An 82,493-nucleotide genomic window follows, 5' to 3' on the forward strand; every position below is an offset into this window, starting at 1 on the left:
AGGGGCGGGCCGAGTTCGCCGCCGAGTTCGCCCTGCTCGGGCAGGCCGTCGCCGGGGCCCTGGCCGCCGCCGACACACCGGACGCCTGCGACGACCAACTCTCCCGGTTGCTCCTTCAGCTGGAGAACCTGGAGTCGCGGTTCGCGGAGTTCGACGACTTCCTCGCCGAGCTGGCCGAGCGCCGCACGGAGGTGTACGAGGCGTTCTCGGCCCGCAAGCAGACGCTCCAGGACGCCCGGGCGCGCCGGGCGGAGCGGCTGGCGGACTCGGCGGCCCGGATCCTGGAGACGGTGTCGCGGCGGGTGTCCGCCCTGCCCGACCCGGACGCCGTGCACACCTACTTCGCCTCCGACCCGATGGTCGCGAAGATCCGCCGCACCGCGGACGAGCTGCGCGAACTCGGCGATCCGGTGCGCGCCGAGGAGCTGGACGGGCGGTTGCTGGCCGCCCGGCAGGAGGCCGGACGGGCGCTGCGCGACCGGGGTGAGCTGTACGCGGACGGCGGTTCCGTGATCCGGCTGGGCCGGCACCGGTTCGCGGTGAACACCCAGCCGTTCGACCTGACGCTCGTCCCGCACGGGGAGGAGCTGGCGTTCGCGCTGACCGGCACGGACTACCGGGCCCCGGTCGGTGACCCGGACTTCGCGGCGACCCGCCCGTACTGGGACCAGACGCTGCCCTCCGAGTCGCCGCACGTCTACCGCGCCGAGCACCTGGCCGCCCGGCTTCTCGACGAGCACGGCGCGGACGCCCTGACCGCCCTGGACCCGGCCGACCTGACCGCCCTGGTAAGGGAGTCGGCGGCAGCCGCGTACGAGGAGGGACATCAGCGAGGGGTGCACGACGAGGACGCCGCCGCGATCCTCACCACCCTGCTCGAACTCCACGCCGGAGCCGGGCTGTTGCGCTTCCCGCCCGCCGTACGGGCGGCGGCCCAGCTGTTCTGGGCGTACGGGACGGACGAGGCCCGGCGCACCTCCTGGACCCGGCGCGCCGTCTCACTGGCCCGCGCCCGGGAGACGTTCGGGCTCGCACCCGCCGTCGCGGCCCTCCAGGAGGAATGGGCACACGCCATGGGCGCGGCTTCGCCCCTGCTCCCCGGCTCGGGGATCGGGGCCGGGGCACCCGACCTCGGGGCCGTGGCCGCGTACCTCTTCGAGGAGCTGACCGGCGGACCCGACGGCTTCGTCACGAGCGTCGCCGTCCGCACGTTCCTGGACAAGTTCCGCCGCGCCGTGGGCTCCTCGGCGTACGACGAGGACCTGGCCGCCCTCCACGACGACCTCCCGGCCCGCCGCCAGCTGGCCGAGGGCTGGCTCGCCTCGTACGCGGCGGCGAGCGGCACCGGCATCGAGCCGGGCGACCTCGCGGAGGCCGTCGCCGTGGAGCTGTGCCCCGAGCCGGTGCTCGCCCGCTACGACTGCGCGGCGCCGCTCGGCGCGACCGTGGACGGACTGCTCGGCACCCATCCCCGCGTCGACCGGGGCCGGCTGACCGTACGACTCGACGAACTCCTCGCCCGTACCGCCGAGTTCCGCGCCACCGCCGTCCCCGGCTTCCGCGCCTACCAGCGCCTGCGCACCGAACTCGTGGCCGCCGAACGCGGCCGGCTGCGGCTGGACGACCACCGTCCGCGCGTCATGTCGGCGTTCGTCCGCAACCGGCTGCTGGACGAGGTGTACCTGCCGCTGATCGGCGACAACCTCGCCAAGCAGCTCGGCACCGCCGACGCCGACCGGCGCACCGACTCGCAGGGCCTGCTGCTGCTCGTGTCGCCGCCCGGCTACGGCAAGACGACGCTCATGGAGTACGTCGCCGACCGGCTCGGGCTGGTCCTCGTCAAGGTCAGCGGACCCAACCTCGGCCACGACGTGACCTCCCTGGACCCGGCACAGGCGCGGACCGCGACCGCCCGCCAGGAGATCGAGAAGATCAACTTCGCGCTGGAGGCGGGCAACAACACCCTGCTCTACCTGGACGACATCCAGCACACCTCGCCCGAACTGCTCCAGAAGTTCATCCCGCTCTGCGACGCCACCCGCCGCGTCGAAGGCGTACGGGACGGCGAGCCGCGCACCTACGACCTGCGGGGCAAGCGGTTCGCGGTGTGCATGGCGGGCAACCCGTACACCGAGTCGGGGGCGCGGTTCCGGATCCCCGACATGCTCGCCAACCGGGCCGACGTGTGGAACCTCGGCGAGGTGCTGACCGGCCGCGAGGACGTCTTCGCGCTGAGCTTCGTCGAGAACGCGCTGACCGCCAACCCGGTGCTGGCCCCGCTCGCCGGGCGCTCCCGCGAGGACCTGGCGCTGTTCGTGCGGCTCGCGTCCGGGGACCCTTCCCCAAGCTCTCAACTCGGTTCGAGCAAGGGAGACCCCATCGCCCGCCCGGACCGTCTCGAACACCCCTACGCGCCCGCCGAGGTGGAGCGGATCACGGCGGTGCTGCGCCATCTGCTGACCGCCCGGGACACGGTGCTGGCCGTGAACGCCGCGTACATCGCCTCCGCCGCGCAGACCGACGAGTCCCGCACCGAGCCGCCGTTCCGGCTCCAGGGCTCGTACCGCGACATGAACAAGATCGCCGAACGGATCGTGCCGGTGATGAACGAAGCCGAACTGTCGGCCGTCATCGACGACCACTACGCCGGGGAGGCCCAGACGCTGACCACGGGCGCCGAGGCCAACCTGCTGAAGCTCGCCGCGCTGCGCGGCCGGCTCACCACGCGGCAGGCCGCGCGCTGGGCCGAGATCACCGCCTCCTACGTCCGCGCCCAGGCACTCGGCGCCCCGGACGACGACCCCCTGGGCCGGGCCGTCGCCGCCCTGGGGCTGCTCGCGGACCGGATCGCGGCGGTGGAGTCGGCCATCGTCCGCGTCGCCGACCCGCGCCACGTCCTCACCAACCCCACGGCCCGCCACGCCGCCCCTCCCCCCGCGCTCACCCGCCCCGCGGAAGGCCCTGTGTCACACGAAGATCACTGACTGCCCGAACGGGTCGAACGACGGAGGTCTGCAAGGCATGCTGGGTCACGTGTCCACACTTCCGCAGCAGACCCAACGTGCTTCGTCCGGCGGCCACATGGTCGTCTGCGGCGACGACGCCCTCGCCCGCCGGCTCGCGGTGGAACTGCGGTACGTGTACGGGGAACGGGTCACGCTGCTGCTCCCGCCGGGGCGCGACGCGCGCCGCCCGGAGCTGCCGCTGACCGGGCGCGGGCGGGCCGCCACGCTGTTCGGCCGGATGTCGGCGGCGATGAACCGCAACCTGGGCGGTCTCGGCGGCGCGGGCGCCCCGGCCGGCGATCCGGCCGGGGACAGCGACGGTTCCGGCGTCCTGACCATCGGCGACTCCGGTGTGCTGACCGTCGACAGCTCCGACACCAACGCCGGGGTCGAGGCCGTGCGCATCATGGAGGCCGCCGAGCCCTCCGACGAGGCGCTGGAGGAGGCGGGCGTCGACTCGGCCGCCGCGCTGGCCCTGGTCTACGACGACGACGAACGCAACATCCGCGCCGCGCTGATCGCCCGCCGCCTCAACCCCCGCCTCCGGCTGGTGATCCGGCTCTACAACCGCAAGCTGGGCCAGCATCTGGCGACGCTCCTCGACCAGGCCGCCGCCGTCACCGCCCCCGGCCTCGACCCGGCGGAGCCGGACACCTCCACCACCGTCCTGTCCGATGCCGACACCGCCGCGCCCGCCCTCGCCGCGACCGCGCTCACCGGCTCCAGCAAGGTCATCCAGGCGGAGGGCCTGCTGCTGCGCGCCGCCGAACGCACCCCGCCCGAGGACGGCCGGATCGCCGACCCCGGCCTGTGCACCCTGGCCCTGCTGTCCTCCACCACCCATGACCCGGCGGGCACCGAGGGCTCCGACAGCAGCGGCGCCGATGGCCCCCAACTCCTCCCGGACGCAGGCCAAGCGGCGGCGGCCACGGGCCGCGGCGCCGTCGTCCTGGAGGCGGTGAGCCGGGCCGATCCGGACGCGCCGACGCCCCGGATGGGCGGCAGGGGCGCCCCGCTGAGCCGGATCTTCTCGCGGCGGCTGCGCTGGTCGGCGCTGGGCGTCGGGCTGTCCGTCGTCGCCCTGGCCGTCGCCTCGACGCTCACCACCGGCGACGACCCCATGCACGCCGCGTATCTCACGCTCCTGGACCTGTTCGCGATGGGCGACCCGGCGACCGGTGAGCCGACGGCCCGTCAGCTCATCCAACTCCTTTCCGGGGTAGCCGGGTTGATGCTGCTGCCGCTGCTCGTGGCGGCCGTCCTGGAAGCCTTCGGCTCACTGCGCACGGTGTCGTCGCTGCGCCGCCCGCCCCGGGGCCTGTCGGGCCACGTGGTGCTGCTCGGACTCGGCAAGATCGGTACGCGGGTCCTCGTCCAACTGCGCGAGATGGGCGTCCCCGTGGTGTGCGTGGAGGACGATCCGGACGCACGCGGCATCCCGGTGGCCCGGCGGCTGCACGTGCCGGTGGTCATCGGAGACGTCACGCAGGAGGGCGTGCTGGAGGCGGCCAAGATCCACCGCTCCCGCGCCCTGCTGGCGCTGACCAGCATCGACACCACGAACCTGGAGGCGGCCCTCTACGCCCGTTCGGTCAAACCGGACCTACGGGTGGCGCTGCGGCTGTTCGACGACGAGTTCGCGACCGCGGTCTACCGGACCCTGCGCACCGCGCACCCCCAGGCCGTGACCCGTTCCCGCTCCGTCTCGCACCTGGCCGCCCCGTCCTTCGCGGTCGCCATGATGGGACGTCAGATCCTGGGCGCCATACCGGTGGAGCGCAAGGTGATGCTGTTCGCTGCGGTCGAGGTGGCGGGACATCCGCAGCTGGAGGGCCGCACGGTGCAGCAGGCGTTCCAGGCGGGCGCGTGGCGGGTGCTGGCCCTGGACGCCACGCCGCCGGAGGACCGCCGCCCGGACCTGACCGCCCCCGTCGCCGGCGGCCCGGACCATCCGTCGGGGCTGGTGTGGGACCTGCATCCGGGGTACGTGCTGCGCCCGCAGGACCGCGTGGTGATCGCCGCGACCCGGCGCGGCCTGGCCGAACTCCTGCGCAGGCGCCGGGTGTCGACGCCGCGGACGTAGCCGGTCCCCGCCGAGGCCCCCGCCGGGTGTCGATGCCACGGACGTATCCCCGCCCCCGCCCAGGTCCCGGACGCCCGACACCGTCCCGGACGCCCGGCACTGTCCCGAATGCCGGACTCCGGACACCCGGACACGCTCCAGATCCCGGAACCCGGACGGGCTCAAAATCCGCATGCCCGGGCACTCCCCGCCGCCTACCCTCGTCCCCATGTCTGCCGAACCGGATCTCCTGAACGTGATCGACGTCGAGGCGACGTGCTGGGACGGCCAGCCGCCGCCCGGCGCGGTCAGCGAGATCATCGAGATCGGGCTGACCGTCGTCGATCTGCGCGCGGCCGATGGGGTCTTCCCTGCTCGAACGGAGTCGAGAGCTCGGGGAAGGATCGCCCGGCACCGGATCCTGGTCCGCCCGGCCCGGTCGACCGTCAGCGCGTTCTGCACGGAACTGACCGGCCTGACCGCGGCCGAGGTGGGCACGGGCGTCTCCTTCGCCGAGGCGTGCCGACTGCTGGCGTCGGAGCACGGGGCGGGGATCCGGCCCTGGGCGAGCTGGGGCGACTACGACCGCAACCAGTTCATCCGTCAGTGCCGGGCCACCGGCACCCGTTACCCGTTCGGCCGACACCACACCAACGCCAAGCTCCCCTTCACCGCCGCCCACGGCCTGCGCAAGCGCCCCGGCATGGCGCAGGCACTGCGGATCGCCGGCCTTCCGCTGGAGGGCCGGCACCACAGCGGCGCCGACGACGCCTGGAACATCGCGGCCCTGATCCTGGACACGGCGGCCCGAGGCGCCTGGCCCACCCCATCGGACACCCAGTGAATTGACGTCTCGTCAGCGATTTGCCGACCGGGCGGGTGGGCCAGAACGCCCGTGGAACAGACGGCTACAGCACCCCGCCCATCGCGCCCCGCACCTCGTCCAGTGTGGCCCCGGCGATCTCGTTGGCGCGCACGTTCCCGGCCCGCAGCACGGACCGCACATAGCCCATGTCCCGCGCGTACTCGGCCCGCCGCGCCCGGATCGGCGCCATCCGGTCGTTGACCGCCTCGGTCACGGTCCGCTTGAGCGCGGCGGCGCCTCCGCCGCCGATCTCCTCCGCCAACTCGCGCGGGTCGCGGTCCAGGCAGAGCGCGGCCAGCAGGACGAGCGAGGACACCCCGGGCCGGTTCTCCGGCTCGTAGGTGATGTGGCGCTCGGCGTCCGTCCTCGCCCCCTTGATCAGCCGCGCGGTCTCGTCGGCGGTGGCGCCGAGCGCGATGGAGTTGCCCCGGCTCTTGCTCATCTTGGTGCCGTCGGTGCCGAGCAGCAGCGGCGCGGCGGAGAGCAGCGCGTCCGGCTCCGGAAAGACCTGTCCGTACCGCTCGTTGAAGCGGCGGGCGACGGTCCGGGTCACTTCGAGGTGCGGCAGCTGGTCCCGCCCGACCGGCACCAGATTGCCCTTGCAGAACAGGATGTCGGCGGCCTGGTGCACCGGATACGTGAACATCAGCCCGCTCACCGCCGACTGCCGGGAGTGCGCGATCTCGTCCTTGACGGTGGGGTTGCGGTTCAGCTCGGCCACGGAGATCAGGCTGAGGAAGGGCAGCATCAGCTGGTTGAGCGCGGGCACGGCGCTGTGATTGCAGATCGTCGAACGCTCGGGGTCGACGCCGATGGCCAGGTAGTCCAGGACCATGGCCTCCATGTGCTCGGCGAGCCGGTCGGCGCCGTCCCGGTCGGTGAGCACCTGGTAGTCGGCGATGATCACGAAGACGTCCACCCCGAGGTCCTGGAGCCGGACCCGGTTGTGGAGGGTGCCGAAGTAGTGCCCGAGGTGCAGCGGTCCGGTGGGCCGGTCCCCGGTCATCACCCGGAAGCGTTCCGGGGCCCGATGGATCAGCTCCTCCAGCTCGGCGGTGCGTCGCAGGGCTGCGGTGTCGGTGGCGGAGGCGTCGGCGGGCACGGCTTCGACGACGGGCGCGTCGGCGGTCGCGGTGGCTGCGTTCATGGGGCTGTCTCTCCTCGCTGATGCTGCGGTACTGGCTGGGCGGAGGACGGCCCGCCGGAATCCACCGGCATCCGCACCCGTACGAGGCAGAGAGAAGGGCCGTCCGATTCGAACGGCCCTGGTTCCGTGCGCGTGGAGTGGCCGCTCCTAGAAGGAGCGCCACCAGTTCCGGCACAGTGCACAGGTCATGGGCCGATGCTAGCGCGCCGGTACGCCCGGCGGTACGGGAAAGGCCCACATGCCCCGGCCCGCGCCCCGGCATGCCGGCCAGGACCCCGGGCGCGTCGACCAGGGATCTTTGTTGAATTATGAACCAAATGGTTGAATTGTGGCCGCTCTACACAGGCGCGGGTGGCCGCCCGGCTTGTCTCGTATGTCTCGTATGTACTGAACGGAGATGCGTCCCATGTCTACCGCAGTGAAGCTCGCTGTCATCTACTACTCCTCCACCGGCTTCAGCGCCGAGATCGCCAAGGAGATCGCCGAAGCGGGCGCCAAGGCCGGTGCCGAGGTGCGCCTGCTGAAGGCCGCCGAGCTCGCGCCGGAGGCCGCCATCGCCTCCAACGAGGCATGGGCCGCGCACGCCGCCGCCAGCGCCGGCATACCGGTCGCCACGCCGGACGACGTCGAGTGGGCCGACGCCGTGATCTTCGGCACGCCGACCCGCTTCGGCAACGTGTCCTCGCAGCTCAAGCAGTTCCTGGACACCCTCGGCGGCCTCTGGGCCCGGGGCGCCCTGGCCGACAAGGTGTACAGCGGCTTCGTGACGACCGCCACCACCCATGGCGGCCAGGAGTCGACGCTGCTCGCCCTGTACAACTCCATCCACCACTTCGGCGGCCTGGTCGTCGCCCCCGGCTACACCGACGCGGTGAAGTTCATCGACGGCAACCCGTACGGCACCTCCCACGTCGACGCCCAGGGCAACAACCCGATCGCCGACCAGACGCGCAACGCCGCGCGTCACCAGGCCGAGCGCGTCGTCAAGATCGCCTCGGCTCTCAAGGCCGGCCTCGGCGCCTGAGCCACGCCCGGTCCCGGCGCCCGAGCCGCACCCGACCCCGAAGCGCCCGTCGCCGCAAATCGCGGCGCCGGGCGCTTCGGCGTATGCGCGCGGGAGCCCGGAATACCGGGCCGGGGTGGACGAAGGGCCGGGCGGGCGCCGGAAAGCGAGCCCGGGGCCGGAAATCCGGGCCCGGGGTCAGAAAGTACGCACCGCCCCCGGCAGGCCCCTGCGGAACGGAGACCCGTGGAGCAGCGACACACGGGACAGCGGCCTGCGGAACAGCGGCACGCCCCCTCGGAATAGCCCAGGAGCCCGTCCCGTTGTAGGGTGTGCTTGCATAGTTCAACGTTCAACAAACCGGAGGCGGGCCATGGAGTTCGGGATCTTCACCGTCGGGGACGTCACCACGGACCCGACCACCGGCAGGACACCGACCGAGAACGAGCGGATCAAGGCGACGCTCGCGATCGCGCAGAAGGCGGAGGAGGTCGGGCTGGACGTGTTCGCGACCGGCGAGCACCACAACCCGCCGTTCGTCCCGTCCTCGCCGACGACCACGCTCGGCTACATCGCCGCCCGCACCGACCGCATCATCCTGTCCACGTCCACCACGCTGATCACCACCAACGACCCGGTGAAGATCGCCGAGGACTACGCGACGCTCCAGCACCTCGCGGACGGCCGCGTCGACCTGATGATGGGCCGCGGCAACACGGGCCCGGTCTACCCCTGGTTCGGCAAGGACATCCGCCAGGGCATCCCGCTCGCCATCGAGAACTATGCCCTGCTGCACAAGCTGTGGCGCGAGGACGTCGTCGACTGGGAGGGCAAGTTCCGTACGCCGCTGCAGTCGTTCACCGCGACCCCGCGCCCGCTGGACGGCGTCCCGCCGTTCGTCTGGCACGGTTCGATCCGTTCCCCGGAGATCGCCGAGCAGGCCGCATACTACGGCGACGGCTTCTTCCACAACAACATCTTCTGGCCCATGGAGCACACCAAGAAGATGGTGAACCTCTACCGCCGCCGGTACGCGCACTACGGGCACGGCACCGCCGAGCAGGCCGTCGTCGGCCTCGGCGGCCAGGTGTTCATGCGGAAGAACTCGCAGGACGCGGTACGGGAGTTCCGCCCGTACTTCGACAACGCGCCGGTCTACGGGCACGGGCCCTCGTTGGAGGACTTCACCCGGGAGACCCCGCTGACCGTCGGTTCCCCGCAGCAGGTCATCGAGCGCACCCTGACCTTCCGCGAGGCCGTCGGCGACTACCAGCGCCAGCTGTTCCTGATGGACCACGCGGGACTGCCGCTGAAGACGGTCCTGGAGCAGCTCGACATCCTCGGTGAGGAGGTCGTCCCGGTGCTGCGCAAGGAGTTCGCCGCCCTGCGGCCGGCCGGGGTCCCGGACGCCGCGCCCCTCCACCCGGCCGTCGCCGCCGCCCGTGGCATCGCGGCCGACGCCCCCGGTGCCGACGGCACCACGACCGGCACCACCGTCACCGCTGCCACCGCCGCGAAGGAGGTCTGATCACCGTGTCCACCACGCCCGGCACGCCCACCCTGCCCACCACCGAGCCGCTGCGGATCGTCGCCGTGTCGGCGGGACTGAGCAGCCCCTCGTCGACCCGGCTGCTGGCCGAACGGCTGGCCGGCGCCGCCCGCGAACGGCTGCTGGCCGAGCAGGACCGCACGGTCGAGGTCCGGCTGATCGAGCTGCGCGACCTGGCCGTCGACATCGCCAACCACCTGGTGACCGGCTTCCCGCCGGCCGCCCTGGACAAGGCGATCAAGGAGGTGACGGAGGCCGACGGCCTGATCGCCGTCTCGCCCGTCTTCACCGCGTCGTACAGCGGACTGTTCAAGTCGTTCTTCGACCTGATCGACAACACCGCGCTCACCGGCAAGCCCGTCGTCGTCGCGGCGACGGGTGGCACCGCCCGCCACTCACTGGTCCTGGAGCACGCGATGCGCCCGCTCTTCGCCTACCTGCGGGCCAGTGTCCTGCCGACCTCCGTGTACGCGGCGTCGGAGGACTGGGGCTCGTCCGGCGACGAGTACACCGAGGGCCTGCCGTCCCGCATCCGGCGGGCGGGCGGCGAACTCGCCGCCGTGCTCACGGGCGGCCGGGCGGCCTCCGGGGCACCGAGGACGCTCGGGCTCGACGACGAGGTCATACCGTTCGAACAGCAGCTCGCCGACCTGCGGCTGGACTGATCCGTTCGGTCGGCCCGTTCCGTCGTCGGCCCGTTCCGTCCCCCGGTCCGGGCCGACCGTCCTGGAACGACCGGCCCGGGACCATCGGCCCGGGACCATCGGCCCCATCGGCCCCATCGGTCCGGACGGTTCGGGCCGAACGGCCGGACAGCCGGGACTGACAGGCCCGCGTCACCAACACATCTGTCCTGTTTGATTACATTGGCGTGAAAGATGCGTCATGCGAAAGCGGCCCGTACCGGGTGTACGAGGTTTCTTCGCGTGACGCCTCTGCGCACTGAGCCGAACCGAGCTGGAGGCAGAGATGGGCAGGATCGTGGTGGGCGTCGACGGCTCCGAGTCGTCGATCAAGGCACTGCACTGGGCCGTACGCCAGGCGGAGCTGACCGGCGACACGGTGGAAGCCGTCAACAGCTGGGAGTACCCGGCGACCAGCTGGGCGTCCATGATGCCCGGCATGCCGGAGGACTTCGACCCGCAGGCCCTGGCGACCGTGTCGCTCACCGAGGCGCTGGAGGAGGCCCTGGGTGCCGAGGGCGCGGCCAAGGTGACCAAGGTCATCGTGATCGGCAACCCGGCCCAGTCCTTGCTGGAGCGGGCCAAGGGCGCGAACCTGCTGGTCGTGGGCGCACGCGGGTACAGCGGTTTCAAGGCGACGCTGCTCGGCTCGGTCAGCCTCCACGTCACCCAGCACGCGTCGTGCCCGGTGACGGTCGTACGCGACTGACGTACCACCGCGACGTACCTCGTACGCCGCACACGAATCACCGCGACGGCGTCATGACGATGACGAATCATGACGAGTCGTGACGGCGACGGGCCCGCACACATTTCCGTGCGGGCCCGTCGTCGTGCCGGTCATGCGGGCCGTACCGGTCCTGCCGGGTGGCACCCGTGGTAGGACCGGGGGGACCCCGGCGGCGGAGGTCACGCTCTCTCGTGCGTGTAGAAGAGGTAGAACGCCGTGACGAACATCCCGAGGCCGACCGACAGCCCCAGCGCCGATGACCGCAGCACGCTCGACCCGGTCAGCCCCACCAGCAGCCCGATCGCCGCCCAGGTCAGCGCCCCGTAGGCCACCCCCTTCATCAGGGGAATCATGCCGCGCTGGAATCGGCCCAGCACGAAGCAGAGCGCCCCGAGGACCACGGCCGTGATCAGGCCGTACCAGAACTGCCGGCCGCCGCTCGCGCCGTGGTTGCGAAGGATGAACGACGCGTACAGGCCGTACGCCGCACCCAGTACGACGGGTATCGCCCAGGCGAGCGTGCTGCGCCGACGCGCGTGTGCCCCGCCCCGGGACCGGCCGCGTGTCGGACTCGCTACGTGAGTGGCCATGGCGGAGAGCTCCTTCCGTCGCCGCCCCTCCAGGACACGGCGCCCCTCTTTCCCCCGGGACGCACCGTCCTCTTTTCCCTCCAGAGCACACCCGGCCGCCCCGCCAGGCAACTCGGATGGCCCAGAGCCTGGGACACGGGGCCGCCGTACGGGATTTCCTGGAGGGGTGCGGACATATCTCTCGAAGACGCTGTCGGTGGTGGTGCCGGTGCTGCTCGCCGTGCTCATCCCGCTGAGCGCGCTGTCCGCCTGGGTGGACCTGGAGATCGACGACACGGACCGGTACGTCGCCGCGGTGGCCCCGCTCGCCTCCGACCCGGAGGTGCGCACCACCGTCGCCGACCAGATCACCGACGCGACGATGCAGCAGATCGACGCCGGGCCGATCCAGGACGTCGTACGGAACTTCCTGCACCAGGCGGTGCTGTCCTTCACCACCACCGACGCCTTCCAGGACGCGTGGAACGCCGCCAACCGCACCGCCCACGAGGCCGTCACCGCCGCGCTGAACGGCAACGCGGGCGAGGCCGTCATCATCGATCTGGCGCCCGTGACCGAGCAGATCAAGGAAAACCTGAAGGAGAACGGGGTCCCGTTCGCCGACCGGATCCCGGTCCAGCACACGAAGATCACACTCATCTCCGCCGACCGCGCCGACCAGCTGCGCCACACCTTCCGCCTGCTGCGTGCCGGAAGCGTGCTGCCCGCCGTCGGCACGGTGGTGTTCGCCGTCCTGACCGTGGTCGTGGCCGGGATCGTGGGCCGGACGCGCGGCGGGCGGCCGGGAGGCGAACACGGCGCGGCGGGCACCGGTGACGCGAGGAGCGCGAGGGACCGGACGAGCGCACGGGGCACGACGGGCGCGCAGGCCGCGCTCGCGGCCACGGCGCTGGTCGGGCTCGGTTTCGCGCTGGGGGCGCTGGTGCTGCGCGTGGTGGTCGCGATCGCCCGCAACCGGGTGCTGGCCGGGGTGCCGGCCGGTCAGACGGGCGGTGCGGCGGCGGTGTACGACGCGCTGACGGGCTCGCTGCGCACGACGGCGTGGGCGGTGCTCGGTGCGGGGCTCGCGGTGGCCCTGTGTGCGGTGCTCGCCCGGCGGGGCGGCGTCCCGGCCGGGGTGTGGCGGGCTCGACGTGCGTCGGCGGACGGGCCGGGACACAGTGGTTCCCGTGACTGCCGTATCGGGGACGACTGAGAGGTCATCCACATGCGAGCGATAGCCGTCCGCGCGTTCCGGGCCGCGCCCGAACTGGTCGAGCTGCCCAAGCCGGAACCGGGGGCCGGGGAGATCCGGGTCAGGGTCGAGTACGCCGCGCTCAACCCCTGCGACTGGCAGACCGTACCCGGCTCAGCCGAAACGCCCGGCTCAACGAAAACACCTGGCTCCCCCGTCGCACCCGGCTCCTCCCTCGATGCGCCCGGCTCCCCCGGCACCGCCGCCCCTGGCGCACCCGCCACCGACGCACCCACCACCGCCCCTGCCTTCCCCCTGGTCGTCGGCGTGGACTTCGCCGGGCGGGTGGAGAAGATCGGCAGCGGCCCGAACCGCTTCCGGGTCGGCGACCAGGTCTTCGGCCGTACCGCCGGCCCCGCCGTCGGCGGCACCTGCTGCGACTACCTGACCGTGCCGCAGGAGTCCGCCGTCACGCTCGTACCGCCCGGCCTCCCTCTCGAGGTCGCGGCGGCGCTGCCGTCCGCCGGGATGGCCGCCGCCCAGATCCTGGAGACCGTGGCGCTCCGCGGCCACGAGAGCCTGCTGGTCGTCGGGGCGGCGGGCGGCGTCGGCAGCTGCCTCACCCAGCTCGCGGCGGCCCGGGACATCCGCGTGATCGCGGCCGTACGCGGCGACGAACGCAGGCGCATGGCCGCCCTGGGCGCCACCACCACCGTCGACACCCTGACCCGTCCCCTCGAAGAGGCGGTACGGGAGGTCTGCCCGGACGGCGTCGACGCGCTCGTCGACCTGGTCTGCGCCACACCGGACGCCTTCGCCGCGCACGCCGCGCCGGTACGCGCCGGGGGCATCGCCCTCAGTACCCGCGACGCCGCCGCGAGGGCCGCGCTCCCGGTCGGGGTGACGGGCATCGACTTCCGGCTCGAACCCACCCCGGTCCTGCTCGACATCCTGGCGGCGGGCGCCGCCGAAGGCGTACTGCGCGTGCCCATCGACGCCGAACTCCCGCTGGAAAAGGCCCCGCAGGCCCTCGACCGGCACCGGGCGGGCGGCGCACGCGGCAAGACCGTCATCGTGCTCTGAGCCCGGCCGCCGCAGGAGGCACCATGAACAACGAGACCAACAAGGACAACAAGGGCGACCGGCACAACAGGAACAATGAGGAGCGGGACATCATTGATGACATCGGCGCCCTCGTCGCCGAGGAACGGACCCTTCGCGACCGCTCCTCGCGGGAGATGGGCCTCGCCCCGGACGAGAGGTCGCGACTGCACGCGGTCGAGATCCGGCTCGGTCAGTGCTGGGATCTGCTCAGGCAGCGCCGCGCACTCCGGGAAGCGGGCGAGGACCCCTCCACCGCGAGGATCCGGTCGGCCGACGAGGTCGAGGGCTACCAGAGCTGAACGCACCGGAGCTGAGCACGAGACAGATGCGCACCGGAGCTGAACACAAGACAGAGGGGAATCGTTGACCCAGACGGAGACCGGGAACGGCCGCAGGCGCACGACTCCACCCACCTGGCTGCTGAGCGGGCTCCGCCCCCAGTCGTCCGCCCCCGTGCCGTGGGCCGCGGTCGCCCGCGCCTCCATCGCCCTGGCCGCACCGCTCGCCGTCGGCTTCGCGCTCGGCCGGCCGGCGTACGGCGCGCTCGTCTCCATGGGCGCGTTGTCCGGCGTCATCGGCGACACCGCCGACGCGTACCGCATGCGCATACTCAACATCGCCGTACCGCAGCTCTTCGGCGCGCTCGGCGTCATGCTCGGCACGCTGGTGTACGGGACGGGGTGGCGGGCGGTCGCCGCGCTGACGGTGGTCGGCCTGGTCTCCGGGATGATGTCGACGATCGGCGCGGTCGCCTCCGTGTCCGGACTGCTGCTCCTGCTCAACGCGGTGGTCGGCGCAGGTCTGCCGATGCCGGAACCCTGGTGGGTGGCCCCGCTGCTGCTCACGGTCGGCGGTCTGTTCGTCCTCGCCCTGACCCTGCTGGCCTGGCCGCTGCGGCGGAAACTGCCGGAGCGGGTCGCGGTCGCGGGCACCTATCTCGCGGTCGCCGATCTGCTGGCCGCCGCGGGCGGCGACGCGTACGACGAACGGCGCCAGGCCGTCACGCAGTCCCTCAACACCTCGTACGACCTGATCCTGGCGCGCCGGGCCCGCTATCACGGCCGCAGCAACGCCATGGTGCGGCTGCTCGCCCAGCTCAACGTCGTCATCCCGCTCGTCGAGGCGGCGCCCGCGGTCCATGTGCGCGGCATCCGGCTGCCGGACGCGATCCCCGAGGCGGTACGCGAACTGGCCGCCGCCGTCGAGGAGAGCCGTACCGGCCGCCCCGAACTCAGCCTGCCCGCCCCGGACTCGCCCGCGACCAGGGCCGTGGACAGCGCGCTGCGGCACGCCGCGACCGTCGTGCACAAGGCCGATCCCGATCCGTACAACGTCGACGACCGGCTCGGACGCCCCGCGGCGCTCGGGGTACGCGTGCGGCGGACCGCCCGCAGCGTGCTGTTCACCGGGGCCTCGTGGCGGTACGGTCTGCGGCTCGCCCTGTGCGTCGGCCTGGCCCAGGCCCTGACCTCGCTGATCCCGGTGCCGCGCTCCTACTGGGTCGCGCTGACCGTCACGTTCGTCCTCAAGCCGGACTTCGGTTCGGTGTTCTCGCGGGCCGTGCTGCGCTCGGTGGGCACGGCGGCCGGGCTCGTGGTCGCCGCGCCGGTGCTCGCCGCGGTGCCGATCGGCTGGTGGGACGTGCCGGTGATGGTGCTGCTCGCGGCGCTGATCCCGGCGTTCACGGCGAAGGGTTACGCCTTCCAGACCGCGGCCATCACCCCGGTCATCCTGCTCCTGTCCGACCTGCTGAACCACGAGGGCTTCGACCTGGTCTGGCCGCGCTTCCTGGACAGCCTGATCGGCTGCGCCATCGTGCTCGTGGCGGGCTACCTCCTGTGGCCGGAGAGCTGGCACGCCCGCGTCGGGCACCGGCTCGCGGACGTGGTGACGGACATCGCCGACTACGTGGCCTGCGCGTTCGAGCCGGGCGCGTACGGCGGGGGAGGCGGGAACCGGGCGAGCGCCCGGGACCCCGGGAGCGGTGGTGCGGGCGACCGGGCGGAGCGCCTGCGGGCCCGACGCCGCATCTACCGCGATCTGTCGGTCGTACGGTCCGAGTTCCAGCGCGCGCTGACCGAACCGCCCCCGGTCGGCGCCCGGGCCGCCGCCTGGTGGCCGCTGGTCGTCGCCGTCGAGCGCATCGTGGACGCGACGACGGCGGCCCGGGTCCGGGTCAACCACGGAGCACCGGAACCACCGGCGGAGGAAGTGGCGGAGATCCGGCGGCAGTTGATGGAACTGGCCGACGGGATACGGTCGAGCGAGGTCCTGGTGGAGGTGCGTGCCGAACTGCCGGGCGACGAGAAGGGGGTGCTGGCCCCCCTGCGCCGGGAGGTGGCGGCGGCACGGGCCATCGCGTCCCCCCAGCCGTAGCCGCGCTCGTGGTCGTGGCCCCGGCCGCGGACGCAGCCGCAGTCGTACGAACGGTCCGGGCTGTGGCCGCACGGTCACGGTCCGGCCCGCACGGTCAGGAGCCGGGGCGGCCGCTCACCTCGTGGAACCGCCGCCCCGCAGCCGCTCCATCTCCCGCCGGTCCCGCTTCGTCGGCCGCCCCGCGCCCCGGTCGCGTACCGGGACCTGGATCGCCGCCTCGCGCGGCGGCGGGGGCGGGCTGTTGTCGATGAAGCACTCGGCCGCCACCGGTGGGCCGACCCGCTTCTTCACGATCTTCGACACGACCACGATCCGGTCCCGGCCCGCGTGCCGAAGCCGTACCTCGTCGCCGACGCGCACCGTCTGAGCGGGCTTGGCACGCTCACCGGCGACCTTCACATGCCCCGCACGGCAGGCGGCAGCGGCCTGCGAACGGGTCTTCGTCAACCGGACCGACCAGATCCAGACGTCGACCCGGGCACTGCCCTCCGCCTGCGGCGCCTCACCGGAAACCATGTGTCCGACTGTAGTGCGGCGCGGGCGTCGGGTCAGGCCGGAATCACTCACGAGGCCCCGGGCCTCAGCCGAAGTCGCCGATGACCTCCGACATGTTGTAGCTGTACAGCTCGCGCTTGCACGCCCCGCACTTGCTCGGCGCGTGCTCGCTCAGCGACCACAGCTGCGGTGCGAAGCCGTCACCGCGCCCGTGCGCCAGATAGAGGTCCTCGGGCCCGAACGACGACTGCAGGACCTTCGCGTTGCCGACCAGCCGGCTGGTCCCGTCGACCGTGCCCGGCGTGGCCTGGAGCAGCCGGCCGTTGTCGTAGCCGTTGCTGCGGTGGAAGTACCACTTGCCCTCGTACCGCGTGACGCCCTGGATCTTGTGCCACAACGCCTCGTTGTTGAACGTGGCACCGGTCGGCAGGCCGTAGGCCAGGTCGGCGGAGGCGGTCGTGCCGGTGGCGCCCTCGACCGCGGCCGTCAGCGCGGTCATCGGATAGGTGCCGACCCGGCCGGGGCTCGTACCGCCGTTGTTGGTGTTGCAGTACTCACCGAGGACCATGTGGTCGGTGTCGGTGCGGTCCAGCGAGATGTACGAGGCTTTGGGGCGCCCGGTGGCGTAGCACTGGTTGCCGCTGGTGGCTCGGCCGTTCTTCGCCGTGGTGAACTTCAGCGTGGCGACCTGCGGCATGACATAGCGGTAGCCGTAGCCGTACCAGACGTTGTTCTGCCGGCCGATGCGCTTCTTGTCCGTGACGTTGCTGACCAGGCCGTCCGGCGTCGGGTCGTCGACGTCGGCCTTGTTGTCCGGGTTGAGGTCCATGATCTTGCGCAGGTCGAAGACCCGCAGGCCGTTGGCGGTGTCGGCGACGTACAGGTAGTTGCCGTACCAGACCATTCCACCGGCGTGGATGCCGTTCTGCGCGGCGCAGGAGGACGTCACCTCGCCGACGCACCTGCCCTCGCGCGCGTGCAGTGCGTCGAAGGAGATGTGGTCCTTGGAGTTGATGTACGGCCAGACCAGCAGCACATGGCGGTACATCTTGGTGGCCTGATTGAAGAAGCTGACCCGGATGCCCTTTTCGTTGCAGGCGTCCACCGCCGGGCTCAGGAGGCAGTTGTCGCGGCCCGAGAGGTAGTCGCTGCGGCCCGGGTTCTCCGCGTCGTAACCGGCCACGGCGATCGGCTCGGAATGGGACGTGCCCCAGTCCTCGTCCTCCTGCGCGTCCGATACGCCGGTGATGGCCTGCGGGACCCATTCCGAGGAGGTGGCGTCGTCGCTCTTCCAGCAGACGCGGTGGTTGACCGCCGGGTCGGGTCCGTAGATGCCGGTGGTTCCGCAGGCGCCCTCCCAGCCGGCGGGCCGATTGGCCTGCTCCATCAGCTCGGTGAGCCCCTGCTTGGGCAGCCCGGCGTCCAGCTTCGAGACAAGACCGGAAAGGTCGGAACCCTTCGCCAGCTTGAAGTCGGTGGCCCGTCCGGGAACGGGCGCCGCGGTGACGGCGGTCCTCGGAGCGGTCGAAGCCGTTCCGGCCCCGGCCCCCGCGAAGTCGTCCTGCTCTCCCTCGGACTCGTTGTCGAAACCGTCGTCCGGCATGCCCTCGTTGCCCGGTACGGGATCGTCCGCGGCCGACGCGGCGGACGACTGGGAGGTCAGCGGAGCGGCGGTGGCACCGGCCGCCGGAGCAAGTCCGGAAAGCAGCGCTCCGGCCGCGACGGCACAAGCCGCAATACGTGTTCGACGAGAGGGTTTCCCCATATGAAGGCCCTTCTCGGCAATGCAGGTGAATAACGGACAACGGTGCACCTGACTTCCCGTCACGTGCACCGTCCGCTCACGCTAACAAGGCAATTCGGGCCCGCATCAGTACATTTGAACGAAGCACATCAGGCCCGCACGGCATGCGCACAGGGCTCGTTCGGGGCTCGGCGGGAGATCGTTCGCCGATCGGTTTTCCCACGGGCGGGCCGTGCCGACGAAGGGCCGGATCCGGCCGCTAACCTTACATATCCGCCCTGGCCAGGGATCAATTCCCGCAGGTCGGACATTCATCGCACCCCACTCACGCGAAAGGCCTCGCCCATGGGCATTCGGAGCTTGCTGCGCAAGGTGTTCGGCCGTGACCGCGCGGAGCAGGACGCGCCGACGGCCACGGTCCCGCCCCAGACCGAACGCACCGCGCCCGCGGAGTCGGAGCCGGTCGCTGCACCGGCGGACGAGCCGACCACGGCGGAGGCCCCGGCGCGCGCAACCGACCCGGCCCCCAAGGCTTCGATCCCGGCCCCCGCCTCGCCCCGGTCCGCCGAGAGCGACGGCGGCACCGGCCTGGCCTCGGACCTGGTGGCGGCGGCCTTCGACAAGGCCTCCATCCCCTCGTTCCCGTCGCAGGGTTCGGCCTCGAAGCCGAAGTCGGACGAGCCGAAGTCGAACGAACCCGACCCGGAACAGGTGTCGGAGCCGGTTTCCGTGTCGGAGCCGAAGCCTGAATCGAACTCGGAGCCGGTCGCGGTGTCGGCGTCGGGGTCGGCGGCGTCGGACGAGCCGGAGGCTGCGGAGCGGAAGCCCGCAGAGGAGGCGGTCGCGGAGATCGCGGAAGCAGAAGCCGCAGAGGCGGTGGGCACCGAGCCGAAGAACGACCAGGCCGACGAGGCCGAGGCTGTCGCCGGGTCCGAGCCGACCGTCGCGCGGCCTGAACCCGAGCCGGAGGCCGCGACCATCGCAGAGCCCGCCGCCGAGACGGAGCCGGAACCGCTCAAGGACGAGACCGAGGCCGAGACCCGGATCGAGGTCAAGGCCAAGGTCGAGGCCGGGCCCACCGTCGACCCCAAGGTCGAGGCCGAGGTCGAGGCCGGGCCCACCGTCGAGACCGAATCCGTCGTCGAGGCCGCCCCGGCAGTCGAGACCCCCGCCCGGCCCGAGGCCGACGCCGAGCCCGAGGCCGCGCCGCTCACCACCGCCGAGACCCCCGAGCCGACGCCGGAGACCGAGCCGACGCCGGTCCCCGAGGCCGACGCCACCGCGACTCCCGGGCCCGAAGCCGCCGCAACCCCGGCCGAGCCGGAACCCACCTCCGAACCTGCCACCACCACGGCCCCCACGGCCACCACCACGGGGACCACCGCCGCCCCGGACGCCGCACCGGCCCCCTCGTCCGCTCCTGCCCCCGAGCCGGAGTCGGAGTCCGCCCCGGAGTCCGCCCCGGCCCCCGCCGCCTCGACCCCCATCGCTGCGGCACCGGCCCCCAAGCCGGCCCTCTCGCTCGCCCGCGTCAAGACCCGCGCGCCCGGCCTCGTCGGCGCGTACAAGGCCGCCCAGGCCGGGCTCAAGGCGCACGGGCTGACCGGCCTGCGCGCCACCATCTACCTCGTCCTCGACCGCTCCGGCTCCATGCGCCCGTTCTACAAGGACGGCAGCGCCCAGCACCTCGGCGACCGCGCCGTGGCCCTCGCCGCGCACCTGGACGAGACCGCCACCGTCCAGGTCGTGTTCTTCTCGACCGACATCGACGGCACCGGCACGGTCGAGCTCGCCGGTCACGAGGGCCGCATCGACGAGATGAACGCGGGTCTGGGCCGCCTCGGCCGTACGAACTACCACCGCGCCGTCGAAGAGATCGTCACGCACTACGAGAAGTCGGAGGCGACCGGTCCCGCCCTGGTCGTCTTCCAGACGGACGGCCCGCCGGACGCCAAGCAGGCCGCGAAGCAGGCGCTCGCCGACGCGGCGCGGCTGCCGCTGTTCTTCCAGTTCGTCGCGTTCGGCGAAGAGGACGCGAAGGGCTTCGACTTCCTGCGGAAGCTGGACGCCCCGAACGCCGGGTTCTTCCACGCGGGCCCCACCCCCCGCGAGGTCCCGGACGCCGCCTTCTACCGCGCGGTCCTCGCCGCCCTCCCCAACTGGATCGCGGCCCGAGCGGCGGCCACCGAGGCCTGATCCGCCGGCAGGCGTACGGTCACGGCGAGCCCGCCCCCGGGGCCCGGCACCGCCGTGACCGTACCGTCGTGCGCGACCGCGATGGAGCGCACGATCGACAGGCCCAGCCCCGACCCGCGCCCCATCCGGTCCCTGCCCTCACCGCGCCGGAACGGCTCGAACAGCCCGGGAATGTCCTCCGCGTCCACCACCGGCCCGGTATTGCGCACCTCCAGCAGCACGCTCTCGCCGGCCGTCACCGCCGACACCTCCACGGTCCCGTCGGGCACGTTGTACGTGACGGCGTTGGCCAGCAGGTTCGCCACCAGCTGGGCCAGCAGCATCCGGTTCCCCCGTACCGCGCAGGGCCCGGTGTCGACCCGCACGCCCGGGTGCCGGGCCGCCTCCTCCGACACGACCCGCGCGAAGTCCACCTCCTCCCGCTCGCCCGCCGCGAGCCCGCGTTCGCTGCGGGCCAGGACCAGCAGCCCCTCGATGAGCCGTTCGCTGCGCCGGTTGTTGTCCAGCAGCGTCTGCCGGGTCCGTACGAGATCCTCCTGGGACGGGTCGTCCAGGCCGATCTGGATCGCGGCCCGCTGGGTGGCGAGCGGGGTCCGCAGTTCGTGCGAGGCGTTGGCGATGAACCGCCGCTGGCTGTCGAACGCCTTCTCCAGCCGGGCCAGCAGGGCGTCGAGGGTGTCGCCGAGTTCCTTCAGCTCGTCGTCGGGGCCATGGGCCGCGATGCGCTCGTGGAGGGTGTGCTCGGAGAGCCGGCGCGCCTTGGCGGTCATGGTGTGGACGGGACGCAGGACCCGCCCCGCGGTCCACCATCCCACCCCGACCGCGCACGCCGTCATGACGAGCAGCGAGGCGACGGACCAGATGAGCAGCTGATGACCGGCCGCGTCGCTGACGTGGTCGGTGAGGTCGTAGACGGTCGGCGGCCCGAGCGTGCGCCGGGTGACGAGGGGGCCGTTGACGGCGTATCCGGGCTGGACGACCGCGGCCGTGCGCGCGATGTCCCGCGCCTGGGAGTCCGTGCCCGCGCGCGAGGCGAGGTTGACGGTGGCGAGCAGTGCCGTACCCAGCACCAGGAAGGCCCCGCCGTACACGAGCGCGATCCGGGTCCGGATCGTGGAATGCCGGATGAGCGGCGGACAGCGCGGGCGCGGAACGCGGAAGACGCGCGGTACGCGAAAGGCGGCACCGGGAACACGAGGCGCTCGCGGCACGCGCGCGGCATCACGCGGAACGCGCCCGCCCCGGCGCGGCACACGCGCGGCATCACGGTCCACCCGCGACGCACGCTTCCCACGCTTCCCCCGCGTCCCATGCGACGAGCCGGACGAGCGTGACGAGGGAAACGAGGGAGACGAGGAAGACGAGCCCGACGCACCCGACGACGGAGAGGAATCGCCGTTCACAGGGCGTACCCCACACCCTGCACCGTACGGATCAGCGCGGGTTCCCCGAGCTTCCCCCGCAGCTTGCTCATGCAGACCCGGACGGCACCGGTGAAGGGGTCGGCGTTGGCGTCCCAGGCCCGCTCCAGCAACTCCTCCGCGCTGACGGTCGCGCCGTCGGCCTCCAGCAGCAGCTGGAGCACCGAGAACTCCTTCGGCGATAGGTCGAGTTCCCGGCCCTCCCGGGAGGCGGTGCGCCGCACGGTGTCGAGCCGGATGCCGTGCCGTTCCAGCTGCGGCGGTACGGGGCGCGCGCTGCGCCGCCGCAGCGCCCGTACCCGCGACACCAGCTCCGGGAACTCGAAGGGCTTGCCCAGGTAGTCGTCGGCACCGAGATCGAGCCCGGCGACCCGGTCCTCCATGGAACCGGCGGCGGTGAGCATCAGGATCCTGGTCCGGGAGCCGGTGGCGACCAGCTTCCGCGCCACGTCGTCGCCGTGCACCCGTGGCAGATCGCGGTCGAGGACGACGACGTCGTAGTCGTGCAGCCCCAGGTAGGCGAGGGCGGCGTCACCGCTGTACACGGTGTCGACGGCGAATCCGGCCCGTCGCAGCCCGGTGGCGACCAGCTCCGCCAGCATCTCCTCGTCCTCGGCGACCAGTACCCGCATCGTGATGTCCCCTGCTTCGTGTGCCCCGTGCATGCGTGTCCACTCCCTCCCAGGATGCGTCTTTGTTATGGGAAGGCATGTTTCGCAGAGGTCTCCGCACGGCCCGGGGCGTCCCGGCACGGCCGAGAACGCTCCCGGCCCCGACCGCCACCGGCCGTAATCGGTGTGAGTCGATCTTCGGCAGGCCGTTAGGATTTTGCCCATGGCGGCCACTGGATCCGAGAAGCAGGGGGCGACGGCGTACTACGTCTCGACCCCCATCTACTACGTCAACGACGCTCCTCACCTGGGCCACGCCTACACGACCGTCGCAGGCGACGTGCTCACGCGCTGGCACCGCCAGCGCGGCGAGAAGGTGTGGTACCTCACCGGCACGGACGAGCACGGTCAGAAGATCATGCGCACTGCCGAGGCGAACAATGTCACCCCGCAGGAGTGGTGCGACAAGCTCGTGGAGGAGGCGTGGAAGCCCCTCTGGGAGCACCTGAACATCGCGAACGACGACTTCATCCGTACGACGGAGAAGCGGCACACCGACCGGGTGCAGGAGTTCGTGCAGGACCTGTACGACAAGGGTGAGATCTACAAGGGCGGCTACGAGGGCCCGTACTGCGTGGGCTGCGAGGAGTACAAGCTCCCCGGCGACCTGGTCGAGGACGAGGACGGCGTCAAGCTGTGCCCGATCCACAAGAAGCCGGTGGAGATCCTCAAGGAGGAGAACTACTTCTTCAAGCTGAGCGCGTACGGCCCGAAGCTGCTGGAGTTCTACGCGAACAACCCCGGCTTCGTGCAGCCCGAGTCCGCCCGCAACGAGGTCGTGAACTTCGTCCGGCAGGGTCTCCAGGACCTGTCCATCTCGCGCTCCACCTTCGACTGGGGCGTCCCGGTGCCGTGGGACGAGAAGCACGTCATCTACGTGTGGGTCGACGCACTGCTGAACTACGCCACGGCGGTCGGCTACGGCGCCAACCAGGAGAAGTTCGACGGGACGTTCCCGGCGAACGTGCACCTGGTGGGCAAGGACATCCTCCGCTTCCACGCGGTGATCTGGCCCGCGATGCTGATGGCGCAGGGCCTGCCGCTGCCGGGCAAGGTCGCGGCCAACGGCTGGCTGATGGTCGGCGGCGAGAAGATGTCGAAGTCGAACCTGACCGGCATCAAGCCGCAGGACCTGACCTCGCACTTCGGCGTGGACGCGTACCGCTGGTACTTCCTGCGCGCCATCGCGTTCGGCAGCGACGGCTCGTTCTCCTGGGAGGACTTCTCCGCCCGGTACACCTCCGAGCTGGCCAACGACTACGGCAACCTCGCCTCGCGCGTCGCCGCGATGGTCGGCAAGTACTTCGACGGGGTGCTCCCGGAGGCCACCGCCGCGGGTGACGCCGAGAAGGCCGTCCAGGAGGGGCTGGCGAAGGCCGTCGCCACGGCCGACCAGAAGATCGGCGAGGAGCTGGACTTCCAGGCCGGCATCCTGGCGATCTTCGACTTCGTGAAGCAGGTCAACGGCTACATCACGGAGCAGGAGCCCTGGAAGGTCGCCAAGGACGCCTCTCCGGAGGGCCGGGCCCGCCTCGCGACGATCCTGTACACGGCCGCCGAGTCGCTGCGCGGCGTCGCGGTACTGCTGAACGCCGTGATGCCGGAGACCTCGCAGAAGCTGTGGGACTCGCTGGGCGCCGAGGCGTCCCTGGGTGCGCTGTCCGACCAGCGCGTCCAGGAAGCGGGCGACTGGGGCCGCCTCCCGGCGGGCACCACGGTCACGAAGGGCGCGGTGCTGTTCCCCCGCCTGGAGGAGAAGCCGGCGTAACGCACGCCTCTCCCGCACGAACGGTGAGGGCCGGGACCCGCTTCACGGTGGTCCCGGCCCTCGACCGTGTACGCACGCCACCGGCGCACTTGTTTCCTCGAACCCGGTCCTTCGGTATACCCGGTCCCTCAGCGAACCCAGTCTTTCAGCGGCTCGGTGTCCAGCTCGATGCCGACTGGATGCCGGAAACGGGACTGCGTCCCGCGTACGGACACACGCCCTGGCCGGGGCTCGCTTCACCGCTCAAGCCACTCGGCGTCCCCCATCACCACCACCGGGTTCTTCCGCGGGTCGAGCAGCCTCAGCAGCTCCTTCATGTGCTCCACGGGCAGCGAGACACAGCCCTGCGTCGGGCCGCCGTGATCCACGTGGAGCCAGATTCCGCCACCGCGTTCCTGACCGAGCGGGCGTTCGAGGTCCAGGGGGGAGACACCGGGGGTCCGGTTGTAGTCGATCGCGACCACGTAATCGAAAGAGCCTTCGAGGGGTTCACCGTCGAAGCCTTCGCCGCTCACGGTGTAGGCGGGGTTCTGTTCGTACGGGAACACGGTGCCCGGCGCCGCGAACCGACCGCCCGCCGCCGTCAGCCCGTAGATCCCGACCGGGGTGCGGAGGTCGCCCTCCCAGTGCTCGTCGGCCCATCCGTTGAGGCCGTTGTGGGCCGGCCATCGGGAGGTGACCGCCCGCCAGCCCTGGGCCGGGTTGTCACGGGTGTACAGGACGGCGGTGGACAGGCTGGAGTCGTACGAGTCACCGGTGACGACGAGGGCCTGCCGGGTGTCGACCGGCATCCTCCCCCTGGTCCGCAGGCCCAGCCCGGGGATCAGGGCGGGGCGGACACCCGGGGCCCGTGGCGCGGGCGCGGCGGCCCGCCCCGGTGGCCCGTCCGCCTGCAAGCCCCCGGACGGCTTGCGACCACCCCGCCCGTCCCCGGCCTGCGCCCCGGCGGTCCCGGTGGAGGAGGCGGACGGCGCCGGGGTGGCGCGGGAGGCGGTGTCGGTGACGGCCGTATCGCCGCAGGCGGCGAGCGCCAGAATCGCGACAACGCAGGCACCGGCCCGGACGGCGGACGGGGGGCGACGCCGGGCGGCCGACGTACGGGACACGGACACGGGCACTCTCTCCTCAGCGAACGTGCGGCGGCTCGGTGCGACGCGGGCCGGGTCGGTCGGGTCGGTCACGGGCATGCGGCTCGACGGGGCTCGCCGTCACGCTCGGCCCCGCCGACCCCAGTTAACGCCGAGTCACGAGAACGCGAATCCGCACGAGGGCCATACGGCGGTAAGCCCACTGCTTCCGGGTTCTTCCCCCGCCCGCCCCACCACTCCCGGCCGCCCGGGCGATATCACCCCGATCCCGGAGGCGGGCCGCGGCGCGGGTTGCCCCTCACCTGCGAGTGGTCCGCAGGCCAGACAGACCGTCCAGTCCCCCTCCACCCGCCGCATCACCATCAGCCGCCCGCCAGCCCACAACAGCCTCGCCCAGAGCCAGGCCGCTCTCCCTTCGCTTCCACATCCACATCCGGGCAAGCGTCCCCCAAGTAGCCTTTGTTTCCCGTACTTTCATCCCCGACGCCAAACGATCAGACGCCACGGAACACCAGCTCCGGGCCACACGAGAGTGAGCGATATGCCCCTGATGTCGCAATCTGAAGAAGTAAGCAAAAACGCCCACCCCGCGGCCTAAACTCGCAGGTCAGGAACTGTGCTCCCCGCGCGTGCGGGGATGGCCCCACCCGCCAGGCCGGGAAGGTGTTCGAGCCGACGTGCTCCCCGCGCGTGCGGGGATGGTCTCTCGCCCGGCTTCACGCCCACGTTTTTCACGGGGCGGTCCCGGAGGGAGTGATTGGACGTCGACCTACTCAAAACCCGGGTCGACAATGGAGTCCAGGTCAATACCGTCAAGCCCGTGGATCTTCGCGGCGTTGAGCGCAGTCAGCCGCTCCCGGCTGATCCCCCCGGTCCCTGCCAGCCGCTGGGAACGTGAGGAGTGGTCGGGCGATCAGTGCCACGAAGATTCCAGCGCCCGCAGGTGCGCGGTACGCAGCCTCACCCGGTCGAAGAACGCGTCCTGGTCGGCATCGAGCCCGGCCAGCAGCCCCTGGTGGAATCGCCAGGCATCAGCACTGATCTCGTACGAACACCGCGTGCACCGGTACGCATCTGCTCGTACTGGGTGCAGTCGCCCGGAACATCGGGGGCAGGTCACCGGTCCTCCCCGTAGATGTAGACACAGGCGTGGCCGGGCATCGTGTTTCCGCAGCTCCAACACGTCCACCAGCCGCCGACGTTCTGGCTCATCTGCTTGCCGCATCGAGGACACTGCATACGGCCTCCCTTTCTCTCGGCGGCGGTGTCATTCGGGCCGGTGGCAGGGGCAGGCGCACCGCCGGACCTCGATCGGCACCTCCCACTCCGGGGCTCCCGGCCGCCGCGTGACACCCGGTCCCGGACACTCCTCGTGCTCACCGATCCGACACGCGGGCGCGAGCTTCGGCTGGGCCGGTGTCTGCGCGGTCACGGCCGTTCGCCGTACGGGACCAGGCGGCGCTGCTCCCGGCACGGAGCACACGCATACAGGGCGGCCCCAGGGGCCGAGCCCTGCTCGACGATCTCGATCAGAATCGCGGTCCCGGACGGGCCTTTGTGCCAGTGACACCAACCGGTCCCCGTGGCCCCCGCGTCCGACACCGGGCGAAAGGATCGCGCGCTCACCGCTGCCCGCCCTTGCACCGGTCGCACCGACAGGCCGGGAACGCAGTCGACAGCTCCACCGTCTCGGCCGGAACGACCTCGGCCTTCGGCCGGACGACACGCGTCCGCCCGTACCGGTCCACCTCGTACACCTTGATCGTCATCGACATGCCGACCGCCGGTCCGTGCCTCCGCACGAGACGATCGGCCAGGTCCACCCGGGACCCGAAAGGACGACCTCGTCGGCGGGCGCCAGCCGCCAAGTCACGGCACCGCAGTGCCAGCGGGCTTCGCCACGAAGGCGAGCGATTCTCACACGCCCTGGCACGGGCGCAGGCGTATTCATGGACCCCTCCTCATACCTGAGTGATGCGGACAGGTAAAGCCTGGGGTCCGGGGCGCGGCACAACTGCTACAGCGTGTAGCAGCCTGTCAGACGGCGCCGATCCAGTGAGCGAAGTGCGAAAGGGATTCTGCATCGGAGCGGTGGAACCGCCGCAGGTTGCCGATGACTTCACGTGCCCACGGGTGCTCACGGGTGTGCTGCGGAGCCGCCGCGCGGGCCGCCTTGAGGCTCTCGAACGCATCCGCCTGAAGCCCGGCCCATTCCTGGGCGCGGGCCAACTCGATGTAGAAGCCGCTACGACGTTCGGCCGACAGACCGGCGGGCGGCTTCCATTCCGTGGCTACGCGCAGGGCGCGGTCGAGGTGGTCGCGGCCGAGGCTGACGGCGACAGACACCTCGTGGATCCGGACCGAGTCCGGGCCGAATGCCGTACCCAAATAAATTCCCTCGACCGCTACTTGATCGCCGAGTTGCCGGGCGTGCTTCAGGTGCATGTCGGCGCGGTCCACGTTCCCGTCGCGGCCGGCAATCACGGCAGCCCGCATGTGGAGGGTGCCGCGGGCGGCGGCTTCCGAACGGGACGACGGCGCGGGGGCGGCCTCGATCGCCTGCTCCAGTGCAGCGAGGCCGACCGCGTGGGCTCGAGCCGCGAAGAAAACCTCGGTCCGTACGTAGGCCGTGGCAGCCTGGACCAGGGGATCTCGCGCACGGTCGGCAGCCCAGCGCATCACATCGATCAGCCGGGCGGACAAGTCGCGCTCGCCGTACTTGAAGGCGATCGCGTCCGCCGTCCGGGCAGCGGTGGCCAGCATCCGGGCGGCGTTCCGCTGCTCGGGGCCACATGCGGTGTGAACGTACCGAATGGCGTCACGGAGCAGGTCGGGGATGCCTGCCGCGATCCGTCCGTACTGAGCGCCCAGCCTCCAGCTCACCGCTGTACTGGTCGCATCCGCCAGCTCGTCCGGGGTGCGGACCGGAGGACCCTGCGGAATGTCGTACCCGGCGATCACCGACGACAGTTCCGGCAAGGCTCGGTGAACGCGCCGCTCGGTACCGACGTACCCCGTGCGCAGTTGTGTGGCGTCCACCTCAAGGGCAGCGGCGATCGCTTCGAGCACCCCGTCGCTCGGTCGTCGTGCGCCTCGCTCGACGGACCGGATGGTGGCGTAGGAGACGTGAGAGGCTGCGGCGAGTCCGGTCTGGGTGAAGCGACGTGCGCGGCGGCGTGCGGCGATCCGCTCACCGACCTCGTGCGGGGAGTCGGCGGACATGACCTGCCCGTACCCGCGCCATCACTGTGTGAGTACGGCTTCAGCTGCGCTGCCTACCCGTCGTTGATCGCGGTCAGGTCCATGAGCGAATCGATCACCCAGTCCGCAGTTGCCCGTACCTGGGCGTCATCCGCCCACAGGTGCCCCCAGGGGCCGCGGCGAAGATGTGCCGTGCGAAGTCCGGCCGCGTGGGCAGGGAAGACATCGTTCATGGGGTGGTCGCCGACGTAGACGGTGTCCCGGGCCTCGGCCTGGGAGGCGTCGAGGACGCGTGCGAAGAAGTTCCCCGACGGCTTGGCGCAGCCCCATTCCCCGGAGGTGGCGATGAAGTCGGCCGGCAGGTCCAGATCTCGGAGCAGTTCACCGGCGCGGATCGTCTGGTTGCCCGCGATGACGACCCGGACGCCGAGTTCCCGCAGTGCGGCGAGCGCGGGACGCACGTCTTCGTACAGGTCGGTCTCATCAAGGTGTTCGCCACGCCCCGCGGCCTCGCGGGCCGCGTACTCGGCGGGGATGTCGATGCCGGGACGCAGGAGACGGAGGGCTTCCGCATTGTCGAGGCCCTGGGCGGTGACGGCGCCGACAAGGGCGGACAGGGTGTGTCTGGGTACGGAGAGCCAGTCTGCCCAGGACGCCCAGTAGCGGTCGTCGCGTACGAGGGTTTCACCGATGTCGAACACCATCGTCTTCACCCGAGCGAGCCTACGAGGTTCCGCCCGATGCCCGGCATGACCGATGCCCGGCATGGGTGACCGTTCCGGCGGGGAGCCGACATGTGGCCGTGCATCCGGTCCGTGGCAATCGAACCGAGTGACAAGCTGATCGGGATGGAGCGCGCGGCCGGGGCCGCACAGTCGGTAGACGCGTTGACGGGGGAAGCCCCCTGGACCCCAGTGCAGGAGGCGATCAACGCGCACCCCGGGCAGCCGGGCGAAGGCGGCACGCCGCATGCGGCCAATCCCGCACTTGGGTAGAAGGTCGCCAGGCAGCTTCTGCTCCACATCTGTTCGTCGGCTACCGTGCATACCCGGACCCCCATTCTCTGGGAGTCACCGAACGAGGGCTTGAACAGCGGCAGTTGATGGATGACTAAAGGATGTCCCGTCGTCCGTGATGGATCAGCGCGGCGCCAGATGCGGTGCATCGCCATACGGGGAAACGCCCACATACCGGATGTATGCGGGCGTCCCGACAATGCGGCGAGGTGCCACGTCTGACGCCGGGCGCCCGCCGGAGATGGCGGGGCAGCCCTTAGGGGGACAGATGTCTTTTGAGGACGAGTGGGAGCAGCTCAAGGCTGCTGCACGAGCGGAACATTCCACACAACCTTGGTGATTCAATCCAAAGGACCGAGACGCTCTCGATGACCCTACCCCTTCCAAGCCGGCCGTATCGCGCTCGGTGCTCGACTGCGTGAGCTGCGTGAGCTGCGTGCCAAAGGGCTGTCCCGTAATCCGTGGTGGAACAGCGCGCGGCGTCGGATGTGGTGCATCGCAAGGCGGAGGAGCGCCCGAACACTGGATGTATTCGGGCGTTCCGACAACGCGGCGAGGCGCCGCAGCTGTCGTCGGGCGCCCGCCAGGGATGACGGGACAGCCTTAAGGCCGGCCTGATGTCCCCGTATGTGGGGACCGTCCGTCGCCCGCCTCCCCTGACAAAGAACAGCTCCCGGCCGGAGGAATCCGGCCGGGAGCTGTTTCACGTGGAACCTGGATCGCCCGGAGCGAGAGGCCCGGGGATCACCGGGCACCGGCGACGAGGGACTCGCCGTCAGGCCAGGTCAGGCCATGGTCAGTCCTTGTCCTTCGCCGCGACCGGCTTGCGGAGCTGGATGTTCAGCTCGCGCAGGCGGGACTCGTCCAGCTCCGTCGGGGCGCCCATCATCAGGTCCTGGGCGTTGCCGTTGAGCGGGAAGGCGATGGTCTCGCGGATGTTGGGCTCGTCCGCGAGGAGCATCACGATGCGGTCGACGCCCGGGGCGATGCCGCCGTGCGGCGGGGCGCCGAGGCGGAAGGCGCGGAGCATGCCCGCGAACTCGTGCTCGACGGTCTCGCGGTCGTAACCGGCGATCTCGAACGCCTTGAGCATGACGTCGGGCTCGTGGTTGCGGATGGCGCCGGAGGACAGCTCGATGCCGTTGCAGACGATGTCGTACTGCCAGGCCAGGATGTCGAGCGGGTCCTTCTCCTCCAGGTCCTTCATGCCGCCCTGGGGCATCGAGAAGGGGTTGTGCGAGAAGTCGATCTTGCCGGTGTCCTCGTCCTTCTCGTACATCGGGAAGTCGACGATCCAGCAGAACCGGAAGACGTCCTCCTCGAAGTGGCCGGCGCGCTTGGCGGCCTCGACGCGGACGGCGGACATGATCTTGGAGACCTCGTCGAACTCGCCCGCGCCGAAGAAGACGGCGTGGCCGGGGACGAGGGACAGGCGCTCGGTGAGCGTCTTGACGTCGTTCTCGGTGAGGAACTTGGCGATCGGGCCGGCGAGGGCGCCGTCCTCGCCGACGCGGACCCAGGCCAGGCCCTTGGCCCCGTGCTGGACGGCGTAGTCGCCGAGGCCGTCGAAGAACTTCCGGGACTGGCCCGCGGTGTCCGGGACCGGGAGGGCGCGGACGTGCTTGCCCGCGAACGCCTTGAACTCCGAGTCGGCGAAGATGTCGGAGATGTCGACCAGTTCCAGCTTGGCGCGCAGGTCCGGCTTGTCGTTGCCGTACTTGAGCATCGACTCGCGGAACGGGATGCGCGGGAACGGCGAGGTGACGTGGCGGCCGTTGCCGAACTCCTCGAAGAGCTCGGTCATCAGCTTCTCGATCGGCTGGAAGACGTCCTCCTGCTCGACGAACGACATCTCGACGTCGAGCTGGTAGAACTCGCCGGGCGAACGGTCGGCGCGGGCGTCCTCGTCACGGAAGCACGGCGCGATCTGGAAGTAGCGGTCGAAGCCCGAGATCATCAGCAGCTGCTTGAACTGCTGCGGGGCCTGCGGCAGGGCGTAGAACTTGCCCGGGTTCAGGCGGGACGGGACGACGAAGTCGCGGGCGCCCTCGGGGGACGTCGCGGTCAGGATCGGGGTCGCCATCTCGTTGAAGCCGAGGGCCACCATCTTGGAGCGGATGGAGGCGATGACGGCCGAGCGCAGCATGATGTTGCGGTGCATGCGCTCGCGGCGCAGGTCGAGGAAGCGGTACTCCAGGCGCCGCTCCTCGTTGACCCCGTCCTCGGTGTTGATCGTGAACGGCAGCGGGGCGGCCTCGCCCAGCACCTCGACCTCGGTGACCTCGACCTCGATCTCACCGGTCGGGAGCTCCGGGTTGACGTTCTCGGCGCCGCGCGCGGAGACCTTGCCGTCGATACGTACGACGGTCTCCTTGGTGAGCTTCGCCAGCGCCTCGTTGGCGGGGGTGCCGGGGCGGGCGACGAGCTGCACCAGGCCGTAGTGGTCGCGCAGATCGATGAAGAGGATGCCGCCCAGGTCTCGGCGATTGTGCAGCCAGCCGCTCAGCCGGACGTCGGTGCCGACGTCAGAGGCGCGGAGCTCGCCGCAGGTGTGGGACCTGTACCGATGCATCGTCGTTCATCCAGTCTTCGCGGTTCGGGGTGGATTCAACCACCCCAGGCTACCGCCCACGCCCGCACCGATTCATTGACATTGACATTTCAAGATCGCCCGGCGGCGGTGCGGGCCCCGGGCGAGCCGCCCCCGGACCACCCGGCGGGGCCTCGCCTCGGACCGCCCCGGCGGGGCCACGCCCCGGACCTCGTACACGACTTCTCCGGGTGCGCCCGTCCCGAGTAGCGGCCCGTGTGGCCGCTATGGCCGCCCACAGTGGCGTTTACCGAGCAGATCTTCTTAAAGTGGGGCAATGCGCACCGAGGATGTCCTGGCCGCGACCGCGACCGGTCTGTGGCGCTGGGACAGCGGAGCCCGGACCGTGACGCTTGACGCGGAGGCGGCCCGGCTGCTCGGGCTGCCCGCGACGGCCGGTGTCTTCCGCGAGTCGGCGGTGCGTTCCCACTTCCATCCGGTCGACTGGAACGAGATACACGGGGTGGTGGGCCTCGCGCTCGCCGAGGGCACCCTCGCCGAGGCCCGGCTGCGGATCGTGGATCCGCAGGGACGGGTGCTGCGCACGGTACGCAGCCGGTCCAAGCCGCTGACGCTCGGGAACGAACCGCTGCCGCCCATGAACGAGTCGGTGCCGCCGGGAGGGCCACCCTCGGACCTCATGGATCCCTCGGACCACACAGATCCCGTGGACCACACAGATCCCGTGGACCACACGGATCCTCAGGACCACTCAGGCCCCTCAGGCCCCTCAGGCCCCATGGGTCTCACGGACCCTGTGGGCCACACAGCCCCTGCGGGCCGCACAGCCCCCGCGATCGCCACGGACGCCGTGAGCCCCGCGAATGTCAGAAATCCCACGAGAGAGTCGGTGCCGCCCGAGAAGCCGGGCGGCGCCTCCTTTGTCATGGTGGGCACCCTCCAGGAGGTCGCCGAGCGGCAGCCCGGCACCACCGGGACCGGCACCGCCACCGGGGACTGGCACCGCTCCCGCGAGGCATTCCTGCTGGACGCGGGCCGCGCGCTGGCCGAGGCCCGGTCCACCGAGGAGGTGCTGCGGGTCGCCGCCTCGCTCTCCATGCCCGGGTTCTCACCGGACGGCCTGGCCGTCTTCGGCGTCACGGGCGACCGGCTGACGATCACCGGGCACTACGGGCACAAGACGGGCGACGAGCGTCCCTTCAACGGCATGCCGCTGGACGCCGACTACCCGGCCGCCGAGGTGATACGGACGGGGCGGGCGATCTATCTGCCCTCGCCCGAGGAGTACCGGCGCCGCTACCCGGACACCTGGCCGCTCGCCAGCACGTTCGGCCGCCGGTCCTGGGCCTTTCTGCCGCTGACGGTGGCGGGGCGGACCATGGGCGCCTGGCTGGCGGCGTTCCGCCAGCCGGTCGCGTTCACGACGGACGAACGGTCGGTGCTGACGACGGTGGCCCGGATGCTGGCCCAGGCGCTGGCCCGCGCCGGGGTCGCCGAGACCGAGCGCGAACTGTCGCTGGGACTGCAACGCTCGATGATGCCGTCCCTCGGCCCCGGGGTCCCCGGGATGACGGTCGCCGCCCGCTACGTCCCGACCGGCGGCGGGCTCCAGGTCGGTGGCGACTGGTACGACATGATCCCGCTCCCCAACGGCCGCATCGCCCTCGTCATCGGTGACGTCCAGGGCCACGACGTGCGCGCCGCGGGGCTGATGGGGCAGTTGCGCATCGCGCTGCGCGCGTACGCCGCCGAGGGCCACCGGCCGGACGCGGTGCTCTCGCGTGCGTCCCGCTTCCTCTCCGGGCTCACCGACGCCTACGAGGACGGGGAAGGGCCCGGCCCCCGCTTCGCGACCTGCCTGTACGCGGAGGCCGACCCGGAGACCGGAACCCTCGACATCGCGCGGGCCGGCCACCCCCACCCCGTGGTGGTGACGGCCGACGGGACCGCGACGATCCGCTTCACCGACGGCGGGCTGCCGCTCGGCATCGAGTCGGACGCGGACTACCCGACGAGCAGGCTCACCCTGGAGCCCGGCGAGACGATCATGCTCTGTACGGACGGGCTGATCGAGACCGGCGGCCACGACATGGCGACGGGCTGGATCCGGCTGCGGCCGATCCTGGAACAGCAGACGGCCGACCTGGAGAAGCTCGCCGACGCCCTCGTGCAGGCCGTGCACGGGCCGACCGCCCACTACACGACGGGCCCGCTGGCGGACCGCCGCGAGGACGACCTCGCCGTACTGCTGCTGCGGCGCGACGGCGAACCGTCGCAGGAGACGACGACGCGCCGGGCCGCGCTGACCATCGCACAGGCCGCACCGGAGCGGATCTCGGCGGCCCGGCAGCAGTTGCGGGAGCTGCTGCACGACTGGGCGGATCCGGAGCAGGTCGACGCCGCGGTGCTGATGGTCTCCGAGATGACCACCAACGTCCTCGTCCACACGGACGGGGACGCGCTGCTGATCGTCCGGGCGACCGGGGAGCCGGGTGAGCGTCGGCTCCGGGTCGAGGTGGCCGACGGCAGCGACGAACTGCCGCACAGGCGATGCCCCGGGGAAATGGCCTCCAGCGGACGCGGGCTCGTGCTGCTGGAAATGCTCGCCGACTCGTGGGGCGTGGACCCTCGGGGCGGAGGAAAGCTGATCTGGTTCGAGCTGTACGAACCGGGCGCGAGCGCGGAAGCACGGACGCCCGCGCAAGCGGAACCGGAGCCAGGGCCAGGAACGGGAACGGCAAGGGACGCGTGAACGGACGCGCGAACGGCGGCCGGGACCGGAACGGGCACGGAAGTGGGAGCGGACACGGGAACAGGAACGGGAGCGGATGCCGGCCCGGGCCGCAGGACGGACGGCTGAACCGGCCTCTCCACTGAACGGTTCCGTCCCGCCCCTCCCCCTTCTCAGGCCTCGGAAGGGCCGGCTTCTCAGGCCTCGGAAGGGCCGGCTTCTCAGGCCTCGGAAGGGCCGGCGGAACCGGGCGAGGCGCCGGACGGGGAGGCGCCGGACGGGCCGGGGCGGCCCCCGCGCAGTTCGCCGATGATCCCGAAGACCGCCGCGCACACCGGCACCGCGAGCAGCATGCCCAGCAGCCCCGCCACCCCGGCGCCCGCGGTGATCGCGATCATGATCGTGGCCGGGTGCATCTGAACCGTACGGCTCTGGATCATCGGTTGCAGGACGTGGCCCTCCAGCACCTGTACGGCGAGCACGACGCCCAGCGCCCACAGCGCGATCACCACCCCCCGGTCGGCGAGCGCCACCAGGATCGCGACCGCGCCGGAGATGAACGCCCCGAGATACGGGATGTACGCGCCGACGAAGACCAGCGCCCCCAGCCCCACGGCGCCGGGTACGCGCAGGATCAGCAGACCGACGGTGATGCAGACCGCGTCGATCAGGGCGATGAACGTGGTGCCGCGCATGAAGCCCTGGACCGCCTCGAAGGCCCGCCGCCCCATGGCCTCGACCAGGTCGCCCGTACCGCGCGGGGCGACCGCGTGGGCGAGGCCCGCGGCCCGGTCGGAGTCGCGCAGGAAGAAGAAGGTCAGCAGCAGGGCCAGGACGCTCGTCGCGAGCAGCGAACCGATCAGGCTGATCCCGGACAGGAGCCCGCCCGCGGCGCTCGCGCCGAATTTCTCCAGGATCTTCTGCGCGTTGGCGGCGAGGGCGTCCACATCGGTCGTCCCTCTGATCCCGAGGTGGTCGACGAACCACTGCCCGGTGCGCTTGAGCGAACCGAGGATCTGCGGGCCGGTGTCCACGAGCGCGGTGACGACGATGTATCCCGCGCCACCGACCACCGCGACGAGCAGGGCGCAGGTGAGCCCCGCGGCCACCGAACGGTTCATGCCGCGCGCCGTCAGCCTGCTGTGGACCGGGCCGAGCAGGGCCGTACCGAGCAGGGCGAGCAGTACGGGCGTGACGGCCGTCTTGAAGGCGACGCACAGCCAGATGGCGACCGCCACGACCCCGGTGACGAGGAGGACGACACCGCACCAGGCGGCGGTGCGCCGAGCGCCGTCGGGCAGAAGGGGCTTCTGGGTCTGCACGCTCCCACCCGATCATGTCGTGAATGCAATGTCTCGCCCGTGCCGCCGTACGGGCGACGGGCCGCCACGCTCCGGCGGCCACGTGCCACCTCTCGGCGGTCATGTGCGACGTCCAGGGAATCATGCACGATATCGGGACGAAGGGTCACCCCCCGGAGGGCGGGCAGGGGCGGGCAGCCCGGGGGGGGTGACCCGGAGCAGGACGGCTCACATGCCGTGGACGGCCGGGATCCGGCCGAGCCGGCCGGCCTGGAAGTCCTCGAACGCCTGCTTGAGTTCGGCCTGACTGTTCATCACGAACGGTCCGTAGTGCGCCATCGGCTCACGGATCGGACGGCCGCCGAGCAGCACGACCTCCAGGTCCGGGGTGTTGCCGTCCTGCTTCTCGTCCGCGCGGACGGTCAGCGAGGAACCGGCGCCGAAGACCGCGGTCTGCCCCAGCTGGATCGGACGGCGGTCCGCGCCGACGCTGCCGCGCCCGGCCATCACGTACGCGAGCGCGTTGAAGTCCTCGCGCCACGGCAGGGTCACCTCGGCGCCGGGCCGGATGGTGGCGTGGACCAACGTGATCGGGGTGTGGGTGACGCCGGGGCCCTCGTGCCCGTCGAGCTCACCGGCGATGACGCGGAGCAGCGCGCCGCCGTCCGGGGAGGCGAGGAGCTGGACCTGGCCGCCGCGGATGTCCTGGTAGCGCGGGTCCATCATCTTGTGGGACCTGGGCAGGTTCACCCAGAGCTGGAGGCCGTGGAAGAGGCCGCCCGACATCACGAGGGACTCCGGCGGCGCCTCGATGTGCAGGAGGCCCGAACCGGCGGTCATCCACTGCGTGTCACCGTTCTGGATGGTGCCGCCGCCACCGTTGGAGTCCTGGTGGATGAAGGTGCCGTCGATGATGTAGGTGACGGTCTCGAAGCCGCGGTGCGGGTGCCACGGGGTTCCCTTCGGCTCCCCGGGCTGATACTCCACCTCGCCCATCTGGTCCATCATGATGAACGGATCGAGGCGCTTGTAGTTGATCCCGGCGAACGCGCGGCGAACCGGGAAGCCCTCGCCCTCGTATCCGCTCGGTGCCGTCGTGACGGCGAGCACGGGACGGGCGACGGCGTCGCCGGAAGCGGCGACCTTGGGCAGGGTCAGCGGGTTTTCGACGGTCACTGCGGGCATGGGAGCCACCTCCGGGTTGTCCTGCCTCCAATTTAGTTGAACAGTGAACATCTCGCAAGGCGCCCGGCATTCCCGTGCCGGAATCCCCGGGCGGGAGGCCCCGGCGGCAACCCCGCACCGGAACGACGAGGGGCCCGTACCGCGTCCGGATGCCGCCGGTTGATCACCGGCGGCATCCGAGCGTGGTACGGGCCCCTGAGAAGGACGGGGGAGGAAAGGGCGTCAGCCGTACATGCGGCGCATCGCGAAGTCGACCATCTGCTCCACGGCCTTGGCGTCGAAGACCATGCGGTGCTCGCCCTCCATGTCGAGGACGAAGCCGTAGCCGGTCGGCAGCAGGTCGATCACCTCGGCGCCGGTGATCACGAAGTACTTGGACTCCTTGCCCGCGTACCGCCGCAGCTCCTTGAGCGTGGTGAACATCGGGATCACCGGGTGCTGCGTGTTGTGCAGCGCGAGGAATCCCGGGTTGTCGCCGCGCGGGCAGTAGACCTTCGACGTCGCGAAGATCTGCTGGAAGTCCTCCGCGGAGAGCGAGCCGGTCGTGAAGGCGCGTACCGCGTCCCGGAGGGACGGCGGCGAGGGCTCGGGATACAGCGGCTGCTCGCCGTAGCCGCCGCCCATCTGCTGCTGCGCGCCCGGGTTCTGGTCGTAGCCGTACATGCGGCAAAGAGTAATGGGACACATCGACCCCTTGAGGGGTTGCGTCTTATTACTGACGGGTAGCATCATCGGAGGGGTCAGCTGATATGCGCACCGCCAGCTCGTCGCCCACCCGGCCCGCACGCCGCGCCCGGGGCGTCGCGTGCCACTGCTATTGATTACGGAGAGCCTTCCATGGGGCACTACAAGTCGAATCTCCGCGACATCGAGTTCAACCTCTTCGAGGTGCTCGGTCGCGACAAGACGTACGGCACCGGACCGTTCGCCGAGATGGACGTCGAGACGGCGAAGAGCATCCTCGACGAGATCACCCGCCTCGCGGAGAACGAGCTGGCCGACTCCTTCGCCGACGCCGACCGCAACCCGCCGGTCTTCGACCCGGAGACCAACACCGCGCCGGTCCCGGACACGTTCAAGAAGTCGTACCAGGCCTTCATGGACTCCGAGTACTGGCGCCTGGGCCTGCCCGAGGAGATCGGCGGCACCACCTCGCCGCGCTCCCTGGTCTGGGCGTACGCGGAGCTGCTGCTGGGCTCGAACCCGGCCATCTGGATGTACTCCTCCGGCCCCGCGTTCGCCGGCATCCTCTTCGACGAGGGCAACGAGGCGCAGAAGAAGGTCGCGCAGATCGCCGTCGAGAAGCAGTGGGGCTCGACGATGGTGCTGACCGAGCCGGACGCCGGTTCGGACGTCGGCGCGGGCCGCACGAAGGCGGTCGAGCAGGAGGACGGCTCCTGGCACATCGAGGGCGTGAAGCGGTTCATCACCTCGGGCGAGCACGACATGTCCGAGAACATCCTCCACTACGTGCTGGCCCGCCCCGAGGGCGCCGGCCCCGGCACCAAGGGCCTCTCGCTCTTCCTCGTCCCCAAGTTCCACTTCGACTGGGAGACCGGCGAGCTGGGCGAGCGCAACGGCGCGTACGCGACGAACGTCGAGCACAAGATGGGCCTCAAGGCGTCCAACACCTGCGAGATGACGTTCGGCGACAAGCACCCGGCCAAGGGCTGGCTGATCGGCGACAAGCACGACGGCATCCGCCAGATGTTCCGCATCATCGAGTTCGCCCGCATGATGGTCGGCACGAAGGCCATCGCGACCCTGTCGACCGGTTACCTGAACGCGCTGGAGTACGCCAAGGAGCGCGTCCAGGGCAGCGACCTGTCGCAGTTCATGGACAAGACCGCGCCCAAGGTCACCATCACGCACCACCCCGACGTGCGCCGCTCCCTCATGACGCAGAAGGCGTACGCGGAGGGCATGCGCTCCCTCGTCCTGTACACCGCGTCCGTCCAGGACGCGATCCAGGAGAAGGAGGCCGCGGGCGAGGACACCAAGGCGCTGAACGGCCTGAACGACCTCCTGCTCCCGATCGTGAAGGGCTACGGCTCCGAGAAGTCCTATGAGCAGCTGGCGCAGTCGCTCCAGACGTTCGGCGGCTCCGGGTACCTCCAGGAGTACCCGATCGAGCAGTACATCCGTGACTCCAAGATCGACACGCTGTACGAGGGCACGACGGCGATCCAGGGCCAGGACTTCTTCTTCCGGAAGATCGTCCGTGACCAGGGCGCCTCGCTGAACACCCTGTCCGAGGAGATCAAGCAGTTCCTCACCGACGCCCAGGGCGACGAGGAGCTGTCCGGCGCGCTGGACTCGCTCGCCAAGGCGGCCGTGGACCTGGAGGCGATCGTCGGCACGATGATCACCGACCTCACCGCGACCGGCGAGGACGTCAAGAACATCTACAAGGTGGGCCTGAACACCACCCGCCTGCTGATGGCCTCCGGCGATGTCGTCGTCGGCTACCTGCTGCTCAAGGGCGCGCACGTGGCGTCCCAGAAGCTGGCCACCGCCTCCGCGAAGGACGTCGCCTTCTACCAGGGCAAGATCGCCGCCGCGAAGTTCTTCGCCGCGAACGTCCTGCCGGGCGTCTCCACCGAGCGGGCGCTCGCCGAGTCCGTCGACAACTCGCTGATGGAGCTGGACGAGGCCGCGTTCTAGCCAGCGTTCCACAGGCTCGTCACCGGCACCGCCACCCGTACGCGCTTTCGGGTGGCGGTGCCTTCGTACGGGCTGGGTACGCTGAGGGCACGGCCGAGAATCCCGTTCATGGGAGGAACCATGACCGCCGAGGCACTGCCCGAAGCGTCGCGATCGCGGCGCGACGACTCCACGTGGCCGGTCCCGCCCGAGGGCGGCTACACCGCGGACGACCTGTTCACGCTTCACGGCCTCCCGCCGCACAAGTACGCGGGGGCGGGCATCCCGAATTTCTGGCTCGTCGAGATGGCGGAGAACGACCGGCCCGTGGTCTGGACGTATCAGCTGGACCCTGTCGGCAAGAAGTACGTCTCCACCGGCGTCCACCACGACCGGCTGAAGGTCTCCGTCCCGTACGACATCGACATCGACCTGACCGCCATCGACAAGCTGTAGCCGGGGCGGGGGCGAGTACGGAGTCGGACGGCGGGCCGCCGTCCGGTACAGCGGCGGGTGCCGACTGCGGGACGACGGGGAAACGTTCCGGCCCGGCCTCGTTACAGTGAAGAACATGAGTTCCTCCCTCCGCTTCGACCGCGGGCACACCGACGACCTGATGGCCTTCCTGATGGCCTCCCCCTCCCCGTACCACGCGGTGGCCACCGCGGCGGCGCGGCTGGAGAAGGCCGGGTTCCGGCAGGTCGAGGAGACCGCGGCCTGGGACGGCACGCACGGGGGGAAGTACGTCCTGCGCGGCGGCGCGATCGTGGCCTGGTACGTGCCGGAGGGCGCCGAGGCGCACACCCCGTACCGGATCGTCGGGGGGCACACCGACTCGCCGAACCTGCGGGTCAAGCCGCTGCCCGACACCGGGGCGCACGGCTGGCGCCAGGTCGCCGTGGAGATCTACGGCGGGACGCTCCTCAACACCTGGCTGGACCGCGATCTCGGGCTCGCCGGGCGGATCTCGCTGCGCGGGGGCACGCACCGGCTGGTGAACATCGACCGGCCGCTGCTGCGCGTGCCGCAGCTGGCCGTGCACCTGGACCGCTCGGCCAACCCGGACGGTCTGAAGCTCGACCGGCAGAAGCACATGCAGCCGATCTGGGGCCTCGGGGACGTCGAGGAGGGCGACCTGATCCGGTTCGTCGCCGAGGAGGCCGGAGTCGACGCCGATGACGTCATCGGCTGGGACCTGATGCCGCACCCCGTCGAGCCGCCCGCCTACCTGGGCCGGGACCGCGAGCTGCTGGCCGGCCCGCGGATGGACAACCTGCTCTCCGTGCACGCGGCGACCGCGGCGCTCGCCGCCGTCGCCGGGCAGCCGGACGCCGAGCTCCCGTACATCCCGGTCATGGCGGCCTTCGACCACGAGGAGAACGGCTCCCAGTCGGACACCGGCGCCGACGGGCCGCTGCTGGGCACGGTGCTGGAGCGCTCGGTGTTCGCGCGCGGCGGTTCGTACGAGGACCGCGCACGGGCGTTCGCCGGGACCGTCTGCCTCTCCTCCGACACCGGCCACGCCATCCACCCCAACTACGCCGAGCGCCACGACCCGACCCACCACCCGGTGGTCAACGGCGGACCGATCCTCAAGGTCAACGTCAACATGCGGTACGCGACCGACGGCGGCGGCCGGGCCGTGTTCGCGGAGGCGTGCCGGAAGGCGGATGTGCCGTGGCAGACGTTCGTCTCCAACAACTCGATGCCGTGCGGCACCACCATCGGGCCGATCACCGCCGCCCGGCACGGCATCCAGACCGTGGACATCGGCGTCCCCATCCTGTCGATGCACAGCGCCCGCGAACTGTGCGGCGCGGACGACCCGTACCTGCTGGCCAACGCGCTGTCGGCGTTCCTGACGGGCTGATCCGCCGGGCCGGGCCACCGCGCTGATCCACCAGGGGTTACGGGACAGCCCTCAGCCACCGGGCCGATCCGCCGAGCCGATCCGCAGGGTTGATCAGCCGGGGAGGAGCTCCTCGGGCCGACGGCCCCGCGGCCGACCGGGAATCGCCGCTCTCGGCTCCCCGGCACCCCCGATATCCTGGGGCTATGCCGTGCCCCCGCCGGGGCGCATCCCGCCCGGAAGGGGAGCCGCACGTGGAGTTCCGGCTGCTCGGCACCGTCTCCGTAGAGACGCTCACCGGACCGCTGCCGCTCGGACCCGCGAAACGCCGCAGCCTGCTCGCCGCGCTGCTGCTGTCCGCCAACACCCCCGTGTCCATGGCCCGGTTGACGGACTCGTTGTGGGACGACGCCCCGCCGCTGCACGCCCGCGGCGTCATCCAAGGACACGTGTCCCGGCTGCGTGCCCTCCTGGTCGGCGCGGACGCCGGGGCATACGGGGTGGAGCTGGTCACCCTCGGCGACGCGTACCTGCTCCGGCTGCCCGAGTCCCTGCTGGACACGCACCGGTTCGAGGAACTCCTGCTGCTGGCACGGGAACAGCGCGATCCCGCGGACTCCGTGCTGATGCTCAAGGAGGCCCTTTCCCTGTGGCAGGGTCCGGCGCTCACCGGGGTGTTCGCCGCCCCGCCGCTCCAGGTCGCCGCCCACTCCCTGGAGGAGTCACGGCTGGCGACCGTCGAGCAACTTGCCTACGCCTACGGGGCGTTGGGTGAGCACAGCCGGGCCGCGGCGGTGCTGCGCACGGAGGCCGCCGCGCATCCGATGCGGGAGTCGCTGGCCGCCGCGCTGATGACGGCGCTGTACCGGGCGGGGCGCCAGTCCGAGGCGCTGGACTGGTTCCACCGCACCCGGCGGCTGCTCGCCGAGGAGCTGGGCATCGACCCGGGACACGAACTCGCCGACGCGTACGCACTGATCCTGCGCGGCGACCCCGGCCCGGAGCGCGCCGCCGAGCCGAACCGTACGGCCGGAGGAGCGGACGGGACCAACCGCGCGACCGGAACGGACCGCACGGACGAAGCGCACCACACACCGGCCCGCACGGTCCACGCGGTCCGGACGGACCGTGCGGGCGGACCGGGTCTCGCGGGCCGCGCGGCCGTCCTGTCGCCTCCCCATGCCCCCGCCGCCCCGGCCCCGGCTCCCTCGGCCGGCGAACCGCGCCCCGCCGATCTGCTCCCCCGCGCGCCCCGCGGCTTCCAGGGGCGGGCCGCCGAGTTGGCCGCGCTCGGCCGGGCCGCGGCGGGCGAGGCACCCGTCTGCCTGGTCACCGGACCGGCCGGGGTGGGGAAGACCGCGCTGGCCCTCCACTGGGCGCACCGCAACGCCGCCGCCTTCCCGGACGGGCGGCTCTTCGCCGATCTGCGCGGGTTCAGCGACACCGGTGAACCCGCGCCCGTGGAGGTCCTGCGCGAGTTCCTGCTGGCGCTGGGCGTCGCACCGCGTCGCGTCCCGGAGTCCGTTTCCGCCGCGGCCGCGCTGTTCCGGTCGCTGACCGACCGGCGTCGGCTGCTCGTCGTCCTCGACAACGCCCGCGACTCCGCCTCCGTCCGGCCGCTGCTGCCCGGCGGCGCCGACTGCGTCACGCTGGTCACCAGCCGGAACCGGCTGGAGGGCCTCATCGCCTCGGACGCGGCCCGCCCCGTGCCGGTCGATGTCCTCGAACCCCAGGACGGCACCGCCCTGCTGGCCGGAGTGCTCGGCGAGGAACGGGTCCTCGCCGAACCCGTGGCGGCCCGACGGCTCGCCGAACTGTGCGGGGGCCTGCCCCTGGCCCTGCGGGTCACCGCGGCCCGGCTGGCCGGGCGCCCCCACTGGACGCTGGCGGGCCTGGCCGACGAACTGGCCGACGAACGCAGCCGGCTGACGTACCTCGATGTGGACGACACCGGCGTCCCGGCCGCGCTGCGGCTGACCGTGCAGCAGCTGTCGCCGGAGGCCGTGCACCAGTTCACCCGGCTCGGACACCACCCCGGCAGCCACTTCGACCCGTACACGGCCGCCGCGCTCGCCGGTACGGACCCGGTCACCGCCGCGGCGGCACTGGAACGGCTCGCCACCGCCCATCTCGTCACCGAGACGGCTCCCGGGCACTGGATTCTGCACGACCTGGTGCGCCTCTACGCCCGTGGCCTGAACCCGGCGTCCGCGGACGAGGCGCTCCGCAACGTCCTCGACCACTACATCGCCACCGCGCTCGCCGCCGCCGACACGGCCGAACCCGGCGGTGAGCCCTGCTTCGTCGTGCCGGAGGACTTCCGCGCGCCCGCCGCGGTCCGGGACTTCGCCGACCGGGCGACGGCCATGCGCTGGCTGGCCGCCGAACGCGACGATCTGGCCCTCGCCGCCGTGGCGGCCCGGACCGCGGGACTCCACGACCGGGCCTGGCGGATCATCCTCCTCCAGTGGCCGCAGGTCGTGTGGCGGGTACGGGACAACTGGTCGCCGCTGCTGGAGCTGGCCCTCGGCTCCGCCCGCGCCGAGAAGGACCCGTACGCCGAGTCGCGGGTGCTCAACCTGCTGGGCTGGGTGCTCACCGAGGAGGGGAGGACCGCGGAGGCCATCGCCCTGCTGGAACGTTCGCCCGGTCTCGCCCGGCAGGCCGGTGACCGGCTCGGCGAGGCGACCGCGCTGGTCAACCTGGCCGTCGTCCAGGCCGAGGACGGCGGGCTCGACGCGGCGTTGGAGGACTGCGCCCGCGCCGTCGACCTGGCCCGCGAGGAGGGCGACGCGCACACGGAGATGCTCGCCCTGCAGCATCTCGCCCGGATGCAGCTCACCGCGAACCGGCCGCAGGACGCCCTCGACTCCGCCCGCACGGCCCTCGACCTCGGGCCCGAACAGGAGGAGGAGGCCCGCCGGGTACTGCTGCTGACCGTCGGTGGAGAAGCCCGGCTGGCGCTCGGCGACGAGGAGGAGGGCATCCGGATGCTGGACCTGGCGGCAGCGGAGGCGGAACGCGCCGGGTACGACCAGGGGGCGGTGCGGGCCCTCGAAGCCCTGCTGCGGGTCACCGCACGCGCGGAGTACCGCAGACGGTACGAAGAGGCGGTCGGGCGGCTCGCCGTCGGCGACGACTGAGCCCGCGCCGCCGCGTACGTTCCCACCGTTCGAGCGGGCGGGCGTGGCAGCGAGGAAGCCCACGCGGGCACCACCAGGACAGCCGCGCAGGCAGCCGCGAGGCCGTCCGCGCGGGCACCTGTGGAGAGGTGCCCCCGAAGATCCCCGCGGGAGCGCCCGCGCAAGCCCCTGCGAAGACGCCCGCTCAAGCCCTGCGAAGACACCCGCGCAGTACGGCAGGGAACGTCAGCGGGTCGTCAGCGGGACAACAGCGGAACATGAGCGACGGGCCCCAGACTCATGGATGTCAGCAGGTCAGAGGCGCCCGCCAGATGACCGGGGCCGAGGCGTCCGCCTCCCATCGCACTCGTCACACTCGTCACACCCGGGGGAAAACACCATGAGTACCTTCCGCAGCCGCTCCGCCGCCCTCGCCGCCGCGACCACCGCCGTGCTCGCCCTGGCCCTCACCGCCTGCGGCGGCAACGACGACACCGGCACGAAGTCCGCCGGCCCGGCGAGCGACGGCGCGGCGGCTGCCGCCGCGACGGACTCCTCCCAGTCCGCCACCGACGGGACGACCACGACCACCGCGAAGTCCGGCGGTGCCGCGCAGAACACCGGGACCACGAAGACGGGCACCTCGAAGACCGGCACGTCCAACGGCAGCACCGAGACGGGGGGCGGCGACACCAGCGACAGCTACGCCTACACGCACCCGTGCAAGAGCGGGGACCTGTCGGTGCGCGTGTACCCCCGCCAGGGCTCGGCCACCCAGCACGTGATCGAGGTCAACAACGTCGGCGCGAACTCCTGCGGCCTGAGCTACTTCCCGCAGGTCAGCCTGGGCGCCGCGAAGGCCTCGGACCACAGCGGGGACGTGCGGCCGAAGGTTCCCGGTGGCCTGGGCGGCGCACCGGCCTACCCGGTCAAGCCGAAGACGGCCGCCATCGCGGTGATCGACCTCAATCCGAAGGGCGGCGACGGCATGACCTGGATCAACGAGATGAACGTGCTCGCCGACGGCGACCACATGCCCAACGCGGACACGCAGAACTTCGACCTCGGCCCCGATGTGAAGGTGCTCGACCCGAAGCTCGGCCTGTACCGGAGCACGGTCGCCGAAGCGGTGAGCTCCATGAAGCAGGCGGGCACCTCCTGACCCGCTGAGCCGGGCCGTACGACGAGCCCTGCGGGCCGCGCATCCCCGCCTCGCCGTACACACCGCACCCGGACGCGGAAATTCCTCCGCGTCCGGGGCTCCGTCGCGCCGTCAGGCCCGCTCCTGCTCCTGCTCGTCCAGCCCTGCCAGCACCAGCGGCAGCCGGGGCGTTCCCTCCGCGCTCACGCGGACGGGGACGCCCCAGTCCTGTTGGTGGACGTGGCAGGCCGGGTACTCGTTCGACGGATCGTCGTCGCAGGAGGCGGCCATCGCGGAGACGTGCAGCACCCCCTCGGCGATCCCGTCGGCCAGGACCAGGTCGCGGAAGAGGTCGGTACCGGCACCGGCCCCCTCCGCCAGGAGTTCCGGCGGGGTCGCGGAGACCAGCAGCCGCGTCGACGGGCCGTACCGGGCGTCCAGCTTCTGCCCGGCGGGCGCCCGGAAGACCACGTCGAGCCGGAGCGTGCCGGGAGCGATCTCGGTGGCGGCCCGCTGCGTGCGGTGCGCCCGGTCGGCGACGCGGACGGCCTCCTCGGGCAGTCGCAGCCGGGTCAGCCGGTGCCGGGCGGACTCGACGACCACGAGGTCGCCGTCGACCAGCACGGCGTCGCTGGGCTCGCGCAGATCCGTGGCCAGGGTGGTGACGTCGCCGCTCGCGGGGTCGTAGCGCCGCAGCGCGTGGTTGTACGTGTCGCAGACGGCGACGGACCCGTCGGGCAGGGCGGTCACCCCCAGCGGATGCTGGAACAGCGCCTGGTCCGCGGCGCCGTCGCGGTGCCCGAAGTCGAAGAGGCCGGTGCCGACGGCCGTACGGACGGCGAAGCCGGCGACGTCGCGCTCGACGTACCGGAGCGCCGACGTCTCCGAGTCCGCGACCCACAGCCGTTCCCCGTCCGCCGACACGGCGAGCCCCGAGGGCTGGGCGAACCACGCCTCGTCGGCCGGTCCGTCGACCAGACCCTCGTTGGTCGTGCCCGCCGCGACCCGCACGGTCTCCGTCGCGGGGTCGTAGGTCCACAGCTGGTGGACCCCCGCCATGGCGATCCACAGCCGGTCCGCGAACCAGGCGACGCCCCAGGGCGAGGAGAGGTCGACCTCGCGGGCCGGGCCGGACGTCGGCGACCCCTGCCACCACTGGCGGCCGGTGCCGGCGAGGGTCGTCACCGTTCCCGTGGTGCGGTCCAGGGCCCGGACGGCGTGATTCACCGTGTCCGCGACCGCGATCCGGCCGTCGGGCAGCACGGCGAGCCCCTGCGGTTCGGAGAACCGGGCCTCGTCTGCCGCGCCGTCGCCATACCCCCGGTCGCCGGTGCCGACGTGGCGGCGCACCGTCTCGCCGTCCGCTTCGAGCTCGACCAGGCGGTGGCGGGTGGTGTCGGAGACGAGGAAGCCCCCGTCGGACAGGAGCAGCGCCTTGCCGGGAAACCGCAGATGCGTGGCGACCGGCTCGGGCGGGACGTAGGGGACGTCGCCGCGCCGCAGCGTGCCCTTCGCCGCGTGCTCGGTCTCCAGCTCCTCGACCAGCTTCTCGATGGCGTGGGCGTGGCCCTCGCCCGCGTGCTGCGCGACGACGTAGCCCTCGGGGTCGATGACGACCAGGGTGGGCCAGGCCCGCACGGCGTACTGCTTCCAGGTCGCCAGCTCCGGGTCGTCGAGGACCGGGTGCCGGACCTCGTACCGCTCGACCGCGTCGACGACCGCCTCGTGCTCGGCCTCGTGGACGAACTTCGGCGAGTGGACCCCGATGATCACGACGGTGTCGCGGTGCTTCTCCTCCAGCTCGCGCAGCTCGTCGAGGACGTGCAGACAGTTCACACAGCAGAAGGTCCAGAAGTCCAGGACGACGATGCGTCCTCGCAGGTCGGCAAGGGTGTACTGCCGGTCTCCCGTATTGAGCCAGCCACCCTTGCCGATCAGTTCGGGGGCCCTGACGCGCGCACGTGTTGCCATGTCGACAGTCAACAGCACCGCGGCCCGCACGCATTCCGGAGGGTGCGCGCGGGCCGGAAGGTACGTGTGGGCCGGAGGGGCCACACGTTCCGGAGGCGGGGTCCGCGTGTTCCTGGGGTCCACGTGTTCCGGAGGAGCATGGGGGAACCTGTGGGCCATGAGATTCCAGGTGCGGGAACGCCTCTTCGGCATCGGTGACGACTACTGGATCGAGGACACGGACGGCCGCAAGGTCTTCCTCGTCGACGGCAAGGCCATGCGGCTGCGGGACACCTTCGAGCTGAAGGACGCCGAGGGCCACGTGCTGGTCGAAATCCGTAAGAAGCTGTTCAGCCTCCGCGACACGATGCTCATCGAGCGCGGCGGCGAACAGCTGGCCACCATCAAGCGCAAGCGGCTGTCACTGCTGCGCAACCACTACCGGGTCACGCTGGTCGAGGGGACCGAGCTGGACGTCAGCGGCAGGATCCTCGACCGCGAATTCGCCGTCGAGTACGACGGGGAGCTGCTGGCCCGGATCTCGCGCCGCCGGCTGACCGTCCGCGACAGCTACGGCATCGACATCGTGCGGGAGGACGCCGACGCGGCACTGCTCATCGCCGTGTCGGTGTGCGTCATCGTGCTCGCGGAGAAGGAGCACGAGGGCTGACCCGGCCCCGCTCGGCTCGATCAGGACCGAACCGCCCCGGCCCGGCCCAGCTCGGGTCGCCCCGGCCCAGCTCGGGTCGGCTCCGTCGCCTGGTCACGGGCCCGGTCCGCCCGTACGCGCGGGCCGGGCCCGTGGCTACGCGCGGGCCGGGGGCGGGGTCAGTCCGAGCCGACGGTCCTTGAGCGCGGGGAACTGTTCGCGGGTCGTCGCCACCTTCTCCGGGTCGAACTCCACGCTCAGCACCTCCTCCTCCGCGCCCGCCTCGGCGAGCGTCTCGCCCCAGGGGTCGACGACGATGCTGTGGCCCGCCTGCGGGACCCCGCCGTGGGTGCCGGCGGTGGCGACGGCCAGGACGTATGCCTGGTTCTCGACGGCACGGGCTTGGGCCAGCAGCGTCCAGTGCGAGCGGCGCCGCTCGGGCCAGCCCGCCGCGACGACCAGGGTCTCGGCGCCCGCGTCCACCAGGCCCCGGAACAGCTCCGGGAAGCGCAGGTCGTAACAGGTGGCGAGGCCCAGCGTGGTCTGCGGCAGGTCCACCGTGACCAGTTCCTCGCCCGCGCCCATCATGACCGCCTCGCCCCGGTCGAAGCCGAAGCGGTGGATCTTGCGGTACGCGGCGGCCCGTTCGCCCTCGGGCGTGAAGACGAGCGCGGTGTTGTAGAGCGTGCCGTCGGGCGCGCGCTCGACGAAGGAGCCCGCGTGCAGCCAGACCCCGGCGTCCGCCGCGGCCTTCGCCATGATGGTGTGGGTGGGCCCCTGGAGCGGTTCGGCCTCGTCCCGGAAGGAGTCGTAGGCGAAGGCGCCGACCGGCCAGAGCTCGGGCAGGACCACCAGATCCGCGCCGCGCTGGTCGGAGACCAGCGAAGCCGCACGTTGCCTGCGGGAATCGACGGATTCGTCCGGGTCTACTGCGATCTGGATGAGGGAGGCGCGCACACTACCACCGTCCTGGCATTCGAGCCGTCAACACGGGCCTACGATCGTCACACGAAAGCACTGCCGGGGTGCCTGCTCGCAGCGTAACTTAGCGATCGAACCTCCCACGCAGTCCGCCGCCCGCGCCCAGCACTCCAGCCCATGCACCGCAGAACCGCACGAGGGGTCCCGTGACCGTCCATCCCAGCCTTCAGAACTACGCCGATGCCTGGACCCACTCCATCGAGGCGATAGCCGAGCTGGTGAAGCCGCTCGCCGAAGGGGAGTGGAACGGCCGTACGCCGTGTCCCGCCTGGTCCGTGCGCGACATCGTGTCGCACATCATCGGCATGGAGTCCGAACAGCTCGGAGATCCGCGCCCGATCCACTCACTGCCGCGCGACCTGTACCACATGCAGAACGACCTGGCCCGCTACATGGAGATGCAGGTCGACGTGCGGCGGCACCACACCTCGCCGGAGATGCTCGCCGAACTGGAGTACACGATCATTCGGCGCGCCCGTCAGCTCCGCAACGAGAACCGTGCCCCCGAGACCATGGTCCGGGCGCCGCTCGGCACCGAGCAGACCCTCGAACTGGCCCTGCGGATGCGGGCCTTCGACGTCTGGGTGCACGAGCAGGACCTGCGGGTGGCGCTGGGCCGACCCGGCAACCTGGACTCGCCCGGGGCCACCATCACCCGGGACGTCCTGCTGGAGGCGTTGCCGAAGGTGGTCGCCAAGGACGCGGGGGCGCCGCCGCATTCGGCGGTGGTGATCGATGTGAACGGCCCGGTGGAGTTCCTGCGCACGGTCAGGGTCGACGCGGAGGGCCGGGGTTCGGTGGACGGTTCGCCGTCGCTCGGACCGGCCGTGACCCTGGCGATGGACTGGGAAACGTACTCCCGGCTGGCCTGCGGGCGGATGCGCGCCGGCGCGGTGCCGGACCGCGTCAAGGTCGAGGGCGACCAGGACCTGGCGGACGCGATCCTGCGGAACTTCGCCGTGACGCCGTGAGGTCCTGCCACGTCGCCCTATGGCGTGAGGTCCTGGCGTCCTGACGCCTCCTCCGGTAGCACCCGTGCCACCGATGTCGGCGGCGCCCGTCGAACGAGGACGGGCGCGCCGCCGACCCGGCGCGACGGGCATCACTCGGGCACAGGGCCGGGCCCGAGCGGACAGCCGGATCGCACGGACCGGCGGTCCCGGACGGCCGCACGGCACGCGGGTCACACCGACCACACCAGTCACACCGGCACGTGCACGGCCTCCACGCGGCTGATCACGTGCTGTTCGCGCTCGCGGTGCGTGGCCCGGGAGTGCAGCCGCAGGATCTGTACGACGCCGAGCGTCTCCAGCACGAAGACCGAGGCGAACGCGATCCGGTAGTCGTCACCGGTGCTGTCCAGCAGCACACCGATGGCGAACAGCGTGGTCATCGAGGCGATGAAGCCGCCCATGTTGACGATGCCCGACGCCGTGCCCTGCCGCTCCGGCGGGTTCGCGGGCCGCGCGAAGTCGAAGCCGATCATCGACGCGGGGCCGCAGGCGCCGAGCACCACGCACAGAACGATCAGCAGCCACATCGGAGCGTGGTCGCCCGGGAAGAAGATGGCCGACGCCCAGAGCAGTGCCGTCACCGCGACCGTCCCCAGGGCCAGCGGGGCACGGGCCGCGTGGTGCCGGGCGATGACCTGCCCGTAGACGAGCCCGAACGCCATGTTGGAGAGCACCACCAGGGTCAGCAGCTCACCGGCGGTGGACCGGCTGAGCCCCTGCGCCTCCACCAGGAACGGCAGCCCCCACAGCAGCAGGAACACCATGGCCGGGAACTGTGTGGTGAAGTGCACCCACATGCCGAGCCGGGTGCCCGGTTCCCGCCAGGCGGCGGCGATCTGCTTGCGTACGAAGGCCGCGCCCGCGTGCGCGACGGGCGGCGGCTCGTGCCCTTCGGGGTGGTCCTTCAGGAACAGGAGCAGGAGCACCAGGACGACGGCCCCGGCGACGGAGCTGCCGACGAAGGTGGCGGTCCAGCCGAGTCCGTGCAGGGCCCGCGCGATGAAGAGCGTCGAGACGAGGTTGCCCGCCATCCCGAACAGCGCGGCGACCTGGCCGATCAGCGGACCGCGCCGGGCCGGGAACCAGCGGGCGCCCAGCCGCAGCACGCTGATGAACGTCATCGCGTCGCCGCAGCCGAGCAGGGCCCTGGACGCCAGCGCCATGCCGTACGAGGGCGAGAGGGCGAAGCCGAGCTGCCCGATCGTGAACAGGACGGCCCCGAAAGCGAGGACCTTCTTCGTGCCGAGCCGGTCGACCATCAGGCCGACAGGTATCTGCATGCCCGCGTAGACGAGCAGCTGAAGGATGGAGAACGTGGAGAGCGCGGAGGCGTTGACGTGGAATCGGTCGGCGGCATCGAGTCCGGCGACGCCCAGGCTGGTACGGAAGATGATGGCGACGAAGTAGACGGCCACCCCGATGCCCCACACCCGTACGGCACGTCGGCCGCCGGGTGGATCGCCGGGCAGGGAAAGGGTGGGAGCGGCGCCCGAACTCACCGGTCCTCACCCCTGACCAGCACCTTGACCCGGCCCACATGGCGCCGTACGACCTGCGCGGCGCCGTCCGCGTCCCCGGACCTGATCGCCTCCAGCAGCTCGCCGTGCTCGGTGATGTTCGCGGCGATCCTGTCCGGATGCGCCTCCATGACGGCGACCCCCATCCTCAGCTGACGGTCCCTCAACTGGTCATAGAGGCGGGCGAGGATGTAGTTGCCCGCGTTGCGCACGATCTCCGCGTGGAAGCAGCGGTCCTTCACGGACACTGCGGCCAGGTCGCCCTCATGGGCCAACTGCCGCTGCTCGTCCAGCAGTTCTTCGAGCCGCTCGATCAACCGCGCCGAGGCGGGAACGGCCTTGCGGGCCGCGAACTCCTCGACCAGCAAACGGGTCTCCACCACGTCGGCGATCTCCTGCGCGGAGACGGCGAGCACGAGGGCGCCCTTCTTGGGGTAGAGCTTGAGCAGCCCCTCGACCTCCAGCCGGAGCAGCGCCTCACGCACCGGGGTGCGCGACACCCCGACCGCCTCGGCGAGATGGCCCTCGGTGAGCAGCGTGCCGCCCTCGTAGTGACGGTTCAGCACCGCTTCCTTGACGTGGGTGTAGACGCGCTCGGCCGCGGGCGGCTGCTTGGCCTCCGTCGTCGGCCCGGCCGACTTCGCGGATGCCTTCACGGCGGTCTTCACGGTGGACTCGGTTGCGGGCTTGGCAGGGATCTTCACGACTGGGAGAGGGGAAGGCATGCGCACATGATAGATACAACATGCGTACATCATGAAAATCGTCCAATCTACGGACCCGACCGGGACGCATCCCGGACCGGCGAAACCTCGCCCCCCCTCCTCGATGTGATGAAAGTTCCCGCTTCCGTGGGCAGCCGGGCTTTGCTCCGCTTTACGTTCCGCTACGGAGGTGGTTTCCGATGACCACGGAAAACGCGACGGAAGCGACCGGTGCGGCGGGACGGAACCCCATACGGCCGGACGCGATCGACATCAGCGACTTCGTCCACGGGGCGACCGGTGCCCGCATCCGGCGACTGACGATGCCGGACGGGAAGCACTGGTTTCCGGCGGTGGACGTGTGCAAGCACCTGGGGTACACGACGCCTCACAGGGCCCTGCAGGACCACGTCCCCGAGAGAAATCGAGACTTTCTTGAGACAGTGACTGGGGCTCACGGTCTCAGCATTCCCGCAGGCAGGGAGTGGCGTCGAGACATGAATCTCATCGACCTGCGAGGGCTGCTCCACCTCGTCAACGGCTGCACGAAGCCCTCGTGCCGGCCGTTCAAGGAGTGGGTCGTCGATGTCGTCGTTACGGTCCAGCGGGAAGGTTCGTACTCTCTCGCCGGTCCTCGCACGGTCTCACCGGACCGCGAACCAGAACCGGTCCTCCCCACCCCCACTGTCGTCCACGCCCTTCCCGATCGGGTGGCCGAGGCGATCGTCCGGCTCGAAGAGCGGAACATCCGGGTAGACGAGCAGTTCGCAGCCGCACAGCGTGAAACGCTCCGCGCCCAGCAGGCCACTGCACGCGCCCTGGAACGTATCGCCGACCGCCTCGACACCCTGTTCACCACCGACGGCACCCCGGCCCCCACCCCGGCCCCGACCTCTGCCCCAGCCCCGGTATCGGTCCGGCCCGCCGTACCCCGGCAACAACGCCCCCGGCCGGTCCGCCCCACGGCCGAGGCCGTCCTCGACAACTGGCGATCCCGCATGTCGGTCACGGAGGACGTGTGGGCCGTCGCCGTCAGCATCGCGCCCGTACTGGCGGCGGACGGCGAACTGGCGCAGCCGCTCGAATCGATCGCCGACCGCACGGGCCTCACCGTGCATCGCGTCAACGAGTGCCTGCGGTTCATGCGCAAGCACGCCTGCCTGCGCCCCCACGGCGTCACCCCCGACGGCGCGCCCATCTACCTCCTCAATCGCCCTTGACCTTTCCCCGACACTCTCTTGACCCCGAAATTGCCCCAGAAACCCGGGGAATCGGCACATCCTTTCCGGCCTCCCAGGAGTCACATCACCGAGCGGCACCTTCATGTGGCCGCATTTCAGGGGCATTTGGGAGCACTCAAGTTGAAAATCGGCATTAAGGGCATACACCGCGTTTCTGCCACTGCCACCGTGGCCCTCACCGCGGGTGCCGTCATCGCGGGCAGCGTGTTCGCCTCCACCGCACAGGCCGCCACACTGCCCACCCCCTCGATCACCGCCAAGGGCGGGTTCGTGATGAACAACGGGACCGGCAAGGCCCTGTACGGCAAGGCCGCGGACACCCGTCGCTCCACCGGATCCACCACCAAGGTCATGACCGCCAAGGTCGTCCTGGAGCAGAAGAACCTCAACCTGGACTCCAAGGTCACGATCCAGAAGGCGTACAGCGACTACATCGTCTCCAAGGGCGCCTCGTCGGCCCGTCTGATCGTGGGCGACAAGGTCACGGTCCGCCAGCTGCTGTACGGCTTGATGCTGCCGTCCGGCTGCGACGCCGCGTACGCACTGGCCGACAAGTTCGGCTCCGGTTCCACCCGTGCGGCGCGCGTGAAGTCGTTCGTCGGCAAGATGAACTCCTCCGCCAAGGCCCTGGGCCTGAAGAACACGCACTTCGACTCGTTCGACGGCATCGGGAACGGCTCCAACTACTCGACACCGCGCGACCTGACGAAGATCGCCTCCAGCGCGATGAAGAACTCCACGTTCCGCACGATCGTGAAGACCAAGTCGACCAAGCAGAAGGTCACCACGAAGTCCGGTGGCTACCGCTACATGTCGTGGTCAAACACCAACACGATGCTCAGCAGCTACAGCGGCGCGATCGGCGTGAAGACCGGCTCCGGCCCGACGGCCAAGTACTGCCTGGTCTTCGCCGCGACCCGCAACGGCAAGACGATCATCGGCACCGTGCTCTCCTCCACGAGCGCGACCACCCGCTCCGCGGACATGAAGAAGATCATGGACTACGGCTTCAAGAAGTAGCCGTACCGGAAACACGAGGAGGGGTCCCGCGCCGCGCGGGGCCCCTCCCGCCGTACGCGGGTCCGAGCCTCGCAGCTCACCATTCCCGGGGGGCGATCATCTCCTCCACGTCCGCGTCCGTGAACCCGTAGGCCGAAGCGACGATCCAGAAGTCCTCGGCGATCTCCTCGCGGGCGACCGTCTCGATCTCGCTCCCGGCTGCTTCGAACTCCGCCTCCAGAAGGTTGAACTCCTCCGTCGCTGCGTGGCTGAGCACATAGAGGGCCGCCAGATCCGACGGCTGCTCGGCCTCGATCCGCTCGCACAACCGCAGCAGGATCGCCCTGCCCTTGTCGACGACGTGATCGGGGAAGTAGGAGTCCTTGTACAGCAGCTTCAGAAACGCGTGCTCTGCTATCTGCTGGTTCGTGATCGGCATGGCGCCCCGCGGCTTGTAGAAGGGGTGGAAAGACTGACGTGCCGATCATGCACGACACCACTGACAACGACGCGCCGCCGCACGATGGCCCGACATTCCCTTTTTCGCGGTCAGGCCCCGGCAGCGGCGGGCACCTCCGCGTGGTCCGGCGTCCGCAGCGCGGCGCGTACCAGGGCGCGGCCTCTGGCGGCCGTGCGGGTGCGGATGGTGGTGTCGTCGTCGGGTCGGGGGTGGCCGGGTCCGTCGGTCGGGGCCGCGCAGTCGCGGCAGAGGCCCTTGTCCGGGACCGGGCGGCGGCAGTCGTCGCACTCGGCCCAGCGGGGCAGGCCGGATCCGGGCGGTGGCTCGGGCATCGCGTACCCGGGGAACGAGGGCTCGGGCGGCGGGGGCAGTTTCCGGGTCAGACGGTTGCGGAGGAGCGCCGAGGCGGAGTAGACACGAGCGGGCAGCCCCTCCAGAAGGGCCCCGGCCAGATCGCGCTGGTCGTACCCCCGCTCCAGCCACGCGGAAACCAGCGGCGCCAGACCGAGCGCCTCGACCGCGCCGAGCCGCAGACGCGGTTCCGGACGGATCACCCGGAACAGCGTGGCGACGGCCACGCCGTGCGCCTCAGCATCCGACGGAACGACCGGCTCCCCACCAACACCGGGACCGGGCTCGGAACCGGGACCGGCATCGACACCAGGTCCGGGACCGGCGCCGAAGACCTCCCCCGCCGTGAGCACATCCTCTGCCACTGCCTCACCCACGCTCGGTCGCTGTGGCGGTCGCCGACGCCGGCCGGGGAGGGAGGGTTCTTTCCTTCGGTTCTTTACGGGGTTGGCGCCCGCGCCACCGGCGGTCGGCCCACCGGAACCCGGACGGTTGACACCCGGTACGACCTGGCAGGCAAGACCCGAAACCGGCTGCTGCGGGATGTCGTAGACATGGGCCTCGCTGACGAAAGTCCCGTCCTCACGACGGACCTTGTGGACCCGGTAGTACCCGAAGGCCGTCAGCTCCCGCAGCGCCTTCGCCACCGCCAACCGACCCTGCGGACTCGCATCGGCCATCCGCCGACCGTCCTCGGACCAACCGTCCGGACGGGAAAGAAGATCGGCAAGAAGGCCACGAGCGGTGTACGACAACCGCCGGTCCTGCAACAACGCGTTGGGCAGAACAGTGAAACCGCACGTATGACGGCTACGATGAATCTGCATGAGGAGGTCCGCTCCTTGTGCCAGACCCCGGGGCGTTGGTCCGCCGCCGGGGTCACCTTATTGAGGTTCTGTATCACAGAACGTACCACGCTCGCCACGCTGAGTATCCAGCCTTCAACTACCGCCGCCCGCAGCACAGATGGAAGCGCGGCGCGCCCACCCGCGGCACGAAGTGATACGGAGCGGATTAAGCCCAGGTGAGGCGCTGCCCGTCGGGGCCGACGTGCAGCCGCATACGGTCGGCGGACGGGCATCCGTCCGCCTGCCACTGTGCAAGGCGTTCGGTGATCTCGTCCCACAGGCGCGCCTTGCCGCCCTGCCGGACCATCCACCGCGCGCCGTCCTGGAAGACGACCGCCCACGTCTCGGCGTCCACGTCGATCACGACGTGTTCCGTCCGCCCGTCGCGCTCCACTGTGAGGCGCTGTGCGCGCGGTGCGGCGAACTGCGCGACGAACCGGGCGGTCCAGACGTCGAGCACATCCGCGCCCAGTTCTGTAGGCACCGCGTCGCCCTCGCAGAGGTTCGGCAAGATGCCCAGCGGGGGCGGAAGGTGGGGGCGGGCCAGCATAAACGCGACCTGTCCGCCGAGAACCGGGCCGCTTGCCGTTCCGTCGTCGGCGACCGTGAGCCGTACGAGTTCGGATGCGTGCATCCATCCGCCAACCGTGACCAGAACCTCACCGCCCGGCCGGATCTGCGCGAGCCAGTCGGCCGGCACGGTGTGCACGCCGCACGTGGCGATCACGCGGTCATACGGGCCGCCCTCCTTACAGCCCGCCAGGCCGTCACCGACCACGCGGACAGGCCAGTACCCGGCGCCCGCGAGCGCAATCCCGGCACGGGCGGACACCTCCGCGTCGACCTCGACCGTGGTCACGTTGTCCTCGCCGACGACATGGCACAGCAGCGCGGTCGAGTAGCCCGTGCCCGTGCCGATCTCCAGAACCCGCGTCCCCTCGGTCGCCCGCAGGTCTTCGAGCATCCGCACGACCAAACTCGGCAGCGTGGACGACGACGTGGGGGCGGCGGCGATGCGCCCCTCGACCTGGTCGGGGAAGACGCCTCTGGCCACCTGTGTCACGAGGGTGTCGTCTTCGTAGATCCGCGCCAGTCCTTCCGCGGAATCTCCGGCCGCGGGCCGGTACCAGCCGCCTTCTTCGTACTCGAACCAGCCACGCGAGAGGAACGCCTCGCGGGGTACGGACAACACGGCCGCTTCCCAATCCGGGCCGCGCAGAGCACCGGCCTTGGACAGGCGCCGTGCGAGGTCGGCCCGTAGGTGTTCCGACGGCAGGGGGTCACTCATGCTGACTCGCTCCGTTCTCCAGCAGGTCTGCGATTGCGGTGGTGATCGGCAGCCCGGCCGCGTCTTCGAGCCACGCCCATTGGCCGTTGGGGTTGCACTCCAGAAACCACCATCCGCCGTCCGCGGTCACGGCGAAGTCGAAGGCGCCGAAGTTCAGCCCGAAGGCGGCGAGGTACCGCACCAGCGCCCCGCGTATCTCCTCGGGGCAGACGACCGGCTCATAGGTGAGGCTCCGGTACTCGGCTCTCCAGTCCACGACTCCGGGCGGCGCGGTGATCCGGGCGCTGAACACCTGCTCACCAACGACGACCGCGCGCACGTCCGCCGCCTTGGGCACTTGCGCTTGGAACAGGTGCGCACTGTGGCTCACCGCCCCGTCGACCTCGCCCGCCTCGACCGGGGCGGCCCAGATTCCGGCGGGTTCGCCGTCGACCTCGTACGCCCCCGCGTGCAACGGCTTGTAGATGGTCGGCTGTGCGGCGCAGAACGCCTTGGCCTCCATCGGATCGTTCGTGATCAGGGTGGCCGGGATCGTGAGCCCGGCCCGGAGCGCCGCAGACAACTGCGCGGGCTTGTACTCCCCCCGCGCGATGGCCTGCGGGTGGCTCAGGTACAGGCGCCCCGGCAGCGCGCCCAGCACACCGCCCAGGCCGCGCCGGTTCTCCTGCGCGGCGAACCGGGCCGCCTGCTCGCTGCTACGCATCGGGTAGGGACTCGGCCGACGGTGGTACAGGGCGCGTACGGCGGACAGGTCGGCCCTACGTTCCCCCACCGTCAGCCGTCCACCCCATCCGCCTGCCTCGACGCGTGCGGCGAGCACCGCGGGCGCCGGGAAGTCGCGCGCAGGGTCGAACCGTAGGACGGGCACCCGGCGCCGGTTCAGTTCCGCGATGACCAGATCAGCGGTTGCGTCCTCGTACTCCGTGCACACCAGCACCGGGCGTCCGTCCATAGCGCTCTCTAGTCCTGTGTCGCGTCGTGGCCGGAGTCGCTGTCCATCTTGCCGTCCTTGCCGACCTGTGTGGGCGGGTAAGTGTTCACGCTCGTACCGTGCTTGCCGAGTTCGGCCGGCGTCAGCACTCCGTCCTCCCCGACCCATCGGCCGGTCTGCGTGGCCGGGTCGATGCCCGCATACCGCCAGGGCGAGGGGGAACCGTTACGCAGCGGAGCCATACGGTGCAGCCCCCACGGGGCCGGTGTGGTGGTCTCCGTGCCTGCCAGGCTCGTTTGCAAGTCTCCTCCTTGATCGCTTCGTACGGTGGTGTCGTGCGGGGCCGCCCCGATCGACACTCGACCTGTCCCCGCACACGACGGCGGCGGACCGACTCGCCGCGGAATGCCCCACAAACACGTTAGGAACGGCGGAACCCCGGCTCACAGCGGATTGCATGAGATTGCATGGCAATCACCCGAGGGCGACCATGGCCGCTGTGATCAGCGCACGGGCGTTCGCCCCGTAGACGGCAAGTTCGGCCAGCTCCGCGAAGGTGTCGGCGTATGCCCCGACGTCACTTGGCTGAGTGAGTGTGAGGTAGCCGGAGACCAACTCGACGTTGACCTGCTCCGCGTCGAAGATCCAAAAACCCTCTACCGGCATCCGTGAGCGGTCCGCCCGGTTAGGTACAACTCCCAGACTGACATTCGGAAGCGAGCCGACCGTGAGCAGGTGGGCAAGCTGCCCGATCTGTACGTCGGCGCCACCCAGGCCGTTCCGCAAGACCGATTCCTCGACGAGGAACGCGAACCGTCGACCGCCCTCGTACAGCACACGTTGACGCTCCATGCGCACGGTCACCGCTTCGGCCACGTCGTCCACCTCGACGCGGCGGCGCTGAACAGCGCGCAGGACGGCTTCGGTGTACCCGTACGTCTGGATCAGGCCCGGTACGAGCCACGACGAGTAGGAGCGGAATCGATGTGTGCGCTCGAACAGTGGCAATCGTACTTCTTGCGCCTGCCTGAGTCCCGTGCGCTCCATGCGTCGCCAACTCACCCACATGCCCTCGGCGGACCGCAGAGAGGCCAACAGGTCGTCGGTCTGGTCCTCCGCTCCGCAGGCCGCGCACCACACCCGAATGTCGTCGGCGGACGGGGGCGTCTTGGCGTTCATGATCCGAGAGGACTTGGACGGGTGCCAGCCGCAGTGTTTGGCCAGATCACGCCCGTTCAACCCGGCAGCCCGGCACAGCTCCGCGAGGCGAGCCGCGAGCGCCTGCCGGGCCTGCTGAGCACTTGAGGACGGAGAGACAGCCATGGTTCCGGCAAATCAGCGGGGTCGGTACTCCTCGTGCGGAATCGCGCGTCGCCACACAGCCTCGAAGGCATCTGTGCAGAGCTTCACCAACGCGGGATCATCCGTGTACTCCCGGCCGTCCTGGTCCAACTGACCATCTCCAGCAAAGTGGTGGAACAGCGTTTGCGCGCCGTCAAACACCCAGAAGTCCGTACCGGGCAACGCGAGATCGGTCGCCTGTCTCCTGGGCAGCCAGCGGACAAGCTCACCCGCTGCGACATTGGTGAAAGCGCCGTCGTACTCGTACCGCACGTAGTCACTGATCGGCTCGGAGACGATCCGCGCACGCCGGATCACGACCCCGCGTGCAACGGCGTCGCGCACGGCATCGTGCCAGCCGCCCCACCACGACGACCGATCGGCAGGGTCGAGCCGCTTGCCGTCCTGCCATGCGATGAACTCGGGGTCATCGAGCATGTACGAATCTCGCAGCTCAAGGTGAATCGCTGAGCGCTTGGCCTGCGCCAGGGCGTTATGTGCCGGGGGTTGCACTTGCCGTCTCTCCGTTGCTGCCAGCCGGGCGGGGGATGTACTTCAACATCACTGCCGGAAGCCTGATGATCGTCTCGTGCTCCGGCACGTCCGTGGAATGGCCGGGGATCGATCCGACTTCCTGGCAGGCCCTCACTTCCTCCTCGGTCGCCTTGTACGACTGGATCAGGAGGTCCCCGGTTTCCTCGTGAAGCCACATCGTCGGAGATTCGTCGGTCGGCGTGTTCGGGATGATGCCGAGGAACTCCAGAGTCACGCGATCACTTCCATTGTCGAATGGGTTCCTCCGATGTGGACGAGCCTCACTTCACGCGTGGTCGGCGTCAAGGGCGCGTTGTCAGGAGCACGGTCTCCTCGTCAACAACGCCGGAACGTCGGCCTGGGCGACCAGGCGCACCCGGCGCACGCCTGGCGACGTCTCTCCAAGCCCGACCAGGGCCAATACCGCGGGGTGTCGGCCGTTTCGGGTCAATGCGACCGAACCAGGTCGGCCCGGAAGGCGTCCCACGCGGCGGGCGCCACGACCAGGACCGGGCCGGCGGCGTCCTTGGAGTCGCGGACGGCGACCACGCCGGGAACGTTGCGAGCGACCTCGACGCACTCTTGTCCGGCATTGCCGCCGCTATAAGTGGACCTGACGAACTCGAATGCGGGCACCCGGACTACAGCTCCTTGAGGATTCCTTCGATCAGCCCGACCGTGTTGCGCTGCGCAAGCGCCAACCGCGAGACGCGGTCGAACAAAATGCCGTGACGGTCGGCATCAGTATCGCTCTCCAGCCAGAGCGTCGTCGAGGTGGTGTCCATGTGCACGACGTCGAGAGCGCCGGGCTCGGCAAACGAGACGATGGTGAAGGCACTGGTCATACCCGGGTGGGCGCCTGCGAGGCTGGGCACCACCTGAAGCTTCACATTCGGCAGCCGGGAGACGTCCAGCAGGCGTCCGAGCTGCTCCCGCATGACGTCTCTGCCACCCACGAGTTGGCGCAACGCGCCTTCGCCCATCACCGCCCACAGTTCCAGCGGCCGTTCCCCGGTCAAGCGTGCCTGCCGGGCCATCCTGGACTCCACGAAAGGCTCGATCTCATCGGGATCGTCCCAGGAGCCGTTGCCCACGGCGAGCGCACGGGCATAGTCGGCGGTCTGGAGCAGACCGGGCACGATGGAGAGTTGCCAGGTGCGCAGACCGGTGGCGATGTCCTCAAGCGCCACGTACTCCACCATCGACTGAAGCTGCGGGTACTGGTTCCACCATCCACTGGCCTTGCGCCGCTCGCGGTCCGCGGCCGCGAGCGCCAGCAACCGGTCGAGCTTCACAGAGTCGTCTGCCTCGTACAACTGGCACAGCGCCCGGATGTCCGGGTCTCTGATCGGAACCCAGCCGCTCTCCATCTTGACGACCTTGGTCGCAGTCGCACTCAGATACTGGGCAGCCTCTTGCTGCGTCATTCCCGCCGCCAGGCGCATCCGTTGCAGCTCGCCGCCCAGGCGTCGCCCGAGCACGGTCGAAGCTCGATTGCCGCGCGCACCACTACCGGACTTCTGCATGTCGGCCCTCCCTCGATCACGCTCAGTGTGCCAGCAGCGACTGCGCGAACATCCACGTTCGCTCATTCGGGGAAGATATTCCCCGAACATCTTGAGCATGGGACACATGGATGACTACCGTCAGCGTCCAGCCGCTCACCCAGCGGCGTACCCATCGGCGGAAGCGCACCGCCCTGCCCGTTTCGCGCAGGCGCGGCATGCCACCGCCCGCACCCGAGGAGCTCGCGCCCATGACCGCAGCCCAAGAGGTTCCGACGCCCGGACCCGGCCGGACCGGCCCCCGTGCCGTTCTGTCCCGGGCCCGACGGGCCCACCCCGACCGGGCCCGGCCCCGTACTCCGTGAGGACCGGCTCGGCTACGCCCCGCACCCCCACAACGTCGCCTTCAGTCGCCGACGCGCGGCCCGGCTCATCGCGGAGTGGGGGCATCCGGAGCTGTCCAGCGACGCGGCGTTGCTGGTCAGCGAGTTGGCGACCAACGCACTGCTGCACGGCACCGTGCCCGACCGGCTGTTCCGGGTCCGGATCGCCCTCCTGCCCGGCGTCCTGCGGATCGAGGTGAGTGACGCGTGCGGTGAGCGGCCGGTCGGGCCGGGGGCGCGTACGGGGGCCGGGGACGAAGGCGGGCGCGGGCTGCTGATCGTCGACCGGCTGGCCGACCGGTGGGGCGCCGAGTCCCGTACCGTCGGCAAGACCGTCTTCGCCGAACTCAACCTCGCGGCCAGGGACATGAAGACGCCGGTGGGCCCGCGCGTCGGAATGCGCGGGCCCACCGGCGGTGAGTGAGCCGTACGGCCTCGGGCCCAGGTGATCAGGCGCTCGATTCACGTGGCCGCCGAAACGCCTCGATCCCGAGGGACACGACGAACACGTCGTCCGAGGACGGCCTTCGGCCTCGCCGTCCGCGAAGAACGCTCAGTCGAGACAGAACTCGTTGCCTTCGACGTCCTGCATCACGATGCACGACTCGTTTTCTTCATCCGCATACAGGACCTCCACGCACACCGCGCCGAGCGCGATCAGCCGATCGCGTTCGGCCTCAAGGGTGGCCAGGCGCTCCGCGCCCACGAGCCCGGTGCCGGCCCGCACATCGAGATGCACCCGGTTCTTGGCGACCTTCCCCTCGGGAACGCGCTGGAAGTACATGCGCGGGCCCTCGCCCGTGGGATCGGAGCACGCGGCCCATGAACCCTCCCCCTCGGAAGGCAGCGTCACGGTGTACCCCAACACCTCGCACCAAAAACGAGCCACACGCTCGGGTTCCGCACAGTCGAAAGTGACCTGGAACTTCTTGACCGATGCCATCGGACCACCTTAACAACCTGCCGCCGAGGCCCATTTTCCGGGGAGGATCGGCATGTTGACCAGCGCATGAACGGCAATCGGCCCCGCTGCTCGCCCCACGCCGTGCCCGCACGGGTTGTCGCCTCGCGCGGCGATGAAATCGTCAGCTCTCCCGATCGACGGAAACCTCAGCTCTCCCAGTCGACGGAAACCACCGTCCCGTCCAGGGTCGACTTGACGGCGAGTATTTGATCACTGAGATCGGGATCGAACGTGTAGTCCAAGATGACAGGGGACCCGCCGGACAGGTCGCTCAGCCACAGGCCGACGCCACTCAGGCGCATGGCGGCGACGAAGGAATCGGCTCCGACCGCGTCGCCGGCCGCGTCCCGTACGAGACGAACAACCGTCTCGCTGTCTTCAAGCGCCTCGACATGGAAGTCGATGAAGTAGCGGTCCTCGCGCAGGTACGTACGCAGCGCCGCGCGAGCCGCTGTGTCGAGAGCAGAGAGGCCGGTGATGCATGCCGCGCATCCGTCCAGTTCTTCGGCGTCCGGCTCGCTGGACGGCCCGGCCCACAGCCGGACCTCCACCTCACCGTCCCCAAGTCGTGAGGTGCTTTCCCAGACGACATCCACGCCATCCAGCGCACCTGTTTCCACGCGCCCGAAGTAGGCGTGCTCCATGGCTTTCACGAGGGACCACCGGCCTCTTTCCGCGCCGAATGCGAGCGATTCTCTGGATCGGTCCACCGTAGCGGGGGCCTCTGACACCGGCAGCCGACGCCCGGGGTCTCCGACGGAGTTCCGCCCGTGACAGGGCCCGAACGGAAGGTGGGTCCGCGCGAACTCCGCGCGGACCCACCTCGTACCGCTGAAGGCACCCGTGCTGCCGAAGGCACGCGTACCGCCGAGACCCCTACGCCCAGGTGATCAGGCGCTTCGGCTGCTCCAGGATCGCGGCGACGTCCGCCAGGACCTTGGAACCGAGCTCGCCGTCGACCAGGCGGTGGTCGAACGACAGCGCCAGCGTGGTGACCTGACGCGGCTTCACCTTACCCTTGTGGACCCACGGTTGGAGCTTGATCGCACCGACCGCGAGAATCGCGGACTCGCCGGGGTTGAGGATCGGCGTGCCCGTGTCGACGCCGAAGACGCCGACGTTGGTGATCGTGACCGTGCCACCCGCCATGGCGGCGGGGGACGTCTTGCCCTCGCGCGCCGTGGACACCAACTCGCTCAGCGCCCCGGCGAGTTCGGGCAGGGTCTTGTCGTGCGCGTCCTTGATGTTCGGCACGATCAGACCGCGCGGGGTGGCGGCGGCGATGCCCAGGTTGACGTAGTGCTTGCGCACGATCTCCTGGTTCGCCTCGTCCCAGGCGGCGTTGATGTCCGGGTTGCGGCGGATCGCGACCAGGAACGCCTTGGCGATGATCAGGAGCGGGTTGACCCGGACCCCGGCGAGGTCCTTGTCCTCCTTGAGCTCCGCGACGAGCTTCATCGTCCGCGTCACGTCGACGGTCACGAACTCCGTGACGTGCGGCGCGGTGAAGGCGCTGCCGACCATCGCCTGCGCGATGGCCTTCCGTACGCCCTTGACCGGGATCCGGGTCTCCCGGGCACCCGCGACGACGGTGATGGCCGTCTCCTCGTCGGGTACGGAAGCCGGGGCCGGGGCGGACACGGGCGCGGACGGCGCCGCCGCGGCGACCGGCGGCTGTGCAGGCGCCTGGGCCGGTGCGGGCGCCGCTGCGGCGTGCACATCCTCGCGGGTGATGATTCCGCCCGCGCCGGTCGGCACGACCGTCGCCAGGTCGATGCCCAGGTCCTTCGCCAGCTTGCGCACCGGCGGTTTGGCCAGCGGCCGGTTCTCCCGGACCGCCGTGGCCACGGAGCCGGGCCCGTGGCCGTTCAGCTCGCCCTGCACCGCGGCCGCCACGGTCGCGGCAGCCGTACGGGCCGCCGCCGCGTCGCCCTTGCGGGCGCGCCGCTTGGTGGACGTCTCGGCGACGCCGTACCCCACCAGGACCGGCTTACGGCCCGAGCCGGACGCGGGGGCCGGTGCCGTCGGGGCCGCCGCGGGCTCCTGAGCCGCAGCGGGCTCCGGGACGGGGGCGGCGGCCGGCGCCTCACCGCCCGGCGCCACGTCCACCGCGATGATCACCTCGCCGACATCGACGGTCGTGCCCTCGGGGAAGCGCAGCTCGTGCACCACCCCGTCGAACGGGATCGGCAGCTCCACGGCCGCCTTCGCCGTCTCGACCTCGCACACGACCTGGCCGTCGGTGACGGTGTCACCGGGCTGGACGTACCACTTGAGGATCTCGGCCTCGGTCAGGCCCTCGCCCACGTCGGGCATCTTGAACTCGCGGACGCGAGCGGCATTGGAAGTGTCGGTCGTCATCGTTGTCACGCCCCAGTTCTCAGTACGCCAGCGAGCGGTCGACGGCGTCGAGCACACGGTCGAGACCCGGCAGGTATTCGTCCTCCAGCCGCGCCGGCGGGTACGGGGCGTGGTAGCCGCCGACCCTCAGCACCGGTGCCTCCAGGTGGTAGAAGCAGCGCTCCGTGATGCGGGCGGCGATCTCGGCCCCGGAGCCGTAGAACACCGGCGCCTCGTGGACGACCACGAGCCGGCCGGTCTTCTCGACCGACGTCTGGATGGCGTCGAAGTCGATCGGGGACATCGAGCGCAGGTCCAGGACCTCGATCGACCGGCCCTCCTCCTGCGCCGCCTCGGCCGCCGCCAGGCAGACCTTCACCATCGGCCCGTACGCGACGAGCGTGAGGTCGGAGCCGGTGCGTGCCACGGCGGCGCTGTGCAGCGGGCCGGGAATGGCGTCGGTGGCAACCTCGCCCTTGTCCCAGTAGCGGCGCTTCGGCTCGAAGAAGATGACCGGGTCGTCGCTCTGGACCGCCTGCTGCATCATCCAGTACGCGTCGCTCGCGTTCGACGGCGAGACCACCTTCAGGCCCGCCACGTGCGCGAACAGCGCCTCGGGGGACTCGCTGTGGTGCTCGACCGCGCCGATGCCGCCGCCGTACGGGATCCGCACGACGACCGGCATCTTGACCTTGCCGAGCGCGCGGGCGTGCATCTTGGCGAGCTGCGTGACGATCTGGTCGTACGCGGGGAAGACGAAGCCGTCGAACTGGATCTCGACGATCGGCCGGTAGCCGCGCAGGGCCAGACCGATCGCGGTACCGACGATGCCGGACTCGGCGAGCGGGGTGTCGATCACCCGGTCCTCGCCGAAGTCCTTCTGGAGCCCGTCGGTGATCCGGAAGACGCCGCCCAGCTTGCCGACGTCCTCGCCCATGATGAGGACCTTGGGGTCGGTTTCGAGGGCCTTGCGCAGCGACTCGTTGAGCGCCTTCGCGATCGACATCTTTTCCACGGCCATGGCTACTTGCCCTCCTCGGCGTCCGCGAACGATGCCTGGTACGCGGCGAACTGTGCGCGCTCCTCGTCGACGAGGGGATTCCCGTCGGCGTAGACGTGGTCGAACATGGCCATCGGGTCCGGATCGGGCATCGCCCGCACCGCCTCGCGCACGCGCTTGCCGAGGGCCTCGCTCTCGGCCTCCAGCTCGGTGAAGAACGCCTCGTCGGCGGCGCCCTCCGCCTCCAGGTACCTGCGCAGCCGCAGGATCGGGTCCTTGGCCTCCCACGCGGCACGCTCCTCGTCCGCCCGGTACTTCGTCGGGTCGTCGGAGGTGGTGTGCGCGCCCATGCGGTAGGTGAACGCCTCGATGAGCATGGGGCCCTCGCCCCGGCGGGCCCGCTCCAGCGCCGCCCTGGTGACGGCCAGACAGGCGAGCACGTCGTTGCCGTCGACCCGGACCCCGGGGAAGCCGAAGCCCTGCGCGCGCTGGTAGAGCGGGACGCGGGTCTGCTTCTCGGTCGGCTCGGAGATCGCCCACTGGTTGTTCTGGCAGAAGAAGACGACCGGGGCGTTGTAGACCGCGGAGAACGTGAAGGACTCGGCGACGTCCCCCTGGCTGGAGGCGCCGTCGCCGAAGTACGCGATCACGGCCGAGTCCGCGCCGTCCTTGGCCACGCCCATGGCGTAGCCGGTGGCGTGCAGGGTCTGCGAGCCGATGACGATCGTGTACAGGTGGAAGTTGTTGCTGTTGGGGTCCCAGCCGCCGTGGTTCACGCCGCGGAACATGCCGAGGAGGTTGGTCGGGTCCACGCCCCGGCACCAGGCGACGCCGTGCTCGCGGTAGGTCGGGAAGACGTAGTCGTCGTCGTTCAGGGCCCGTCCGGAGCCGATCTGGGCGGCCTCCTGGCCGAGCAGCGAGGCCCACAGGCCCAGTTCGCCCTGGCGCTGGAGGGCGGTGGCCTCGGCGTCGAAGCGGCGGGTGAGGACCATGTCGCGGTACAGGCCGCGCAGTTCCTCGGCGGTCAGGTCCACCTGGTAGTCCGGGTGCTCCACACGCTCGCCCTCGGGCGTCAGCAGTTGTACGAGCTCGGCCTCGGAATTCCGCGGGGTCCTGGCGGTCGCCTTGACCGGCTTCTTCGCGGTCGCCTTGGCGGTCGCTTTGGCGGGCGCCTTGGTGGGCTTGTTCGCGGTCGTCTTCACGGCGCTGGTCCGCTTGCTGCTGCGTCGCGGTGTGCGCGCGGCAGTGCTCTCCACGGTCACGTGCGTGCTCCTCCGTCGGTCCGGCCCCCGGGGTCTGCCGGGAAGCCAGTGCGGCTCGCCTGCGCCCGTACCCGTGCACGGGGTGGGTGCCGCTCGGTTCGGGAGACAGGCGTGACAGGTGCCCCGGCGAGCGCCCTGTCAAAAGCACGTTACCCAGTACGCCGCATAACTGCGAAACCCTTCCTGACCTGCGATTTTGCTTGGATTTCCAAGTAAATCGAAAAAGTCGGGAACTCTCGCTGGTCACAGCACTGGTAACAGCCTTGTGGGCTGCCGGAACACCGGCACGTTATCCCGCCGTTCGGCGGCAGGGAAGAGGCGAGTATGTGAGACTTCGTTTTGTGCGCGAACAAGGAAAAATCACTGTTTTTCTGCTGGACGACCACGAAGTGGTCCGGCGCGGGGTCCACGAATTGCTGTCGGTCGAGGACGACATCGAGGTGGTCGGCGAGGCCGGCACGGCGGCGGACGCGCTCGTCCGCATCCCGGCGACCCGGCCCGACGTGGCCGTGCTCGATGTCCGGCTGCCGGACGGGAGCGGGGTGGAGGTCTGCCGGGAGATCCGCTCCCAGGACGACGGCATCAAGTGCCTGATGCTGACCTCGTACGCCGACGACGAGGCGCTCTTCGACGCGATCATGGCGGGTGCGTCCGGGTACGTGCTGAAGGCGATCCGCGGCACCGAACTGCTGAACGCGGTCCGGGACGTGGCGGCCGGCAAGTCGCTGCTGGACCCGGTCGCGACCGCCCAGGTGCTGGAGCGGCTGCGCGAGGGGAAGAAGGGCGGGGGTGACGAGCGGCTGGCCTCGCTCACCGAGCAGGAGCGCAAGATCCTCGACCTGATCGGGGAGGGAATGACGAACCGCGCGATCGGCGAGCGGCTGCACCTTGCGGAGAAGACCATCAAGAACTACGTCTCCAGCCTGCTCTCCAAGCTGGGCATGGAACGGCGCTCGCAGGCCGCCGCGTACGTGGCCAGGCTCCAGGCGGAGAAGCGCTAGCGGCCCGGCCTCCGCCCGCTCCTCGCGCCGCGCCTACCGGGCGCCGGTGATCCCCCAGTGGCGTATCGGTGACCTCTCGTTGAACTCTTGATGATCCCGGGCGATCCCCGGTGATCCATCGATGCCCTCTTGGTGATCTTCGGGACTTTGGTCCCGGGGCAACCGGGGCAGGGGCCTCTTCCCGCCGCCGCGGGGTGCCGGGAGAGTGGAGGACATGCCCTCTGAGGATCTCCACGCGCTCGAACTGCTCGGCCGCGTCGCGTACGGCCGACTGGCGACGAGCATGCGGGCCCTTCCGATACTGGCCGTGGCCCGTCACATCGTGGCCGACGGCCGGGTCGTCCTGCGGATGCACGAGGGCCTCGGCTATCACGACGCGTGCGACGGCACGGTGGTGGCGTACGGGGCGGACAACTACAACACCGCGCCCTCGGGGAACGACGGCGAGCTGTGGTCCGTGCAGTTCACCGGCCCCGCGCAGATCGTGCACCCGACCCCCGGGCAGCGGGAACGCTTCGGTGACACACCCTCCGTGGTCAACGGGGAGCCCTTCGCCCCGGCCTACCTCGCGGTCGCCCCGCACTTCGTCACCGTACACACGCTCGGCTTCCACGCACACTCCGGACTTTCACGCAAGTCATCCGATCCGCAACACAGCGTGATCTAACATCTGGCGGGTGCTGCGCTCATCTGTACCCCTTTCACCCCTTTCTCCGGGTCCGTCGGTCCTTACCGCCGCCCCGTCGGTCCTCCCTTCCGCACCGCCGGTTCTTCCCGCCGCTCCGTCGGCCGTTTCCCGGGCGGTCGTGCCCCGTCCGGCCGTCCCCCGTCCGGCCGTACCTCGCCCGACGGCGAACCGCCCGAGCGCATCGAGCCGCCCGAACGGAACGGACCATCCGAACGGAACGGACCGCCGGGACGGGACGGATCACCGGGACGGGACGGGCCGCTGGGACGGGACGGGCCGCTGGGACGGGACGGGCCGCTGGGACGGGACGGGACGCCGGGACGCGAGCCGCCCCACCGGGCCGCGCCCGCCCGTGCCGCCGGTCGAAGAGGTGCTGCGCCGCTACCCGGACGTCGGTGCGCCGCTCACCTGCAAGCCCGTCACACAGGGCCTGCTCAACCACGGCTACCGCGTCTCCACCACGCGCGGCTCCTACTTCCTCAAGCACCACCTCGACGCCTCCACCGGCGACCGCGCCACGATCGTGCGCCAGCACCGCGCCACCCAGCGCCTCCAGTCGCTCGGGCTGCCGGTCGCCCCGCCCGTCGAGGACGTCGAGGGGGACACGGTCACGGAGATCGGCGGCCGGTGCTACGCCCTGCACCCCTGGATCGACGGACTGCACCGGACCGGCGACCAGCTGACCCGCGCCGAGTCACGGCGACTCGGCGCCCTGCTCGGGGCCGTACACATCGGACTGGAACGGGTCATGGGCACGCTCCCTGAGCCGGCCGGGCGGTCCGGCGGGCACCCGAGCCCGGACCCCGTCGACACCTTCACGCTGATCGACGAGCTGCTGGCCGCGGCGCGCGGTCGGCGGCACCGCGACTGCTTCGACGAACTGGCCGAACACCGCCTGCTGGAACGGCGCGCCCTGCTGGAACGGCACGCCGACCGACGGCCTCCCGCCCCCGACGTCCCGGCCACCGGCTGGGTGCACGGCGACTTCCACCCGCTGAACGTCCTCTACCGGGGCACGGACCCGGTCGCGATCCTCGACTGGGACCGGCTGGGGATCCAGCCGCGCGCGGAGGAGGCGGTGCGGGCGGCGGCGATCTTCTTCGTGCGGCCCGGCGGGGAACTGGAGTTGACGAAGGTACGGGCGTACGCGGGGGCCTACCGGCGGGCGGCCGGGGCGGGGACGGCCGAGCTGGCCGCGGCGGTGCACCGGGTGTGGTGGGAGCGGCTCAACGACTTCTGGATGCTGCGCTGGCGGTATTGCCTGCACGACCGGAGGGCCGACCCGCAGTTCCCGGCGGTGTCGGCCCTGGTGGTCTGGTGGACGCGCGAGTACGAGGCGGTGTGCGAGGCGTTCATGGGCTGACGTTCGCGGGGTGGGGCCCGGCGTCCACTCGGGGGCGGCGACTTCGGAGCGGGGTGGTGGTTCCGGAGCCACCGCCGACCGCCTCAAGCGGGGCCGATCCCGGAAACCTCATCACGCAGGACCGCCCCGGGCCGGAAAACCATCGGCCCGGGGCGGTCCTTTTCGGCAGTCACGCGTCCACGACGATCACGCGGCGCCGTCGGTCACTGACCGGTGCCCGTCGAGGTCCCCAGGGGACCGGAGGCGGTTCCGGTCGTCCCGTTGCCAGTGCTGCTGCCGTCGGTCGTGCCGGTGCTTCCGTCCGTCGTACCGGTACTGCCATCGGTGGTACCGGTACTGCCGTCGGTCGTGCCGGTGCTTCCCTCCGTCGTACCGGTAGTGCCCTCCGTCGTACCGGTGTTGCCCTCGGACGTCCCCGTGCCGCCGTCCCCCGTACCGCCCGTGGCCGGGGTCGTCGACTGGCCGGAGGACGGCTCGTCCGGCTTGTCCTGCCGGGTCGGCGGGGTGTAGGTGTGACGGGGCCACGTTCCCTGCTGGTCGCCGCTGGAGTTCTCCGGCTGCTGGTTCTGCTCGGTCTCCTCGTCCTTCGGCGTCGGCGAACTCTCCGGCGAGGACGTCGAGCTGGAGGTCGGAGCCGGCGGCTTCTCGCGCTGGTCGGCGTTGTCGTTCGCGGCCTTGACCGCGAGGGCGACGCCGGCGCCGATGGCGATCAGTGCGAACACGACGAACAGCCACATCTTGCCGCGCCCGCCGGTGCCCTGGTGCCCACCCTCGTAGCCGCCGTCGTCCGGGTTCATCGGCGGCAGGATCGGCCCCTGCGAGGTGTCGCCGTGGCGAGGGTGGTTCATCGCCATCGTGCCGCCGGTGACGCCCATGGGCGGGGTGTGCCCGCCTTCGAACATCGTGGCCTGGCCGGTGTTCCAGGTACCCGTGTGCCCGCCCTGCGACTGGAGCATCTGCAGGCTGTACTGGATGAGTCCGCGCATCTCCTCGGCGCTCTGGAACCGGTCGTCCGGGTCCTTCGCCAGCGAGCGCATGACCAGCCCGTCCAGCTCCGGCGGGACCGATTCCAGCACCTGCGACGGCGCGACCGGCATGTCCTGCACGTGCTGGTACACGACGGACAGCGGGGTCTCGCCCGTGAACGGGGGCCGCAGCGCGAGGAGTTCGTACAGCAGGCAGCCGGTCGCGTAGAGGTCGGAGCGGTGGTCGACGGCCTTGCCCAGTGCCTGCTCCGGAGAGAGGTACTGGGGCGTGCCCATGACCATGCCGGTCTGCGTCATCGTCGACTGCGCGCCGTGCAGCGCACGGGCGATGCCGAAGTCCATCACCTTGACCGCGCCCGAGTTCGTGATGATCACGTTGGCGGGCTTGATGTCACGGTGCACGATGCCGTGCTGGTGCGAGTAGGCGAGCGCCTCCAGCACGCCCGAGACGATGATCAGCGCCTGCTCGGGCGGCGGGGCCTCGGCGTTGAGCAGCAGATCACGGATGGTGCGGCCCTCGACGAGCTCCATCACGATGTAGGGGACGGTCTGGCCGCCCACGACGTCCTCGCCGGAGTCGTACACGGCGACGATCGCGTGGTGGTTGAGACCTGCCACCGACTGCGCCTCGCGCGTGAACCGGGCCTTGGAGACCGGGTCCTCGGCCAGATCGGAACGCAGGAGCTTCACCGCGACCGTACGTCCCAGCCTGACGTCCTCGGCCGCGAAGACCTCCGCCATGCCGCCGCGGCCGAGGCGGTGGGTCATCCGGTAGCGCCCGTCACCGACGACGCCGCCGATGCCCCAGGAGTCGGTGCCATCCGAGACTCCGCCGCCGTTTGCTTCGGAATCGGGTGCCATCAGTCCTCGCCGTCGTATCTGTCCGCGCGTCCGCGGGTTCTCACGGTGTCTAGCTGCATTGCCACGTCACGCTACAGCCTCTGGCGGACACACCGTTCCCGCGAGGCACAGCCCGGCGAACCGCCCCTCGGGGACCTATGGGGAGCCCGCGCGGATTCCATGCGGTTCCTGTAACACTTCCGGGACGCTTCTTGTGCGGAGGGTCACGGAACGGGCACCCGGCTTGACGTGTCGGACCCCTGGGGCAGACTTGGCGCGTAATAGGGATCACCGCGTGAGTCGCGCGCCGAGGGGGAAGCAAGTCATGAGCCAGGACGGCGCACACGGCGCGCAGAGCGCGCAGGGCCGCTATGCGGGCGGCTCGGTCGCCGGTGGCCGGTACCAGCTTCGCGACCTGCTCGGCGAGGGCGGCATGGCCTCCGTGTACCTGGCGTACGACACCGCGCTGGACCGCCAGGTCGCGATCAAGACGCTCCACACGGAGCTGGGCCGCGAGCAGTCCTTCCGCGAGCGGTTCCGCCGCGAGGCGCAGGCCGTTGCCAAACTGCAGCACACCAACATCGTCTCGGTCTTCGACACCGGCGAGGACGAGCTCGGCGGCGCGCTGATGCCGTACATCGTCATGGAGTACGTGGAGGGGCAGCCGCTCGGCTCCGTGCTCCAGTCGGACATCCAGAAGTACGGGGCGATGCCCGCCGACAAGGCGCTCAAGGTGACGTCCGACGTGCTGGCCGCGCTGGACACCAGCCACGAGATGGGGCTGGTCCACCGCGACATCAAGCCGGGCAACGTGATGATGACCAAGCGCGGCGTCGTGAAGGTCATGGACTTCGGCATCGCCCGCGCCATGCAGTCGGGCGTCACGTCGATGACCCAGACCGGCATGGTCGTCGGCACCCCTCAGTACCTCTCCCCCGAACAGGCCCTGGGCCGCGGGGTCGACGCGCGCTCCGACCTGTACTCGGTCGGCATCATGCTGTTCCAGCTGCTGACCGGCCGTCTCCCGTTCGACGCGGACTCGCCGCTCGCCATCGCGTACGCACACGTCCAGGAGGAGCCGGTCGCGCCCTCCACCGTCAACCGCGCGGTCACCCCGGCGATGGACGCGCTCGTCGCCCGCGCGCTGAAGAAGAACCCCAACGAGCGCTTCCCGAGCGCCGCGGCGATGCAGGACGAGATCGCGCGCGTGCTGAGCGCGGGCGGTCAGACGGGCGCCCCGGTGATCGTCGCGGGCGGCCCGGTGAACAGCGGCTCGGGCGTCGGCTCGACGGTCTTCCCGCCGGTCGACCAGGCCACCCCGGCGCCGCAGAACGTCCAGACGCCCTACCAGCCGGGCCCGTACCAGCAGGGCACCCAGCCGGGTCCGTACGGTCCGGCGACCCCGGCCCCCGCGACCGGCCCCTCGTACGGCTATCCGCAGTCGGCTCCGGCCTACCAGAACCAGGCGGCGATGTCATCGGCGCCGACGGCGCCGTCGATGCAGCAGAGCCCGCCGCCGTACACGGTCGGACCGCAGACCACCCCGGGCGGCGGCGGTGGCGGTGCAAAGCGGAGCATGCCGATGGTCGTCGGCGCGATCGTGGTCGCGCTGGTCGCGATAGGCGGGCTGATCACGTACCTCTCGCTGCAGGGCTCGGACACGGGCCGGGATACCAAGGCCGACGAGACCCCGGCCGCGACGGGCGAGCACAAGCCGCCGGAGCGGAACCGGACGATGAAGACCGAGAAGTGCACGGACGCCCTGGAGAGCACCGACGACCCGGCGAAGGTCGACGCGCCGAACTTCCTCTACAAGGACTTCCTGTCCGCCAAGGCGTGCGCGGACGCGGCCGGCTGGGTCGTCAAGAAGGTCGAGGTGCCGGGGAACACGTACGCCGAGGACCAGATCATCGACCAGTTCCCCTCGGCCGGCACCGCCGTGGACAAGGTGGGCGCCAAGTTCGAGCTGCGCGTCGCGACGGGCGACCCGGCCTGAGCGGATCCGGCCCCCGGTGGCGGTCCGGCTGTCCCGGTGGAGGGTTCGGCTGTCCCCGTGGCGGGTCCGGCTGTCCCGGTTGCGGACGCACGCCGGTACGGCTGCCGGACGACGGGCGGGTGCGGGCCGGTGGTGGTGCGGGCCGGGTCGGGCTTGCCTCCGCGTGACCGCGCGTGGAGCTTGTGTGACGGCATAACCTGATGCGGCCCTCGCGGGGAGAGGCCTCACTCCACACACCCAAGGCACCCAATACGTCCGAGATGCCGGACATATTGCGGCATGTGACTCTGACCTCATGGCTCAAGGACTTCTGCCTTCGCGATCCACGAGGTGCGTGGCCTGCCTCATACTCTCGGCGGGCGCGGCACTGGGGGCCGCGGCCGGTGAGGCGCACGTCGGCCGACGCCCGAGCGGCGACATGTCGAGTACGGCCGACGCCCCGGTGACGACTGCGGCGGTCACGATGGCCATGCCCCTCGCCCGCCCCTCACCCGCCCCCGGCGCCGAACCGTCGACCAGAGGCCTCACCGCTTCGGCCGAACCGTTCGCCCTCCCCGCGGACACACCCCCTGGCCACAGCCCGTTCGCCCCCACACCTCCGGCGCCCGGACCGTCCCTGTCGCACCCGGCCCCGCCCATATCCCTCTCCTCCTTCCCCGCCGCGCCCATCCCGTCCGGGTCCGCGCACGCCGCCGCTTCCGCGCACGCCCCCGCGGCCCGCACGACACCCCCGGACCCCGCCGCGCCCCCGGCCTCTCCGGCTTCCCCGTCTTCCCCGGACGCTTCGGGCTCCCCCACACCCGCCTCCATCTCCAGCCCCTCCACCGACGGAGAGTCGACGCCTCCGGAAACACAGCCCCCGCTCGCCGGACACGAGGCCGGAGAAGGGCGACCCCGGCCCGGCCGATCACTCTCGCCACAGGGGCTCTCGAAGGAACTCGCACCGGACCCCGCAGAGGATTTCGCACAGGCGGACGAATCACTCGACGACCTCACCGAGCCCGACGCGCACCCCGCGGCCGTCGATCCGGCACCGATGATGCCCACCGGAGTACAGGCACCTAGCGCTTCCCCCGGGCCCGGCCGGAGCGCCTCACAGGCCCTCGACGGGCCCTCCACACGGCAGGTCCGACAGGTGTCCATGGGGGCGGGAATCGCGCTGATAGGACTGGGTCTGGGCTTCCTGGCCCTCCGCTTCCGGCACCCCGGTTGACCTTCCCCGCCACGTGAATCCGGTCACCTCCACGCGTGAAACCGGTCACCTCCGCCCCTGGCCCACCACCTGCCCCGACCACCGCCCCTCCCGCTCCCGCCCCTCCTCCACCCCTCACCACCAGCGGCCTCGCCCCCGAAGACGACTTGCACCAGTGAACATACTCGGTATACATACTCAGTATGTCGATCCGTCATGGGCTCTTGGCCCTGTTGGAGCGGGGCCCCAGATACGGTTCCCAGCTCCGTACCGAATTCGAGTCGCGCACCGGCTCCACCTGGCCGCTCAACGTCGGCCAGGTGTACACGACGCTGAGTCGGCTGGAGCGCGACGGCCTGGTCGTCCAGAACGACGAGGACGATCAGGGGCACGCCCTCTACGCGATCACCGGCGACGGCCGTACCGAGCTGCGGAACTGGTTCGAGACGCCCGTCGACCGCAGCAGTCCGCCGCGTGATGAGCTGGCCATCAAGCTCGCCATGGCGGTCGGAGCGCCGGGCGTGGACATCCGGGCCGTCATCCAGTCCCAGCGCCACCACACCGTCAAGGCGATGCAGGACTACACCCGCCTCAAGGCGCAGGCCCTCGCCGACGTCCCGGCCAACCGCGACGAGGTCGCCTGGCTGCTCGTGCTCGAACAGCTGATCTTCCAGGCGGAGGCCGAGGCACGCTGGCTGGACCACTGCGAGTCACGGCTGGTCCGCCTCGCCGAGGCCGCCGCCACCGAGCCGGAGCCGGAGCCGCGTGCCCCGAGCCGTGGCCCGGCTCGCGCCCCGGCTCGTACGCCTGCCCGCCTCGGCCGCCCGCGCGGCCGGACCTGACCGCGGCACGCAGCGCCCGCGTACACCGCCTAGCCGCCCGGCACCGCCGGGGCGAACCGGTACCACCGGGATCGCCGCGGCACCGCCGGGACCGGCCGGGGAGCGCCGGGACCGCGGAGGCCACGAGAAGGCCGCTGAAGGCCACCCGCCGCAGCCCGCCACCGGCGCCCGCACACGCCCTCACCGGCGAACGGATCACCTCGGTGTCCGGACCTCGACGTCCGGCGCCGCACCACAGAACCGTCACAGGGGGAACCACCCACCATGTCCTCACACACCCCGTCCCGCCCCGGCTCCACGGCCGCCGTCCCACCGGGCTCCCCGGCACCGGGCGGCACACCGGTGCTCGAACTGCGGACCCTCACCCGTACCCACGGCAGCGGCGTCGCCGAGGTGCACGCCCTGCGCGGCATCGACCTGTCCGTGTACGCGGGTGAACTCGTCGCGGTGATGGGCCCGTCGGGTTCCGGCAAGTCCACCCTGCTGACCATCGCCGGCGGGCTCGACACCGCGACCAGCGGCCAGGTGATCATCGAAGGGCAGGACATATCCGGTCTCGGCCCCAAGGGGATCGCCGCCCTGCGCCGCCGCAGCGTCGGCTACGTCTTCCAGGACTACAACCTGATCCCGGCGCTCACCGCGGCCGAGAACATCGCCCTGCCGCGCGAGCTCGACGGGGTCTCCGTGCGCAAGGCCCGCAAGGAGGCACGCGCGGCGCTGGAGGAGATGAACCTCCTCCAGGTCGCCGACCGTTTCCCCGACGAGATGTCCGGCGGTCAGCAGCAGCGTGTGGCGATCGCTCGCGCCCTGGTGGGCGACCGGCGCCTCGTACTCGCCGACGAACCGACCGGCGCCCTGGACTCCGAGACCGGCGAGAGCGTGCTGGCGCTGCTGCGCAGCCGCTGCGACCAGGGGGCCGCGGGCGTGATGGTGACACACGAACCGCGGTTCGCGGCGTGGGCGGACCGGGTCGTCTTCCTGCGGGACGGCTCGATCGTCGACCAGGCGCTCACCGTCGGCGCCGACGCGCTGCTGACCGGCGAGGGCACCAAGTGAGCGTGTTCACGGGCTGGCGCGCCGCCCTCCGAATAGCCGGCCGCGACGCGATGCGCGCCAAGGGCCGCAGCGCGCTGGTGGTCGCGATGATCGCGGTGCCGGTGCTGGGCGTCACGGCCCTCGACGTGACGTTCCGCAGCATGACGCAGACCACCGCCGAGAAACTGACCAGCCAGATGGGGTCGGCGGACGCCCTCTTCGCCGACCAGCAGATGGGCCCGCTGGAGCAGATGCCCGACGGGGAGATGTTCCAGCAGGCCGCCCCGGACGCCCCGGCGTCCGCCGAGCCCCCGCCTCCGGTCGACGTCACGACCACGTTCCCCAAGGGCTCACGCGCGATCAGCATCCAGTCCGTACCGGCGAGCGTCACCACCGAGTACGGCATCGCCAACACGGACATCTACGAGTTCCGCACCTCGGACGGACTGGCGCGCGGCAAGACCGACCTCGTGCGCGGCTCCTACCCGCACGGCGCGGGGGAGATGGCCGCCACCGAGCTGTTCCTCGAGAAGACCGGCCTGAGGGTCGGCTCGACGACCACCGTGCGCAACTTCGGCGCGAAGTTCACGATCACCGGTGTGATCGAGCAGCCGAACGATCTGAAGAGCAGGGCCCTGTTCGCGGACCCGGGAGCGGTCATCGCCCCGTGGAAGGCGAAGGCCGACCACGACAAGAAGGTGCTGCCGCCGAACACCACTCCGAAGGAATGGCTGGTCAAGGGCCCCGACGGGGTGGGGGTGACCTGGCCCGACGTCATGGAGGCCAACAAGTCGGGCGTCCTCGTCACCTCCCGCCAGGTCGCCCTCGACCCGCCGCCGGACTCCGAGGTCCCGCTGCTCAAGAAGATGGAGCGCCCTAACTGGGGCAGCTCCAGTGACTGGAGTCCCGCCCTCCTCACCGTGGTCTCCATGGCGGTCCTGGAGATCGTGCTGCTCGCCGGGCCCGCGTTCGCGGTCGGCGCGCGCCGCTCCCGCCGCCAGCTCGGCCTGCTGGGCACCTGCGGCGGGGACCGGCAGCACGTCCGGGCCGTGGTGCTCGGCGGCGGTCTGGTACTCGGCGGTGTCGGCGCCGTGACCGGTGTGGTGCTCGGCGTCGGGCTCACCGCGGCGTTCCGGCCCATGCTCGAGAACTGGGCCGGACACCGCTTCGGCTCCCTCGTCATGCCGCCGGCGGAGCTGCTCCTCATCGCCGCGATCGGCCTGGTCACCGGCCTTCTGGCGGCGTTCGCCCCGGCCGTCGTGGCGAGCCGGCAGTCCATTCTGGAGTCGCTCACCGGCCGTCGCGGCGTCCGGCGCTCCTCCCGGGTGCTGCCCGTCGTGGGCGCCTGCGTGCTGGCGCTCGGCTGCGCCGCCGCCGTGTACGGCGCCACCAGCGGGAACGAGACCCTGGTCGCCGGCGGCTCGGTCGTCGCCGAACTGGGAATGCTCGGCTGCATCCCGGTGGTGGTCGGCCTCCTCGGGCGGCTCGGCCGCAGGCTGCCGCTCTCGCCCCGCATGGCGCTGCGCGACGCGGCCCGCAACCGCGGCCGCACCGCCCCGGCGGTCGCCGCGGTGATGGCGGCCGTGGCCGGTTCGGTGGCGATCGCCACCTACATGTCCAGCAAGGTCGCCGAGTACGAGTACGAGTACGCCCCCTCGCTCACCCAGGGGACCATCGCCGTCATGTCGAACGGTGACGGGTCGGCCGAACGGCTGCCGCTGGCCCGCGCCGCCGTCGAGCGGAACATGACCGTCAGCGGCGGGCACGCCGACTTCAAGCGGGTCTGGGCGGGCAGCGACTGCGACGTCTACTACGAGGAGGAGAACGGCTGCGGCACCCTGCAGCTGGTCAAGCCCACCGGCGAGGGCCACACCTGCCCGCTGAAGGGCAAGGGGGCCCAGGAACTCGCCGCACGGCTCTCCGCGGACGAGCACAAGGAGCAGATGAACACTCCGGCCTGCCTGGGCGAGCACACGCTCTCGCACGCGTTCCCCACCGGCGAGGAACAGATTCTCGTGGCCGACGCGAACATGCTCAGCACGTATGTGAAGCTCGACGACCCCGCAGCCGCCGATGCCCTGGCCGCGGGCACACCGGTGCTGCTCAACCCGGCGTACGCCAAGGACGGTGAGATCACCCTCACCGCGGTCCACAAGTACAACGACCGCGACAAGGAGAACCGGAAGCAGCACCCGGGCAAGGCACGGACCGCCACCGACCGGCTGAAGGTGTACGTCGCTCCCGCGAAGTACGCGGCGACCCCCGGCGTCCGCCTGATCCTCCCGCAGAAGACCGCGGACCGGCTCGGTCTGCACACCCAGCCGGCCGGCAGCGTGTACGCCGTCTCGCAGCCGCCGTCGAACGCCGAGCAGCAGCGCGTCGACGGAGCGCTCGAACAGGCCGGCGGCGGCTTCTGGCTCCAGGTCGATTCCGGCCCCGGCCAGGACGAGAACACGCTCCTGCTGGTCCTGACGCTGTTCGCCGGAGTGGTGACGCTGGGCGCGGCCGCGATCACGACCGGCCTCGCGAAGGCGGACGCGGAGGCGGACCTGACCACGCTGAGCGCGGTCGGCGCGCCCCCGGGCGTGCGGCGGACGCTGACCGGCTTCCAGTGCCTGGTGGTGGCGCTCACGGGCGTGGTCCTGGGCACGATCACGGGTCTGGTGCCCGCGGTGGCGCTGCGCCTCGTCGACCTGCGCGAGGCGCTGGCGGCGATGCGGGCCGATCCGATGGAGTCGGCGTACACCCCGATCGTGCTGCCCTGGAACACGCTCGCCGTGCTGGTCGTGGGCGTTCCGCTGCTCGCCGGGGCGCTCGCGGCGGCGATCACCCGGTCGCGTCAGACCCTGGCCCGGCGGGTCGGCTGACGGCACGAGCGGCCCGTTCCGGGGCCTGAGCAGCCGTTCCGGTGCCCTCGCAGACGGTGGATCAACCGTTTGCGGGGGCACCACCGTGTCGTAGGGCGGGTGTGGGAGACAATGACGCCATGGAGATGCCGAGGAATGAACGGTCGCAGGAGCACCCCCAAGTCCTCGTGGTGGGGCAGGACGGCATGGCGATCGGCGGCGGTGGCACTGACGACGACTCGCGTGAGGTCCCGGTGACGGAGATGGTCGAACAGCCCGCGAAGGTCATGCGCATCGGCAGCATGATCAAGCAGCTCCTGGAAGAGGTCAGGGCGGCTCCTCTCGACGAGGCGAGCCGGGTCAGGCTCAAGGAGATCCATGCCGGGTCCGTGAAGGAGCTGGAGGACGGTCTCGCGCCGGAGCTGGTGGAGGAGCTGGAGCGGCTCTCCCTGCCGTTCACCGAGGACTCGGTGCCCTCCGAGGCGGAACTCCGGATCGCCCAGGCCCAATTGGTGGGCTGGCTGGAGGGCCTGTTCCACGGCATCCAGACCGCGCTGTTCGCCCAGCAGATGGCGGCGCGTGCCCAGCTGGAGCAGATGCGCCGCGCCCTTCCGTCGGGCGCCGGGCACGAGGAGCAGGACGGCAGCGGCGATCAGAGCGGAGCCATCCGGACCGGCCCGTACCTCTAAGGTCCTGCCTCTGGCCCGTTTCTCCGACCTGTGAGACCGCAGTCGTGACCGGTGGTCGGCGGCCCGTACGCCGACCGTCCGGTCCGCACCGCTCGCTTCGCTCACACCCGGACATGACATCGATCACACCGAGCAGGAGGCCCGGCGCACACGGTCGACGACCGTGGGGGCCGGGGGGCGCCCAGGCCGGCCCCGCGGTGGGGAGGTCGGGGGGGTTGGGGAGGGGGGGGGGGTGGGGGTGTTTTTGGTGGTCTCCCCTCTTTGGCGCGGGCGGGGTGTGCCGCCGGGCTTGGTCGCGTGGGGCGCGCGCGGCGGCCGCCCGCCCGTCTGTGGGTGCGCCCCG

At 71.0% G+C, this 82,493-nt stretch carries 67 protein-coding genes (1 of these 67 only partly in view); 32 read left to right on the forward strand and 35 right to left on the reverse strand.

Annotated features, from left to right (window positions below):
- The 3 genes from AB0E67_RS23520 to AB0E67_RS23530 form a co-directional block, all read left to right on the forward strand.
- Window positions 1-2,984, forward strand: partial view of a DNA repair ATPase gene (locus tag AB0E67_RS23520; RefSeq protein ID WP_362030096.1) — the 3' portion only. 2,110 nt of this gene lie to the left of the window's left edge; only the last 2,984 of its 5,094 coding nucleotides appear in the window; its start codon lies beyond the left edge, outside the window; its stop codon occupies window positions 2,982-2,984.
- A 37-nt stretch (window positions 2,985-3,021) separates the two neighbouring features.
- On the forward strand, window positions 3,022-5,088 hold the full coding sequence (locus AB0E67_RS23525) for an NAD-binding protein (protein WP_362030099.1): 2,067 nt from the start codon (window positions 3,022-3,024) through the stop codon (window positions 5,086-5,088).
- A gap of 208 nt (window positions 5,089-5,296) precedes the next feature.
- On the forward strand, window positions 5,297-5,911 hold the full coding sequence (locus tag AB0E67_RS23530) for a 3'-5' exonuclease (protein WP_362030102.1): 615 nt from the start codon (window positions 5,297-5,299) through the stop codon (window positions 5,909-5,911).
- Window positions 5,912-5,975: 64 nt separating this feature from the next.
- On the opposite strand, the gene trpS is transcribed toward AB0E67_RS23530, so the two are convergent.
- Window positions 5,976-7,079, reverse strand: a complete 1,104-nt coding sequence (gene trpS / locus AB0E67_RS23535) for a tryptophan--tRNA ligase (RefSeq protein WP_362030105.1) — start codon at window positions 7,077-7,079, stop codon at window positions 5,976-5,978.
- Window positions 7,080-7,485: 406 nt separating this feature from the next.
- Between trpS and wrbA the strand changes: the two genes are divergently transcribed.
- The 4 genes from wrbA to AB0E67_RS23555 all read left to right on the forward strand — a co-directional run bounded on the left by wrbA (window position 7,486) and on the right by AB0E67_RS23555 (window position 11,023).
- Window positions 7,486-8,103 carry an NAD(P)H:quinone oxidoreductase gene (gene wrbA / locus AB0E67_RS23540; RefSeq protein ID WP_351517636.1) on the forward strand — a complete coding sequence of 206 codons (618 nt, stop codon included), beginning with the start codon at window positions 7,486-7,488 and terminating at the stop codon, window positions 8,101-8,103.
- Between the two features lie 352 nt (window positions 8,104-8,455).
- Window positions 8,456-9,610 (forward strand): LLM class flavin-dependent oxidoreductase, encoded by a 1,155-nt coding sequence (locus AB0E67_RS23545; RefSeq protein WP_362030108.1) that lies wholly within the window; start codon window positions 8,456-8,458, stop codon window positions 9,608-9,610.
- Window positions 9,611-9,642: 32 nt separating this feature from the next.
- A complete protein-coding gene (locus AB0E67_RS23550; protein WP_362030262.1) occupies window positions 9,643-10,296 on the forward strand; it encodes an FMN reductase in 654 nt (217 codons plus the stop codon).
- A gap of 304 nt (window positions 10,297-10,600) precedes the next feature.
- On the forward strand, window positions 10,601-11,023 hold the full coding sequence (locus AB0E67_RS23555; RefSeq protein ID WP_362030111.1) for a universal stress protein: 423 nt from the start codon (window positions 10,601-10,603) through the stop codon (window positions 11,021-11,023).
- 200 nt (window positions 11,024-11,223) lie between these two features.
- Here AB0E67_RS23555 and AB0E67_RS23560 read toward each other — a convergent pair whose 3' ends face one another.
- Complete coding sequence (locus tag AB0E67_RS23560) at window positions 11,224-11,634, reverse strand: hypothetical protein (RefSeq protein ID WP_362030113.1); 411 nt, start codon at window positions 11,632-11,634, stop codon at window positions 11,224-11,226.
- Between the two features lie 166 nt (window positions 11,635-11,800).
- Between AB0E67_RS23560 and AB0E67_RS23565 the strand changes: the two genes are divergently transcribed.
- The 4 genes from AB0E67_RS23565 (at window position 11,801) to AB0E67_RS23580 (ending at window position 16,288) form a co-directional block, all read left to right on the forward strand.
- Window positions 11,801-12,829 (forward strand): hypothetical protein, encoded by a 1,029-nt coding sequence (locus tag AB0E67_RS23565; protein ID WP_362030115.1) that lies wholly within the window; start codon window positions 11,801-11,803, stop codon window positions 12,827-12,829.
- A 12-nt stretch (window positions 12,830-12,841) separates the two neighbouring features.
- Window positions 12,842-13,891, forward strand: a complete 1,050-nt coding sequence (locus tag AB0E67_RS23570) for an NADP-dependent oxidoreductase (protein ID WP_362030118.1) — start codon at window positions 12,842-12,844, stop codon at window positions 13,889-13,891.
- Window positions 13,892-13,914: 23 nt separating this feature from the next.
- Entirely contained in the window at window positions 13,915-14,211 is a 297-nt protein-coding gene (locus AB0E67_RS23575; RefSeq protein WP_362030120.1) for a DUF2630 family protein, read from the forward strand.
- Window positions 14,212-14,275: 64 nt separating this feature from the next.
- Window positions 14,276-16,288 carry an FUSC family protein gene (locus AB0E67_RS23580; RefSeq protein WP_362030123.1) on the forward strand — a complete coding sequence of 671 codons (2,013 nt, stop codon included), beginning with the start codon at window positions 14,276-14,278 and terminating at the stop codon, window positions 16,286-16,288.
- A 114-nt stretch (window positions 16,289-16,402) separates the two neighbouring features.
- Here the strand turns inward: AB0E67_RS23580 and AB0E67_RS23585 are convergent, their stop codons facing one another.
- Together AB0E67_RS23585 and AB0E67_RS23590 are read right to left on the reverse strand one after the other, a co-directional pair.
- Entirely contained in the window at window positions 16,403-16,804 is a 402-nt protein-coding gene (locus AB0E67_RS23585; protein ID WP_351517623.1) for an RNA-binding S4 domain-containing protein, read from the reverse strand.
- 64 nt (window positions 16,805-16,868) lie between these two features.
- The gene (locus AB0E67_RS23590) at window positions 16,869-18,548 is read right to left on the reverse strand and encodes a hypothetical protein (RefSeq protein WP_362030126.1); all 1,680 of its coding nucleotides are present in this window, start codon (window positions 18,546-18,548) and stop codon (window positions 16,869-16,871) included.
- Window positions 18,549-18,872: 324 nt separating this feature from the next.
- Between AB0E67_RS23590 and AB0E67_RS23595 the strand changes: the two genes are divergently transcribed.
- The gene (locus AB0E67_RS23595; protein WP_362030129.1) at window positions 18,873-20,723 is read left to right on the forward strand and encodes a VWA domain-containing protein; all 1,851 of its coding nucleotides are present in this window, start codon (window positions 18,873-18,875) and stop codon (window positions 20,721-20,723) included.
- On the opposite strand, the gene AB0E67_RS23600 is transcribed toward AB0E67_RS23595, so the two are convergent.
- Both AB0E67_RS23600 and AB0E67_RS23605 read right to left on the reverse strand, forming a co-directional pair.
- Window positions 20,657-21,850: a HAMP domain-containing sensor histidine kinase gene (locus tag AB0E67_RS23600; RefSeq protein WP_362030265.1), complete on the reverse strand. Its 1,194-nt coding sequence runs from the start codon at window positions 21,848-21,850 to the stop codon at window positions 20,657-20,659. The two genes, AB0E67_RS23595 and AB0E67_RS23600, sit on opposite strands and share 67 nt — an antisense overlap.
- Before the next feature lie 272 nt (window positions 21,851-22,122).
- Window positions 22,123-22,776 (reverse strand): response regulator transcription factor, encoded by a 654-nt coding sequence (locus tag AB0E67_RS23605; protein ID WP_073789152.1) that lies wholly within the window; start codon window positions 22,774-22,776, stop codon window positions 22,123-22,125.
- A gap of 202 nt (window positions 22,777-22,978) precedes the next feature.
- Between AB0E67_RS23605 and metG the strand changes: the two genes are divergently transcribed.
- Window positions 22,979-24,583: a methionine--tRNA ligase gene (gene metG / locus AB0E67_RS23610; RefSeq protein WP_362030132.1), complete on the forward strand. Its 1,605-nt coding sequence runs from the start codon at window positions 22,979-22,981 to the stop codon at window positions 24,581-24,583.
- Window positions 24,584-24,819: 236 nt separating this feature from the next.
- Here the strand turns inward: metG and AB0E67_RS23615 are convergent, their stop codons facing one another.
- The 6 genes from AB0E67_RS23615 to aspS all read right to left on the reverse strand — a co-directional run bounded on the left by AB0E67_RS23615 (window position 24,820) and on the right by aspS (window position 32,460).
- Window positions 24,820-25,695 (reverse strand): L,D-transpeptidase family protein, encoded by an 876-nt coding sequence (locus AB0E67_RS23615; protein ID WP_362030135.1) that lies wholly within the window; start codon window positions 25,693-25,695, stop codon window positions 24,820-24,822.
- A 1,092-nt stretch (window positions 25,696-26,787) separates the two neighbouring features.
- The gene (locus AB0E67_RS23620) at window positions 26,788-26,910 is read right to left on the reverse strand and encodes a hypothetical protein (RefSeq protein ID WP_362030138.1); all 123 of its coding nucleotides are present in this window, start codon (window positions 26,908-26,910) and stop codon (window positions 26,788-26,790) included.
- Between the two features lie 383 nt (window positions 26,911-27,293).
- Window positions 27,294-27,446 carry a hypothetical protein gene (locus AB0E67_RS23625; RefSeq protein ID WP_362030141.1) on the reverse strand — a complete coding sequence of 51 codons (153 nt, stop codon included), beginning with the start codon at window positions 27,444-27,446 and terminating at the stop codon, window positions 27,294-27,296.
- A gap of 262 nt (window positions 27,447-27,708) precedes the next feature.
- Window positions 27,709-28,893: a helix-turn-helix transcriptional regulator gene (locus AB0E67_RS23630; protein WP_362030144.1), complete on the reverse strand. Its 1,185-nt coding sequence runs from the start codon at window positions 28,891-28,893 to the stop codon at window positions 27,709-27,711.
- A gap of 53 nt (window positions 28,894-28,946) precedes the next feature.
- Entirely contained in the window at window positions 28,947-29,585 is a 639-nt protein-coding gene (locus AB0E67_RS23635; protein WP_362030147.1) for an HAD family hydrolase, read from the reverse strand.
- Between the two features lie 1,099 nt (window positions 29,586-30,684).
- A complete protein-coding gene (gene aspS, locus AB0E67_RS23640) occupies window positions 30,685-32,460 on the reverse strand; it encodes an aspartate--tRNA ligase (RefSeq protein WP_362030149.1) in 1,776 nt (591 codons plus the stop codon).
- A 295-nt stretch (window positions 32,461-32,755) separates the two neighbouring features.
- On the opposite strand from aspS, the gene AB0E67_RS23645 reads away from it, so the two are divergent.
- Entirely contained in the window at window positions 32,756-35,191 is a 2,436-nt protein-coding gene (locus AB0E67_RS23645) for a SpoIIE family protein phosphatase (RefSeq protein WP_362030152.1), read from the forward strand.
- Between the two features lie 200 nt (window positions 35,192-35,391).
- Here AB0E67_RS23645 and AB0E67_RS23650 read toward each other — a convergent pair whose 3' ends face one another.
- From AB0E67_RS23650 to AB0E67_RS23660, 3 genes are all read right to left on the reverse strand, one after another.
- Entirely contained in the window at window positions 35,392-36,492 is a 1,101-nt protein-coding gene (locus tag AB0E67_RS23650) for an AI-2E family transporter (protein WP_362030155.1), read from the reverse strand.
- Window positions 36,493-36,699: 207 nt separating this feature from the next.
- Window positions 36,700-37,656, reverse strand: coding sequence for a pirin family protein (locus AB0E67_RS23655; protein WP_362030158.1), 957 nt, complete (start codon window positions 37,654-37,656; stop codon window positions 36,700-36,702).
- A gap of 222 nt (window positions 37,657-37,878) precedes the next feature.
- Complete coding sequence (locus tag AB0E67_RS23660) at window positions 37,879-38,319, reverse strand: SseB family protein (RefSeq protein WP_073790626.1); 441 nt, start codon at window positions 38,317-38,319, stop codon at window positions 37,879-37,881.
- 174 nt (window positions 38,320-38,493) lie between these two features.
- On the opposite strand from AB0E67_RS23660, the gene AB0E67_RS23665 reads away from it, so the two are divergent.
- The 5 genes from AB0E67_RS23665 to AB0E67_RS23685 all read left to right on the forward strand — a co-directional run bounded on the left by AB0E67_RS23665 (window position 38,494) and on the right by AB0E67_RS23685 (window position 46,432).
- A complete protein-coding gene (locus AB0E67_RS23665) occupies window positions 38,494-40,320 on the forward strand; it encodes an acyl-CoA dehydrogenase (RefSeq protein WP_362030161.1) in 1,827 nt (608 codons plus the stop codon).
- A gap of 108 nt (window positions 40,321-40,428) precedes the next feature.
- Window positions 40,429-40,755, forward strand: a complete 327-nt coding sequence (locus tag AB0E67_RS23670; protein WP_362030163.1) for a hypothetical protein — start codon at window positions 40,429-40,431, stop codon at window positions 40,753-40,755.
- A 115-nt stretch (window positions 40,756-40,870) separates the two neighbouring features.
- Window positions 40,871-42,169: a M18 family aminopeptidase gene (locus AB0E67_RS23675; protein WP_362030166.1), complete on the forward strand. Its 1,299-nt coding sequence runs from the start codon at window positions 40,871-40,873 to the stop codon at window positions 42,167-42,169.
- A 233-nt stretch (window positions 42,170-42,402) separates the two neighbouring features.
- Window positions 42,403-45,291: a BTAD domain-containing putative transcriptional regulator gene (locus tag AB0E67_RS23680; RefSeq protein ID WP_362030169.1), complete on the forward strand. Its 2,889-nt coding sequence runs from the start codon at window positions 42,403-42,405 to the stop codon at window positions 45,289-45,291.
- Between the two features lie 379 nt (window positions 45,292-45,670).
- Window positions 45,671-46,432 carry a DUF4232 domain-containing protein gene (locus AB0E67_RS23685; protein WP_362030172.1) on the forward strand — a complete coding sequence of 254 codons (762 nt, stop codon included), beginning with the start codon at window positions 45,671-45,673 and terminating at the stop codon, window positions 46,430-46,432.
- Window positions 46,433-46,543: 111 nt separating this feature from the next.
- Here the strand turns inward: AB0E67_RS23685 and AB0E67_RS23690 are convergent, their stop codons facing one another.
- Window positions 46,544-48,382, reverse strand: a complete 1,839-nt coding sequence (locus AB0E67_RS23690) for an NHL domain-containing thioredoxin family protein (protein ID WP_362030175.1) — start codon at window positions 48,380-48,382, stop codon at window positions 46,544-46,546.
- Window positions 48,383-48,539: 157 nt separating this feature from the next.
- Here AB0E67_RS23690 and AB0E67_RS23695 point away from each other — a divergent pair, with 157 nt between their 5' ends.
- Window positions 48,540-49,031: an LURP-one-related family protein gene (locus AB0E67_RS23695; RefSeq protein WP_362030178.1), complete on the forward strand. Its 492-nt coding sequence runs from the start codon at window positions 48,540-48,542 to the stop codon at window positions 49,029-49,031.
- 135 nt (window positions 49,032-49,166) lie between these two features.
- On the opposite strand, the gene AB0E67_RS23700 is transcribed toward AB0E67_RS23695, so the two are convergent.
- Window positions 49,167-49,967: a carbon-nitrogen family hydrolase gene (locus AB0E67_RS23700; protein ID WP_362030181.1), complete on the reverse strand. Its 801-nt coding sequence runs from the start codon at window positions 49,965-49,967 to the stop codon at window positions 49,167-49,169.
- 170 nt (window positions 49,968-50,137) lie between these two features.
- On the opposite strand from AB0E67_RS23700, the gene AB0E67_RS23705 reads away from it, so the two are divergent.
- Window positions 50,138-50,962: a maleylpyruvate isomerase family mycothiol-dependent enzyme gene (locus tag AB0E67_RS23705; RefSeq protein WP_362030184.1), complete on the forward strand. Its 825-nt coding sequence runs from the start codon at window positions 50,138-50,140 to the stop codon at window positions 50,960-50,962.
- A gap of 230 nt (window positions 50,963-51,192) precedes the next feature.
- Here the strand turns inward: AB0E67_RS23705 and AB0E67_RS23710 are convergent, their stop codons facing one another.
- Entirely contained in the window at window positions 51,193-52,503 is a 1,311-nt protein-coding gene (locus AB0E67_RS23710) for an MFS transporter (RefSeq protein ID WP_362030187.1), read from the reverse strand.
- Window positions 52,500-53,246 (reverse strand): GntR family transcriptional regulator, encoded by a 747-nt coding sequence (locus tag AB0E67_RS23715; RefSeq protein ID WP_362030190.1) that lies wholly within the window; start codon window positions 53,244-53,246, stop codon window positions 52,500-52,502. The genes AB0E67_RS23710 and AB0E67_RS23715 overlap by 4 nt, the downstream gene beginning before the upstream one ends.
- Before the next feature lie 179 nt (window positions 53,247-53,425).
- Between AB0E67_RS23715 and AB0E67_RS23720 the strand changes: the two genes are divergently transcribed.
- Window positions 53,426-54,445, forward strand: coding sequence for a BRO family protein (locus tag AB0E67_RS23720; protein WP_362030193.1), 1,020 nt, complete (start codon window positions 53,426-53,428; stop codon window positions 54,443-54,445).
- A 141-nt stretch (window positions 54,446-54,586) separates the two neighbouring features.
- Complete coding sequence (locus AB0E67_RS23725; RefSeq protein ID WP_362030196.1) at window positions 54,587-55,486, forward strand: serine hydrolase; 900 nt, start codon at window positions 54,587-54,589, stop codon at window positions 55,484-55,486.
- A 76-nt stretch (window positions 55,487-55,562) separates the two neighbouring features.
- On the opposite strand, the gene AB0E67_RS23730 is transcribed toward AB0E67_RS23725, so the two are convergent.
- The 10 genes from AB0E67_RS23730 to AB0E67_RS23775 all read right to left on the reverse strand — a co-directional run bounded on the left by AB0E67_RS23730 (window position 55,563) and on the right by AB0E67_RS23775 (window position 62,744).
- On the reverse strand, window positions 55,563-55,904 hold the full coding sequence (locus AB0E67_RS23730) for a DUF5713 family protein (RefSeq protein WP_362030199.1): 342 nt from the start codon (window positions 55,902-55,904) through the stop codon (window positions 55,563-55,565).
- Between the two features lie 110 nt (window positions 55,905-56,014).
- Window positions 56,015-56,503, reverse strand: coding sequence for a hypothetical protein (locus AB0E67_RS23735; RefSeq protein ID WP_362030202.1), 489 nt, complete (start codon window positions 56,501-56,503; stop codon window positions 56,015-56,017).
- Between the two features lie 787 nt (window positions 56,504-57,290).
- On the reverse strand, window positions 57,291-58,412 hold the full coding sequence (gene tgmC / locus AB0E67_RS23740; protein WP_362030204.1) for an ATP-grasp peptide maturase system methyltransferase: 1,122 nt from the start codon (window positions 58,410-58,412) through the stop codon (window positions 57,291-57,293).
- Window positions 58,405-59,364 carry an ATP-grasp ribosomal peptide maturase gene (gene tgmB, locus AB0E67_RS23745; protein WP_362030207.1) on the reverse strand — a complete coding sequence of 320 codons (960 nt, stop codon included), beginning with the start codon at window positions 59,362-59,364 and terminating at the stop codon, window positions 58,405-58,407. Before tgmB ends, tgmC begins: the two co-directional genes overlap by 8 nt.
- An 8-nt stretch (window positions 59,365-59,372) precedes the next feature.
- Window positions 59,373-59,645 (reverse strand): putative ATP-grasp-modified RiPP, encoded by a 273-nt coding sequence (gene tgmA, locus AB0E67_RS23750; protein WP_362030210.1) that lies wholly within the window; start codon window positions 59,643-59,645, stop codon window positions 59,373-59,375.
- 172 nt (window positions 59,646-59,817) lie between these two features.
- On the reverse strand, window positions 59,818-60,666 hold the full coding sequence (locus AB0E67_RS23755) for a helix-turn-helix transcriptional regulator (RefSeq protein WP_362030213.1): 849 nt from the start codon (window positions 60,664-60,666) through the stop codon (window positions 59,818-59,820).
- Between the two features lie 12 nt (window positions 60,667-60,678).
- The gene (locus AB0E67_RS23760) at window positions 60,679-61,197 is read right to left on the reverse strand and encodes a DUF6879 family protein (RefSeq protein ID WP_362030216.1); all 519 of its coding nucleotides are present in this window, start codon (window positions 61,195-61,197) and stop codon (window positions 60,679-60,681) included.
- Window positions 61,178-61,453, reverse strand: coding sequence for a hypothetical protein (locus AB0E67_RS23765; RefSeq protein WP_362030219.1), 276 nt, complete (start codon window positions 61,451-61,453; stop codon window positions 61,178-61,180). The genes AB0E67_RS23760 and AB0E67_RS23765 overlap by 20 nt, the downstream gene beginning before the upstream one ends.
- Before the next feature lie 212 nt (window positions 61,454-61,665).
- Window positions 61,666-61,854 carry a DUF397 domain-containing protein gene (locus AB0E67_RS23770; RefSeq protein WP_362030221.1) on the reverse strand — a complete coding sequence of 63 codons (189 nt, stop codon included), beginning with the start codon at window positions 61,852-61,854 and terminating at the stop codon, window positions 61,666-61,668.
- A gap of 5 nt (window positions 61,855-61,859) precedes the next feature.
- Window positions 61,860-62,744, reverse strand: coding sequence for a helix-turn-helix transcriptional regulator (locus AB0E67_RS23775; protein WP_362030224.1), 885 nt, complete (start codon window positions 62,742-62,744; stop codon window positions 61,860-61,862).
- A gap of 282 nt (window positions 62,745-63,026) precedes the next feature.
- Between AB0E67_RS23775 and AB0E67_RS23780 the strand changes: the two genes are divergently transcribed.
- Window positions 63,027-63,530 (forward strand): ATP-binding protein, encoded by a 504-nt coding sequence (locus AB0E67_RS23780; RefSeq protein WP_362030227.1) that lies wholly within the window; start codon window positions 63,027-63,029, stop codon window positions 63,528-63,530.
- A 129-nt stretch (window positions 63,531-63,659) separates the two neighbouring features.
- On the opposite strand, the gene AB0E67_RS23785 is transcribed toward AB0E67_RS23780, so the two are convergent.
- From AB0E67_RS23785 to pdhA, 5 genes are all read right to left on the reverse strand, one after another.
- A complete protein-coding gene (locus tag AB0E67_RS23785) occupies window positions 63,660-64,049 on the reverse strand; it encodes a VOC family protein (protein ID WP_360105640.1) in 390 nt (129 codons plus the stop codon).
- Window positions 64,050-64,216: 167 nt separating this feature from the next.
- On the reverse strand, window positions 64,217-64,714 hold the full coding sequence (locus tag AB0E67_RS23790) for a DUF2004 domain-containing protein (protein WP_362030229.1): 498 nt from the start codon (window positions 64,712-64,714) through the stop codon (window positions 64,217-64,219).
- A gap of 232 nt (window positions 64,715-64,946) precedes the next feature.
- The gene (locus AB0E67_RS23795) at window positions 64,947-66,431 is read right to left on the reverse strand and encodes a dihydrolipoamide acetyltransferase family protein (RefSeq protein WP_362030231.1); all 1,485 of its coding nucleotides are present in this window, start codon (window positions 66,429-66,431) and stop codon (window positions 64,947-64,949) included.
- Between the two features lie 19 nt (window positions 66,432-66,450).
- On the reverse strand, window positions 66,451-67,431 hold the full coding sequence (locus AB0E67_RS23800; protein WP_362030234.1) for an alpha-ketoacid dehydrogenase subunit beta: 981 nt from the start codon (window positions 67,429-67,431) through the stop codon (window positions 66,451-66,453).
- Between the two features lie 2 nt (window positions 67,432-67,433).
- Window positions 67,434-68,672, reverse strand: a complete 1,239-nt coding sequence (gene pdhA / locus AB0E67_RS23805) for a pyruvate dehydrogenase (acetyl-transferring) E1 component subunit alpha (protein WP_362030237.1) — start codon at window positions 68,670-68,672, stop codon at window positions 67,434-67,436.
- 341 nt (window positions 68,673-69,013) lie between these two features.
- Here pdhA and AB0E67_RS23810 point away from each other — a divergent pair, with 341 nt between their 5' ends.
- The 3 genes from AB0E67_RS23810 (at window position 69,014) to AB0E67_RS23820 (ending at window position 71,724) form a co-directional block, all read left to right on the forward strand.
- On the forward strand, window positions 69,014-69,673 hold the full coding sequence (locus AB0E67_RS23810; RefSeq protein WP_073790663.1) for a response regulator transcription factor: 660 nt from the start codon (window positions 69,014-69,016) through the stop codon (window positions 69,671-69,673).
- Window positions 69,674-69,887: 214 nt separating this feature from the next.
- Window positions 69,888-70,340: a pyridoxamine 5'-phosphate oxidase family protein gene (locus AB0E67_RS23815; RefSeq protein ID WP_362030240.1), complete on the forward strand. Its 453-nt coding sequence runs from the start codon at window positions 69,888-69,890 to the stop codon at window positions 70,338-70,340.
- A gap of 391 nt (window positions 70,341-70,731) precedes the next feature.
- Entirely contained in the window at window positions 70,732-71,724 is a 993-nt protein-coding gene (locus AB0E67_RS23820) for a phosphotransferase (RefSeq protein WP_362030269.1), read from the forward strand.
- Window positions 71,725-71,927: 203 nt separating this feature from the next.
- Here the strand turns inward: AB0E67_RS23820 and AB0E67_RS23825 are convergent, their stop codons facing one another.
- Complete coding sequence (locus tag AB0E67_RS23825; protein WP_362030243.1) at window positions 71,928-73,571, reverse strand: protein kinase; 1,644 nt, start codon at window positions 73,569-73,571, stop codon at window positions 71,928-71,930.
- Window positions 73,572-73,875: 304 nt separating this feature from the next.
- Here AB0E67_RS23825 and AB0E67_RS23830 point away from each other — a divergent pair, with 304 nt between their 5' ends.
- The 5 genes from AB0E67_RS23830 (at window position 73,876) to AB0E67_RS23850 (ending at window position 82,150) form a co-directional block, all read left to right on the forward strand.
- The gene (locus tag AB0E67_RS23830) at window positions 73,876-75,546 is read left to right on the forward strand and encodes a protein kinase (protein ID WP_362030244.1); all 1,671 of its coding nucleotides are present in this window, start codon (window positions 73,876-73,878) and stop codon (window positions 75,544-75,546) included.
- A gap of 1,395 nt (window positions 75,547-76,941) precedes the next feature.
- A complete protein-coding gene (locus tag AB0E67_RS23835) occupies window positions 76,942-77,580 on the forward strand; it encodes a PadR family transcriptional regulator (protein ID WP_362030247.1) in 639 nt (212 codons plus the stop codon).
- Window positions 77,581-77,844: 264 nt separating this feature from the next.
- Complete coding sequence (locus tag AB0E67_RS23840) at window positions 77,845-78,636, forward strand: ABC transporter ATP-binding protein (protein WP_362030250.1); 792 nt, start codon at window positions 77,845-77,847, stop codon at window positions 78,634-78,636.
- The gene (locus AB0E67_RS23845) at window positions 78,633-81,482 is read left to right on the forward strand and encodes an FtsX-like permease family protein (protein ID WP_362030253.1); all 2,850 of its coding nucleotides are present in this window, start codon (window positions 78,633-78,635) and stop codon (window positions 81,480-81,482) included. Before AB0E67_RS23840 ends, AB0E67_RS23845 begins: the two co-directional genes overlap by 4 nt.
- A gap of 119 nt (window positions 81,483-81,601) precedes the next feature.
- A complete protein-coding gene (locus tag AB0E67_RS23850) occupies window positions 81,602-82,150 on the forward strand; it encodes a bacterial proteasome activator family protein (RefSeq protein ID WP_073790677.1) in 549 nt (182 codons plus the stop codon).
- Window positions 82,151-82,493: the final 343 nt, after the last annotated feature.

The sequence above is a fragment of the Streptomyces sp. NPDC032161 genome, from assembly GCF_040636995.1.
In the GTDB taxonomy this organism is placed as follows: Bacteria; Actinomycetota; Actinomycetes; order Streptomycetales; family Streptomycetaceae; genus Streptomyces.

Bases quoted from the DNA above. Each gene is read 5' to 3' on its own strand.
- aspS (WP_362030149.1), bottom strand. From the start codon at position 32,460: ATGCATCGGTACAGGTCCCACACCTGCGGCGAGCTCCGCGCCTCTGAC.
- AB0E67_RS23695 (WP_362030178.1), top strand. From the start codon at position 48,540: ATGAGATTCCAGGTGCGGGAACGCCTCTTCGGCATCGGTGACGACTAC.
- AB0E67_RS23850 (WP_073790677.1), top strand. From the start codon at position 81,602: ATGGAGATGCCGAGGAATGAACGGTCGCAGGAGCACCCCCAAGTCCTC.
- AB0E67_RS23575 (WP_362030120.1), top strand. From the start codon at position 13,915: ATGAACAACGAGACCAACAAGGACAACAAGGGCGACCGGCACAACAGG.
- AB0E67_RS23795 (WP_362030231.1), bottom strand. From the start codon at position 66,431: ATGACGACCGACACTTCCAATGCCGCTCGCGTCCGCGAGTTCAAGATG.
- AB0E67_RS23625 (WP_362030141.1), bottom strand. From the start codon at position 27,446: ATGTCGATGACGATCAAGGTGTACGAGGTGGACCGGTACGGGCGGACG.
- AB0E67_RS23825 (WP_362030243.1), bottom strand. From the start codon at position 73,571: ATGGCACCCGATTCCGAAGCAAACGGCGGCGGAGTCTCGGATGGCACC.
- AB0E67_RS23655 (WP_362030158.1), bottom strand. From the start codon at position 37,656: ATGCCCGCAGTGACCGTCGAAAACCCGCTGACCCTGCCCAAGGTCGCC.
- AB0E67_RS23675 (WP_362030166.1), top strand. From the start codon at position 40,871: ATGAGTTCCTCCCTCCGCTTCGACCGCGGGCACACCGACGACCTGATG.
- AB0E67_RS23715 (WP_362030190.1), bottom strand. From the start codon at position 53,246: ATGCCTTCCCCTCTCCCAGTCGTGAAGATCCCTGCCAAGCCCGCAACC.
- AB0E67_RS23665 (WP_362030161.1), top strand. From the start codon at position 38,494: ATGGGGCACTACAAGTCGAATCTCCGCGACATCGAGTTCAACCTCTTC.
- AB0E67_RS23840 (WP_362030250.1), top strand. From the start codon at position 77,845: ATGTCCTCACACACCCCGTCCCGCCCCGGCTCCACGGCCGCCGTCCCA.
- AB0E67_RS23775 (WP_362030224.1), bottom strand. From the start codon at position 62,744: ATGCAGAAGTCCGGTAGTGGTGCGCGCGGCAATCGAGCTTCGACCGTG.
- AB0E67_RS23560 (WP_362030113.1), bottom strand. From the start codon at position 11,634: ATGGCCACTCACGTAGCGAGTCCGACACGCGGCCGGTCCCGGGGCGGG.
- wrbA (WP_351517636.1), top strand. From the start codon at position 7,486: ATGTCTACCGCAGTGAAGCTCGCTGTCATCTACTACTCCTCCACCGGC.
- AB0E67_RS23605 (WP_073789152.1), bottom strand. From the start codon at position 22,776: ATGCGGGTACTGGTCGCCGAGGACGAGGAGATGCTGGCGGAGCTGGTC.
- tgmB (WP_362030207.1), bottom strand. From the start codon at position 59,364: ATGGACGGACGCCCGGTGCTGGTGTGCACGGAGTACGAGGACGCAACC.
- AB0E67_RS23530 (WP_362030102.1), top strand. From the start codon at position 5,297: ATGTCTGCCGAACCGGATCTCCTGAACGTGATCGACGTCGAGGCGACG.
- AB0E67_RS23835 (WP_362030247.1), top strand. From the start codon at position 76,942: ATGTCGATCCGTCATGGGCTCTTGGCCCTGTTGGAGCGGGGCCCCAGA.
- AB0E67_RS23670 (WP_362030163.1), top strand. From the start codon at position 40,429: ATGGGAGGAACCATGACCGCCGAGGCACTGCCCGAAGCGTCGCGATCG.
- tgmC (WP_362030204.1), bottom strand. From the start codon at position 58,412: ATGAGTGACCCCCTGCCGTCGGAACACCTACGGGCCGACCTCGCACGG.
- AB0E67_RS23690 (WP_362030175.1), bottom strand. From the start codon at position 48,382: ATGGCAACACGTGCGCGCGTCAGGGCCCCCGAACTGATCGGCAAGGGT.
- AB0E67_RS23645 (WP_362030152.1), top strand. From the start codon at position 32,756: ATGCGCACCGAGGATGTCCTGGCCGCGACCGCGACCGGTCTGTGGCGC.
- AB0E67_RS23585 (WP_351517623.1), bottom strand. From the start codon at position 16,804: ATGGTTTCCGGTGAGGCGCCGCAGGCGGAGGGCAGTGCCCGGGTCGAC.
- AB0E67_RS23815 (WP_362030240.1), top strand. From the start codon at position 69,888: ATGCCCTCTGAGGATCTCCACGCGCTCGAACTGCTCGGCCGCGTCGCG.
- AB0E67_RS23525 (WP_362030099.1), top strand. From the start codon at position 3,022: ATGCTGGGTCACGTGTCCACACTTCCGCAGCAGACCCAACGTGCTTCG.
- AB0E67_RS23630 (WP_362030144.1), bottom strand. From the start codon at position 28,893: ATGTCCGCCGACTCCCCGCACGAGGTCGGTGAGCGGATCGCCGCACGC.
- AB0E67_RS23570 (WP_362030118.1), top strand. From the start codon at position 12,842: ATGCGAGCGATAGCCGTCCGCGCGTTCCGGGCCGCGCCCGAACTGGTC.
- AB0E67_RS23720 (WP_362030193.1), top strand. From the start codon at position 53,426: ATGACCACGGAAAACGCGACGGAAGCGACCGGTGCGGCGGGACGGAAC.
- AB0E67_RS23555 (WP_362030111.1), top strand. From the start codon at position 10,601: ATGGGCAGGATCGTGGTGGGCGTCGACGGCTCCGAGTCGTCGATCAAG.
- AB0E67_RS23660 (WP_073790626.1), bottom strand. From the start codon at position 38,319: ATGTACGGCTACGACCAGAACCCGGGCGCGCAGCAGCAGATGGGCGGC.
- AB0E67_RS23800 (WP_362030234.1), bottom strand. From the start codon at position 67,431: ATGGCCGTGGAAAAGATGTCGATCGCGAAGGCGCTCAACGAGTCGCTG.
- AB0E67_RS23755 (WP_362030213.1), bottom strand. From the start codon at position 60,666: ATGGCTGTCTCTCCGTCCTCAAGTGCTCAGCAGGCCCGGCAGGCGCTC.
- AB0E67_RS23620 (WP_362030138.1), bottom strand. From the start codon at position 26,910: ATGCAGTGTCCTCGATGCGGCAAGCAGATGAGCCAGAACGTCGGCGGC.
- AB0E67_RS23685 (WP_362030172.1), top strand. From the start codon at position 45,671: ATGAGTACCTTCCGCAGCCGCTCCGCCGCCCTCGCCGCCGCGACCACC.
- AB0E67_RS23785 (WP_360105640.1), bottom strand. From the start codon at position 64,049: ATGGCATCGGTCAAGAAGTTCCAGGTCACTTTCGACTGTGCGGAACCC.
- AB0E67_RS23830 (WP_362030244.1), top strand. From the start codon at position 73,876: ATGAGCCAGGACGGCGCACACGGCGCGCAGAGCGCGCAGGGCCGCTAT.
- AB0E67_RS23790 (WP_362030229.1), bottom strand. From the start codon at position 64,714: ATGGAGCACGCCTACTTCGGGCGCGTGGAAACAGGTGCGCTGGATGGC.
- AB0E67_RS23590 (WP_362030126.1), bottom strand. From the start codon at position 18,548: ATGGGGAAACCCTCTCGTCGAACACGTATTGCGGCTTGTGCCGTCGCG.
- AB0E67_RS23730 (WP_362030199.1), bottom strand. From the start codon at position 55,904: ATGCCGATCACGAACCAGCAGATAGCAGAGCACGCGTTTCTGAAGCTG.
- AB0E67_RS23595 (WP_362030129.1), top strand. From the start codon at position 18,873: ATGGGCATTCGGAGCTTGCTGCGCAAGGTGTTCGGCCGTGACCGCGCG.
- AB0E67_RS23545 (WP_362030108.1), top strand. From the start codon at position 8,456: ATGGAGTTCGGGATCTTCACCGTCGGGGACGTCACCACGGACCCGACC.
- metG (WP_362030132.1), top strand. From the start codon at position 22,979: ATGGCGGCCACTGGATCCGAGAAGCAGGGGGCGACGGCGTACTACGTC.
- trpS (WP_362030105.1), bottom strand. From the start codon at position 7,079: ATGAACGCAGCCACCGCGACCGCCGACGCGCCCGTCGTCGAAGCCGTG.